The organism is Pseudomonas sp. BF-B-26, from assembly GCF_019956495.1.
Classification (GTDB): domain Bacteria; phylum Pseudomonadota; class Gammaproteobacteria; order Pseudomonadales; family Pseudomonadaceae; genus Aquipseudomonas.
The window spans coordinates 1-86,552 of record NZ_JAHBDP010000064.1 but is presented as its reverse complement, the minus strand read 5'-3'; the positions used below and the strand labels follow the sequence as shown (position 1 = coordinate 86,552).

The 86,552-nt window shown below is 58.5% G+C and carries 79 protein-coding genes, 1 tRNA gene and 8 pseudogenes; 50 read left to right on the top strand and 38 right to left on the bottom strand.

What is annotated here, in order from left to right; genetic code table 11:
• The 4 genes and pseudogenes from KGB03_RS10900 to KGB03_RS10885 all read left to right on the top strand — a co-directional run.
• The coding region (locus KGB03_RS10900; RefSeq protein WP_223527066.1) for a cobaltochelatase subunit CobN at nucleotides 1-1,454 on the top strand (1,454 nt) is incomplete at its 5' end.
• A gap of 151 nt (nucleotides 1,455-1,605) precedes the next feature.
• The gene (locus KGB03_RS10895; protein ID WP_223527065.1) at nucleotides 1,606-2,604 is read left to right on the top strand and encodes an ATP-binding protein; all 999 of its coding nucleotides are present in this window, start codon (nucleotides 1,606-1,608) and stop codon (nucleotides 2,602-2,604) included.
• A gap of 2 nt (nucleotides 2,605-2,606) precedes the next feature.
• Complete coding sequence (locus KGB03_RS10890; RefSeq protein ID WP_223527069.1) at nucleotides 2,607-3,263, top strand: vWA domain-containing protein; 657 nt, start codon at nucleotides 2,607-2,609, stop codon at nucleotides 3,261-3,263.
• 25 nt (nucleotides 3,264-3,288) lie between these two features.
• Nucleotides 3,289-4,936 (top strand): annotated as a pseudogene (locus KGB03_RS10885) (phospholipase D-like domain-containing protein).
• A 105-nt stretch (nucleotides 4,937-5,041) separates the two neighbouring features.
• Here KGB03_RS10885 and KGB03_RS10880 read toward each other — a convergent pair.
• A complete protein-coding gene (locus KGB03_RS10880; RefSeq protein WP_223527064.1) occupies nucleotides 5,042-6,268 on the bottom strand; it encodes an NADH:flavin oxidoreductase/NADH oxidase family protein in 1,227 nt (408 codons plus the stop codon).
• 77 nt (nucleotides 6,269-6,345) lie between these two features.
• On the opposite strand from KGB03_RS10880, the gene KGB03_RS10875 reads away from it, so the two are divergent.
• Complete coding sequence (locus KGB03_RS10875) at nucleotides 6,346-6,750, top strand: MerR family transcriptional regulator (RefSeq protein WP_223527063.1); 405 nt, start codon at nucleotides 6,346-6,348, stop codon at nucleotides 6,748-6,750.
• Here KGB03_RS10875 and KGB03_RS10870 read toward each other — a convergent pair.
• The gene (locus KGB03_RS10870; RefSeq protein WP_223527062.1) at nucleotides 6,740-8,290 is read right to left on the bottom strand and encodes an MFS transporter; all 1,551 of its coding nucleotides are present in this window, start codon (nucleotides 8,288-8,290) and stop codon (nucleotides 6,740-6,742) included. The two genes, KGB03_RS10875 and KGB03_RS10870, sit on opposite strands and share 11 nt — an antisense overlap.
• A 103-nt stretch (nucleotides 8,291-8,393) precedes the next feature.
• Here KGB03_RS10870 and KGB03_RS10865 point away from each other — a divergent pair, with 103 nt between their 5' ends.
• Nucleotides 8,394-9,260: a LysR family transcriptional regulator gene (locus tag KGB03_RS10865; protein ID WP_223527061.1), complete on the top strand. Its 867-nt coding sequence runs from the start codon at nucleotides 8,394-8,396 to the stop codon at nucleotides 9,258-9,260.
• Between the two features lie 97 nt (nucleotides 9,261-9,357).
• Here the strand turns inward: KGB03_RS10865 and KGB03_RS10860 are convergent, their stop codons facing one another.
• Complete coding sequence (locus KGB03_RS10860; protein WP_223527060.1) at nucleotides 9,358-9,801, bottom strand: thioredoxin family protein; 444 nt, start codon at nucleotides 9,799-9,801, stop codon at nucleotides 9,358-9,360.
• A gap of 212 nt (nucleotides 9,802-10,013) precedes the next feature.
• Between KGB03_RS10860 and KGB03_RS10855 the strand changes: the two genes are divergently transcribed.
• From KGB03_RS10855 to KGB03_RS10810, 10 genes and pseudogenes are all read left to right on the top strand, one after another.
• Nucleotides 10,014-10,262 (top strand): type II toxin-antitoxin system Phd/YefM family antitoxin, encoded by a 249-nt coding sequence (locus KGB03_RS10855; RefSeq protein ID WP_223527059.1) that lies wholly within the window; start codon nucleotides 10,014-10,016, stop codon nucleotides 10,260-10,262.
• Nucleotides 10,252-10,386, top strand: a pseudogene (locus tag KGB03_RS10850) (type II toxin-antitoxin system RelE family toxin); the annotation flags it as partial. The gene KGB03_RS10855 and the pseudogene KGB03_RS10850, both read left to right, overlap by 11 nt.
• 255 nt (nucleotides 10,387-10,641) lie before the next feature.
• A complete protein-coding gene (locus KGB03_RS10845) occupies nucleotides 10,642-11,490 on the top strand; it encodes a transporter substrate-binding domain-containing protein (RefSeq protein ID WP_192407986.1) in 849 nt (282 codons plus the stop codon).
• Nucleotides 11,491-11,542: 52 nt separating this feature from the next.
• Nucleotides 11,543-12,205: an amino acid ABC transporter permease gene (locus tag KGB03_RS10840; RefSeq protein ID WP_007941741.1), complete on the top strand. Its 663-nt coding sequence runs from the start codon at nucleotides 11,543-11,545 to the stop codon at nucleotides 12,203-12,205.
• 9 nt (nucleotides 12,206-12,214) lie between these two features.
• A complete protein-coding gene (locus KGB03_RS10835) occupies nucleotides 12,215-12,877 on the top strand; it encodes an amino acid ABC transporter permease (RefSeq protein ID WP_111449817.1) in 663 nt (220 codons plus the stop codon).
• On the top strand, nucleotides 12,874-13,665 hold the full coding sequence (locus tag KGB03_RS10830) for an amino acid ABC transporter ATP-binding protein (protein WP_223527058.1): 792 nt from the start codon (nucleotides 12,874-12,876) through the stop codon (nucleotides 13,663-13,665). Before KGB03_RS10835 ends, KGB03_RS10830 begins: the two co-directional genes overlap by 4 nt.
• 45 nt (nucleotides 13,666-13,710) lie before the next feature.
• The gene (locus KGB03_RS10825; protein ID WP_007898265.1) at nucleotides 13,711-14,100 is read left to right on the top strand and encodes a RidA family protein; all 390 of its coding nucleotides are present in this window, start codon (nucleotides 13,711-13,713) and stop codon (nucleotides 14,098-14,100) included.
• Between the two features lie 143 nt (nucleotides 14,101-14,243).
• A complete protein-coding gene (locus tag KGB03_RS10820) occupies nucleotides 14,244-15,008 on the top strand; it encodes an IclR family transcriptional regulator (RefSeq protein ID WP_033061664.1) in 765 nt (254 codons plus the stop codon).
• Between the two features lie 39 nt (nucleotides 15,009-15,047).
• Nucleotides 15,048-16,265: an amino acid deaminase gene (locus tag KGB03_RS10815; RefSeq protein ID WP_223527057.1), complete on the top strand. Its 1,218-nt coding sequence runs from the start codon at nucleotides 15,048-15,050 to the stop codon at nucleotides 16,263-16,265.
• Nucleotides 16,266-16,351: 86 nt separating this feature from the next.
• Nucleotides 16,352-17,284, top strand: coding sequence for a sugar kinase (locus KGB03_RS10810; RefSeq protein ID WP_223527056.1), 933 nt, complete (start codon nucleotides 16,352-16,354; stop codon nucleotides 17,282-17,284).
• 125 nt (nucleotides 17,285-17,409) lie between these two features.
• Here the strand turns inward: KGB03_RS10810 and KGB03_RS10805 are convergent, their stop codons facing one another.
• The gene (locus KGB03_RS10805) at nucleotides 17,410-17,685 is read right to left on the bottom strand and encodes a peptidylprolyl isomerase (RefSeq protein ID WP_007898282.1); all 276 of its coding nucleotides are present in this window, start codon (nucleotides 17,683-17,685) and stop codon (nucleotides 17,410-17,412) included.
• A gap of 66 nt (nucleotides 17,686-17,751) precedes the next feature.
• Nucleotides 17,752-20,289, bottom strand: coding sequence for a PAS domain S-box protein (locus tag KGB03_RS10800; RefSeq protein WP_223527055.1), 2,538 nt, complete (start codon nucleotides 20,287-20,289; stop codon nucleotides 17,752-17,754).
• Between the two features lie 119 nt (nucleotides 20,290-20,408).
• Here KGB03_RS10800 and KGB03_RS10795 point away from each other — a divergent pair, with 119 nt between their 5' ends.
• Nucleotides 20,409-21,518 carry a PilT/PilU family type 4a pilus ATPase gene (locus KGB03_RS10795; protein ID WP_223527054.1) on the top strand — a complete coding sequence of 370 codons (1,110 nt, stop codon included), beginning with the start codon at nucleotides 20,409-20,411 and terminating at the stop codon, nucleotides 21,516-21,518.
• A 107-nt stretch (nucleotides 21,519-21,625) separates the two neighbouring features.
• Here the strand turns inward: KGB03_RS10795 and KGB03_RS10790 are convergent, their stop codons facing one another.
• The 11 genes from KGB03_RS10790 to KGB03_RS10740 form a co-directional block, all read right to left on the bottom strand.
• Nucleotides 21,626-23,581: an acetoacetate--CoA ligase gene (locus KGB03_RS10790; RefSeq protein ID WP_223527053.1), complete on the bottom strand. Its 1,956-nt coding sequence runs from the start codon at nucleotides 23,579-23,581 to the stop codon at nucleotides 21,626-21,628.
• 148 nt (nucleotides 23,582-23,729) lie between these two features.
• A complete protein-coding gene (gene hbdH / locus KGB03_RS10785; RefSeq protein WP_223527052.1) occupies nucleotides 23,730-24,503 on the bottom strand; it encodes a 3-hydroxybutyrate dehydrogenase in 774 nt (257 codons plus the stop codon).
• 7 nt (nucleotides 24,504-24,510) lie between these two features.
• On the bottom strand, nucleotides 24,511-25,902 hold the full coding sequence (locus KGB03_RS10780; protein WP_192408005.1) for a GntP family permease: 1,392 nt from the start codon (nucleotides 25,900-25,902) through the stop codon (nucleotides 24,511-24,513).
• A 305-nt stretch (nucleotides 25,903-26,207) separates the two neighbouring features.
• A complete protein-coding gene (locus KGB03_RS10775) occupies nucleotides 26,208-27,623 on the bottom strand; it encodes a sigma-54 interaction domain-containing protein (protein ID WP_223527051.1) in 1,416 nt (471 codons plus the stop codon).
• A gap of 175 nt (nucleotides 27,624-27,798) precedes the next feature.
• The gene (locus tag KGB03_RS10770) at nucleotides 27,799-29,373 is read right to left on the bottom strand and encodes an ABC transporter ATP-binding protein (protein WP_223527050.1); all 1,575 of its coding nucleotides are present in this window, start codon (nucleotides 29,371-29,373) and stop codon (nucleotides 27,799-27,801) included.
• 14 nt (nucleotides 29,374-29,387) lie between these two features.
• On the bottom strand, nucleotides 29,388-30,410 hold the full coding sequence (locus tag KGB03_RS10765; RefSeq protein WP_218537125.1) for an ABC transporter permease: 1,023 nt from the start codon (nucleotides 30,408-30,410) through the stop codon (nucleotides 29,388-29,390).
• Nucleotides 30,410-31,471: a microcin C ABC transporter permease YejB gene (locus KGB03_RS10760; protein ID WP_111449803.1), complete on the bottom strand. Its 1,062-nt coding sequence runs from the start codon at nucleotides 31,469-31,471 to the stop codon at nucleotides 30,410-30,412. Before KGB03_RS10760 ends, KGB03_RS10765 begins: the two co-directional genes overlap by 1 nt.
• A complete protein-coding gene (locus tag KGB03_RS10755) occupies nucleotides 31,471-33,339 on the bottom strand; it encodes an extracellular solute-binding protein (protein ID WP_218537124.1) in 1,869 nt (622 codons plus the stop codon). Before KGB03_RS10755 ends, KGB03_RS10760 begins: the two co-directional genes overlap by 1 nt.
• Nucleotides 33,340-33,474: 135 nt before the next feature.
• On the bottom strand, nucleotides 33,475-33,756 hold the full coding sequence (locus KGB03_RS10750; protein WP_008150918.1) for a peptidylprolyl isomerase: 282 nt from the start codon (nucleotides 33,754-33,756) through the stop codon (nucleotides 33,475-33,477).
• A 108-nt stretch (nucleotides 33,757-33,864) separates the two neighbouring features.
• Nucleotides 33,865-34,746: an esterase/lipase family protein gene (locus KGB03_RS10745; protein WP_111449801.1), complete on the bottom strand. Its 882-nt coding sequence runs from the start codon at nucleotides 34,744-34,746 to the stop codon at nucleotides 33,865-33,867.
• A 288-nt stretch (nucleotides 34,747-35,034) separates the two neighbouring features.
• Nucleotides 35,035-36,123, bottom strand: a complete 1,089-nt coding sequence (locus KGB03_RS10740; RefSeq protein WP_218537122.1) for a 3-deoxy-7-phosphoheptulonate synthase — start codon at nucleotides 36,121-36,123, stop codon at nucleotides 35,035-35,037.
• Nucleotides 36,124-36,747: 624 nt separating this feature from the next.
• Between KGB03_RS10740 and KGB03_RS10735 the strand changes: the two genes are divergently transcribed.
• From KGB03_RS10735 to KGB03_RS10700, 8 genes are all read left to right on the top strand, one after another.
• The gene (locus tag KGB03_RS10735; RefSeq protein WP_218537121.1) at nucleotides 36,748-37,506 is read left to right on the top strand and encodes a carbon-nitrogen hydrolase family protein; all 759 of its coding nucleotides are present in this window, start codon (nucleotides 36,748-36,750) and stop codon (nucleotides 37,504-37,506) included.
• On the top strand, nucleotides 37,506-37,949 hold the full coding sequence (locus tag KGB03_RS10730) for a GNAT family N-acetyltransferase (RefSeq protein WP_218537120.1): 444 nt from the start codon (nucleotides 37,506-37,508) through the stop codon (nucleotides 37,947-37,949). The genes KGB03_RS10735 and KGB03_RS10730 overlap by 1 nt, the downstream gene beginning before the upstream one ends.
• 126 nt (nucleotides 37,950-38,075) lie before the next feature.
• Nucleotides 38,076-38,717 carry a UvrY/SirA/GacA family response regulator transcription factor gene (gene uvrY / locus KGB03_RS10725; protein ID WP_008015884.1) on the top strand — a complete coding sequence of 214 codons (642 nt, stop codon included), beginning with the start codon at nucleotides 38,076-38,078 and terminating at the stop codon, nucleotides 38,715-38,717.
• A gap of 2 nt (nucleotides 38,718-38,719) precedes the next feature.
• Nucleotides 38,720-40,543 (top strand): excinuclease ABC subunit UvrC, encoded by a 1,824-nt coding sequence (gene uvrC / locus KGB03_RS10720; protein WP_218537119.1) that lies wholly within the window; start codon nucleotides 38,720-38,722, stop codon nucleotides 40,541-40,543.
• Between the two features lie 32 nt (nucleotides 40,544-40,575).
• Complete coding sequence (gene pgsA / locus KGB03_RS10715; RefSeq protein WP_008150904.1) at nucleotides 40,576-41,136, top strand: CDP-diacylglycerol--glycerol-3-phosphate 3-phosphatidyltransferase; 561 nt, start codon at nucleotides 40,576-40,578, stop codon at nucleotides 41,134-41,136.
• Nucleotides 41,137-41,198: 62 nt separating this feature from the next.
• Nucleotides 41,199-41,274: transfer RNA gene (locus KGB03_RS10710), tRNA-Gly, on the top strand.
• 111 nt (nucleotides 41,275-41,385) lie between these two features.
• A complete protein-coding gene (locus KGB03_RS10705) occupies nucleotides 41,386-41,676 on the top strand; it encodes a hypothetical protein (RefSeq protein WP_223527049.1) in 291 nt (96 codons plus the stop codon).
• A gap of 212 nt (nucleotides 41,677-41,888) precedes the next feature.
• Complete coding sequence (locus KGB03_RS10700; RefSeq protein ID WP_223527048.1) at nucleotides 41,889-42,230, top strand: hypothetical protein; 342 nt, start codon at nucleotides 41,889-41,891, stop codon at nucleotides 42,228-42,230.
• Between the two features lie 141 nt (nucleotides 42,231-42,371).
• Here the strand turns inward: KGB03_RS10700 and KGB03_RS10695 are convergent, their stop codons facing one another.
• On the bottom strand, nucleotides 42,372-42,983 hold the full coding sequence (locus KGB03_RS10695) for a TetR/AcrR family transcriptional regulator (RefSeq protein WP_192408130.1): 612 nt from the start codon (nucleotides 42,981-42,983) through the stop codon (nucleotides 42,372-42,374).
• Between the two features lie 128 nt (nucleotides 42,984-43,111).
• Here KGB03_RS10695 and KGB03_RS10690 point away from each other — a divergent pair, with 128 nt between their 5' ends.
• Nucleotides 43,112-44,329 carry an MFS transporter gene (locus KGB03_RS10690; protein ID WP_192408131.1) on the top strand — a complete coding sequence of 406 codons (1,218 nt, stop codon included), beginning with the start codon at nucleotides 43,112-43,114 and terminating at the stop codon, nucleotides 44,327-44,329.
• A 95-nt stretch (nucleotides 44,330-44,424) separates the two neighbouring features.
• Here the strand turns inward: KGB03_RS10690 and KGB03_RS10685 are convergent.
• Nucleotides 44,425-45,432: pseudogene (locus KGB03_RS10685) on the bottom strand (sigma-54-dependent Fis family transcriptional regulator); the annotation flags it as partial.
• Between the two features lie 12 nt (nucleotides 45,433-45,444).
• A complete protein-coding gene (locus tag KGB03_RS10680; RefSeq protein WP_223527047.1) occupies nucleotides 45,445-46,368 on the bottom strand; it encodes a LysR family transcriptional regulator in 924 nt (307 codons plus the stop codon).
• A 306-nt stretch (nucleotides 46,369-46,674) separates the two neighbouring features.
• Here KGB03_RS10680 and KGB03_RS10675 point away from each other — a divergent pair, with 306 nt between their 5' ends.
• The 3 genes from KGB03_RS10675 (at nucleotide 46,675) to KGB03_RS10665 (ending at nucleotide 48,748) form a co-directional block, all read left to right on the top strand.
• Nucleotides 46,675-47,235 (top strand): ester cyclase, encoded by a 561-nt coding sequence (locus tag KGB03_RS10675; protein ID WP_223527046.1) that lies wholly within the window; start codon nucleotides 46,675-46,677, stop codon nucleotides 47,233-47,235.
• A gap of 13 nt (nucleotides 47,236-47,248) precedes the next feature.
• Nucleotides 47,249-48,286 (top strand): polysaccharide deacetylase family protein, encoded by a 1,038-nt coding sequence (locus KGB03_RS10670; RefSeq protein WP_223527045.1) that lies wholly within the window; start codon nucleotides 47,249-47,251, stop codon nucleotides 48,284-48,286.
• Nucleotides 48,287-48,532: 246 nt separating this feature from the next.
• Nucleotides 48,533-48,748 carry a hypothetical protein gene (locus tag KGB03_RS10665; RefSeq protein WP_008154187.1) on the top strand — a complete coding sequence of 72 codons (216 nt, stop codon included), beginning with the start codon at nucleotides 48,533-48,535 and terminating at the stop codon, nucleotides 48,746-48,748.
• A 262-nt stretch (nucleotides 48,749-49,010) separates the two neighbouring features.
• Here KGB03_RS10665 and KGB03_RS10660 read toward each other — a convergent pair whose 3' ends face one another.
• The 4 genes from KGB03_RS10660 to KGB03_RS10645 form a co-directional block, all read right to left on the bottom strand.
• Entirely contained in the window at nucleotides 49,011-50,366 is a 1,356-nt protein-coding gene (locus KGB03_RS10660; protein ID WP_223527044.1) for an ATP-binding protein, read from the bottom strand.
• Nucleotides 50,342-51,007, bottom strand: coding sequence for a response regulator (locus tag KGB03_RS10655; protein WP_218537073.1), 666 nt, complete (start codon nucleotides 51,005-51,007; stop codon nucleotides 50,342-50,344). Before KGB03_RS10655 ends, KGB03_RS10660 begins: the two co-directional genes overlap by 25 nt.
• Before the next feature lie 95 nt (nucleotides 51,008-51,102).
• Entirely contained in the window at nucleotides 51,103-51,540 is a 438-nt protein-coding gene (locus KGB03_RS10650) for a hypothetical protein (RefSeq protein ID WP_218537072.1), read from the bottom strand.
• Nucleotides 51,541-51,568: 28 nt separating this feature from the next.
• Entirely contained in the window at nucleotides 51,569-52,333 is a 765-nt protein-coding gene (locus KGB03_RS10645) for a hypothetical protein (protein WP_218537071.1), read from the bottom strand.
• Nucleotides 52,334-52,769: 436 nt separating this feature from the next.
• Here KGB03_RS10645 and KGB03_RS31330 point away from each other — a divergent pair.
• From KGB03_RS31330 to KGB03_RS10615, 7 genes and pseudogenes are all read left to right on the top strand, one after another.
• Nucleotides 52,770-53,099, top strand: a pseudogene (locus KGB03_RS31330) (GDP-mannose 4,6-dehydratase); the annotation flags it as partial.
• A gap of 116 nt (nucleotides 53,100-53,215) precedes the next feature.
• Nucleotides 53,216-53,359 (top strand): hypothetical protein, encoded by a 144-nt coding sequence (locus KGB03_RS31325; RefSeq protein ID WP_411740178.1) that lies wholly within the window; start codon nucleotides 53,216-53,218, stop codon nucleotides 53,357-53,359.
• A gap of 34 nt (nucleotides 53,360-53,393) precedes the next feature.
• Nucleotides 53,394-54,137, top strand: coding sequence for a glycosyltransferase family 2 protein (locus tag KGB03_RS10635; protein WP_223527043.1), 744 nt, complete (start codon nucleotides 53,394-53,396; stop codon nucleotides 54,135-54,137).
• Nucleotide 54,138: 1 nt separating this feature from the next.
• A complete protein-coding gene (locus KGB03_RS10630) occupies nucleotides 54,139-54,432 on the top strand; it encodes a lipid-A-disaccharide synthase N-terminal domain-containing protein (protein ID WP_008154156.1) in 294 nt (97 codons plus the stop codon).
• A 236-nt stretch (nucleotides 54,433-54,668) separates the two neighbouring features.
• Entirely contained in the window at nucleotides 54,669-56,135 is a 1,467-nt protein-coding gene (locus KGB03_RS10625) for an ArnT family glycosyltransferase (protein ID WP_223527042.1), read from the top strand.
• A gap of 563 nt (nucleotides 56,136-56,698) precedes the next feature.
• On the top strand, nucleotides 56,699-57,031 hold the full coding sequence (locus tag KGB03_RS10620; protein WP_218537068.1) for a hypothetical protein: 333 nt from the start codon (nucleotides 56,699-56,701) through the stop codon (nucleotides 57,029-57,031).
• A gap of 188 nt (nucleotides 57,032-57,219) precedes the next feature.
• Nucleotides 57,220-58,353 carry a sensor domain-containing diguanylate cyclase gene (locus KGB03_RS10615; protein WP_223527041.1) on the top strand — a complete coding sequence of 378 codons (1,134 nt, stop codon included), beginning with the start codon at nucleotides 57,220-57,222 and terminating at the stop codon, nucleotides 58,351-58,353.
• Between the two features lie 246 nt (nucleotides 58,354-58,599).
• Here the strand turns inward: KGB03_RS10615 and KGB03_RS10610 are convergent, their stop codons facing one another.
• The 4 genes from KGB03_RS10610 to KGB03_RS10595 form a co-directional block, all read right to left on the bottom strand.
• A complete protein-coding gene (locus KGB03_RS10610) occupies nucleotides 58,600-59,556 on the bottom strand; it encodes a 2-hydroxyacid dehydrogenase (RefSeq protein ID WP_111449640.1) in 957 nt (318 codons plus the stop codon).
• 33 nt (nucleotides 59,557-59,589) lie between these two features.
• Nucleotides 59,590-60,348 carry an SDR family oxidoreductase gene (locus tag KGB03_RS10605; RefSeq protein WP_218537066.1) on the bottom strand — a complete coding sequence of 253 codons (759 nt, stop codon included), beginning with the start codon at nucleotides 60,346-60,348 and terminating at the stop codon, nucleotides 59,590-59,592.
• A 42-nt stretch (nucleotides 60,349-60,390) separates the two neighbouring features.
• Nucleotides 60,391-61,083, bottom strand: coding sequence for a fumarylacetoacetate hydrolase family protein (locus KGB03_RS10600; RefSeq protein ID WP_192408156.1), 693 nt, complete (start codon nucleotides 61,081-61,083; stop codon nucleotides 60,391-60,393).
• Between the two features lie 97 nt (nucleotides 61,084-61,180).
• Nucleotides 61,181-62,530 (bottom strand): MFS transporter, encoded by a 1,350-nt coding sequence (locus KGB03_RS10595; RefSeq protein ID WP_218537065.1) that lies wholly within the window; start codon nucleotides 62,528-62,530, stop codon nucleotides 61,181-61,183.
• A 585-nt stretch (nucleotides 62,531-63,115) separates the two neighbouring features.
• Between KGB03_RS10595 and KGB03_RS10590 the strand changes: the two genes are divergently transcribed.
• Nucleotides 63,116-64,048 (top strand): helix-turn-helix transcriptional regulator, encoded by a 933-nt coding sequence (locus tag KGB03_RS10590; RefSeq protein WP_218537064.1) that lies wholly within the window; start codon nucleotides 63,116-63,118, stop codon nucleotides 64,046-64,048.
• A gap of 141 nt (nucleotides 64,049-64,189) precedes the next feature.
• Here KGB03_RS10590 and KGB03_RS10585 read toward each other — a convergent pair whose 3' ends face one another.
• From KGB03_RS10585 to KGB03_RS31320, 3 genes are all read right to left on the bottom strand, one after another.
• Nucleotides 64,190-64,462 (bottom strand): Atu4866 domain-containing protein, encoded by a 273-nt coding sequence (locus KGB03_RS10585; protein WP_223527040.1) that lies wholly within the window; start codon nucleotides 64,460-64,462, stop codon nucleotides 64,190-64,192.
• A 121-nt stretch (nucleotides 64,463-64,583) separates the two neighbouring features.
• Nucleotides 64,584-65,321, bottom strand: coding sequence for an SDR family oxidoreductase (locus KGB03_RS10580; protein ID WP_192408164.1), 738 nt, complete (start codon nucleotides 65,319-65,321; stop codon nucleotides 64,584-64,586).
• A 130-nt stretch (nucleotides 65,322-65,451) separates the two neighbouring features.
• On the bottom strand, nucleotides 65,452-65,715 hold the full coding sequence (locus KGB03_RS31320) for an NADPH-dependent FMN reductase (protein ID WP_411740173.1): 264 nt from the start codon (nucleotides 65,713-65,715) through the stop codon (nucleotides 65,452-65,454).
• 38 nt (nucleotides 65,716-65,753) lie between these two features.
• Between KGB03_RS31320 and KGB03_RS10570 the strand changes: the two are divergent.
• Nucleotides 65,754-66,269 (top strand): annotated as a pseudogene (locus tag KGB03_RS10570) (LysR substrate-binding domain-containing protein); the annotation flags it as partial.
• Between the two features lie 56 nt (nucleotides 66,270-66,325).
• Here KGB03_RS10570 and KGB03_RS10565 read toward each other — a convergent pair.
• Complete coding sequence (locus tag KGB03_RS10565) at nucleotides 66,326-67,270, bottom strand: helix-turn-helix domain-containing protein (protein WP_223527039.1); 945 nt, start codon at nucleotides 67,268-67,270, stop codon at nucleotides 66,326-66,328.
• Nucleotides 67,271-67,485: 215 nt separating this feature from the next.
• Between KGB03_RS10565 and KGB03_RS10560 the strand changes: the two genes are divergently transcribed.
• Complete coding sequence (locus KGB03_RS10560) at nucleotides 67,486-68,250, top strand: SDR family NAD(P)-dependent oxidoreductase (RefSeq protein ID WP_223527038.1); 765 nt, start codon at nucleotides 67,486-67,488, stop codon at nucleotides 68,248-68,250.
• 118 nt (nucleotides 68,251-68,368) lie between these two features.
• On the opposite strand, the gene KGB03_RS10555 is transcribed toward KGB03_RS10560, so the two are convergent.
• Together KGB03_RS10555 and KGB03_RS31315 are read right to left on the bottom strand one after the other, a co-directional pair.
• The gene (locus KGB03_RS10555; protein WP_411740189.1) at nucleotides 68,369-69,433 is read right to left on the bottom strand and encodes a methyl-accepting chemotaxis protein; all 1,065 of its coding nucleotides are present in this window, start codon (nucleotides 69,431-69,433) and stop codon (nucleotides 68,369-68,371) included.
• A 234-nt stretch (nucleotides 69,434-69,667) separates the two neighbouring features.
• Nucleotides 69,668-69,934: pseudogene (locus tag KGB03_RS31315) on the bottom strand (PAS domain-containing protein); the annotation flags it as partial.
• A gap of 418 nt (nucleotides 69,935-70,352) precedes the next feature.
• On the opposite strand from KGB03_RS31315, the gene gabP reads away from it, so the two are divergent.
• From gabP to KGB03_RS10510, 9 genes are all read left to right on the top strand, one after another.
• Entirely contained in the window at nucleotides 70,353-71,759 is a 1,407-nt protein-coding gene (gene gabP / locus KGB03_RS10550; RefSeq protein ID WP_111449627.1) for a GABA permease, read from the top strand.
• A gap of 111 nt (nucleotides 71,760-71,870) precedes the next feature.
• Nucleotides 71,871-72,962 carry a GlxA family transcriptional regulator gene (locus KGB03_RS10545; RefSeq protein WP_223527037.1) on the top strand — a complete coding sequence of 364 codons (1,092 nt, stop codon included), beginning with the start codon at nucleotides 71,871-71,873 and terminating at the stop codon, nucleotides 72,960-72,962.
• Nucleotides 72,963-73,179: 217 nt separating this feature from the next.
• Nucleotides 73,180-74,448: a cystathionine gamma-synthase family protein gene (locus KGB03_RS10540; protein ID WP_223527036.1), complete on the top strand. Its 1,269-nt coding sequence runs from the start codon at nucleotides 73,180-73,182 to the stop codon at nucleotides 74,446-74,448.
• Nucleotides 74,449-74,567: 119 nt separating this feature from the next.
• On the top strand, nucleotides 74,568-76,007 hold the full coding sequence (locus tag KGB03_RS10535; protein WP_111449610.1) for an amino acid permease: 1,440 nt from the start codon (nucleotides 74,568-74,570) through the stop codon (nucleotides 76,005-76,007).
• Between the two features lie 50 nt (nucleotides 76,008-76,057).
• A complete protein-coding gene (locus tag KGB03_RS10530) occupies nucleotides 76,058-76,948 on the top strand; it encodes a LysR substrate-binding domain-containing protein (RefSeq protein WP_223527035.1) in 891 nt (296 codons plus the stop codon).
• Nucleotides 76,949-76,966: 18 nt separating this feature from the next.
• Complete coding sequence (gene thrC, locus KGB03_RS10525) at nucleotides 76,967-78,355, top strand: threonine synthase (protein ID WP_223527034.1); 1,389 nt, start codon at nucleotides 76,967-76,969, stop codon at nucleotides 78,353-78,355.
• Entirely contained in the window at nucleotides 78,352-78,789 is a 438-nt protein-coding gene (locus KGB03_RS10520) for an Lrp/AsnC family transcriptional regulator (RefSeq protein ID WP_223527033.1), read from the top strand. Before thrC ends, KGB03_RS10520 begins: the two co-directional genes overlap by 4 nt.
• 151 nt (nucleotides 78,790-78,940) lie before the next feature.
• Nucleotides 78,941-79,981, top strand: a complete 1,041-nt coding sequence (locus KGB03_RS10515; RefSeq protein ID WP_223527032.1) for a homoserine dehydrogenase — start codon at nucleotides 78,941-78,943, stop codon at nucleotides 79,979-79,981.
• Between the two features lie 13 nt (nucleotides 79,982-79,994).
• The gene (locus tag KGB03_RS10510; RefSeq protein WP_223527031.1) at nucleotides 79,995-81,413 is read left to right on the top strand and encodes an aldehyde dehydrogenase family protein; all 1,419 of its coding nucleotides are present in this window, start codon (nucleotides 79,995-79,997) and stop codon (nucleotides 81,411-81,413) included.
• A 127-nt stretch (nucleotides 81,414-81,540) separates the two neighbouring features.
• Here KGB03_RS10510 and KGB03_RS10505 read toward each other — a convergent pair.
• Nucleotides 81,541-81,822, bottom strand: a pseudogene (locus tag KGB03_RS10505) (hypothetical protein); the annotation flags it as partial.
• Nucleotides 81,798-82,041: pseudogene (locus KGB03_RS31175) on the bottom strand (peptidyl-prolyl cis-trans isomerase); the annotation flags it as partial. The pseudogenes KGB03_RS10505 and KGB03_RS31175, both read right to left, overlap by 25 nt.
• Before the next feature lie 173 nt (nucleotides 82,042-82,214).
• Here KGB03_RS31175 and KGB03_RS10500 point away from each other — a divergent pair.
• Nucleotides 82,215-82,976: a DUF4239 domain-containing protein gene (locus KGB03_RS10500; protein WP_223527030.1), complete on the top strand. Its 762-nt coding sequence runs from the start codon at nucleotides 82,215-82,217 to the stop codon at nucleotides 82,974-82,976.
• 105 nt (nucleotides 82,977-83,081) lie between these two features.
• On the opposite strand, the gene KGB03_RS10495 is transcribed toward KGB03_RS10500, so the two are convergent.
• Complete coding sequence (locus tag KGB03_RS10495) at nucleotides 83,082-84,473, bottom strand: FAD-dependent oxidoreductase (protein ID WP_223527029.1); 1,392 nt, start codon at nucleotides 84,471-84,473, stop codon at nucleotides 83,082-83,084.
• A gap of 46 nt (nucleotides 84,474-84,519) precedes the next feature.
• Entirely contained in the window at nucleotides 84,520-84,870 is a 351-nt protein-coding gene (locus KGB03_RS10490) for a RidA family protein (RefSeq protein WP_008154095.1), read from the bottom strand.
• A 122-nt stretch (nucleotides 84,871-84,992) separates the two neighbouring features.
• On the opposite strand from KGB03_RS10490, the gene KGB03_RS10485 reads away from it, so the two are divergent.
• Nucleotides 84,993-85,868 (top strand): LysR substrate-binding domain-containing protein, encoded by an 876-nt coding sequence (locus KGB03_RS10485; protein WP_223527028.1) that lies wholly within the window; start codon nucleotides 84,993-84,995, stop codon nucleotides 85,866-85,868.
• Between the two features lie 229 nt (nucleotides 85,869-86,097).
• On the opposite strand, the gene KGB03_RS10480 is transcribed toward KGB03_RS10485, so the two are convergent.
• The coding region (locus tag KGB03_RS10480) for an AMP-binding enzyme (protein ID WP_411740167.1) at nucleotides 86,098-86,552 on the bottom strand (455 nt) is incomplete at its 5' end.

Below are 86,552 nucleotides of genomic sequence, written 5' to 3'. Positions count from 1 at the left end.
GGCTTGCTCGCGAAAGCGGAGTGTCAGTCGACATTGATTTGCCTGATCCACCGCTTTCGCGAGCAAGCCCGCTCCCACAGGAGGCGGGTTGGACCGAAGTGAGCGCCATCATCGACAGTCTGCGCGAAGTTGTCGCGCCACGGCTGGACGCCTGCGGCCCGGCGGAAATGCGCGGTCTGCTCGATGCCCTCAGCGGCCGCTTCGTGCCGGCCGGCCCCAGCGGTGCGCCGAGTCGCGGACGGCTCGATGTGCTGCCGACCGGGCGCAACTTCTACTCGGTGGACGTGCGTAACCTGCCGACCACCACCGCGTGGCGTATCGGTTTCCAGTCGGCCAACCTGATTCTTGAACGACACCTGCAAGACCACGGCGATCACCTGCGTCAGCTCGGCTTGTCGGTGTGGGGCACTGCGACCATGCGTACCGGCGGCGACGACATTGCCCAGGCTATGGCGTTGATGGGCGTGCGCCCGGTCTGGGCCACGGGCAGTCAGCGGGTCGACGACTTCGAGATTCTGCCGCTGAGTCTGCTGGACCGTCCGCGTGTGGACGTGACCTTGCGCGTCTCCGGATTCTTCCGCGATGCCTTTGCCAATCTGATCCGCCTGTTCGATGCCGCCGTGCAAGCGGTCGCCGCGCTCGATGAGCCAGACGACCTCAACCCCCTGGCCGCCAAGGTGCGTGCCGAGCGCGAAGCGTTAATGCAATCGGGGCTGGATGAAGACGCGGCCAAGCGTCAGGCCGGTTGGAGAATTTTCGGCGCCAAACCCGGGGCTTACGGCGCGGGCGTGCAGGGCGCCATCGATGGTCGTCTGTGGCAAAGCCGTGACGATCTGGCCGAGGTTTATCTGAACTGGGGCGGCTACGCTTATGGCGGTTCTGACGAAGGCACTGCGGCGCGAGAACAGTTCGCTCAGCGCCTGAGCCAGGTGCAGGCGGTGCTGCAAAACCAGGACAACCGTGAGCACGACTTGCTCGATTCCAACGATTATTACCAGTTCCAGGGCGGCATGCTAGCCGCCGTGGAAAGCCTCAGTGGTGAAGCGGCGGCCAGTTACCATGGCGATCACAGTCAGCCGGATCTGCCGAAGATCCGCACGTTGAAGGAAGAGCTGAACCGGGTGATTCGCTCGCGGGCAGCCAATCCGAAGTGGATCGACGGCGTGAAGCGCCACGGCTATAAAGGCGCGTTTGAACTGGCGGCGACGGTCGATAACCTGTTTGCCTTCGACGCTACAACGCAGTTGATCGACGATCACCAGTACGCATTACTGGCGGATGCCTATTTGCTGGATTCGGCGACCCGGGATTTTGTTCGTGAGCATAATCCGCATGCGTTGCGCGACATGACCGAGCGGATGCTTGAGGCGCAACAGCGGGGGATGTGGAAGGCGCCGGGCGAGTATCGCGAGGCGCTGGAGAATTTGTTGCTGGACATCGAAGAAGACAGTTGACCGACTGTAGCTGATCGTTCCTACGCTCCGCGTGGGAATGCAGCCCGGGACGCTCCGCGTCCCACCCAGAGCCGAACGCGGAGCGTCCGTTGAGGCATTCCCACGCAGAGCGTGGGAACGATCACACTACCGACCACAAACGAGACCTGACATGACCGACACCCCGCATTTCCCCCTTTCTGCCGTGGTCGGCGCCGACGATCTCAAACTCGCCCTCTACCTGACCGCCATCGACCCGAAAATCGGCGGCGTACTCATCGAAGGCCCCCGCGGCATGGCCAAGTCAACGCTGGCCCGTGGCCTGGCGGACTTGCTCGCCAGCGGCCAATTCGTCACCTTGCCGCTCGGCGCCACCGAAGAACGACTGGTGGGGACCCTCGACCTGGACGCCGCCCTGAGCGAGGGGCGCGCGCAGTTTTCCCCTGGTGTACTGGCCAAGGCTGACGGCGGCGTGCTCTACGTTGATGAAGTCAACCTGCTGCCCGATCACCTCGTGGACCTGCTGCTGGACGTGGCCGCCAGCGGCACCAACCTGATCGAACGCGACGGCATTTCCCATCGGCATTCGGCGAAGTTCGTGCTGATCGGCACCATGAACCCGGAAGAGGGTGAGCTGCGTCCGCAACTGCTCGACCGCTTTGGCCTGAACGTCGCCCTCAGTGGTCACACTGCACCGACCGAACGCGGCCAGATCATCCGGCGACGGCTGGATTTCGACAGCGATCCCCATAGCTTCTGCGCCGAATGGGAACGCCAACAGCAGTCGCTGCGCGAACGTTGCCAGAAAGCACGCAGCGCACTGGCCAGCATCCCACTCGACGATCATGCGCTGGCGCAGATTACCGAGCGCTGCTTTGCTGCCGGTGTCGACGGCTTGCGGGCCGACCTGGTCTGGTTGCGTGCTGCGCGCGCCCACGCGGCATGGCGTGGGGCGAATGCAATCGCCGAGGAAGACATCGACGCCGTCGCCGAGTTTGCCTTGCGCCATCGCCGCCGCGAGCCATTGCCTCCAGCGCCGCAACAAAGCCAGCCGCCCTCTACGCAAAATGCCAACCCGAGCGAAGGCCAGGGCCAATGGGGTGAAATGCCCGCTCAAGCGCTCCCGGTCGGCGCACGCCGTGACGTGCCGAGCTGGCCAAAAAAGCCCTAGGCATTCGCCCTCGATCTGACGCGGGGGCGAATGCCAGACCCCGCGCCGGACGACTGGATAACGGTAAACAGGGTAAACGTCACGCGGCACGCAGCGGCTCGATCAATTGGCCCGGCACCTTGCTGAACGGTCGTCCGCGTCAACGCGACGATGTGTTGTTTCACCTGCGCACCCGCTCGCCCCACGAACTGTGGCTGGTGATCGTCGACGCCTCGGCTTCGACGCGTCGCCATCAGGCGTTGAGCGATGCCAAGGGCTTGCTCGCGCAACTGTTCGACGATGCCTATCGCCAGCGTGCACGCCTGGCGTTGCTCACGGCCAGTGGTCATGTGCCGAAATGGCAAGTGCAAGGGTTGAAAGCCTCCGCGGGTTTGCGCGACTGGCTTGATGGGCTGGGAGCGGGCGGTGGTACGCCGTTGCTGGCAGCGCTGGGTGAAGCGGGGCGTTGGCTGGCGGTCAGGCAAAAGCGTTTTCCGGCGGAACGGCAGCGCTTGTTGCTGGTGACCGATGGCCGATTGAAGGACTGGTCGATGTTGCCGGCGCTTGATTGTCCGGGGCTGCTGATCGACATCGAACGGGGGCCGATTCGGCTTGGACGGTCTAAAGTCTTGGCTACCGAGTTGCAGGCCGAATATCGACATATCGATGATATGGAGTGAACCGAAAAAATCACAGGAGTGAGTCATGCGCGTTCTAGCCGCCAACCTTCAGGACGATTTCCGCGTCAAAGCCTACGCCGGCACCAATGGCGTACTGTTGGCCATGGACCTGGCCGAACACCGCCGCAAAGGCCTCTTGGGTTTCGCCATCGAAAAGCAGCAAGGCCCCAAGCCCTGGTTGTTCCTGTTCAACAGCCTGACCTTCCCCGGCAAGGTGCATACCTTTCCCCAGTTTCATGCCACCCCCAGCGATATCGCGCCATTACAGAAATTTCGCTGGGCCGATTACGCGGTCAATCCGGGGATGACGATCCATTACCGAGTCCACCTGGCCTACGGCAGCGTTGATGCGCCGCAACTGGGTGAGTTCCTGGAAGTGACGGTCACCTCCGACAATGGGCAGCCGAATAATCAAAGCGTGATCTTCAATCGCGCAGTCGCGGCCAGTCAGGCGTTCCAGCGCAAGTTTCCCGAGCTCGACGCGCTGATCAGCGCCAACAAGAACCTGCCCATCGAAGCCTGGCCGGATATCCCGCGGCAATGGTTGGAAAACGGTTTGCTCGGACGTTTGCTGGGGTTTATCGGGCGTGCGGTGGATGGCCAGTGGGCGCTGGACATTGCCATCTACGAGTATGAATTGCAGGCCATTGTCGATGCGGTCAATGCCGCGTTCGAACGTGGGGTAAACGTTCGCGTGCTTTATCACGCCCAGCCGGGCGATGAAGACACCACCATGAACGAGGCCAGCCTGGAAAAAATCCCGGCAGAGAACAAGCGCGGGCGAGTCACCCATAACATCTTCCACAACAAGTTCATGGTGCTGAGCCGGCTCGACGCGGCAGGGCAGCGTCAGCCGGAAGCGGTGCTGTGCGGCAGCACCAATTTCACGCCCAACGGCGTTTACCGCCAGGCCAACGTGGTGCATGTGCTGGACGACACGCGCATCAGCGCCAGCTATCTGCACACCTTCGAGCAGGTCTGGGCTCACCCGGCGGATGTCGATGCCACCCGAAACTGGCTCACGCAAAACAACCCGATGGATTCGCTGCAGCCGATGTTCGCCGGCTTCTCACCCCGCTCGGGCCAAGGGGATCTGCAAGCGTTTGTCGAGATCATCAACGCGGCGAAAAAAGACGTGCTGTTCGTCACCGCATTCGCTTTGCCCGACGACATCCTGAACGCCTTGCTCGGCTTTGCCCCACGACGACATTTTGCGTTACGGCCTGCAAAACACCGCCAGCCGTATCACCGGTTTCCACGCCGACCGTACCGCCGAATTCGCCGCCACCGCGCTGCTCAACACCGGGCTGGAAGGCTGGCTTCGAGAGAACATGAAAGGCCAGAAGGGTAACCTGCTGGTGCACACCAAAGCCGTGGTGACGGACTTCACCAGCGATGCGCCGACGATCATCAGCGGCAGCCACAACCTCAGTGCCGCGGCCAGCAATGGCAATGACGAGAACTACCTGATCATTCGCGGTGATACCGATCTGGCAGACCGTTATGGTCTGGAACTGCTGCGGTTCTACGAGCATTACCGCTTTCGCTACTTCGCCCGGAAACTCGCGCTCAAGCAGGTCCAGCCGTTGGCGGCGGATGACAGCTGGACCGATGACTATTACCTCGACGGGAATTTGCGCCAGCTATCCAGATTGCGTTTTTCCGGACGGTAAACACCCCCCTTGTGGGAGCGGGCTTGCTCGCGAAGGCGGCCTTACAGTCAACAATAATGTTGTCTGGCACTCCGCTTTCGCGAGCAAGCCCGCTCCCACATTGGATCACTTCATTCCCATCGCCTGCCGATACTGGCGAGTCCGCCGGGCGATGTACACGCGGTCGAGAATCAACGCCCAAAGCGCCGATACGTCGGGACGGGTCTTGCGCCCACGGCTCAGGCGATTGAGCTGGAATTTCACGACGGCCATGCTCGCCAGTGCTGCCAAAGGTTTGCGTTTCCAGCGAATCGGCGGCAGTTGCGGGTGACTGTTCTGACCTTCGCGCCAGCGTTTGACCAGTTGAGGTTCAATCGCCAGTGCTGTGCCGATTCCAGCCATGGCGATGCCGCTGTCGAGCACCTGTTCGACGATCGCCAGGCGTCGAATCCCGCCGGTCACCATCACCGGCATGTTCGCCACACTGGCCAGCTCACCGGCCATTTCCAGAAAGTACGCTTCACGCGCCAGGGTCCGACCATCCCGGGCCTCGCCTTGCATGGCCGGGGCTTCGTAGCTGCCGCCGGAGAGTTCCAGCAGATCGATCGATTGACCGTTGAGCCACTGAATCACTTGCCGGGCATCGTCGGCATCGAAGCCGCCGCGCTGGAAATCCGCGGAGTTGAGCTTCACCGCCACACAAAATGTCGGCGACACGGATTTGCGCACGGCGCTGACCACCGCCAACAACAAGCGCGCGCGATTTTCCAGAGAACCACCCCAACGGTCGGTTCGGCGGTTGGTCAAGGGCGAGAGGAACTGGCTGATCAGATAACCGTGCGCAGCATGAATCTGCACCCCGGTGAAACCGGCCTTTTCCGCCAGGGCCGCGCTGGTGGCGAAGCGTTGGATGACGTCTTCGATGTCGTGCTCGCTCATGGGTTTGGGCTCGGCAAACATCTTCGAGAATGCGCCCAGGTCCAGCGCCACTGCCGAAGGCGCCAACGCTTGCTGGCCGAGATTGGCCATGGTCTGACGGCCGGGATGATTGAGCTGCATCCAGAACTGCGCGCCACCGGCCCGACCAATCGTTGCCCACTGGCGAAAGCGTTCAAGGTGCCGCTCATCTTCGAGCACCACGCCGCCGGGGCCGGTCATGGCGCGGCGGTCGATCATCACGTTGCCGGTCAGCAACAGGCCGGTTTCGCCTTCGGCCCACACCTGATACAGCCGGAACAAGGCCTCTGCAGGTGCTTGCCCGCTGTCAGCGAGGTTTTCTTCCATCGCAGCTTTGGCGATGCGGTTGCCGATGGTCTGGCCGTTGGGCAAATTCAACGCTTGGAAGGGCGACATACTTGACTCCTCATCAGTGATGAGTAGAGGCTAAGCTTAAAGTTAACTTTAATGTCAAGCAGGCAAATGAGGCTGAGATGAAGATTGGTGAATTGGCGCAGTTAAGCGGGTTGAACGCGTCGCGCATTCGGTTTTACGAGGCTCAAGGTTTGATTCGGCAGGTGGAACGCCGGGCCAACGGTTACCGGCATTACCCCGACCAAGCGTTGCAAACCCTGAAAATCATCCTTTGCGCCCAGCAGGCCGGGTTCAGCCTGGAAGAGTTGAAACAGTTGTTACCGGACAATGCGACCGGTGAGTTCAAGCAAGACGAATTGCTCGCGGGTCTTACGCGCAAAGTCGAACAGATCGAAGAGATGCAGCTGCACCTGGCGCAGAGCAAGGCGCAGCTGTTGGAGGTGATCGACAATATTCAGGCGCGACCCGAGGGCATGGGCTGCGAAGCGAATGCCCAGCGGGTATTGGCGTCGTTCAAGCCTTAGCGCCGAGGGGTGCAGTCGAGGGGGCAGGGATCGGATTGCGCATCAGCGTGCCCACCACCAGCGCACCCAGTAATGCCAGCAACCCCGCGACCCACAGCAACAGACTGAAACCACCGACAAAGGCTTGCCGGGCCAACGGTTCGACCACCGTGCGCGCGGTTTCCGGCAACAGGCCCATCGCCGCCGTCATGTCACCGGCCACCACCCGCGAGGCGATGCCCTGGGTTTGGCCGAGCCATTGCGCACCTTGTGCCGTCAGGCTCGTACGCAACAACAGCTCGGTATGACTGGACAGCAACGCGCCGAACACGCCGATGGCCAGTACGATTGCGCTGAAGCGCATGGTGGTGCTCATGCCTGAAGCCATGCCGGTGCGCTCCCGTGGCACGCAGGCCATGATGTTCTTTTGCGTATCACCGTTGAGCAGCCCGGCACCGGCGCCGGTCACGGCAATCGCCAGGGCGAAGGGCAGATAACCGCCGCTGCTGACCGCCCAGGCGCTGAGCAGATTGCCGCTGCCGACCAGGGTCAAACCGGCGGCCATCAACGTGGCGGGGGTAAATCGACTCGCCAGACGTACGCCGATGCGCGGGCAAATCAGCATGGTCAGGGCAAACGGCAACATTCCCAGACCTGAAGCGATGGCCGAGAAACCCAGGCCGTTTTGCAGGTAGAACGGCAGCAGGGTCATCATCACCTGGGCGCAACCGGCGTAGGCAAACATGCCCAATAGTGCGCCGATGAAGCGCGGATGCTTGAACAGTTGCAGGTCGACCATCGGCCGCCGCTGCATCCGTTCAATCACCACGAACAGCCCCAGCAAAAAGGCGCCACCGATCAGCCGAGCGTAGGTCAGCGGGTTGCTCCAGCCAATCCGGTTCGCCTCGATCAGGCCCCAGATCAGGCACAGCAAACTCGCACTGAACGCCAGGCTGCCCCAGGGGTCGAGGCGTGCAGACTGAGTGTCGCGGGACTCCGGCACGGCGCGCCAGACCATCACCATCAGGAACAATCCGACGGGCAGGTTCAGGTAGAAAATCCAGCGCCAGCCCATGTATTCGGTGATCAGCCCGCCGACCGTCGGCGCGGCGGTCATCGCCACCCCCATGCACGCGCCCCAGAACGCCCAGGCCTTGGCCCGTTCCACTTCATCGTGAAACGTGTGGCCAATGGAGGCGAGGGCCGAAGTCAGCAGCAAGGCCGCGCCGACACCCTTGATTGCCCGGGCGATGTCGAGGAACAGTGCAGTGGGCGCGGCACCGCAACCGATGGACGCGAGGATGAAAATGGCCAGCCCGCAGAGCAAGGTTTTCTGCCGGCCGAAGCGGTCGGCGATGCTGCCAGCCGGCAACAACAGAGCGGCGAAGGCCAGCATGTAAGCGCTGACCACCCATTCGATGTCGGCAAAGTTTGCGCCCAGGTCGCGGGCGATCGTAGGCAGGGTGACGGCGACAATGTTGGTGTCGAGGACGATCAGCGAGCAAACGCCTGAGGCTGTGAGTAATGTCAGGCGCGGGCTCACCTTGGGTTTGACGGGCATGGCAGCGTTTCTCTACTGTAAAAGTCGGTGCAGCTTATCGCCGGTCGCTACTTTCCTTGTTAGGTACGCCTTGTCACTTCATTACCTTTGAGCTAACGCAACGATGGATATTCGCCATTTTCGCTATTTCCTCGCCGTTGCCCGGCAAGGCAACTTCACCCGCGCTGCCGAACAACTCGGTATCGCACCGCCGACCTTGACCCGACAGATCCAGGACATGGAGAACGAACTCGGCACGCGATTGTTCGTGCGCCAGACACGTGAAGTCAGCCTGACCGAGGCCGGCGCTGCGCTGTTGATCGAGGCCGAGGCGACGGTGCGGCAATTCGAATACGCTCAGTACAACGCCCAGCGTGCCGGGCGCGGGGATATTGGCCATATCGAACTGGGTTACGTGGCGTCGGCGGTGTATTCGGGCTTGCTGCAGAAACAGGTGCAAGCCTTCAGCCGCGAGTGTCCTGACGTCAGCCTGAACGTACGGGAAAGTCCCATGGCGTCATTGCCGATGATGGTGGTCGAGGGGCGTTTCGATGTTGGCTATGTCCGCTCACCCATGACCCTGCCTGAAGGCCTGGAAGCCATTCGCCTGGACGCAGAAGGCTTTGTGCTGGCGCTGCCGACCGAGTCCTGGCTGTGCCGCCTGCCAGAGATTGGTCCGGAACATTTGCAGAACGAGACGTTCATCCTGCCGGAGCAAATCAGCGGCACCTTGCAAGTCGCCGCCGAGGGCGGATTCGCGCCGAAACTGGGGGCACAACCGGGTGGGTTGGTGGCGGTCATTGCGTTGGTGTCGTTGGGGCAGGGCGTTGCAGTTGTGCCCGAATCAGTGGTGGGTCATGTGGGTTTGCCCGGCGTGGTGTACCGGGCAATCAAAGGTTGCGAGGCGAGTTCGTGGTTGTCGTTGATTTATCGGCGATTCGAGAAGTCCGCGGCGGTAATCCGGTACATCGAACAGGTCAAAAATTGCTAAGCGCAAAAGCTTCGCGAGCAGGCTCGCTCCCACAATTGACCGAGTTACCCAAACAGACACGGTTATCTGTGAGAGCGAGCCTGCTCGCGAAAGCGATCTAACAGCAACCCCGCCGATTCAACTGCCGGGTTGCGCGAGGCACAGTGCGCAACCTTCGCAGGGTCTGGCGCAACCACGCCAGATCGTGGACCGGTTTGCGCTTCACCGTTGCCGGTTTCACCTTGCCAATGTGCCTGGCGAAGTCCTCCTGCAATGTTTGCTCAGTGCCGATTCCCTTGAGCTTCTTCAGCAACTTCCCCTCCTTGTAAAACAGCACGGTGGGTGTGCCGGTGACGTCCGGGTGGCGGGGGGATTCGCTGGTACTGAGCATGTAGATCTGCGCGTGATGCCGATACGGCTCGGCGATCTGGCGAAACACCGGTCCGGCCATTTCGCAGGCGGGACAGTGTTCACTGCCGAAGTACAGGATCACCGGGCGCCAGGTTCTCAGCGCCTTGCGGTAGACCGGGGCCAGCGCTTTGCGAGCGATTTTCGAGCTCATTGAAATCTCCTTTTCACAACGGCCATTGACGGTCCATCGACGGTAAAGGAAGGCGCAGGGAAGGGTCTACTGTCAGAAATAACAGGTAGGTAGGTTTTCCTACGTAACCTTGGATACTCCTTACCGTGTTACAGGACCAACCCGACAGGAAACACGGAAAGCCGGAAGCGTGTGGCGTGATACTTTTTGTTCACTTCTCAGGGAGCAACTTCATGACACATATCGTGCTTTCGCAAGTGGTGGCCAGCATTTCTGAATTGAAAAAAAATCCGATGGGAACGGTCGCTGCCGACAGTGGCTTGTCTGTTGCGATCCTTAACCGCAATGATCCGGCTTTCTATTGTGTTCCCGCAAAAGAGTACGAAGCCATGATGAATCGCCTGGATGACTTGGAGTTGCTTGCCCTTTGTAAAGAGAGGGAAAACGATCCAACCATAAAGGTTTCGATTGATGACCTATGAGCTGGAGTTTTCAGAAAAAGCCTGGAAAGAATGGAAAAAACTCGGAGTAAACCTGAAGGACCAGTTCAAAAGGAAACTTCGGGAGCGTCTTGTAAACCCGCGCGTTCCCGCTGACCGACTCAGCAGCGCCGCACCGAATTAGCCCATCAAAACTCCAACTGTGAACCAGGTACCCGCACTTTGTAGCCAACGGTAGCGGTCGTTCACCTGTGCGTTTCGTAACGTCGGTGTTGTATTTTTTCCATCCGTTTGATTCAAAACACTTTTCAATCTCCCCAACATTCCGCCCACATCCTGTGGCACACTTTCTGCTGTCTATTCCGTTGTTACATACCAATATCCGGTATAGCGGAATAAACATCACCCTGGAGTGCTTGCCATGCATCGCCGACCTTCCTTATTTAAAGCGTGTGTTTTTGTTTTCGCGGCTTCGGCTGCTGTCATGGGCGTGGCCCAGGCAGCGGACAGCAAGCTCGATAGCGTGCTGGCCCGCGGGAAACTGATTGTGGGCACGGGCAGTACCAATGCGCCGTGGCACTTCCAGGGAGCGGATGGCAAGTTGCAGGGTTTTGATATCGATATCGCGCGGATGGTGGCGAAAGGGTTGTTCAACGATCCAAGCAAAGTCGAGTTCGTGGTGCAGTCGTCCGATGCGCGGATTCCCAACCTGCTGACGGACAAGGTCGACATGAGCTGTCAGTTCATCACCGTGACGGCCAGCCGTGCCCAGCAAGTGGCATTCACGCTGCCGTACTACCGCGAAGGTGTCGGCCTGCTGTTGCCGGCCAACAGCAAGTACAAGGAAATTGAAGACCTGAAAGCCGCCGGCGACAGCGTCACCGTGGCGGTGCTGCAGAACGTGTACGCCGAAGAACTGGTGCATCAGGCCTTGCCCAAAGCCAAGGTCGATCAGTACGACAGCGTGGACCTGATGTATCAGGCAGTGAACTCCGGCCGTGCCGACGCCGCTGCGACCGATCAGTCGTCGGTGAAGTATCTGATGGTGCAGAACCAGGGGCGCTATCGCAGCCCGGCTTATGCCTGGAGCCCGCAAACCTACGCGTGCGCTGTCAAACGCGGCGACCAGGACTGGCTGAACTTCGTCAATACCGTCTTGCATGAAGGCATGACCGGCGTTGAATTCCCGACCTACGCGGCCTCCTTCAAGCAGTGGTTCGGTGTCGATCTGCCGACGCCAGCCATCGGTTTCCCCGTCGAATTCAAATGATCCCGTGAGAGCGGGGCGGTCATCAATCGCCCCGTTCAAGGTACCGCTGACCATGAACTATCAGTTGAATTTTGCCGCCGTGTGGCGCGATTTCGACACCTTGCTGGCGGGGCTCGGTCTGGGCCTCGAACTGGCGCTGGTGTCGATCGCCATCGGCTGCGTGATCGGCCTGCTGATGGCGTTTGCTTTGCTGTCAAAGCACCGCGCGTTGCGGGTGCTGGCGTCGGTGTATGTGACGGTGATCCGTAACACGCCGATTCTGGTGTTGATTCTGTTGATCTACTTCGCCTTGCCGAGCCTGGGGATTCGTCTGGACAAGATCCCGTCGTTCATCATCACTCTGTCGCTGTATGCCGGGGCCTATCTGACCGAAGTGTTCCGCGGTGGGCTGTTGAGCATTCCCAAGGGGCAGCGCGAAGCGGGGTTGGCGATCGGTCTGGGTGAGTGGCAGGTCAAGGCGTACGTCACCGTGCCGGTGATGCTGCGCAATGTGCTGCCGGCCTTGTCGAACAACTTCATTTCGCTGTTCAAGGACACCTCGCTGGCCGCGGCGATTGCCGTGCCGGAGCTGACCTATTACGCGCGCAAGATCAATGTCGAGAGCTACCGGGTGATTGAAACCTGGCTGGTGACCACAGCGCTCTATGTGGCGGCCTGTTACCTCATTGCCATGATGCTGCGTTACCTCGAGCAGCGTCTGGCGATTCGCCGATAGGAGGCCCACATGTACGAATCCCCCAGTTGGTTGCATGAGTTGTGGGTTGCCCGAGAAGTGCTGTGGCAAGGCTTTTTGACCAGTGTGCAGGTCTCGGCCCTGGCGATTCTGCTGGGCACGATGGTCGGCATCGTCGCCGGCCTGGTGCTGACCTACGGCAAGTTCTGGATGCGCGCGCCTTTCCGGTTTTACGTCGACATCATTCGCGGCACGCCGGTGTTTGTATTGGTGCTGGCCTGCTTCTATATGGCGCCGGCGCTGGGTTGGCAGATCAGTGCCTTTCAGGCCGGTGCGTTGGGGCTGACGCTGTTTTGCGGCTCCCACGTCGCTGAGATTGTGCGCGGCGCGTTGCAAGCGTTGCCCAGTGGTCAGATGGAAGCGAGCAAGGCGATCGGCCTGACGTTTTATCAAGCACTCGGTTACGTGTTGTTGCCTCAGGCGCTGCGGCAGATCTTGCCGACCTGGGTCAACTCGTCCACCGAGATCGTCAAGGCTTCGACGCTGTTGTCGGTGATCGGTGTCGCCGAGTTGTTGCTCAGCACGCAGCAGATCATCGCCCGGACCTTCATGACCCTCGAGTTTTACCTGTTCGCCGGATTGCTGTTTTTCGTCATCAACTACGCCATCGAATTACTCGGCCGGCACATTGAAAAGCGGGTGGCCTTGCCATGACTCCATCTAATAACGCTCAAAACGATCAGCCCTTGCTGGACATTCGCGGGTTGCACAAAAAGTACGGCCAGCTCGAAGTGCTCAAGGGCGTCGACCTGACAATGCAGCGCGGCAACGTCGTGACGTTGATCGGTTCCAGCGGTTCGGGCAAGACCACGCTGCTGCGCTGCGTGAACATGCTCGAAGAGTTCCAGGGCGGGCAGATCATGCTCGATGGCGAGTCCATCGGTTATGACGAGGTCAACGGCAAGCGCGTGCGTCACCCGGAAAAAGTCATCGCCCGGCATCGGGCCATGACCGGCATGGCGTTCCAGCAGTTCAACCTGTTTCCGCACCTCACGGCGTTGCAGAACGTCACCCTCGGCTTGCTCAAGGTCAAAACGCTGCACAAGGATGAAGCGGTGGCCCTGGCGGAAAAATGGCTGGAACGGGTCGGCTTGCTGGAACGCCGCGATCACTTCCCCGGTCAGTTGTCCGGTGGTCAGCAGCAGCGTGTGGCGATTGCCCGGGCGATTGCGATGAACCCGAGCCTGATGCTGTTCGACGAAGTCACTTCGGCCCTCGACCCGGAACTGGTGGGCGAAGTGCTGAGCGTGATCAAAGGCCTGGCCGAGGACGGCATGACCATGCTGTTGGTGACCCACGAAATGCGGTTTGCGTTTGAAGTCTCGGACAAGATCGTGTTCATGAATCAGGGGCGGATCGAAGAGCAGGGGCCACCCAAGGAACTGTTCGAACGCCCGCAATCACCGCGTCTGGCGGAGTTTCTCAAGAACACGCGGTTCTGATTTTTTTTCAAAAGCATTTTCACTTTTCAATCAGGAGAAACACTCATGAGCATTACTCGTTACGGCACCGGCAGCACCGCCGGTGGCGGCCAGCCCCGTCCTTTCGCCCGCGCCGTTGAAGCCGATGGCTGGCTGCATGTGTCCGGACAAGTACCGGCGCTGGATGGCGAAATCATTGTGGGTGGCATCGTCGAACAGACTCACCAGACCATGAAGAATTTGATCGCGATTCTCGAAGAGGCGGGTTATGGCCTCGAAGATGTAGTGCGCACCGGTGTGTGGCTGGAAGACCCGCGGGATTTCTGGAGTTTCAACAAGGTGTTCTCCGAATACTTCAAAAGCGAACACGCCCCGGCCCGAGCCTGTGTGCAGGCGAACATGATGGTCGATTGCAAGGTCGAGATCGATTGCATCGCGTACAAGAAAAAGGCCTGAACCGAGGTGACTTCATCGCTAGCAGGCTAGCTCCCACAGGGAAACGCATTCCAAATGTGGGAGCTAGCCTGCTAGCGATGGCGGCCTAACGGTCGCCGCTGCACTCTGGTTAAACTCCCGGCACTTTTATGGGAACCAATGAAATGACCGAAGACACCATCAAGCGCCGGGCTCGCGGTCTGGACCGGGCGTTCGATATCCTCGATTTCCTCAAGGAAGTCGGCAAACCCCTGCGCCCGAACGAAATCGCCAGCGGCATCGGCAGCCCGAAATCCACGGTCTACGAATTGGTTGCCTCGCTGCTGGAGCGACGGATTCTGGAGGCCGTGGGCAAGGACGGTCACGTCTACCTCGGCCGTCAGCTGTACTTCCTTGGGCAGGCACATTTACGCCATTTCGACCTGACCCGCGAGGCCGATCATGCCTTGCAGGAGATCGTCAGCCAGACCCGCGAAACCGCGCAGATGTGCCTGCTCAACGGACGAAAATACACCGTGGCCTTGATGAAAGAGGGCGAGCGGCATTTCCGCATTTCCTCGGACATCGGCGAGAACGCGCCGATCCCCTGGACGGCTTCCGGGCGCCTGTTGCTGGCGCACTTGAGCGACCAGGAAATCGTCGACCTGATCGACCACGACGATTTCATCCTGCCCAATGGCGAGCGTTTGCCGCTGGAGCAGTTTCTCGGAGAAATCCGTCAGGCTGCTATCGATGGCTTCTTCTCTTTCGATAGCGTTGCCGACACCTTTACCCATTGCTTCGCCGCCCCGGTCAAAGACCCGAACGGCGTGGCCATTGCGACCCTGTGCATCGTCGCCCCACGGGCCGATGCCAAGAACAATTACAACGACTACCGCCGGGTGCTGATTGACAGTGCCAACAGCCTGGCCCGTCGCATCAACGAATAACAGCGGCTGCCTGCGGCCGCGAATGTGAGGAGTTCGACCATGTTTTCTGCCAAAACTACTGCCACCGTGGAAAAGGGCTTTGCCCACACAGGCGCCAATCTGGCGCGCGACGTCAGCCTGCCAGCGCTGGTGCTGCACCGCGATGCCCTGGAACACAACATTCGCTGGATGCAGGACTTTGTCAGCAACAGCGGCGCTGAACTGGCGCCCCACGGCAAAACCAGCATGACCCCGGCGCTGTTTCGCCGCCAACTGGACGCAGGTGCCTGGGGCATCACCCTGGCCAGCGCCACGCAAACCCGCGCGGCTTACGCCCATGGCGTGCATCGGGTGCTGATGGCGAACCAATTGGTCGGCACGCCGAACATGGCGTTGATCGCCGATCTGCTGACGGACCCGACTTTCGACTTCCATTGCATGGTCGATCACCCGGACAACGTCGCTGACCTGGGCGCGTATTTTGCCTCCCGCGGTGTGCGCTTGAACGTGATGATCGAGTACGGCGTGGTCGGCGGTCGTTGCGGTTGCCGCACGGAAGACGAAGTGGTCGCGCTGGCCAAAGCCATTGCGGCACAACCGGCCCTGGCGCTGACCGGGATCGAAGGCTACGAAGGGGTGATTCACGGCGATCACGCGGTGAGCGGCATCCGTGCGTTCGCTGATTCTCTGGTGCGCCTGGCCGTGCAATTGCAGGACAGCGGCGCGTTCGCCATTCCCAAGCCGATCATCACTGCGTCGGGTTCGGCCTGGTATGACCTGATCGCTGAATCCTTCGAAACGCAGAACGCCGGCGGGCGTTTCCTCAGCGTGCTGCGTCCCGGCAGCTACGTAGCTCACGACCATGGCATCTACAAAGAAGCGCAATGCTGCGTGCTCGACCGCCGCAGCGACCTGCACGAAGGCCTGCGCCCGGCGCTGGAAGTCTGGGCTCACGTGCAGTCGTTGCCGGAACCGGGTTTTGCGGTGATCGCCCTGGGTAAACGCGACGTGGCCTACGACGCCGGGTTGCCGGTGCCGCTGTTGCGTTACAAGGCGGGCGTGGTGCCGGCGACGGGCGACGACGTCAGCGCCTGCAAGGTGACGGCAGTGATGGACCAGCATGCGTTCATGACCGTGGCACCGGGAGTCGAGTTGCGGGTGGGGGACATTATTTCCTTTGGCACTTCGCACCCGTGCCTGACGTTCGACAAGTGGCGCATCGGGTGTCTGGTGGATGAGCAACTGAATGTCATCGAAACCATGGAAACCTGTTTCTAAGGCTTGAGACCGCGTCGCGGCCTTCGCGAGCAAGCCCGCGAAGACGTCCGTCCAGACACCACCGAAACACCAGAGACACCACATCAATGAACACCATCAACACCCTCGGCCCCAACACCCCGCGCATTGCCCTGATCGGCGAATGCATGATCGAGTTGCAGCAACGCGCCGACGGCAGCCTGCAACAGAGTTTCGGTGGCGATACCTTGAACACGGCGGTCTACCTGTCCCGGGAGTTGGGCGAGGGCGGCTTGGTGGATTACGTCACCGCCCTGGGTGACGACAGTTTCAGCAATGCGATGTGCCAGAGCTGGGCCGACGAAAACATCGGGCTGGGCATGGTCCAGCGCTTGCCCGGCCGATTGCCCGGCTTGTATTGCATCCAGACTGACGCTGCCGGCGAGCGGCGCTTTCTCTACTGGCGCAACGAAGCGGCAGTCCGCGATTGTTTCACCACCCCGGGCGCCGCGCCGATCCTGGCGGCACTGCCGGATTACGATGTGCTGTATTTCAGTGGCATCACCCTGGCGGTGCTCGGCGCGCAAGGTCGGGAAAAGTTACTGGAAACCCTGATCGAAGCCCGGCAGCGGGATGCGCGGATCGTGTTCGACAACAACTACCGGCCACGTTTGTGGACGTCGATCGAGGACGCGCGAGCGGCCTATCGCAGCGTTCTGCCCTATGTCGACCTCGCGTTGCTGACCGTTGATGACGAGCAGGCGCTGTTTGATTTTTCCAATTGCGAGGCGGTATTTGCCGCTTACGAGCAGATGGGCACGCCTGAAGTGGTACTCAAGCGTGGCGCCGAGGCGTGTCTGATTCGTTGTGATGGCGAGTCGTTTGAAGTGCCGGCGCAGGTGGTCGAGCGGGTGGTGGACACCACGGCGGCGGGGGATTCGTTCAGCGCGGCGTATTTGGCCAGTCGCCTGAAAGGAGGCAGCCCGGTTGAGGCTGCTGAAGCGGGGCATCGGTTGGCGAGTCGGGTGATTCAGGTGCCGGGGGCGCTCATTCCCCGATAAGTGGAGGATGGCCGCTTGCTGCGCAATCGGTTCGCGAGCAAGCCCGCTCCCACACTGGATCTCCGGTGTTCACATAACCCATGTGGGAGCGGGCTTGCTCGCGAAGGGGTCCTTAAACCAACCCATCAATCCCGGTAAAACACCTGCACAAGGTGATAGCCAAACTTGCTCTTGATCGGTCCGTGCACCACGCGCAACGGTTTTTTGAAAATCACTGCATCGATGACGCCGACCATCTGTCCGGGCCGCACTTCGCCCAGGTCGCCGCCGCGCTTGCCGGACGGGCAGGTGGAATACTTCTTGGCCAGCACATCGAAGGCTTCGCCCTTGGCGATGCGTTGTTTGAGCTGTTCGGCTTCTTCCGATGTTTTCACCAGAATATGGCGGGCTTGAGCTTTCATGGGCAGTACCTTGCAACGGTGGTGGCTATGTGGGTGCCAGCGTGGGGCGCGCGATTATGCCTTAACTCAGTCCGGTTGACCGATCATCGCGCGAATCTTGTTGGCCAACAGGTCCATGGAAAAGGGCTTGGCCACCATGTCCATGCCGTCTTCCAGGAAACCCTGGCGCTCGGTGGCTTTTTCCGCATAACCGGTCATGAACAGCACTTTGAGCTCGGGGCGGTGCTGGCGCGCAATCTCCGCCAGTTGCCGGCCGTTCATCCCCGGCAGCCCGACATCGGTGACCAGCAAATCGACCCGCAGGTCGGACTCCAGCAGGGGCAGGGCGGTCTTCGCGTCTTCGGCTTCATGGGCGTGATAACCCAGCTCGTTGAGCAGGTCGAGCACCAGCATGCGCACCGCCGGGTCGTCCTCCACCAACACCACGGTTTCGCCGGCAATCGCCGCCGGGGCTTCGCTGGTGACCGGCATCAAGATGTTTTCGGGCTCTGCGTCGTGCAGCCGCGGCAGGTACAGACGAACGCTGGTGCCCTGGCCCGGCAAGCTGAACAGGCTGACATGCCCGCCCGACTGCTGGGCAAAACCATAAATCATCGACAGCCCAAGACCGGTGCCCTGGCCGATGGGTTTGGTGGTGAAGAATGGGTCGAAAGCCTTGGCCAGCACCGACGGGGTCATCCCGGTACCGTTGTCGCTGACGGCAATCATCAGATAATCCCCGGCCTTGACCGGTTCCAGGGTGTTGATGTCACTGCTGTCGAGGTACACGTTGGCGGTTTCGATCCGCAACTCGCCGCCGTCGGGCATGGCGTCCCGGGCGTTGATCACCAGATTGAGCAGGGCATTTTCCAGCTGGCTGACGTCGGTGCTGACCGGCCACACGTCATCGGCCAGTTGCAGTTTGAGCTCGATGTGGTCGCCCTTGGTCCGGCTGAGCAGGTCTTCCAGGGAATGGATCAGATCATTGGCGTTCAGCGGCTTGCGGTCCAGTGACTGACGCCGGGAAAACGCCAGCAGGCGATGGGTCAGGGCGGCGGCGCGGTTGGCCGAGGACACTGCCGCCTCGCTGAAACGCCCTACCTCGGCGGCGCGCCCGTCGGCGATGTAGCGCTGCATCAAGTCGAGGCTGCCGATGATCCCGGTGAGCATATTGTTAAAGTCATGGGCGATGCCGCCAGTGAGCTGGCCGAGCGCTTCCATCTTCTGCGCATGGCGCAACGCTTCTTCGGCGCGTTCGCGTTCGAACATCTCGTTCTGCAGTCGCTGGTTGGCTTGCGCCAATTGTTGGGTGCGGGCGGCGACTCGCTCCTCAAGCGTTTCGTTGAGATTGCGCAGGGCTTCTTCGGTCTGTTTGCGCTCGGTTTCGTCAATCACAAAGATATAGAAACCATTGACCGCACCATCCGCGCCGTGGCGCGGCAAGTAGTTCATCAGCGCATGGCGGATGCTGCCGTCACGGTGCGGGGTGCTAATGCTGAAACAACAAGGCTTGCCGGACAGCGCCTGGGCGATGTATTCGGCGCGCAATGCATAGGCTTCTTCACCCAGTACTTCACGGATGGTTTTGCCAAAGAGCTCCTGAGGCGTCAGCCCGTACCAGTCGAGGTAGGCCGCATTGTTCAGGCGAAAGCGTTCCTCGCTGTCCACGTAGCTGATCAGGATCGGCATGGCGTTGATGATCAGTTGCAGCTCGGTCTGACTTTGCCGCAAGGCTTGTTCTGTGTGTTTGCGCTCGGTCAGGTCCAGGGCGGCGCCGAGGAAGCGGATCGGCCGGCCATGGTGGTCCTTGTAGCAACGACCCCGGGCGAACACCCAGCGCAACTGACCGTCGGCTTGCAGCAGGCGATATTCCTCGGCGTACTCGGTGCCGTGGGTGATGGAGTGCTTGATGCTGCGGGCGACCATCGCGCGGTCTTGCGGGTGCACGCCCTGAAGGTAGGCGCTGATGGGCAACTGATTGGCGAGCAGCGGGTCGATACCGTGTAACTGGGCGAAGTGGGCGTCGGCAATGAAACGGTCTTCGTTGATGTCCCAGTCCCAGGTGCCCACGGCGTCGGTGGCCGCGAGGGCCAGTTGCAGGCGCTCCTCGGTTTCGTGCTGGGCCTTGAGGCTGGCAGCCGAACGCTGCTCGAGTTCGAGGGCGATGCGTCGGCGTTCGTTGGTTTCGATGGCGGTCACCAGAATCCCGGCGACCTGGGCGCTTTCATCGCGGATGGGGCTGTAGGTCAGGTCCAGCCAGAAGTCGGAATCCTGGCCATTACGCTGCAAGGTGAAGCGCTGTTCGCTGTAGGTTCGTACCTGTCCTTGTAGGACGGCGCTGTAAATGGGGTCGGTAAAGTCTTTTAACTCTGGCCAGATCAGGTGTGTCGGTTGTCCGAAAGCATGTGGATGTTTGCTGCCGGCCAGCAGGGCGAAGCCGTCGTTGTAGATCTGCGTGAGCTGCGGCCCCCACAGCAACAGCATGGGCATCGGCGAATGAATCACGATATCCACGGCGGTTCGCAGGCTTTGCGGCCAGGTACTGGCAGCGCCCAGTGGGCTGAGTCTCCAGTCCAGTCGGGCAATCAAGGCCTGGGCATCGCTGCCGGTCGGTGTTGCGTTCATCAAGATGTCCTGCACTTAAGTCGGTGTGGCGGTGTCGACTATCCTTGTACCGCAGTAGAGGCTGGAAGACCCGTTTGGGTCGTTTTTATTCATTGAATGCTTCGCGGGTGCTTTTTGCCATGGAAATCGATGCACTGTTAGGGCTCCTGGCCAGCCAGAATGGCTCCGATCTTTATCTGTCCACCGGTGCGCCACCCAGCGCACGCTTCGAGGGTGTGCTTAAACCCTTGGCTGATCAGCCGTTCAAGCCGGGGGAAGTCGCGGCCATTGCCGCGTCCATCATGGACGCCGAACAGCGTCTGGAGTTCGATCGGGAGCTGGAGATGAACCTGGCGATCTCTTTGACCGGTATCGGGCGCTTTCGGGTCAATATCTTCAAACAACGCAATGATGTGTCGATCGTGGCGCGCAACATCAAGCTCGACATTCCGCGTTTCGAAAACTTAAAACTGCCGTCGGTGCTGCTCGAAACGGTGATGCTCAAACAAGGACTGATGCTGTTCGTTGGCGCTACCGACTCGGGCAAGTCTACCTCGCTGGCGGCATTGATCGACTACCGCAATCGCCACAGCAGTGGCCACATCATCACCATTGAAGACCCGGTCGAGTACATCCATCGGCACAAGAAGTCGATCATCAACCAGCGCGAGGTCGGCGTCGATACCCGCAGTTTTCACGCCGCATTGAAGAACACCCTGCGCCAGGCACCGGACGTGGTGCTGATCGGCGAAATCCGTGACCGCGAGACTATGGAGCATGCGCTGGCGTTTGCCGATACCGGTCATCTGGTGATTTCCACCCTGCATGCCCACAACGCCCATCAGGCGCTGGACCGCATCATCAACTTCTTCCCCGAGGAACGGCGGACGCAGCTGCTTCACGACCTGGGCAACAACCTCAAGGCGTTCGTGTCCCAACGGTTGGTGCACACCCGGGATGGTCAGCGACGGGCAGCGGTGGAAGTGATGATCGGGACGCCGACCATTGGCGATCTGATCCGGCGCAATGAGTTATCCGAACTCAAGGGGATCATGGAGAAGTCTGTAGAGCTGGGGATGCAGACGTTCGATGGAGCGCTTTACGCATTGGTCGTCGAGGGGGCGATCAATGAGGAGGAAGCGGTGAAGCATGCGGATTCTGTGAACAATTTGCGTCTGCGGCTGAAGTTGCACGCCGAAGCGTCACCGCAATCCCACGCACCACCGGGTGAATGGGGACTCATGGACTGATGTATAACTCCTGTGGGAGCGGGCTTGCTCGCGAAAGCGGTGTGTCAGTCGACATCTACGTTGATTGTTAAACCGTTTTCGCGAGCAAGCCCGTTCCCACACTTGGGTCAATCAAGGAGTTCGGGGCGGTTTCGGAATTGCTCAAGCGCCTCGGGATTAGCCAGGGCATCGGTGTTTTTGACCTTCTGCCCATGCACCACATTCCTCACCGCCAGTTCAACGACCTTGCCGCTGATGGTGCGCGGTATATCGGTCACCGCGACAATCTTCGCCGGCACATGCCTCGGTGTGGTGTTGGCGCGGATGACCTGGCGAATCTGTTGTTGCAGCGCTTCGTCCAGTTCGACGCCCTCGCGCAATCGCACGAACAGCACCACCCGCACGTCATCCTGCCATTGCTGACCGATGGCCACGCTGTCCAGAACCTGTGGCACTTTCTCCACCTGACGGTAGATTTCCGCGGTGCCGATGCGCACGCCGCCGGGATTGAGCACGGCGTCGGAGCGTCCGTGGATCATCATCCCGCCGTGGGGCAATTGTTCTGCGTAATCGCCTTGGGCCCAGACACCGGGGAACTGACTGAAATACGAGGCGCGAAGCTTTTCCTGCCGAGGGTCATTCCAGAACCCGATGGGGATTGCCGGAAAGTGCCGGGTGCACACCAGCTCACCTTTTTCGCCAATCACCGGCTGGCCATTGTCGTTCCAGACTTCCACCGCCATGCCCAGGCTTTTGCCTTGTATCTCGCCACGGCGTACCGGTTGCAACGGATTACCGTTCACAAAACACGAAACGATGTCGGTGCCGCCGGACATCGAGGCCAGGCACAGGTCAGGCTTGAGGTCGCGGTAGACGTAGTCGTAACTCTGCGGCGACAACGCGGAGCCGGTGCATAGCAGGGTTTTGAGGCTGCTCAGGTCGTGGCTTTCGCGAGGTTTGATGCCGCTGCTTTCCAGGGTCGCGAGGTACTTGGGGCTGGTGCCGAAGACACTGATGCGTTCGTCGTCGATCAGGTCGACCAGACGCTCGGGACCTGGATGAAATGGCGAGCCGTCGTACAGCACCACCGTGCTGTCCACGGCCAGCGCCGAGACCAGCCAGTTCCACATCATCCAGCCGCACGTGGTGTAGTAGAACAACCGGTCGCCGGGGCCGAGGTCGCAATGCAATCCGTGTTCCTTGACGTGTTGCAGCAACACGCCGCCGGTGCTGTGAATGATGCATTTCGGCACGCCGGTGGTGCCGCTGGAATAGAGGATGTACAGCGGATGCGCAAAGGGCACGGGGACGAAATCCGGCTCGCCACCCACGTCGTAGAAATCATCCCAGAGCGTCACGTTGGCCCGGGTGTGGAAATGTTCGATGCGCGCTTGCGGTCGGGCGTAAGGCACGACAATCAACTGCTGCAAGGACGGTAAGCGTTCGAGGATTTCATTGACCTTGGCCGTCTGGTCGATGTCCTTGCCGGCATAGCGGTAACCGGCGCAGGTGATCAGCACTGTCGGCTCGATCTGGCCAAAACGGTCGATTACGCCCTGGGTGCCGAAGTCCGGTGAGGAGCAGGACCAGATCGCCCCCAGGCTAGTGGTGGCGAGCATCGCCACGAGGGTTTGCCAGGTATTGGGCATGCACGCGGCCACTCGGTCGCCAACGACGACGCCAGCGGCGATCAAGCTCTGTTGAAAGCCGGCGACATGCTCCGCCAGTTCTGCCCAGGTCAGGTGTTCACGCTGGCCGTTCTCGCCGATGGCAATGACCGCCACGGCATCATCGCGACGGCGCATCAGGTGTTCGGCGAAGTTCAGGGTGGCGCCGGGAAACCATTGGGCGCTGGGCATGTGCGCGCCCTCGACCAGTACAGCGTCCGGTTGATCGTGGAAACGGATGTCGAAGAAATCGACGATAGCCTGCCAGAACGCTTCGCGCTGATCGATGGACCATTGATGCAGGGCAGGGTAGTCGTCGACGTGGAGGTTGTGTCGCTGATTGATGAAGCGCCGGAAGGCCTCCATGCGGGTCTTGCCGATGCGCTTGGCGCTGGGTTGCCAGAGGATGTCGGACATGGCTTGCCTCTTCTTCTATCTTCAGATCCATTCGCGGGCAAGCCACGCTCCCACAGGGTTTGTGTCGAACCCTAATCCAGCGCCAACCACAAAAACCTGTGGGAGCGTGGCTTGCCCGCGATGAACGATAACGCGGTCTAACGTCAGATCACTGCGCCAACCACCCACCATCAATGTTCCACGCCGCGCCACGTACCTGGCTACCGGCCTCACTGCACAAAAACAGCACCAGCTCGCCCAATTGTGGCGGCGTCACAAACTCCAGGGAAGGCTGCTTCTCGGCCAGCAAATCATGTTGCGCCTGTTTCGGGTCGATCCCTTTGGCGATGCGGTCATCAATCTGCTTCTGCACCAGTGGCGTCAGCACCCAACCTGGGCAGATGGCGTTGCAGGTGACATTGGTGGTGGCGGTTTCCAGCCCGACCACCTTGGTCAAACCGATCACCCCATGCTTGGCTGCCACGTAAGCCGCCTTGCCCACCGACCCGACCTGGCCGTGCACCGAAGCGATGTTGATGATCCGTCCCCAACCCTTGGCGCGCATGCCTGGCAGGCTCAAACGGGTGCTGTGGAACACCGACGACAGGTTGATCGAAATGATCGAATCCCAGCGCTCCACCGGGAACTCTTCCACCGGCGCCACATGCTGAATACCGGCATTGTTGACCAGGATGTCCACGCCGCCGAACTCTCGCTCGGCGTAGGCAATCATGTCGGCGATTTGCTCAGGGTTGCTCACATCAGCCGGGTGATGGCCGACCTTGCCACCGAATTGCTCAACCTCGGCAATCACCTTGGACGCATCACCGAAACCGTTGAGGATCAGATTGGCGCCAGCCTTGGCCAGGCTGAGGGCTATCCCTAAGCCGATGCCGCTGGTGGAACCGGTGACCAGTGCAGTCTTGCCCGAAAGAGTTGTCATGAATACCTCACACAATGCCAGTGGCGTAGAAAGTACCGATCACCACAAAAACCGCCAGGGTCTTGATCAGCGTAATACAGAAAATGTCTTTGTAGGCTTCACGGTGGGTCAGGCCGGTGACCGCCAGCAAGGTAATCACCGCGCCATTGTGCGGCAGGGTGTCCATGCCGCCACTGGCCATCGCGGCCACCCGGTGCAGCACTTCCAGTGGGATGTTGGCGGCGTGTGCTGCTGCGATGAAGTCATTGGCCATGGCCGCCAGCGCAATGCTCATGCCGCCCGACGCAGAACCGGTGATGCCGGCCAGCAGGGTCACGGTGATCGCTTCGTTGACCAGTGGATTGGGAATGCTTTTGAGCCAGTCGGCCAATACCAGGAAGCCCGGCAAGGAGGCGATTACCGCACCAAAGCCGTATTCCGATGCGGTGTTCATCGCCGCCAGCAACGAACCGCTGACCGCGCTTCGACTGCCTTCAGCCAACTTGCCGCGAATCGCCTGGAAGCCGAACACCAGCACCATGATGATGCCCACCAGCAACGCAGCTTGAACGGCCCAGATCGCTGTGAGTTTGGCGATGTCGGTGGTCACCGGCGCGGCCATGCCCGGCAGCGCGAGGCTGTGGGTTTTGCCGTACCACTGTGGAATCCATTGGGTAAACAGCAGGTTCATGATGCCCACCGCCAGCAGCGGCGACAGTGCAACCCATGGATTTGGCAGTTTGATGTCGGCAGCGGTTTCCGGCTCGTTGCGCAGCTCGGTGCCATAACCCTCACCGGCGCGCTGGGCCTTGTTGCGCTGGCGCTGCAGAAACAGCATGCCGACGCAGACCACGAAGATCGCGCCGATCAGGCCCAGCCAGGGCGCGGCCCAGGCGGTGGTGTTGAAGAAGGTGCTGGGGATGATGTTCTGGATTTGCGGGGTGCCGGGCAGAGCGTCCATGGTGAACGAGAATGCGCCGAGGGCGATGGTCGCCGGGATGAGACGCTTGGGAATATTGCTCTGGCGGAACATTTCAGCAGCAAACGGGTAGACCGCGAATACCACCACGAACAGCGACACGCCGCCGTAAGTCAGCAGGGCGCAGACCAGTACGATCACCAGCATCGCCTGACGCGTGCCGAGGAGGCGAATCGCCGCGGCGACGATGGAGCGCGAAAAGCCCGACAACTCGATCAGCTTGCCGAACACGGCACCGAGCAGGAACACCGGGAAATACAGTTTGATGAAGCCGACCATTTTCTCCATGAACACCCCGGTGAAAGCGGGGGCGACGGCGGAAGGGTCGGTAAGCAGAACGGCGCCGAGGGCGGCAATCGGGGCAAAGAGGATAACGCTGTAGCCACGGTAAGCCGCGAGCATTAGCAGCGTGAGGGCTGCCAAGGCAATGATCACACTCATGGTGTGTCTCCTGGATTGTTATTTTTTTAGGGTGGATCTTGGTGGGAGAGGGCTTTAGCGAGTTTCGTGCCATGCATGCAACACATTGAAATATAAGGATATTTTTTGATCGAGGCATCGGTTCTGGATTGTTTGTCTCTATTTTGAGACTTTTTCTGACTGGGCAGGCCCTTTCGCGAGCAAGCCCGCTCCCACATTTGACTGCATTCTTTTGAACGACTCGATAGAAATGTGGGAGCGGGCTTGCTCGCGAAGAGCGCGCAGCGCTCACGAGGTCATGTCTAACAATAGAGACTTATGTCTCTTTATAGAGACTCTGCAATCCCCAACGCCACCATCTTCTTGTACAACGTCGACCGCCCCAGCCCCAACCGCGCCGCCGCTTCAACCACCTTCCCGCCGCATTGCGCGAGGGCCGCTTCAATCAACTGGCGATCAAACCGCTCCCGAGCCGCACTGAACGTCTCATGCGCAACCGGTTCAATCGTGACAGACGCCACGCGCTCTACCGGTGTGAACGTCCCAATCGCCGCGCGGATATCCGCGGCATTCAGCATCAAGTCATCACTGAGCAGCGCCGCGCGCTCCAGCACGTTGCGCAGCTCGCGAATGTTCCCCGGCCAGGCATGTTGACCCAGCAGTTCCAGGGCTTCGCGGTTCAATTCGTGCTGACTGCGCAACTCCTCCAGAATCGCTTCACTGAGGGCTGGCAGGTCATCGAGTCGATCACGCAGCGGCGGGACCTGGATCGGCAACACGTTGAGGCGGTAATACAGGTCGGCGCGAAATTCACCGCGTTTGATCGCCGCTTCCAGATCCGTGGAGGTCGCGGCAATCACCCGCACATCGCTCTGGATCACTTCGTTGGACCCCACCGGTTCGAATTCCTTTTCCTGCAGTACCCGCAGCAGTTTGCTTTGCAGTGGCAACGGCATGTCGCCGATTTCATCGAGAAACAGGGTGCCGCCTTGGGCGATCTGCAACTTGCCGACACGGCCCTTGCGATCAGCGCCGGTAAACGCACCGGGTGCGGTGCCGAAGAATTCCGCTTCCAGCAACGATTCGGGAATCGCCGCGCTGTTGATGCTGACAAAGGCTTTGTGCGCGCGCGGCGAAGCGCCGTGGATCGCCTGAGCCAGCAGCTCTTTGCCGGTGCCGGTTTCACCCAGCAGCAACACCGGGGACTCGGCGCTCGCACTGCGTCGGGCACGGCGTTTGACTTCGAGGCTGGCGGCGCTGGTGCCGATAAAGTGCGCGAAGTTGTACTTGGTCTGCCGCGCCCGCAACAGCGAACGGGTGGATGCCAGTTCTTCCTGCATGCTCATGTAACGCTTGAGCATCGGCGAGAGGCTGCGCAATTCGTCGAACAGTGCAAACCCGATGGCGCCGATCACCACGCCGGCATCGTCATGAATCGGTAGGCGCATCACTACCAGCGGTTCTTTGGGGGTGTCCTGCATATCGAGCAGGATCGGCCGACCGGTGCGCACCACCTCGCGCAACAGACTGCCGGGGATCACACTTTCGCAGGCCTTGCCGATCGCCACTTCCGCCGATTCAAGACCGAATCGCCGGGCATAGCGCTCGTTCATCCAGACGATGTTCGCATCGCGGTCGACAATCACCGTGCCTTCGCTGGACTGCTCGATGATCTCGAACAGCGAACGGATGGCCAGCAGGCGAACGCGCTGGTAGTCCTTGAGGCTTTCGGTGGTGTTCATGGGCGTCATGTCCAAAATGTGTAGTGTCTGTGCGGGCCTAATCGTCGGAACGCCGCCCGGAGCAAGCTTGGCTCCTACAGGAGGCGCGGTGTGACCTGATCACCGCTGAATCTGTAGGAGCCGAGCTTGCTCGCGATTGAGGCGACTCGGTCCAGCGGCATGCACGGGATTATGCCTACCCCGGATGCGCCGCCGCCAACAGCTCCTTGGTATACGGATGCTGCGGCGATTCAAACACGTCGTGGCTGGCACCGCTTTCCACCACTTTGCCGTCCTTGATCACGATCATGTCATGAGCCAGGGCGCGCACCACCGCCAGGTCGTGGCTGATAAACAGATACGTCAGGCCATGTTTTTCCTGAAGTTGGCGGAGCAGGGCGACCACTTGTTTTTGCACCGTGCGATCCAGCGCCGAGGTCGGCTCGTCCAGCAGAATCAGCGCCGGTTTGAGCACCAGCGCCCGGGCGATGGCGATGCGTTGGCGTTGGCCGCCGGAAAACTCGTGCGGGTAGCGATGACGGCTTTGCGGGTCGAGGCCGACTTCCACCAATGCCCGAATCACTTCGGCTTTGCATTCGTCAGCCGTCAACTGGCTATGCACCTCAAGGCCTTCACTGATGATCTGCGCCACGGACATTCGCGGGCTGAGGCTGCCGAACGGGTCCTGGAACACCACCTGCATTTTCTTGCGCCACGGTCGCAGCTGTTTTTGCGTCAGGCCGTCCAGCGCTTCACCCTGAAAGCGAATGCTGCCTTCGGAGTCGAGCAAGCGCAGGATCGCCTGACCCAGCGTCGACTTGCCGGAACCGGATTCGCCCACAATGCCCAGCGTCTTGCCGCGTTGAATGTTGAGGCTGATGCCGTCCACGGCCTTCAGGTAGGTCTTGCGCTGGAACAGCCCGCCACCGAGGGCGAACTGCACCCGCAAGTCATCTACCTCAAGCACGTTCTCGCGCTCGTCCCGGGGCAGCGCTTCACCTTCCGGTTCCGCGTTCAGCAAGACGCAGCTGTAAGGATGTTTCGGTTCGGTAAACAGCGTTTCGCAAGGTGCCTGCTCGACGATTTCCCCGGCCTTCATCACGCAGACGCGTTGGGCAATGCTGCGCACCAGATTGAGGTCGTGGCTGATCAGCAGCAGCGACATGCCGAGTCGCTTCTGTAGGGATTTGAGCAGCAGAAGGATCTTGCGCTGCACTGTCACGTCCAACGCGGTGGTCGGTTCGTCGGCGATCAGCAACTCCGGTTCGCAGGCCAGGGCCATGGCGATCATCACCCGTTGCCGTTGGCCACCGGACAATTGATGGGGATAGGCCTTGAGCCGCTCTTTGGGTTTCTGAATGCCAACCAGATGCAGCAACTCGAGAATCCGCGCCTGCGCCGCTTTACCGGCCAGGCCCTTGTGCAACAGCAGGGTTTCGCCGATCTGCTTTTCGATGCTGTGCAATGGGTTGAGCGAGGTCATGGGTTCCTGGAAGATCATCGCGATGCGGTCACCCCGCAGTTCTCGCAACACCTTGGCCGGAGCGCCGACCAGCTCCTGGCCGCGATAGCGAATACTGCCCGTGGTTTCGGTGCCGGTCTCGGGCAGCAGTTGCAGGATCGAGTGAGCGGTCACCGACTTGCCGCAGCCCGACTCGCCCACCAGCGCCAGGCATTCGCCGGGGCGGATGTCCAGGCACAGGTTGCGCACCACGGTCTGGCCGCTGAAGGCCACGTTGAGGTCACGGATTTCGATCAGGTTGTTACTCATATCAACAGTCCGCGTCATGACCGGGGATCAAAGGCATCTCGCAATGCCTCCCCGATAAACACCAGTAAAGAAAGAATCAACGCCAAGGTGAAAAACGCCGTCAATCCCAGCCACGGCGCTTGCAGGTTCTGCTTGCCTTGACCGATCAACTCGCCCAGCGATGCACTGCCGGCGGGCATGCCGAAACCGAGGAAGTCCAACGCCGTGAGGGTCGAGATCGCTCCGGTCAGAATGAACGGCAGATAACTCAGGGTCGCGTTCATTGCGTTGGGCAGGATGTGCCGGACGATAACCTTGCGGTCGGTCAGGCCCAGTGCACGGGCGGCTTTGACGTATTCCAGGTTGCGTCCGCGTAGAAACTCGGCGCGCACCACGTCCACCAGGGCCAGCCAGGAAAACAGCGCCATGATCCCCAGCAGCCACCAGAAATTAGGCTCGACGAACCCCGACAGGATGATCAGCAGGTACAGCACCGGCAGTCCCGACCAAACCTCCAGCAACCGTTGACCGATCAGGTCGACCCAGCCGCCGTAATAGCCTTGCAGGGCGCCGGCAGCGATGCCGATCAGTGCGCTGACAAAGGTCAGCATCAAGGCAAACAGGATTGACACCCGAGCACCGAAAATCACTCGGGCCAACACGTCCCGCGCCTGATCGTCGGTGCCCAGCCAGTTGACCTTCGTCGGAGGGCTGGGCGCCGGTTGATTGAGGTCATAGTTCGGCGTGTCGTCGCTGAAGGGGATTGGCGGGAACAGCATCCAGCCACCGTCCTTGTTAATCAGCCTCTGTACATAATCGCTGCGGTAGTCCGCCTGGAACGGCAGCTGCCCGCCAAACTCCTGCTCGGTATGACGCTTCAGGACCGGGAAGTAGAGCGAGCCCTGATAGCTGACGATCAGCGGTTTGTCGTTGGCGATCAGCTCACCACCCAGAGTCAAGAGGAACAGGCCGACAAACAGCCACAGCGACCACCAGCCGCGACGGTTCTTCTTGAAGCGCTCGAAGCGACGACGACCTAACGGCGAGAGCTTGAACATCAGGCGTTCCTCGCGGCGAAGTCGATACGCGGGTCGACGAGGGTGTAGCAGAGATCGCCGACCAGTTTTATCAAGAGACCGAACAGCGTGAAGATGAACAGCGAACCGAACACCACCGGATAGTCCCGGGAAACCGCGGCTTCGTAACTCATGCGACCCAGTCCATCGAGCGAGAAGATCACTTCGATCAGCAGGGAGCCGGCGAAAAATACGCTGATGAACGCCTGGGGAATTCCCGAGACCACCAGCAGCATGGCGTTGCGAAACACATGACCGTAAAGCACTCGGCGTTCGCTCAGGCCCTTGGCGCGGGCGGTGACCACGTACTGGCGCGTGATTTCATTGAGGAAGGAGTTCTTGGTCAGAATGGTCAGCGTGGCGAACCCGCCGACCACCAGCGCTGTCACCGGCAGTACCAGGTGCCAGAAGTAATCGGCGATTTTGCCCACGGTCGACAGCGATTCGAAGTTGTCCGAGACCAGCCCGCGCACCGGGAACCAGTTCAGCGAGGTACCGCCGGCGAAGACCACGATCAGGAACATCGCGAACAGGAACGCCGGCATGGCGTAGCCGATGACGATCGCGGTGCTGCTCCAGATATCGAAATGGCTGCCGTGATGCACGGCCTTGCGGATGCCCAAAGGGATCGACACCAGGTAGGTGATCAGCGTCGCCCAGAGCCCGAGGGAAATGGTCACCGGCATTTTTTCCAGGATCAGGTCGGTGACGGTCGCACCGCGGAAAAAGCTCTTGCCGAAGTCCAGGCGCGCATAACTGGTGAGCATCAGCCACAGGCGTTCGTGCGCCGGTTTATCGAAGCCGTATTGCTTTTCGATGTCCTTGATCAGCTGCGGATCGAGGCCTCGACTGGATCGGGAGGTGCCGGACATACGTTCGCTGGAACCGCCGCCGACACTCGCGCCGCCGATGCCTTGCAAGTGCGCGATGGCCTGTTCCACCGGGCCGCCCGGCGCGGCCTGGACGATGATGAAGTTGACCAGAAGAATGATCACCAGCGTCGGAATGATCAGCAGCAGACGCCGCAGTATGTAAGCCCACATCAGTGCGGCCCTCCGGGTTTGCCACGGCTGATTTGCTCAGCGGTCATCTGTTGGTTGGTCAGCGGCGTGGTGCTGATTTCCCACCAGCTCTCGATCGCTTCGTCATTGCTCGCTTGCTCGTTGGGCCTGCCGAAACGATTCCACCACACGGTGGAGCTGCCCGGCGGGTAATAGTTGGGAATCCAGTAGTAGTTCCATTGCAGCACCCGGTCCAGCGCGTGGGCGTAGTGCATCATTTCGGGTTGGGTGGTGGCGCGAATCAGTCCGGCGATCAGTGTGTCGACCGCCGGATTTTTCAACACCATGTAGTTATTGGCGCCTGGGTCGTTGGCCGAGACCGAGCCGAAGTAATTGAGCAGTTCACCCCCGGGCGACGTCGTGACCGGGTAGCCGGTGACGATCATGTCGTAGTCGCGGCTCATCAGGCGATTCACGTATTGGGACGAGTCGATGCGACGGATGTTCATGTCGATGCCGATCTGTTTCAGGGTGCGCTTATAAGGCAGCAACAATCGGTCCATGCCGTTCTGGCTGACCAGGAAAGTGAAACTCAATGACTGGCCTTCGGCGTTGACCAGTTGATCGCCATCGGGTTTCCAGCCGGCCTGTTTGAGCAAATCGAGTGCCTGCAACTGTTTGTCGCGTATCACGCCACTGCCGTCGGTTTTCGGTGCCTGGAAAACCTGGGTGAACACCTCGTCGGGGATCTGCCCGCGCAGCGGTTCGAGAATCGCCAGTTCGCCGGCGTCCGGCAGGTGTCGGGCGGCGAGGTCGGTGTTGGAAAAGTAACTCTGCTGGCGGATGTACATGTCGCGCATCATCTGCCGGTTGCTCCACTCGAAATCCCATAGCATGACCAGCGCCTGACGCACTCGACGGTCCTGGAACAGCGGGTTTTGCAAATTGAACACAAAACCCTGAGCCGGTTGCGGGGCTTGGGTTGCCAGGTGCGCCTTTTGCAGGCGCCCGTCACTGAGGGCCGGGCCGTCGTAGCCGATGGAGTAAGCGGTGGCGGAGAATTCTCGGTTGTAGTCGTAGGCACCGCCGCGCAGAACCTGGCGGGCGACGTCGGTATCGCCGAAGTACTCGATGCTGAATCGATCGAAATTGTAGAGGCCTCGGCTGACCGGTAAATCCTTGCCCCACCAATCGGCGTTGCGCTCGAAGGTGATGCTGCGACCGGAGTCGACCTTGCCTACCCTGTAGGGGCCGCTGCCCAACGGGGGCTCGTAACCGCCCCCATTGGCGAAGTCGCGAGTCTTCCACCAATGCTCGGGAAGCACCGGCAAGGTCGCGATATCCAGGGGCAGGGTACGGTTTTCATTGCTTTTAAAGTCGAATCGAACCGTCAGAGGTGATTCCACTTCGACGCCTTTGACGTCGGCAAATTGAGTGCGATAACGCAGGCTGCCCTGGGTCATCAACAGGTTGAAGGTGTAGCGCACGTCTTCGGCCGTAATCGGTTTGCCGTCGGCGAAACGGGCCTTGGGGTTGAGGTAGAAGCGCAGGAACAAACCGTCGTCCGAGCGCTCCATCTTCTGAGCCACCAGGCCGTACACGGTGTAAGGCTCGTCCAGTGAACGCTGGGCGAGGGGCGAGTAAAGCAGGCCGTCGATCTGTGTGACGCCAATGCCTTTATCGATGTAGGGCAACATATGATCGAAATGACCGATTTCGACGGCCGAGCGGCGCATCGTGCCACCCTTGGGGGCTTGTGGGTTTGTGTAGGCAAAATGACTAAAGCCGGCAGGATACTTCGCCGGTTCACCGTACACGGTCAACGCATGTTGCGGTGCTGCAGTCACACCGGTGACGCTCAATAACAGAGCCACGGCAGTGAACAATAAAGTAGGGAACGCCAGTCGCATTGTCAGCCTTAGAGCCGGGTGGTCAATAACCGCAATTTGTACGCTAGCGGCGCGTCCCTCGCCACCCGTATCACGTATCCGAAACACAACGGCCCGCCAAAAGGCGGGCCGTTGAGCAGAAAACTTCAGGCTTGATCAGTCCTGACGGCTGGTCACTTCCAGCAGGTGGTAACCGAACTGGGTCTTGACCGGGCCTTGCACCACGTTGATCGGTGCGCTGAAGACCACGGTGTCGAATTCCTTGACCATCTGGCCTGGACCGAACGAACCCAGATCACCGCCCTGGCGGCTGGACGGGCAAGTGGAGTTGGCTTTGGCGACTTCGGCGAAATCAGCGCCGCCTTCGATTTGGGCTTTCAATTCGTTGCACTTGGCTTCGCTGGCAACGAGGATGTGACGGGCAGTGGCTTTAGCCATGGTGAAATACTCCTTTCAATGTTCAGTAAAGTGCGGAGCCTACCGGATTCAGTGGTCTATTTCTTCTCAAAGTTCCGTACAGCTTATGCAGGCCGGTACGGTGTTCCTTTATAGGCCGGCATTTCTCAGGCGCTCGGCATGCTGCACATACAGGGCAATCGGGTCGATGCCCTTGCGCAACGGACCGGCGGTCTGGCTGAGGCTGTCCAGATGATCCAGCGGGTAGTCGGACCGGATGACTTTGCCCAAATGGGAGCTGTAGCGGCCAACCAGGCCATCGTTCTGCTCGGGTTCGGTGGTGAAGTAGTGGGAAAAGGCGCGGAGGAACCCGTGCAGCGGACTCAGGGCATCAAGCCCTTTGTCGAGGAGATCGCCCTGCAGGGTGCCGCTCCAGGAGTAATAACGTACGCCGTCGACCAGTTCGCGACCCTTGCCCCCCCAGGTTTTCGGCAAGCCCTGCGGGTATTTGTCGTTGAACGCGCCTACACCTTCGGTGGTCAGGGCATTCAGCGCGGCGATGGCGTTCTGTGGCAGGTGACGGTGGCCGCTAAGCAACGATAGAAAGTCTGCAAACAACGTTGCAACTGTCGAGGCGACGTGTTCCGGCAGGCGCCCGGGCGTCAGCGCCTTGCGCAAGAAGTCGGCCAGTTCCGAGCCGTGATTCGGTCCGCTGACGGAGGTTACCGAAGCAATTATTTGCGGCGCCGTCGCCGCCGCATAACGTGCAGCGAGTGCGCCCTGGCTGTGGCCGATCAGGTTGACTTTATTCGCACCGGTTCCGTCCAGTACACGTTCGATCTGCGCCAGAAGCTGGTCGCCGCGAGCTTCGTTGCTATGGGTAGCCGACAAGTGCGGGATAAACACTCTTGCGCCTGCACTCCTGAGTGCCTGCTTGACGTCACGAAAGAGTTCGATCTTGCCGATGCGGTCGAAGCCGAAGAGCCCGTGGACCAATAGGATCGGATACTGAGTAGTTGCATTCCGTAGCATGTTCTTTCCTTTTTCGCAGTCGTTCAGAGGTGTGTTGATGGGCTCACTCTAAAGCACACCCGCTGTTCGGCGTTGTATGAAAAAGCCGCTGCAACCTGATGAAAACGGAATAGAAAATGTACGAAAGTTCGAAAGTAGATGAGGTCTTGTTCGGAATATTTGGACATCTTTTGATCTGTAACAGAGCGCTTTTCTGCGATGGCCTACTTCGGGAACATCCTTTGCCTGTGAGTCGTGTCTCAATTCCGACGTCCAGTCCTCGATAGGAGGACTGGACGAGGGTGTGGCTCACGCCGATTGTTGATCCCTGTTCTGGGCTCTGAGCCGGTCGGCTGCCTGGCGCAACAATGACTCCGTCCCGCTCCAGCCAAGGCAGCCGTCCGTGACGGACACGCCGTAACGCATGGACGGGCTCAGCGGTTGGCAGCCTTCGAACAGGTGACTCTCGATCATCATGCCGATCAGTGATCGATCACCTTGCAGGCGCTGTTCAAGCACATCGTTAAACACCGCTGGCTGACGCAACGGGTCTTTGCCGCTGTTGGCATGGCTGCAGTCGACCATGATCCGGGCCGGGATCTTCAGTTGGGTCAAATCGCTGTTCACTTGGGCGATGCTGTCGCGGTTGTAGTTCGGCCCGCGATGTCCGCCACGCAGCACCAGGTGGGTGTCGGAGTTGCCCGGCGTTTGAATGATTGCCGGATGACCCTGGCTGTCGACACCGAAATGGCGATGCGGATGGGCGGCAGAGCGCATGGCGTCGCTGGCCACACCGACACCACCATCGGTGCCGTTCTTGAAGCCGACCGGCATGTTCAGGCCGCTGGCCATTTCACGGTGGATCTGCGATTCGGTGGTGCGAGCGCCAATGGCGACCCAGCTCAGCAGATCGTCGAAGTAGCCGGCAGCCATCGGTTGCAGCAGTTCGGTGGCAATCGGCAGTCCCAGGCGGAGCATTTCGCGCATCAACTCGCGGGACAGCGTCAAGCCGCCGGCCATGTCATCGCTGCCATCCAGATGGGGATCGTAGGCCAGGCCTTTCCAGCCGACCGTGGTGCGGGGTTTTTCGACGTAGGCGCGCATTACCAGCAGCATTTCATCACTGACGTCGGCGGCGAGGCGGGCGAGGTTGCCGGCGTATTCTAGGGCGGACTGAGGATCGTGGATCGAGCAGGGACCGACGATGACCAGCAGACGGGAGTCTTCACCGTTGAGGATCGCGCGAACCGCCTGGCGGTGGGCGGCGACTTGCTGGCTCAGGGCGTTGCTGAGTGGCAGTTGCTGTTTGAGTTGCAATGAGCTGGGCAGGCGCAGGGTCAGCGCTTCATTGGCAGGGCTCAAGGTGGACAGCGGCAGAGCAGAGACGGACGAGTTCATATTCGGGCTTCCTGGGCTGGCGGCGGGTTCGTTCCCGCGCGCTCGGCCCTACTGGGGTGTTCGACAATTGGCCGGATTGGCTGCGTGTGTGTGCTTGCCACCTGTGGGTGACCGATCGGAGGCGGCAGGCTGTCCCGAGCGGAGGCTGCTAAATCGCCAGGCGGTAAAACTGTCGTAACGGTAATAAGTGGCGTAGTTCATTGTTGAATCCTCTGATTGTCTGGTGTGTCGCTAAAAATGTGCGGGGCTGAAAAAACAAAACCCCCGGTCGGGAAGCCGACCGGGGGTTGAGAATTCTCTGGTGGCGACCCGTTTAAAGTGGGCGCCGTGTGGGTATCAGGCGCGCCAGTGGCTAAACCAATACCCAAAATAAAAGCTGACCGGAGCACAAACGTCATTCACCCGGGCAGCCGCCATCGAGCGCAGGGCGCTGACGGTACGAAGCTGTGAGAGGGTGCTGGACATGGTCTTTCTCCGATAAGTGCGCCGAGCTTACGCGAGGCCGGTACGTGGTTTCAATCAGAAAATGCTATCGATCGCCGACGGCATTTTCTATCGCTTGAGTGCGTCGCCGGTTGTGACACACTTTGTGCTTCACATTCATGAACGTCATAAGGACGAACCATGACGCCACTGATCATCGCCGCTGCTCAATCGATCTCCATCGCCGGTGACCTTGCCGCAAACATTGTGTGGCATCAGCGCTTCATGCAAGTTGCCGCAGAGCAGGGCGTGCAATTGTTGGTGTTCCCGGAGTTATCGCTGACCGGGTACGAGCGTGGGCTTGCGGCTGAATTGGCCATTGCGCCAGATGCCGAGGTCCTGCAACCGCTACGGGATTTCGCGCGGGAAGTCGGTGTGACGACAGTCGTCGGGATGCCGATTCGCCTGTCGGAGGATTCGCCCGTATTGATTGGGGCGCTGGTGTTGGGCGCTGATGGATCGCTCGAGATCTACAGCAAGCAACATCTGCATCCGGGCGAGGAAGTGGCATTTGCACCGGGAACCGGCGGTTCGACCCTGACCGTAGGTGCCGATACGGTCGCATTGGCGGTGTGCGCGGACTTCTCTCACGCCAGTCATGCCGCCGCAGCGGCGCAGCAAGGCGCCGATCTCTATGCGGCGGGCGTGCTGATCACGGAAAACGGCTACGCCCCGGATACCGCGTTGTTGCAAGGCTACGCCAGCGCTCATTCGATGACGGTCCTGATGGCCAACCATGGCGGTGCAACGGGTGGCTGGGAGTCGGCAGGACGCAGCGCGATCTGGGCGTCGGACGGTTCGCTGATTGCGGCCGCACCGGGTACGGGTAACCTGATGGTCGTCGCTCGACGCAACGCTGACGGCTGGAAAGGGCAAACAGTGGAGGTTGCGCAGGGGTGATGGTATTTAATTTACGCCCGGCGACATCCCGGGACCTCGACTTCGCTCGTGAACTGACCCGCAACAACATGCTCCGCTATTACATACAGCACGATCTGCTGTGGCAGGACGAAGGGTTCGACGTGGGCTGGACCGGGCGCGAGAACTGGTTGATTGTGAGTGGCAGTACGGTGCTGGGCTTTTTCAGTCTGAGTCGTGACGCTAAAGCCCTGTACATCCGCGAATTGCATGTCCTCGAAGCGTTTCGAGGGCAGGGCGCCGGTTCCTGGGCGATTGATCAGGTCTTCGCCATGGCGTGCAAGGAACGGCGTCCGGCATTGCGTTTGACGGTATTTGAAAATAATCCCGCGCAAGTGTTGTATGAGAGAAAGGGGTTGAAGGTGGTCGGCACAGACGCGTGTTTCCTGAGAATGCAGCGTGATATCGATGCCTCGCCCGGCTGAAACACGCATACGACAAGCCTTTCAAGATGTATTGAAACTTTTTATATGATGCTTGCCGCTAGGTCTGCCAGTTGCTTTTTGCTAAGGTGTCGGCAACCCAATAAGACCATTTCGCGAGGTGTCTGCTTGATTAGGGTGCTAGTAGTCGATGATCATGATCTCGTTCGTACAGGCATAACACGAATGCTGGCTGACATCGATGGCCTGCAAGTAGTCGGCCAGGCTGAGTCAGGCGAAGAATCCCTGCTCAAGGCGCGTGAGTTGAAACCCGATGTGGTGCTGATGGACGTCAAGATGCCCGGCATCGGCGGTCTTGAAGCCACACGCAAATTATTGCGCAGTCATCCGGATATCAAAGTCGTCGCGGTCACCGTGTGCGAAGAAGATCCGTTTCCGACGCGGTTGTTGCAGGCAGGGGCCGCGGGCTATCTGACCAAGGGTGCCGGGTTGCCGGAAATGGTCCAGGCCATCCGCCTGGTGTTTGCCGGGCAGCGCTACATCAGCCCGCAAATTGCACAGCAACTGGCGATCAAATCCTTCCAGCCGACCAATGATTCGCCTTTCGACGCCTTGTCGGAGCGGGAAATCCAGATCGCGCTGATGATTGTCGGCTGTCAGAAGGTCCAGATCATTTCCGACAAACTGTGTCTTTCGCCAAAAACCGTGAACACTTACCGTTACCGCATTTTCGAAAAGCTTTCGATCAGCAGTGATGTCGAGTTGACGCTGTTGGCGGTTCGTCACGGCATGGTCGATGCCAGCCTCTGAAAATGACTGAAGTCTTCGATCCAAGCGCCTTTCTGTCGACGGTCAGTGGGCGTCCCGGTGTGTATCGCATGTTCGACAGCGAGGCACGCCTGCTCTACGTCGGCAAGGCCAAGAACCTCAAGAATCGCCTGTCGAGTTACTTCCGCAAATCCGGTCTTGCGCCCAAGACCGCGGCGCTGGTCGCGCGTATCGCTCAGGTCGAAACGACGATTACGGCCAATGAAACCGAAGCCTTGCTGCTTGAGCAGACGCTGATCAAGGAGTGGCGCCCGCCCTACAACATCCTGCTGCGCGACGATAAATCCTACCCTTACGTCTTTCTCTCGGATGGTCAGTTCCCTCGCTTGAGCATCCATCGCGGTGCAAAAAAGGCCAAGGGCAAGTATTTCGGCCCTTATCCCAGTGCCGGTGCGATTCGCGAAAGCCTGAGCCTGCTGCAGAAGACGTTTTTCGTTCGTCAGTGCGAAGACAGCTATTACAAGAACCGCACGCGTCCTTGCCTGCAATACCAGATCAAACGCTGCAAGGCGCCCTGTGTCGGGCTGGTGGAGCCCGAGGTGTATGCCGAAGACGTACGACACTCGGTGATGTTCCTTGAGGGGCGCAGCAATGCGCTGACGGATGAGTTGTCCGCAGGAATGGAAGAGGCGGCGATCAACCTCGAGTTCGAGCGTGCGGCCGAGCTGCGGGATCAGATTTCATTACTGCGCCGGGTCCAGGACCAGCAAAGCATGGAAGGCGGGACGGGCGATGTCGACGTGATCGCAGCGTACGTCAATCCGGGTGGTGCCTGCGTTCATTTGATCAGTGTGCGTGGCGGGCGGGTGTTGGGGAGCAAGAACTTCTTTCCGCAGGTGGGTATTGAAGAGGACGTTTCTGAAGTCATGGCGGCGTTTCTCGGCCAGTACTTCATCAGCAGTCCCGAGCGCGACTTGCCCAGCGAACTGATCGTCAACGTGGTTCACGAAGACTTTCCGACCCTGATCGCGGCCATCGATGAGCTGCGCGGTCGCGAACTGACCATCAGTCACAGGGTTCGTGGTACGCGAGCACGCTGGCAACAGTTGGCGGTCACCAATGCCGAGCAGGCCCTGGGAGCGCGACTGGCTAACCGTCAACACGTTGCTGCACGTTTCGATGCCTTGGCGGAAGTGTTGAATCTGGATGAGCCACCACAGCGCCTGGAGTGTTATGACATCAGTCACTCCAGCGGCGAAGCGACCGTGGCATCCTGCGTGGTGTTCGGTCCCGAAGGCCCGATCAAGTCCGACTACCGTCGCTACAACATTGAAGGCGTCACCCCGGGCGATGACTACGCCGCGATGCATCAGGCCCTGACCCGACGCTTCAGCAAACTGAAGGACGGGGAGGGCAAGCTGCCGGACATTTTGCTGGTGGACGGTGGCAAGGGGCAGCTGTCCATGGCCCGCGACGTGCTCAATGAATTGGCCGTGCCTGATCTGATTCTGCTGGGCGTCGCCAAGGGCGCCACGCGCAAGGCCGGTTTCGAAACCTTGTACCTGAATGATGCTGCCCACGAATTCACCTTGCGCGGTGATTCCCCCGCGCTGCATTTGATCCAGCAGATACGCGACGAAGCTCACCGTTTCGCGATTACCGGCCACCGCGCCCGTCGTGGGAAAACTCGCCGCACGTCTACACTTGAAGGCGTTGCTGGCGTCGGACCGACACGTCGCCGCGATTTGTTGAAACATTTTGGTGGATTGCAGGAGCTGTCTCGTGCCAGCATCGAAGAGATCGCCAAAGCACCCGGGATCAGTAAAAAGCTCGCAGAGTTGATTTATGCCAATCTGCACAGCGAGTAGAATGCCCCCTCACCTCGTAGCCAGTTGTGCCGATGAATATCCCTAATCTGATTACCGTACTACGCGTCCTGCTCATTCCGATCTTCATTTTACTGTTCTACCTGCCGTATCAATGGAGCTACCTGGCGTCCGCCTCGGTGTTCGCATTTGCCGCCGCCACAGACTGGCTGGACGGGTATCTGGCCCGCCGACTGGAACAAAGCACACCGTTCGGGGCTTTCCTCGATCCTGTGGCTGACAAGCTGATGGTCGCTGTTGCGCTGGTATTGCTGGTGCAAGAACATGGCAACCTGTGGCTCACACTGCCGGCCGCCGTGATCATCGGTCGCGAGATTGTCGTCTCGGCACTTCGCGAATGGATGGCCGAACTCGGCGCCCGCGCTCACGTCGCGGTGTCGAACCTGGGCAAATGGAAGACCGCCGCGCAAATGCTGGCGCTGGTGATCCTGCTGGCCAATCCGTCGGATTTCACGTTCTGGGTGCTGCTGGGTTACGCCTTGCTGCTGATATCCGCGGGCCTGACGTTGTGGTCCATGGTCCAGTATTTACGGGCTGCCTGGCCGCATCTGAAGACCGACGTGGAAAAGAAATAAACTTTTTTGAATCAAGGGGTTGACGGGGCTTCTGGATTCTATAGAATGCGCCACACCAAGACGCGGGAATAGCTCAGTTGGTAGAGCACGACCTTGCCAAGGTCGGGGTCGCGAGTTCGAGTCTCGTTTCCCGCTCCAAGCATTAAAAAATGGATCTCTGAAAAGAGGTCCATTTTTTTTCGTCCAAAGAAAAGTTTTTCTTTGCCGAGTTCCTCCTGAAAGCACGCTCGTGGCTGCCATTGCGATAGCGTGGGGCTGCTGTTTGTCCCCTCTCTGGTCGGGCATCTGCTACTTGGCATCGAACTGACCGGTGTCATCGTCCGCGTGGCCGGCATCGCTCTCATCGCCTTGGCGGTCGCCTGCTGGCCCGGCCCACCCATGCTCGGCATGTTGATCTATAACGCAGCCGTTGCGCTGTATCTCACCTACGTTGGCTTCTGCGGCGACGCGAGAGGGGGTCTCTTGTGGCCAGTGGTCATCTTGCACGCAGTGATGATGGTACTTTTGATACGTGCAATGACGAGGAAGGTCACGCATTGAGCTCCGTCATTATCGGCGCCATCTGCCTGCCTGTTCGCTACCGCGGTGATAAGAATGCTGCTGCACATGCGATTACCGATTCATCACCTGGATGTCGAGTCCAAAGAGGGCGCGCCGGGTCGGGCGTTTTTTCGCACAACAGTACGGTTTCGTATTGGGTCAAGTACTCGGCCACCCGGTCTCGGAAATCGGGCAAGACGGCTATGAGACCGATGCGCCCTTTGTTCGTGCCCGCCATGGTGTTTGCCTTTTTGCTGCTCGCCGGTTGTGCCTCTACGCCGAACGATCCGACCCTGACCTTGCAGACCAGCAAGACCCCGGCCCAATACGCCGACTGCGTCGTACCGAAATTGCAGGGCAGTGCGTTGAATCCGACTGTCTCGCAGACCCAGCGCAGCTACCGGATCATCGTGCCGAGCAAAGTCTCGGCGGATAACGTGCTGGAAGCCTATAAGGCCGGGAACGGCGGCAAGGTGTTCATCTACGAACGACATTTGCTGGCTTCGAACTTCCTGCCTTCAAGTTTTGAACGCGCCGCGCAGGATTGCATCTGATCCTGGCCCGTAAACGCTTCTCACCGTGCTCCTTTGGTTGGCAGCAACCAACCAGTTTTTTGCCCCGCACCGGATTCGGTGGCGGGGCTTTTTTTCGTCTGCTGCCTCATCCTGATTAAGGTGTACACCTGCTGGCTTCTATCAGGAGGCTGCAATGTCCCACGTCAACATTATCTGGGTAATGGCCGCATCAATGACCTCATGCGGCGTGTTATCACGAGCGAGGATGGAAATGCCCTGCAAGAAACTGTCGAACACCGCAGCCATCGCGGGCGCGTGAGTATTGCCCGGCAACTGACCGGCACTGACTCCCCGCTCGACACAAGCCAAAATCCCCGCGCGCGTCCGGGCGCGAGATTGGGTCAGGGCATCGACCACCCGAGCATTCTCCGGGCTGGGTGCGCTCATTACACCGAGGGTCACCATGCAGCCCTTTGGATGACTGTCCTCACACTGCATGCGCGCCGACTGGCGTAGCGCAGTCTCGATGGCCTGGCGTGGCGGCAGGCTCTCGTCCCACAGACATTCGGTGACCTGAGCGAAGGTCGCCAGGTAACGCTGCACACACTCATCAAACAACGCTTCCTTGGAACCGAACGCTGCGTAAAAACTTGGTGCGGAAATCCCTCTGCCCAGTCCGGCTTTCAACTTTGCGAGCGAGGTCGCGTCGTAGCCGTGTTGCCAAAACAAGTGCATGGCCTGTTCCACAGCGTGGTCGCGGTCGAAGGTACGGGGGCGGCCCATTTGCGCCATTTCAAGGCTCCTCTGGATGACGAGATAAATACTAGTCGATACATAAGTCATTGACAACGAACACGGGCATCCTTCAACATTTGTATCGATCAGTATTTAAGTCTGAATCCTCACTCAAGGAATCTCCCGTGACACCCTCTATTACCTTATCGGCAGCGCCCGACCGCCTGCCCATCGGCGCGTTGCTCGCGCTGGCCATGACCGGCTTCATCTGCATTGTCACCGAAACATTGCCCGCCGGCCTGTTGCCGCTGATCAGCGAAGGCCTGGCAATTTCCCCTTCCATGGCTGGCCAGATGGTCACCGCTTATGCGCTGGGCTCGGTGCTGGCGGTCATCCCCATGACCATCGCCACCCGCGGCTGGCGCCGCCGTAATGTGTTGTTGCTGACTATCGTCGGTTTCTTGCTGTTCAACTCCATCACCGCGTTGTCATCGCACTACGGCGTGACCCTGGTGGCGCGCTTTTTTGCCGGCGTCGCGGCTGGCCTGGCCTGGAGCCTGCTGGCCGGCTACGCCAGGCGTATGGTCGCGCCCCATCAACAAGGCAAGGCGCTAGCGCTGGCCATGGTCGGCACACCGATTGCCCTTTCACTGGGTGTACCACTCGGCACTTGGCTGGGCGGTCTCGTGGGTTGGCGCACCACTTTCGGCATCATGTCCGTCCTCACACTGGTGCTGATCGCCTGGGTACTGGTGAAAGTACCGGACTACCCACCTCAAGCCGCCAGCCAGCGCATGTCATTGCGTACCGTGATGACCACGCCAGGCGTGCGACCCGTGCTGGCAGTGGTCATCAGCTGGATGCTGGCGCACAACATTCTCTACACCTACATCGCACCCTTCGTGGCACCAGCGGGGTTGGCGGATCGGGTGGATGTGGTGTTGTTGGTGTTTGGCATTGCGGCGTTGGTGGGGATTTGGCTGACTGCCAAAAGGGTTGAGGTATCGTTGCGCAAAACGGTGTTGGTGAGCTTGGCAGCGTTTGCGGCGGTGTGTGTAATGTTTGGCCTTTTGGGCCGCGTGCCGGAGATAATCTATGTCGGCGCAGCGGTTTGGGGGGTGAGCTTCGGCGGAGCGGCGACGTTGCTGCAAACGGCGCTGGCGGATGCCGCGGGGGATGGGGCAGATGTGGCGTTGTCGCTGAATGTGGTGGCTTGGAATAGTGCGATTGCCGCGAGTGGTGTCGTGGGCGGAGTGTTGTTGGACAGGTGGGGCGCAGCCTCTTTTCCATGGGCAATGGTGGTGTTGGTCGGGGTGGGATTCGTGATTGTCTGGGGGGCTCGGGTTCATGGCTTCAAATCGGGCGCGCGTGCGGCTGGAAGGCCTGTTGTTGCGGGGCACTGAATCACAAAGAAGGGTAGGAAAGCGAGGCTTTGGAAATCGCCAGAAGAAAGCACAAGAAACGTTAGTTAAATCGTTCTTTCTGCTGGCTTTCAGGCTCATTCAACCTGGCTTCTACCCGGCATCTCTATACCGTGCTGATGTACCCGCCGATACAGGGTTGCCCGGGAAATGCCCAAAGCCTTGGCGGCGGCGGTGGGTTTCCAGCGATGACGCACCAAGGCATCGAGCAGTGCTTGGCGTTCGGGGCTCGTGTAGCAATCATTGGTGTCGCCGGAACTTGGGCCACTAAGCCGGTGGCCTTGCAGTTGTTCGGGCAAATGGCTGACCTGAATCAGGTTTGTATCGCACACCGCGCAGGCATAACGCAGCACGTGGCGTAACTGGCGAACGTTACCTGGCCAGCGGTAGCCAAGCAGGCATTCCAGCGCCGCGCCTCCCAGTTGCATGGATTCTGCGCAAAGCGTCGATTCCTCATCGAGAATCCGGTTGATCAGCGCCAGGCGGTCACTGCGTTCGCGCAGCGGCGGCAACTGGAAGCGTGCTCCACTCAAACGAAAGTACAGGTCCTCGCGAAACTCGCCCGCAGCGACCAGTGCTTCCAGATCGCGGTGACTTGCGCAGATGACTTGAAGGTCGATCGCTTTGCGCCGTGAAGCGCCCAGTGGCGCCACTTCACCTTCGGCCAGAACCCGCAGCAGGCGGGTTTGCAAGGGCAGGGGCATGTCGCCGATTTCATCGAGAAACAGCGTGCCGCCGTCGGCTTGCTCCAGCAGACCTTGCATGCCCTTGCTCGAGGCGCCCGTGAAGGCACCGGCGACATAGCCAAATAATTCGCTTTCGATCAGGTTCTCCGGGATCGCCGCGCAGTTCACTGCAACAAACGGACGCTCACGGCGCTGGCTGGCCTGATGTAACTGACGGGCGAAGACTTCTTTGCCGGAGCCGGTCTCGCCCTGGATCAGCACCGGCAGGTTGCGGTCTTTGACCCGCACTGCAAGGCGCAGGCTTTCTTCCAGTCGCGGATCGAGCTCGGCGGGTGTCAATACCGGGCGCGATGGGTTGCGTTTCACCCGACGTGGCCCGCGGAGGAGTCCGTGCAGCTGCATTCGAAAGTATCAGCTCAAATATTCGTCCAGGTTGCTGGATTCTTCTGCAAAGCGCTCGATCAGAAATTCGAGAAGGGCGCGTACGCGAGGTGCCATATACCGGTTACGTTGATATAGGGCATGTACCGGCGCGTCCTCAGACCGCCACTGCGGCAATAGAATCTTCAAGCGTCCTGCTCGTAGGTCTGCGCCAATATCCCACATCGATTTCATTGCAATGCCGTAACCGTGAACCGCCCACTCTCGAGCGACCGCGCCATCATTGGTCTCGCGAGCGTTTGCAAGCGGGACCCTATAACTTTCGACTTTGTCATTTCGGATGAAGCGCCAGTCGTTTGCAGGCCCGGCGACAGAGTTAAGGACAATGCAGTCGAAACGTTCCAAATCCCGTGGATGTTCGGGGGCGCCGTGTTTTGCCAGATATCGAGGCGATGCACACAGCACGCGCCGATTGGGTGCCAAGAGGCGGGCAACGAAGGAACTGTCCGGCGGCATGCCAAATCGGATGGCGAGATCAATATCGTCTTGCAACAAATTCGACAGCGAATCCGATAGCACCAGCGCGAACCTCACCTCAGGGTATTGCGTGTTGAACTGGTCAAGCCAGTTCTTTAACACGTTGCGACCGAAATCTGAGGTAGCGGATATTCGCATCTTGCCACCCACGACGCTTTTCCCAGCCTGGAGAAAGGCATTGCCATCGTCGAGTGCCTGGAGTGCCTGCTGGCAATAGGACAAATACGTCCGCCCTTCATCCGTCAAGCGCAGGTGGCGTGTCGTGCGCTCGAACAGGCGCGTATGCAACACAGATTCGAGCTTAACCAGGCGCGCACTCGCGGCAGCGGGGGATAGCCCGAGCTTGCGACCTGCAGCCGACAATCCACCGAGATTTGCTGCTTCGACAAACAGCCTGATGTCGCCTAGGTAGTCCATGATATTTCGAAATTTTTTGAAAGTTATTCAAATAATACGTCAATTATCAAATTGAGGAGGGCTACGCAAAATAGCGGCATGAACAAACAGTCGCAGTTGCTCGATCGGATTCGACTCAGCGGCATTCACTAGGGGCTCAATGAAGTGCCGCTTGCGGGCGAACGCCAGTTGTTCGTCGCAATGGCATCGGGCGTCGTCATCGAACTGGTCCCCAATCAGCAATCAGTCATCCCCTGAGCAGCCGAGCTTTTATCAAACTGCAGTTCGACCGTGTATCCCTCATTACCTATCGATTGGAGAATCCTCATGTCGCTTTTGCCTGTTGCGCGCCTGACCCGCACAAGTTGTTGGTTACTCACTTCCCTGGTCACCGTCGCGCTGACCCCCGTCTTCGCCGCGACCGATTCGCTCGTCCAACCCCGCACTGTGATCGTCGACCATAGTCTTGCGAAGGCACAGGTCGAGGCGCAGATCCTGGCCGCACGCCGCTATGGCACGTTCTGGACCACCGGCGACGAAGCTCTCGCGCGCGCCGCCCTGGCACCCGACTTCAAGGATTCAACACTGCCGCCAGGTCGCCCCCAAGGCATCACCGGGCCGATCGCGGCCTCGAAAACGATGCATGCGGCTATTCCCGATATCCAGTGTGAAGTGGAGCAGATGATGGTGGTTGGCGACCGAGTCATCGCTCATTTGCATTTCACTGGCCACTTTACCGGTCAGTTCAAGAGCGTCCAGGGCAAAGGGCAGCCGATCGACTTCATCGCGACCGATATTTATCGCGTCGTCGAAGGTCGCATCGCTGAGAACTGGCATCTCGAAGACAATCTGACCCTGCTGCAACAGCTCGGCTTGATTGCCAAGTAAGGAGATTGCACTGATGAACATTGACCATGAACCCATCGCTGACGGCCCAAATACATTGGAGCAAGTCAGCCGCCGGACGTTTCTCAATCGCGCCGGGGCGGCAGCGGGCGTCCTTGCTGCGAGTGCGGTGCTCCCCACCGTCGCAGCCGCGCAAGCTGCGCCCTCCACGTCAAAGCTCGTGACTACGCCACGCCATGGTCAGTTCTGGCCTGACGGCATTCGGCTGGTCATTTCCATTTCCATGCAATTTGAGGCGGGTGGACAGCCGTCCAAAGGTACGGACAGTCCTTTCCCCAAGGTTGATTTTCCGCCGGACATTCCATCGGATCCAGCAGCCAATACCTGGTTCGCCTACGGCTATCGCGAGGGAATTCCACGCATGCTCGATCTGTGGGATCGCCACCATGTCAAGGTGACCTCGCACATGATCGGCGAGGCCGCTCGGCGGCATCCCGAAATGGCAAGAGAGATCGTTGCGCGCGGCCATGAAGCGGCCGGACACGGTCCTCGCTGGAGTTCCCAGTATGCGATGAGCCGCGAGGAGGAGAAGCAGTTCCTCATCCAGGCAGCCAGCATGGTCGAAGAAGTCACGGGCCAGCGACCGATAGGCTACAACTGCAACTGGCTGCGGCGTGGTCCGAACACGTTGTCGTTGCTACAAGAGTTGGGCTACGTCTACCACATCGATGATCTGAGTCGCGATGAGCCTTTCATCGAACAGGTCAACGGCAAGGACTTCGTCGTGGTGCCATATACGCTGCGCAACAACGACATCCTGCTGATCGAAGGCCGCAACTATTCGCCGACCCAGTTCCTGGAGCAGATCAAGCTGGATTTCGATCAACTCTACGAAGAAGCCGGCACACGCCGCCGCATGATGTCGGTCAGCGCTCATGACCGCATCAGCGGCTCGCCGCAGATGGTGAGGGTCTGGGACGAGTTTCTGCGTTACGCCAAAAGCCGGCCGGGGGTCGCATTCATGCGCAAGGACGAGATTGCACGCTACATCCAGAACAGCCCGCTGACTTTGCGCGAAGCTGAAACACTATAAAAACGGCCGCGAATTGCGGCCGTCATGGCGCTTTTCGTTTGACGCTATCTGTAACGATCAGCTGTGGCATGTCGGTCGGATGCAGGTTCGTCATCTGACACTGACCGATGGTTATGAACCAGAGTCGCTGACGCTCTACGGCTATTTTTTTTGTGAGTCCGTGAATTCGACCGAATTTGAGGAGCTGAAACACGGACGTAATATTCGGGCAATACAATTCGCGGCAATGGAATAAAGGTGTAAGAGATGAATCGGCCATCACGAAGCATGCGCAAGTTGCTCGACTCAGTCGCCACCAACAACGAGATGGCGGCGCTTGATGTAATGCGCGCAACTGAGCAGATCAAGGACGAGTTGTTGCGCCAGCGGCTGCTCAACCTGATTCACCGGCTCAATCAGGACGCCAATGACTTGCGATTGGCGCGCGATGACATTCAGGGCGGCGCTATCAAATTAGCGTGACCGACCACCGGCGAGCCCAATGCAGCCGGTCCCGACCGGCAAAAAATGGCCGTTATCCAACTGATGCAAAAATCAGTTATCCCGGGTATCGCAGCCGGCCCGATGCACATAGGGGCCGATTAGGAGGTTTCATTGACAACTACCTGTAGGACCGGATAGGTCACTCTACGAGGCAGTTTGGTAAAAAAACGTCAAAAAGAAGTCGTCATTGTTCTGGTAAATATCGTGGGTATGCGACTTGAAATCAGGCTTGAACGGCGCGTCAGTGATTGCCTGATTTCAACCATACCGAGACACATAATCCGCTTTTTTTCATCTCGTCCGAGTAACTCAATCGAACGCGAGCTCCCGTACGATCGGCTATCGCTTTGACGATCGACAAGCCCAACCCAGAGCCTGCTTCATCCGTTCCCAGGCATCGATAAAACGGATCGAACACTCGCGATTGTTCCTCTACCGAGATGCCTGGGCCTGAGTCCTTGACCTGCAGGATTGCAGTCTCTCGCGTCAGCTCGACCGAAAGGTCGATCCGTCCACCATGGGGCGTGTAACGGATCGCATTGTCCACCAGATTCTTGACCAGGAGTAACAGGTCCATTTCGTTGATGGTGACATGCACGTCCTCGATACTTTCAACGCCAATATCGATGCGTTTACGTTCTGCCAGCGGTAATAAATCTTCCAATACACGGCGAAAGACTTCATGGACTGAAACGGTTGTCTGTGGTCGGTCCGAGCTCGCTTGCGCGGTCGCCAGGGACAACAGTTGATCGATCAGCTTTCTACCGCGCTCTATTCCCCGGGACAACGGCAACAGGCGCTCACGGGCCGGCCCCGGCATCTCAGTGGCGGCCAGTCGCTCAGCTTGCAGGGAAAGGGCTGCCATGGGGGAACGCAGTTCGTGGGCAGCGTCGGCAACGAAACGACGCTGGTTTTCCATGGACTGCGCAACACGCGCGAGCAAGCGATTGATAGCCACGACGAAAGGCCGAATCTCGGTCGGCAAATGGTGCTCGTCGATAGGGTGCAATGCCTGTTCATCGCGTCGATCGATGTCAGCCGAAAGGGCGGCAATCGGACGGAACAGTTTGCGCACCAGGTCGCCCACCACCAGCAATAGCACCGGAAAAAGAATGAGAAACGGCAGCAAACTTCGCCAGGCGCTCTCGCGGGCTTCTTTGTCGCGGACGCCGGTTTCTTGAGCGACGACGATGCGCTCACCGCGGGCTGTGGTTCTGACCAGCACACGAAAGTCTTCGTCGGTGACATTCAAGGTCGAGAAGCCATCGGCCAGTGTGGTGGGGAAGGGCAGTGGTATCAGGGTGTCATCGTTGCCGATGGCTTTACTGCCATCGGCCAGGTATTGCACGATGACCCTGGATTCTTCATTGTCGCCATCGACTTCCTGGGACGCGGGATAGTGTAGGGACACCTGCTGGCGATCAAACAAGACGGCCACCTGACGCAAGGTGTCGTCCTGCATTTCGTGGGCCTCGTCGAACGCAGAGACAAACGCAAAAATCCCGGCCAGCACCGCAACGATCAGGATGGCCAGCGATAGCGTCACGGACAGGCGTAGCTGTACCGAGTCCCTCAAACGCTTTTTGAAACCATCCATCCCATCCCCCTCACGTTCTTGATGACATGGCTTCCTAGCTTGCGCCGCAGGGCGTGAATCAAAAACTCCACCGCGTTGCTTTCCACTTCATTGCCCCAACCATAGATGCGGTCTTCGAGTTCACTGCGCGAGAGAATTGCACCTGGTCGAATCATCAATGCCTGCAGCAGGGCGAACTCACGACTGGACAATTGGACGTCGCTATTTTCTAAGGTGGTGGCTTGTTTGGAGATCAAGTCCAGCGACACTAAGCCATTGTCCAGCACGGACAGGGCTGCGCCACCTTTCCGGCGAAGCACGGCTCGTATACGGGCCAGCAGCTCCGCCATATCGAACGGTTTGAGCAGGTAGTCGTCAGCGCCACCGTCAAGGCCGCGCAAGCGATCACCCAGGTCGTCCCGTGCGGTGATGATCAGCAACGGCACCGGGTTGTTGCGCGTGCGAATGCTGTCGAGTACATCCAGGCCATCTTTTCCGGGCAACCCAAGATCCAGTAGCACCAGGTCATAGTGTTGGGTGTCCAGCGTTGCAAGCGCGGTGAGACCGTTTTTCACCCAGTCAGTGGCATAACTCGCATCGTTCAGGGCGCCCTGGGTCGCTTCGCCAATCATCAGGTCGTCTTCAACCAGCAATATCCGCATTTGCCGCTCCAGAAAAAGGCGCGACCGTCATGACCGTCGCGCCTGTATTGAAGCATCTGTACAAATGTTTGTCCGCTGTGGGATCACCTTCGGAATCAGGACTTGTCCTTCATCGAATCGAAGGCCTTCAACAGCTCATCCATCATAGCCTTGCAGTCGTTCTGTTGCGGGTTACTGGCGCGCAAGGCATCGAGTGCGCGGTCGATCGCCTTGTCCACGACATGCCAGTCGCTGGCAGCGCGAGGTTTGATCCCGGCTTCAGCCGAGTCCCAAGTGGTTTCCAGATCCTTGATGCGGGCTTTCGCACCGGGCAGATCATTTTTGCCGACGAGCACGGCAACGTCGGCGGCAATGTTGCGGAACTCGGACAGATCCCCCAGTTTTGAACCCGACTGGGATTGACTGCTCACCGAGCTTGAGGTCGTACCCGCGTTGGGCTTGTCGGCAGGTTTCGAGCAACCGGCGGCGACGCTGAGCAAAAAAATGGACGAGACGATGGCAACGTGGCGAATGATGTTTTGAATCTGGCGCATGAAGATTCCTTAAATGACTTTTGGGCGTTTACTGAGTGACGGTTTTGCGATTGCCGACGCTGATTTGCGCGACCGCAACCAGAATGACGATGACGCACAGGAAGATGGCACTGGTCCAGGTGGCACCCATTCCGAGACCGCCGTAGGTTTTGGCTTGGGTCAACAAGTCGCCGAGGGAGGCGCCGAATGGACGGGTCAGGATGTAGGCGATCCAGAACGTCAGCACCATATTGCAGCCCATGCGCCAGGCCACCAGGGTGGCAGCGATCAGCGCACCAAAGATGACGGCACCGAGGGTGAAACCCAGACCCAAGGCTTCGGTAGCCAGGTCACCGGCGGCGGTACCGAGGGCAAAGGTGCAGAGCACTGTGGCCCAATAAAACAACTCTCGCCGCGGCGTGACAATTTCGCGGATCGACACGTTGTGTTCGGTCCGATACCAGACCAGGAAGTTCATCGCCAACAAGGCGGAAAATACTGCCGTGCTGGTGTACAGACTGACGTCCAGTACGTCGGTCAAAATGTCGGTGATTTGTGTCCCTACGATGCTCACCAATACGACGGTCAACCAGTAAATCCAGGGTGTGTAGGCTTTGGTGCGCAATTGGTAGAACATCGCGATTGCCAGTAAAACCGCCATGCCGATACTGGTCGGGCCCGCGCCGAAGCCGGCATCTACGGCAAGAAAGTCAGCGCCAGTTTCACCCACGGTCGTTGACAAGATCTTGATCACCCAGAATGACAGCGTCACTTCGGGCACTTTATTGAGCCAGCCGGCTATTGCGGATTTCATAGGCGCGTAGCCTCTCCTGAGTAGCGCGGAATGTGCGCAGGGGAGAAGGTACGTAACGAAACTTAGCTGAGCCTGAGGGCGGCAAATCGGTCGCCAGTTCATCTGGCGCCGCACGAATGTTTCGACTAAAGGCCCGAAAGATCTGCGCGGGAGGGTTCTCAGTGCCAGCACGATCACTCCCCAACGCGTGGCCCGTTTGCGAGTTGTCGGCGGTTTTCGAGATCAAGGCCATCAGCACTGGCGTGGTGGCACCCAGCAGCACTTAAACGGTATCAAACGGGTTCGTTAAGGTGGCCTCCTGAAGCCTGTTCTCCTCTAAAACGCATTATTTAAAGTTTTTTTCGCTATCACCTTTGCCGCTCACAAAATTTTCATTTCGTTTTGATTATAAGCCTCCGCAGGTACAGAAGAACCTTGCAAACATGCAGAGTAATTTATGGAAGTGACCGTTGTTAGTAACGACTATGTCGCCTTGGTAGACGTGTGTCGTCGGAAGTGCGGCAAGGATATTAACGCTAGACGTGTTGCCGGTGGCAACGCGACCGTTGTGCTTTCTGAATTCATTGACGTCGACCGCCGCAATTTCGAGTTCCAGTTGCTGGACGTGGTCGACAAAGAAGCGCTGCTGGGTTTGTTTGCTGAAAATGAGTTCGAACACGTTGTCCACCTGGCAGCCCAAGCCGGTGTGCGCTATTCCATCGATCATCCGGACAACTACGCGCAAAGCAATCTGGTGGGGTTCCTCAACATGCTGGAAGCCTGCCGTGCGAAACCAGCGCGCAAAGCAAGGTTTACAACATCGGCTTTGGCGCGCCGGTGAAGCTTCTGGAGTTTGTCGAGTGCATTGAAGAGGCACTGGGAATCCGCGCAATAAAAAATTTCATGCCGCTGCCGTCAGGCGACGTCGTTAACACGTGGGCGGACACTCGCGAGCTGGTAGACCGCGTGGGTTTTCGCCCACAGATCACGGTGTCCAGCGGCGTGCAGTCGTTTGTCGATTGGTACCGCCTCTACTACGGCGTCTAGCCGCTCACCCCTCAGCTTTTTTTACGGAAATGTCATGCAAGAAACGCCTTATGTGTCGGTCCTGATTCCGGCAAAAAACGAAGCCGGTAACCTCATCCCACTTCTGGAGGAAGTGCGTGTAGCGCTGGCCAACGAGACCTTTGAAGTCATAGTGGTTGACGATGGCAGCACCGATGCCACAGCCACCGAATTACGGACATTACAAGGTAATGGCTACAGTCAGTTGCGGGTGCTCAGTCATGCTCGTTCCCTTGGGCAGAGCACCTCGATTTACCACGCTGCTGAAGTGGCACGTGGGCATTGGTTGGCAACCCTTGATGGTGATGGTCAGAACGATCCAGCCGATTTAACGAAAATGCTCGATTTGGTCCGTGGTTCGGAGGGCAAACCCGGCGGGGTCAAACTGGTGGCGGGTCACCGCGTGAACCGCCGGGACACGGCGAGCAAACGCTGGGCTTCGCGATTTGCCAACAACCTGCGCAGTCGTCTGCTGAAAGACCAAACGCCCGATACCGGTTGCGGTATCAAATTGATTGAACGCGAGGCGTTTCTGCGCTTGCCGTATTTCGATCACATGCACCGTTTTATTCCTGCGCTGATCCGTCGTCACAACGGCCGAATGTTGATTCAACCAGTGAACCACCGTGAGCGCGGTGCAGGAGTTTCCAATTACGGAAACCTCGACCGAGCCCTTGTGGGCATAGTTGATTTGTTCGGGGTGTGGTGGCTGATAAAACGCACTCGCCTGGAAGTCAACGCCCAGGAAATCGAGGTCTGACATGGGCAGAGAAACTTTGTGGTTGGCCGTTGGCTTCGTTGGCCAGTTGGCTTTTACCGGGCGTTTTGTCCTGCAGTGGCTATACAGCGAATACAAAAAACGCAGCATGATACCTGTTGGATTCTGGTACCTGAGTATCGTCGGCAGTGCGCTGTTGTTGGCGTACGCGATCTACCGCGAAGACCCGGTTTTTATAGTCGGCCAGTCCTTCGGTTTTATTGTGTACTTGCGCAATTTGCAATTGATTGCAAAACATCGTGAGCAGGAAAGCCACGAGCTGGAAAAAAAGGACTGAATCGGTGCGGATACGACTATTTACTTCGCGGTTAGAGCGATTGGCTTACGCAGACAAACCTCCGCTTTTCATGTGGGCGGTGGCGCTATTCGTGCAACTTGCCCATCTGCCAAAAGTAGCCCTGTACTTGCCCGCGCTATTGGCGAGTGCTGTTGTTATTAGTTCACGAAAACACGATGAGCCCGTTGAGCGGACTCACGCATTCTCGTGCATCTTGGAAAAGGAGTGAGGCGCGTATGAGAACAGAAGGCGAGGTATTGCGGCCGATGCAAGCCGCGCGGCGCGCGCTGGATTGGCCAACCCTGGGCGTGGCAGTGTTGCTCCTGCTGCTGTTTTACTGGGGACTGGGAAGTTTGCCGTTCCTGAGCGTCAATGAAGCCCGTCGCGCCGTGACGACACGGGAAATGCACGAGGCTGGCCAATGGCTGTTGCCGTACATGAACGGCGAGCTGTACCTGTCCAAACCACCGCTGTTCTATTGGCTGGCCCTGGTCAGCACGTCACTGCTGGGCAGCCTCTCCGAATGGAGCGTGCGCCTGCCTTCGGCGCTGTTTGCGACGCTGTGTTGTCTGACCTTGTATCGCCAGGCTTATGCATTCGCCGGGCGACAGGTGGCGTTGCTGGCTGTGGTGTTCCTGGCGGCGAATGCCGGGTTCAGCCTGTTTGCCCGCCGGGCGGAAATAGAAATGCCTTTGACCGGCCTGTGTCTGCTGGCGCTGTTTTGTGCATGGCGCTTTCTGTTCGCGCAAGGCGGTCGCAGCTGGGTCTGGCTCAGTTACGGGCTGCTCGGCTGTGCCTTGCTGACCAAGGGGCCGGTCTGCCTGTTGTGGGTGACCGCGCCGATACTGGTCTATGCGTTGATCTGTCGCGATCGTCTGGCCCGAGCTTTTCTGTGTGACGGCTGGGGCTGGATGCTTGCGGTGCTGGTCGGGGTATCCTGGTATCTGGCGGTGTCCATGCAGGAGGGCTGGAGCGTCTGGTCGGCCATCGTCAACGAAGACATCGTCAAGAAAATCAATGGCCAGGGGGCAGAAGCCTGGTACGCCTATCTGTTGTATCTGAGTGGGGATTTCTTTCCCTTCTGGCTGATACTTCTGGTGCGGCCGCGGCAACTCTGGCACGCCATCCGCCTGAGCCCGCAGTTGACCCTGTTGCTGTGCTGCATTCTGGTGCCGCTGCTGCTGTTCTCGCTGTTCACCGAGAAGCACGCCAAATACCTGTTGCCTATCTATCCGGCCATCGCCCTGTTGTTGGCCTGGCGCTGGAGCCAACTGCTGACCCAGGCCCGGCACCCCTGGCAGCGCTGGAGTCTGCGCATTGTTCCGGCCGTGGTACTGGCGGGATACACGCTGTTCTACTTGGGTCTTGAAGGGCGGGTATTTGCCCATCGGATCGACGGATTTGCGCAGATAAAAGCCGCCACCGATGCGTACCCAAACGTCCCGGCCTATAGCTTGGGAACTGCGGACATTCGCCTGGTCTATTACATGGGGCGGCCCGTCAGTTCGATCACCGAGTCGCAAGTCAGCAGCGTAGCCGATACGCCGGGCCTGCTGTTTGTCCAGGAACCGCTTCCTGCGGCATTGCAAGCCCTGGCACCTTGCACCCTGACGCGGATCGAGTCGTATCTGAAACCCAAACGTTCGGCCGTGTTGCTCGGGCTAGGCTCTTTTTGCGCTAATCAGGGCCAGATCAAGCCTTGAATCTGCGTCATTGAAGCTCTGCATGACTGGATGTTGGCCCAGCCTGATCTTGTGCCCAACGGATCGGCAGCATGGGCTTGATCCAGTCTGCGTGCCTCAACAGTGAAAACATCACTGGTTGGGTGTCGCCTCGTTTGGTGCTTTCTCGCCAAGCTACCCGCGGCCCCTGCAACTGTCGGCCATTGTCGATTTCTGATGGGGGAGGGCATAACAGTTTGCTAGCCGGTAATTCGAACTTCCGAGGATAGAGCTTCGAATACGGTTTTTGCCTTGTAGCGATATCGCTGCAAGTCTGACAACAAAAAGCCCGCACATGGCGGGCTCTCTGTATGGGGTCAAATCCTTTTGTCCGTTCAATCTGCGCTCCGTTCTGTGAGCAATTCGTGAAAAGCATGTAGATGGAACGAAAAAAAACCGGCACTTAGCCGGGCTCTCTGTCGATGGGGCCAAATCCCTTTGGCTGACCGCATTGTGCTGGGTGGGTGTGACGAAGGCATGACAGAGCGTCCGGTCATGCTGATAGAATCGGTCAGGTTATAGATAACACCCTTCTGAGAAATGATATGAATACACAATTGACGGAAGAAGAGATGCGCCGGGCACTGTTCGGTGATTCGGAGTCCCTTGCGCCGGCAATTACCTCACACGTGCAAGACTCCGTCCCGGATGTCGTGATCGTGCAACCGGTAAAGGCAGCGAAGAAAAAGATAGTCTCAAAAGGCTTCACGCCCAGGTTGAGAGTCACGCTGCGGGTGGGAAATGAATTTGAAGGCAAGATGCACGAGATGGTACATGAGGCCGATACGCTGAGCTCACTGGTTGCAGAGCAAGAAGCTACTAAGGCGGCCAGAACAAAATTCAGGTTTGTGGAAGTGGTGTCCGTCAAGTCGATGTAAGTGGGCACTCTTCCTCATGGCTCGACAGGAGCGCAGCTCATTGAACGGGTCGGCGTTCGGGCTTGGTTACGAGATGGGGGCATTCTCCAGGAACTTTGCGGACGGCCACGAGCGTAATTCGGTTGTTTGCGTTAGTGGCAGGGTGCCACAATCGCTTTTTTTAGTTGAGTCACGATCAGGTGGATCACATGGACTGCCCAGGATCTCGGAATGACCAAGAGTTTTTCATAGCCGAGCAGGTGCGAACTGACCGATTGCATCAACTATTTCGCCAATCAGTTTCTGCGGTTTTTGGTAGCTACCTCGCTGCCATCATGCTGTGTTGGCTGTGTTGGGATCGTTTTGAGCACAGCGTTGTTCTTTGGTGGCTGGCCATACTGACCGGATCGACGCTGTTGCGCATCTCGATGTTTGTTGCCTATTTTCGCAGCGACGAAAGTGAACGTACACCTCAACGCTGGGAGCGCAAATACTGGAGCACGCTCGTGCTGTCCGCCAGTATCTGGGGGGGAGGTGCATTCGTTGTCATGCCCGCAGACGATCTTTTGTCGCAGGCGTTGGTCATGCTTTTTGCTGTCGGGATGTCTGTCAGCGCGGTGTCCTGCTACTCGGCCTACCGCTATATGACACTCGTGTCCATTGGACTGGTTCTGTTGCCGTGCACCGCCTGGCTGCTGTTTCAATCGTCCATGATTCAAGTCGGCATGGCACTCTCGGTTTTGGTGTTCGCGTCATTTGTTGCCCGCGCTACACGGAAAATGTCCGAGGCACTGGAAACCGCCTTTCGACTAACCCGTGAAATGGAACAGGCGAACAGCATTTCAACCCGTGCAGCACAAACTGATGAACTGACCGGCCTGAAGAGTCGACGAGCTTTTTTCGAGCATGCCCAGCAGCTTTACAACGAATGCGAAACCAACCGGTTAGGGTTGTGCGTCGTAATGTTGGACATGGATCACTTCAAGCATATCAACGACACCTACGGCCATCAGGTTGGGGATCAGGTTTTGCGCCAAATGGGTGAGGTCATCAGTTCATCCTTTCGTGCAACGGATATCCACGGCCGGCTAGGTGGAGAAGAATTCGCAGTTCTGCTCCCGGACACCTCCATTGAGGCCGCCGTCGAGATTGCAGAACAGCTCATCCAGACTATTGCTGGATTGATGATCGAGCCTGTTCACTGCATAACAGCCAGCCTCGGCGTAGCGTCGACGGATGCCGGAGATAAAGATCTGCACAGCTTGATGAACAATGCTGATAAAGCACTGTATCGAGCCAAGGCGCTGGGACGTAATCAAGTCGCAGTTGCTGGCTATCTGTAGAAATTGTCTGTCGGAAATCGGTGCGGCTGTTGAACAGGCTATCAATGTTGAGGGGCTCTCCCCGATTGAGCGCTTCACCTCCAGATCCTCGCCTCCAAATTCCCTTGGTGCGCATCGCGGTGGTTCAACCCTCCGCGCCTGCAGATCGGGTATTCACCGGAATCGTCGCAGCTCGGATTGGGCGTCGATCTGTTTACCTGACACCGAGCCGCCGAGGGGACGCAACATCTCCTCGGCGGCCAACCTTCAGTCAGTCACGGAACCCTGCGGTATTCTCCCGGCGAAACTGTCCACCAGGCTCGCCACCACCATTTCCCCCATCCGCGTGCGGGTTTGCAGTGTCGCACTGGCGCGATGAGGCTGCAGAACCACTTTTTCGTTGGCAAACAGTGCCTCGGGAACGTTCGGTTCATCGACAAACACATCCAGCGCTGCACCCGCGATCTCACCAGCGGCAAGCGCCGCCACCAGATCGACCTCGTTGACCAGCTTGCCGCGCGCCACGTTGATCAGATACCCGTCCTTGCCCAGCGCCTGCAGCACCTCGGCATTGATGATGGCTTCAGCCTTGTCGGCAGCGGCCGCGAGAATCAGCGCATCACTGTTGCTGGCCAGCTGCTTCAGATCGGCGATGAAAGTGTGGTTCACATCGTTCATCGGCTGCAGATCGGTGTAACTGATCGGGCAGCCGAACGCTGCGGCCCGGGTCGCCACTGCACGGCCGACCCGGCCCATGCCGACGATGCCGATGCGCATGCCCGACACCTGACGCGCCAACGGCAACGGGGCCAACGGTGTCGGGCTATGGGGCCATTGCCCTGAACGCACATAACGATCACTGGTGCACAGACCCCGGCACACGGCAATCAACAAGCCGATGGCCAGGTCGGCGACGTCTTCGGTCAGCGCGCCGATGGTTGCGGTCACGCGAATTCCGCGATCCCGGGCGTACGCCAGATCCACCGCATCGGTACCCACGCCGTTGACCGCCACCACTTCCAGTTTCGGTAATTGCGCCATCAGTCCTTGGCTGATACCGGTATGCCCGCCGGTGATCACTGCGCGAATGTTCGCGCCGTGTTCCTGTAAATAAGCCTGCTTGTCGGCCTGCTGGAAGTAACGTCTGACAGTAAACAACTCATCGAGCCGCGCGTTGATTTCAGGGATCAGGATCGGGCTGAGCTGCAAGACTTCTGGCTTCATGTAAACCTCGCGTAACGGAATAAAAAGGCCGGTTTAACCGCGACCGGCAAACGGCATGGCAGTGGCCATGACGGTCATGTTCAGGACGTTCGCCTCCAGTGGCAGACCGGCGATGTAGCGCACCGCATCGGCCACATGCTTGACGTCCACCATCGGCTCCACGGCGATGGTGCCGTTGGCCTGGCGCACGCCTTTGGTCATGCGCACCGACATTTCGGTCAGGGCGTTGCCGATGTCGATCTGGCTGCAGGCGATGTTGAATTCTCGCCCGTCCAGGGCCAGGGATTTGGTCAGCCCCAGCACCGCGTGTTTGCTGGCGGTGTAGGCGCTGCTGAAGGGGCGTGGGGTATGCGCCGAGATCGAACCATTGTTGATGATGCGTCCGCCCTGTGGCTGTTGCCGGCGCATCAGCCCGAAGGCACCACGGGCGCAGAGGAAAACGCCGTTGAGGTTGGTGTCGATCACGTTTCGCCACTGCTCGAATGTCAGCTCATCGAGCGGCACGGCGGGGGCGTTGACCCCTGCGTTGTTGAACACCACGTCGAGGCGTCCGTATACCTCGGTGATGGTGGCAAACAGCGCATCGACACTGGCCGGATCACGCACATCAGTGGGCACCGCCAACGCTTCGTGTCCTTCGCTGAGCGCTAAGTCGACCAATGCCTGCAATGGCTCTGGCCGACGTCCGGCGACTACGAGGGTGAATCCGTCGGCCATCAGAGCCAGGGCCACGGCGCGGCCGATTCCGCTACCGGCGCCGGTGACCAGGGCCACTTTCAAAGGACTGTTCATGTTGTTATCTCCTTTTTCAATTCACGAGAGCGTGTGCTGGGTTCAAGGTCGTGGACCGACGCGCATTTCCAGTTGGCCGATGCCGTCGATCCCGGCGTTGATGATGTCCCCTGGTTGCAGAACATCGACGCCTGCCGGGCTGCCGGTCATGATCAAGTCACCGGCCCGCAGCGCTACCGATTGCGAGATGCGGCTGATGATTTCACTGACCGACCAGATCTGGCTGTCGAGGCTGTCGCGCTGGCGCTCTTCGCCGTTGACGTTCAGCCACACATCGCCATCCGGGTGCCCGGCGCGAGTCACCGGCACGATGGCGGTCATCGGCGCGGCGCCGTCGAACACCTTGGCACCTTCCCACGGCAAACCATTGCTTTTGGCCGCGCGCTGGACATCACGACGGGTCAGATCAAGACCGGCGGCATAGCCCCAGACATAGGCCAGCGCCTGACTCTGCGGAATATTGGCGCCGCCTTCACCGATGGCCACGACCAATTCGATTTCGTGGACAAACTCTTCGGTCAACGGCGGGAAAGTCACTTCACCCGCCGCATCCACCACGTTGCTCGCCGGTTTCATGAAGAACACTGGCGGCTGGCGGGACTGGCCTTGGGTGTCTGGCCAAGGGTAGTTGCGGCCGACGCAAAATACCCGGCCAACGGGAAAACGCTGCTGGCTGCCGGCAACCGGCAAGGTCACGGGCAGATCCGGGGTAAACACGTACTCAGTCATTGTCATTTTTATGTCGTCCTGTTTGAAGCGTCAGCGTACGGCGGCAATCTTTTGCAAAGTTGGACGAAAGCCGCCTCGTGTTGGAGAAAAACGGTTTCTTGGCTCAGCGCGCCTTGAGTTCGATGCGATACAAGCGACCGAGCAGCAACGAATAGGACAAGGTCCCGATCAACGCCACGCCGCCAATGAACCAGAAGGCGTAGGCAAACGAGCCGGTGGCGTGGACGATGCCGCCAATCACGATCGGGGTGACGATCCCGCCGATGTTGGCGGCCAGGCTGGTGACTCCGCCGGTCAGGCCGATCAGTTCCTTGGGCGCGACTTCCGATACGGCCGCCCACGACGACGAAGCGATTCCCTGGGCGAAGAAGGCTATGGTCAGCACGGCAATGCAGATCACATTCGAGTCGGTGAAATTCACCAGCACAATCGACATGCCCAGCATCGATCCGACCACCAATGGCAACTTGCGAGCGAAGGACATTGAGTAACCACGGCGTATCAGCAAGTCGGAGACGATGCCGGCCAGCAGAATGCCGACCGTTGCACCCACGAACGGCAGCACCGCGAAGATCCCGGCCTTGATCATGGTCAGCTTGCGTTCTTCGATCAGGTACGTCGGGAACCAGGTCAGGAAGAAGTACAACGCCGAGGTGCTGGCGAACTTGCCGATGCAAATCGCCCAGATCTGCCGATAGCTGAACAGCTCGGCGATCTGCCGCCAGTTGAACCGGGTGCGTTCCTGACTGCTCTTGACCAGTCCGCCCCCGGCTTCGATGTACTTCAGCTCTTCCTGGCTGACGTTCTTGCAGTTCAGCGGATCGCGGTACACGTAGAGCCAGATCACACCGAACACAATGCCGAGTATTCCGGTGCTGTAGAACACATGGCGCCAGTCATAGGTCGTGGCCAGCCATAACAGCGCGCCGGTAAACAGAGCCGTGCCCAGATATTGGCCACACACGTAAATGCTGCTGGCCAGGCCCCGTTCGCGGGCCGGGAACCACACCGTGACCGCTCGGCTGTTGGCCGGAAACGCAGGAGCTTCCATGGCACCGACGGCCAGGCGCAGCCCGAACAGCGAAGCGAATCCTGTGGCAAAGCCCTGGCACACCGTGACCGTCGACCAACTGATCAGCGACACCCCGTAAGTGAACCGGGAACCGAAGCGATCGGCAATGAACCCGGCGGGGACCAAGGCGAGTGCGTAGGTCCAGGCAAACGCGGAAAAAATCAGGCCCATTTCGATCTTGTCCAGGCCCAGATCCTTGGCCATGAACGGTGCGGCAATCGAGATGTTGACGCGGTCGATGTAATTGATGATGGTCGCAATCAGCAGCAATGACAGCATGAACCAGCGCCGACGCGTCGGCAGTCGTTGAGGCAACAGGGCGTCCCGGGCGCCGGCGCTCACCGACGGCGCGGTGGACGGGGAGGTTTGCGAGTTCGACATGAATAGACCTTTTTATTGTTAGAAGAATCGAGATGTTCGCGCGCAGCCGAAGCCGTGCCCGCAGTGCCGGGGCAGAGCAATCGCTACTTGAATGAGAGGCGCGGACAGCCGCTGTCAGGCGCTCAGATACGCCTTCGGACTGGCTCGATCGGGGGAGGGTTGGCGAGGGGGAAAAACAGGTTCATCACGTGCGCACCTTTTGATTGTTTTTGGAAGGTTCGGGCTGCATTGGCTATCACAGTGGTCGTACAACATCTCAAAATCAACGGAGGCGTTAGATCGTTTTTTCTTCTGAAAAAGGCGATGAATGCAGCTGTCCAAGAAAAAACAAATCAGCGCATTTCCTTGTTTATGCTTCATTTGTTTAATAAGTTGTTGTTTTTAAACGATTAATTATCTTTGTGTGCAAGTAGCTTTTTTGGACAGGCGACACATCACACACGGATACAATTAATTCTCTGCATTTCGTTGTCATCCTATGACATGTTGAAGCCGACGGGGTCTGCCTTCACAATCACCGCAGTCGCTGCCGGCATTGCGGCGCGACGACAACCTGTCCATGTACCTGTCGAGGATCCTCAGGCGATGTTGTCACCGAGTCGAGTGCCCACTTACGTCATGCAGCAACGCAGCGAATTGACGGACTTTTACATCCGCGACAAAAAGGGTCGGAGCGCCGAAACCAGTCCGCATCGCCATGAGTATTTCCAAATCCAGGTCAACCTCGGTGGCGATACCGTGCAGCACATCGGTAATGTCGAACGTCCGTTTCCGCGTAATACGCTGGCCTTTATCCTGCCGCATCGCGTGCACGTGATTCCGCATCCGGCCGACAGCAATTTCATGGTGATCAATTTTTCCCAGACCTTCCTGCTACCGCACTTGCAGTGTGACCCGATGGATCTGGAGGAAGTCTCGATTCTCCTGGCGCCGGAGTTGTCGCCATTCCGCTTTCAGGAACATCTGGATTTCATTCTGGACGATGAGGACTTCCGCAAAGTCTGTGCCTTGATCGAACAGATGCGAGTCCTGGATGAGAACCGTCAGTTTGGCACCCGCGAGATGCTCAAGGGGTTGCTGCTGCAATTGGTGGGGAGCGTTTGTGCCTTGTATGCCGAGCCGCTCAAACGATTGGCCGAAGAGAATGCCGCCGAAGTCAGCCGCCGCGATGCGCTGAGCAGGATGTCCGAATACTTGCGCAAAAATATCGCCGACCCCGATCTCAACCTGATCAAGGTGGCTGCTGCGACCTACCTGTCACCGACGTATCTGACGCACTGGTTGCGCAAGGAAATCGGCAAGACCTTCACTGAACTGGTGCTCGAGCGCAGGATGCACGCGGCGCGCAATTACTTGCTCAATGGAACCCGGCCGGTGGGGGAGGTGGCGAGGTTGTGCGGTTTCGCTGACGAGGCTTATTTCTCCCGACGCTTTCGCCAGATACATGGCCAGCCACCTGGGCAATTCAGACGTCAGCAACTCAATCCCGATACGCCGCAATCACCGTCCAACACGTGATCGACAGCTGTAGGTGATGTGGCGGTAGAGACGAGGTCGATCCGGGCGGGAGCACCGGTTGAATCCACAGCCCATCGTTGACAGTGGCGACAGGAAGAAAAAGCAACCCCGGTCCGGACTACAGCTGCCGCCGTTTCGGTGCTAGTTGCCAGCTCTATTTTCCTGTTCCTTATACAGAACCATGCCGGCGTGATAGAGAACCCCATCACGGAACTCACCGTCGGCGGTGAACCCTGTGTCGTCTACATACTCGATGTGGTTTCCTTCTAGCCAGTAACGCCCTTGGTAGGCACTTTTCTTAGCGCCACGGGCCTCGTCATAGCGGCCACCGGCAAGCAGTTCATGACGTATGCGGCCATCCACAGTAACCCACATACCGACATAGCTGTTTTGATCGCTTGAGGAATGAGTCATATCGTTGCTCCTTGATTGGCTTATTCGCTGATCGCCTCGCATGGCGTTCGGAATGGCATCTAGTCGAATTGGAAAGCTGGGGCGCCAGGCAGCAAGACCAGCGCCGTAATTGCGCACTCCGTCAGAAAGGGCTCGCCGTGGGCCGAACGATCAGCTCGCTTACATCCACATCCGCAGGTTGTTCAATGGCATAGGCAATTGCTCTTGCTACGGCGTCGGCCGAAATCGCGATCTTGCGAAACTCTTTCATCTCTGCGCGACCGCCCTCATCAGAGATGCTCTCGGCTAGCTCGGACTCAGTAACACCAGGAGCGATGACGGTAACCCGAATATCGCCTCCAACCTCTTGACGAAGGCCTTCGGAAATGGCCCGGACAGCGTACTTGGTGGCGCAGTAAACGGCCGCAGTCGGACTCACTGCATAGGCACCAATAGAGGCAATATTGATGATCTGCCCAGCCCGTTGGCGCTGCATCAGCGGCAACGTGGCAGCGATACCGTGCAGGACTCCGCGAATGTTCACGTCAATCATACGGTCCCACTCATCCACCTTGAGTGCCTCAAGTTTGGAAAGAGGCATCACGCCAGCGTTATTCACCAGCACATCAACACGATCGAACCGGGTAACGGCGAAGTCGATGAAGTCCTGGACATCCTTTCGGTCTGTGACGTCCAGAGCACGGAATTCAGCCCTGCCGCAGGCGGCGTTGATATCGCCTGCAATCCTTTCCAGTCGGTCGGTACGACGAGCGCCAAGCACTACTTTCGCGCCTTGGCTAGCCAGCAGTCGCGCGGTAGCCTCACCGATACCGCTGCTTGCGCCGGTGATTGCGATGACTTTGTCTTTGATGTTCAACATGATCGGTTTCCTCTTCTGTTCGCCCAGGAAGCGGGTCTGGAAACAAGGTTAGGGACGGGCAACAAGTTTCTGTTAGTCGGATACTGCGTAACCTTTGCCCATTTCTGCGGCGGCGCTTTTGCACTGAGGCTTAGCTCACCCGTTCATAGGGCATCTGTTGTCGCGCAGCCTTCAGGGCTCTCGCCCACCAGTTCAGCTGTACCAGCATTCGAGCCATTGGAAGCCTGGCTTGATCAGGCTGACGTATACCCCCGGCCTCATCGATTAGCGCCCAAGGATTAGGGAAGGACACGAAATTGCAGATGGGTACCGCGTGCTGTCCGGCCAGTACCTGGCGAAGCTGATCAATTGCGCAACGTCCACCCGACGCCCCCCCGTAGCCGATGAATGCCACCGGTTTTGCCTGCCAGCGAATTGAAACCTGCTCAATGAAGCGACGAAGTCGTCGACCTGATCAGCGCACGAGCTGACGTGGCCATCCGCAGCGGACCGCTCAAAAGCTCCAATCTGGTGGCCAGGCGATTGGGCGAGACGAGAGGTCTTATCGTGGCATCGCCGGCCTACCTTGCAGCACGCGGCATACCCAAAACTCCAGCCGATCTTGTAGATCACAACTGTCTGGGGGGCACCTTCAGCCCACCGATGATGGAGTGGAGCTTCGTCGGCGCAAACGGCCAGCTAACACCGGTGTCCGTTACCGGCAACGCACGGGCCAGTGACGGCAATGGAATACGAGAACTTGCAATCCTCGGCCTGGGCCTCGCGCGCGTAGGGTTTTGCCAGGTCGAGCACGATCTGGCGGACGGCCGCCTTCTCCCGGTTTTAGAGGACTTCATGCCCATCGCAAAGACTGAAGTGCATGCGGTTTACGTAGGGCAAGGAGGAAAGTTGCCCACACGCGTCAGAGCCTTCATGGACTTTCTGGCGGCGAACCTCAAGATCCACTAATCGCGCAGGGGCGATACTCGATTAGAGCGAGCGCCTCGCAGAAACTGTAGGGCATGTCACGCTTGGCGGTAGGCGCTGGGCGTGACACCCACCTCGCGACGAAAAACCTGGGAGAAATGGCTGGGACTGGCATAACCAACTTCCAATCCGACATCAATAATGCTGCGATTGGTCTCAAGCAGTAGATGCCGGGCGCGACTCATGCGCAGGCGGATGAAATACTGCGATGGTGACAGTCCCGTGGCACGCTTAAACATCCGGCTGAAGTGATACTCGCTCAAATCGGCGATTTGAGCCAAATGCGCAAGGCGGAAGTCATCGGCCAGGTGCTCGTTCATCGCATCGATGACGCGGCGCAGCTTGTACGCTTGTAGTGCGTTGCTGCGCCGGGTAGTGGTGTGCGGATCGAGATAACGGCGTATCAGATGAACGGTCAGCGCCTGAGCCAGGCTGTGTATGAACAACAGGCTGGGATTACGCTCCTCGATCAGCTCGAAGCGCAGCTGATTAAGCATGAAATTTACCCGCTCATCCTGGGCACCGGAGATATCGAGGAAGTTCACCGCAACGGTGTGCTCGCCCAGAAGGTCACGGACAGCCTGGTCGATCAGTGGAAGGCCGAGATACAGATGCATCACTTCGAAGGTGTCGCACCCCATCGTCTGCCAACGCATCTCATAGGGCTCGCTTGTGTTGGTGAGAAAGAAGTCGCCAGCCTGCACATTGACGGCTTTCCATGCCCCATCGAGCGAGCGTTCCTCGACCCTGGCCGTTCCTGCCAGGACCAATACCAGCAGAGGCTCCACCACTGCGGGCACCAGTATCGGCTCGACGATACTGTGATGGCTGAACACCTGCACCATCACATCCTGCATCTGCGTGAGCAGCGGCAACACTTGCGGTGTTCCCGGCAGATGATGCGGCATCGATTCGGCTGTGATGCGCTGAGCATCGATCGGTGTCAGGTCTTCATGTTCAGGCTGGTGCACAGGAGGCTCCATCGAAACACCCTCAGATGGGGGCTGGCGTCAATAGAATACCGTAGCCTCGGCTTCCATCAGACGCTTTAACGTTGGCGCAAAACTCCGACAGCTTCGGCAAGCCTGCGAAAGCCCAACCCTCCCCATTGCGCGACAGTGAAGCCGTCGATAACGACAGCGCCTCACAGGCGCTGAGCCGCCGAATATCTCGTCGGCTTGCAAGGCAGGAGAGCACCATGACTGAGATCAATCACAGCATTCCCCACGAAGTCGAAGGCAAGGTCGCGCTGGTCACCGGCGCCGCCAGTGGCATCGGCAAGGCTATCGCATTGTTGCTGCACGCGCGTGGCGCCAAGGTCATTGCTGAAGACCGCAATCCTTGCGTGGAAGAACTCGCCCGCCCCGGGTTAGTGCCACTGGTGGCCGACATTACCGAAGACGGCGTCGCCGAGCGCGCAGTCGGTTTGGCCGTCGAGAAGTTCGGCCGGCTGGACATACTGGTCAACAACGCCGGGATCATCATCAATAAGTTAGTCATCGACATGACCCGCGCAGACTGGGAGCGCATCCAGGCGGTCAACGTAACCGCGGCCTTCCTGCATTGCCGCGAAGCGGTCAAGGCAATGATGCCCAACAAATCGGGAGCTATCGTCAACATAGCCTCTTACGCATCCTATTTCGCATTCCCAACGATTGCCGCTTACACCGCTTCCAAAGGGGCATTGGCTCAGTTGACCCGAACGCTGGCGCTCGAGGCGATTGAGCATGGCATTCGAGTCAATGCTATCGGCGTCGGCGACGTGGTGACCAACATCCTCAACGACGTGGTTGACGACGGCCCTGGCTTTTTGGCCCAGCACGGTGAAGCAGCCCCCATTGGTCGTGCCGCGCAGCCCGAGGAAATCGCCGAAGTTGTGGCATTTCTCGCCTCGGACCGCGCGAGCTTCATCGTCGGCTCCGTGGTCATGGCCGACGGCGGCATGACCGTCACCGCCGGTTGATCAACTGACCCGGCATTTAGCGTTTTGAGCGCCTTGCCAAAACTTTTTGCAAAGTAGTTGATCGGGCGCCTGAAATGTAAAGCCCGAAGGAGCGGGCTTTTTTAAGAAAGTTGATGGGTTATCGGTTAAATCGCTCGACCAATGAGTACTGGGTTTGAGCGGTCTGGGTTAATTCCTTGCTCAGCTCCGCCGAATGCCTGGCTTGTTCAGATGTTTGGTCCGCCAGATTAGCAATGGTCGTGATATTGCGGCTGATTTCCTCGGCCACGGCGGTTTGCTCTTCGGTCGCAGCGGCAATCTGGGTAGTCATGTCCGTGATGTTCGCCACGGCCTCACTGATACCGACTAATGCCTTGTCTGCCTCAAGCACCCACGCCACGCCTTCTTCGGCCTGTCGCTGTCCGTTTTCCATGGTTTTAACCGCGTTGCTGGATGAGACCTGCAACTTGGAAATCAGGTTATGGATTTGGATCGTGGACTGAGTCGTGCGCTGGGCCAGCTGACGCACTTCATCAGCGACGACCGCGAAGCCTCGACCCATGTCGCCCGCGCGCGCAGCTTCGATGGCTGCGTTCAGCGCGAGCAGGTTAGTCTGATCGGCAATGCCTTTGATGACATCCACCACCGTCCCGATTTCATGGCTGTCCTTGGCTAACTGCGCCACTGTCAGCCCTGTCTCGCCCACCACGACGGAGAGGCGCTGAATGGCTTCTCGAGTGTCTCGGGCCACCTCGCGTCCACGTCCGGTCAGCACATTGGCTTCTTGAGTGGCGTCGGCAGTACGCTGGACGTGGCTGGCGACTTCCTGGGTGGTGGCCGCCATTTGATTGACTGCGGCCGACACCTGCTCGGTCTCGACCCGTTGGCGGTCCAGTCCACGAGAGCTATCGGCGGCGAGGCCATCGGATCTCCCCGCCAGACTGGTCAGTTGCTCTGCCGTGTCTTGCAGCCGAGTGAGGCAGGTCTTGAGCCGAGACGCCTGACTGACAAATGCCGTTTCAAGGCGTGCCTGAGGACCGCGTTCATCGCTGTACATTTTGGCCAGCAACGAGTCGGAGGTTGAGGCCTCAGCCATTTCCAATAGATGCAGCGCCCCTCGGTTTTGTCTGCGGGACACAAGCAACCCGATGGGAATCGATACCCCGACGGCCAAAATGAAAGCCTCAGGCGCGCTGAGGAACATGCCGCCCAGCGTCCCCACCAATCCGATCGTCACAACAGGCAACCAGGCGAGTAGGGCGGGTTGCCATTGATCGCTGCCGGGGACGGCTGATTTTCCAAGAGTGATGCGTTTATAGAGAGCTTCGGCGCGGCGGATCTGCTCGGCCGTCGGCTTGACCCTGACCGATTCATAGCCAACGACCTCACGACCTTCGAAAATCGGCGTGACGTAGGCGTTGACCCAGTAGTGGTCGCCGTTTTTGGAGCGGTTCTTGACGATGCCCATCCACGGCTTGCCTTGCTTCAGCGCGCCCCACATATGGGCAAAGATGGCGGAGGGTACGTCGGGGTGACGAACGATGTTTTGAGGTGCGCCGATCAGGTCGGACTTGTTGAAACCGCTGATATCAACAAAGGCGTCATTGCAGTACGTGATGACGCCTCGTGCATCCGTTGTCGAGATGAGTTTTTGTTGAGGTCCAAGGGCAACCTCGCGCTGCGTAACCGGTTGGTTGTTTCTCATCTGTATTGCTCCTATGCCCTAATCTAGAGGCATCGGCAGCAATGAGTGAAAGATTAAGAAGTAATTCCCAAAGGACAGGTTGTACGTCGGAAAAGAAGATGTGGGGCCTTAAAGTCTACTTCCGGCGGTCAATTTATCGATTGGATGAGGGATCTCTTCTTGAAGGCCAGAGACCCTACGCACTGATGCATGTCGAAATCAGACTCGCACGTGGCGCGCTCAGGCTACTTGCGTGGATGAGTGGGCGCGTAAGGTGGCGTGTCATTTCATGTCAGTGTGCAGTTGCGTTGACTGATGGGGAATGCTCCAAAACGCTGAGGTTCGCCGCTTTCGATAAGGGGCAACAGGAAGAAATGATGATCGCCTGACCCTCAGTCAGCACGCGCTAACGTCGATCACCAGAGAACAAAAAAAAACAATGAATAGCCTGAACTCCAAAGATTCGAACGGTCAGTTGGCACAGGGTTTCAAGCCGCGACACGTCACCATGCTTTCCATCGCGGGGATTATCGGCGCAGGCTTGTTTGTCGGATCGGGACATGCCATCGCTGCTGCCGGTCCGGCGGTATTGCTGGCTTATCTGTGCTCCGGCCTGTTGGTCGTATTGGTCATGCGCATGCTGGGCGAAATGGCAGTGGCCAACCCGGACACCGGTTCTTTCTCAACCTATGCCGATCAGGCGATCGGGCGTTGGGCCGGCTTCACCATCGGCTGGCTCTACTGGTGGTTCTGGGTGTTGGTGATTCCGATCGAAGCGCTCGCGGCCGGGCATGTCATGAATCAATGGTTCCCGCAGATCGATACCTGGTTGTTTGCCTTGCTGTCGATCATCCTGTTGGTCGTGACCAACCTGTTCAGCGTGTCCAAATACGGCGAGTTCGAATTCTGGTTTGCGATGGCCAAGGTCGTGGCGATCATCGGCTTTATCGGTCTTGGTTTTGCGGTGTTGATGGGTTGGATTCCCGAGCGGGAAGCCAGCGGGTTGAGTCGACTCATGGAGGAACATGGCGGGTTTGCGCCCAATGGCTTGTCAGCGGTCGTAGGTGCTTTCATCACCATCATGTTCAGCTTCATCGGTACAGAAGCGGTAACCATTGCTGCCGCCGAATCCAGCAATCCTGCGCAGAACATTGCCAAAGCCACACGTTCGGTGATCTGGCGCATTGGGGTGTTCTACCTGCTGTCCATTTTCGTGGTCATTTCCGTGGTGCCCTGGAATGATCCATTGCTGGCGTCGGTGGGCTCGTACCAGCGAGCGCTGGAACTGATGAACATTCCCCACGCCAAGTTACTGGTGGATGTGGTGGTATTGATTGCCGTGGCCAGTTGCATGAACTCCTCGATCTATATTTCCTCGCGCATGCTGTTCTCGCTGGGCAAGCGCGGTGATGCACCGGAGCCGCTGAAGGTGACGTCGTCGGCGGGCGTGCCGAGAGCTGCGGTGATCGCCAGCACCATACTGGGTGCCGGCGTGACTTTGTTCAGCTATTTCATGCCTGCCGGACTGTTCCAGTTTCTGCTCGCCAGCTCCGGCGCCATTGCGTTGCTGGTGTACCTGGTTATCGCCGTGTCGCAATTGCGCATGCGCAGGATTCTGCGTCGGCAGAACGTCACGTTAACCTTCAAGATGTGGCTGTTTCCCTGGCTCACCTGGTTGGTCATCGTGTTCATCTGCGCTGCGTTGGCGGTGATGATGGTGACCCCCGAGCACCGTATGGAGGTTTCTTCGACCATCGGCCTGGCGCTGGTGATTTCCTTTATCGGCCTTGTGACTACGCGTCACCATGGTCAGCCGCAGCGGGCGGTGTCGGCGGAAAGTGCATAGCAGCCATCCAGCGTAAACCTGCTGGCGACCTCATCAGTGCTCGAGCAGTGGCGAGGCGGCAAAAGCCGCCTGCGCCACGGGCCACTACCGTCACTGCGAGAATAATCTTCGATGGCATACGACACTTCCAAGGCCGCTCCTCCCCAAACTATCGGTTTCTTGCTGCTGGACCAATTCACGTTGATCTCGCTGGCGTCTGCAGTAGAGCCTCTACGAATGGCCAATCAGTTGACCGGTCAAGAGCTCTATCGTTGGCATACCTTGAGTTTGGGGGGAGAGCAGGTCTGGGCAAGCGACGGCATGCCGATCACTCCGGACACCTCGATCATTCACGCACCGATGCTTGATACCGTGATCGTCTGCGGTGGCATTGGCATTCAAAGCGCTGTGACCCGGGAGCACGTAACCTGGTTGCGAGCCCTGGCGCGACGTTCGACGCGGATCGGCGGCGTGTGCACTGGCAGTTGGGCCTTGGCCAAGGCGGGCCTGCTCGATGGCTTTGATTGCAGTGTGCACTGGGAATTTCTGGCCGCCATGCAGGAAGCTTTCCCGCTAGTGAACCTCAGCTCCAGTTTATTCACCCTCGACCGAGATCGCTTCACCAGCTCTGGTGGAACCGCGCCAATGGACATGATGCTGCACCTGATCAGTCGCGATCATGGTCATGAACTATCAGCGGCTATCTCCGAAATGTTCGTCTACGAGCGAATCCGCAACGAGCAGGATCACCAACGAGTGCCCCTCAAGCACATGCTCGGTACCCATCAACCAAAGTTGCAGGAAGTCGTCGCCTTGATGGAGGCCAATCTGGAAGAACCGATTGATCTGGACGAGCTGGCAAATTATGTCGGCTTGTCACGTCGACAGCTTGAGCGGTTGTTTCAGAAATACCTACATTCCTCGCCTTCGCGGTATTACCTCAAACTGCGCCTGATTCGCGCACGTCAGTTGCTCAAGCAAACGCCGATCTCCATCGTAGAGTTGTCGGTGGTGTGTGGCTTTGTGTCCACGCCCCATTTTTCCAAGTGCTATCGCGAGTGTTTCGGCATTCCACCCAGCGACGAGCGCCTGGTGGCGGAATCGCAACCGCTAGTGACAGCAAGAACGATTGCGCAGGCATTGCCATTGGCAAGGCCGATGAGCTTGCTGGATCAGGCACGTGATGAGTCAACCTTCGCAAGTATCAAGATTTTGAAATCCTGAACAATACGGGGTGATCTTTTCGACTTCGGGACCGCCGATTCAGCGTGGCGCGACTGTATTTGGCAACTCCTTCAAAAGCTCTTTCATATCGATCATCCATTAAAAAAACCACCCCTTAGCCCCAGATAACATGATTTTTCACACGCTCAAGCCTTCCCTATAGTCATCGCAAGCCCAATCGGAACACATCTGTGTTTCATCGATGCGAGATAGATTTATGGATGACAAGACAAAACCCGGCCATAGCCAGGGTGCTGGTTTGGGGACGCGAGTGGTTTGGGGAGGGGAGCAAGTTAAGCATCCCTACAACGCTACCCAAACTCCCATCGTAGTCAGTGCCGCCTACGGTTACCAAGACATCGATGAATGGTATGACGTGGCATTGGGTAAAGAACCAGGCTTCATTTACAGCCGCATGAGCAACCCTACGGTCTCTGTCCTGGAAGACAAACTCTGCGAGCTTGAAAACGCAGAGTCGGCTGTCGCGTTCAGTACCGGGATGGCCGCAATCAGTGGAGTGCTGCATACCTTCCTGTCCTGTGGTCAGCGTGTGGTTTCTACCCGCGACAGTTACGGCGGCACAAACAAAATCTTCGAAGAGTTTCTCCCTCGCATGGGAGTCGAGGTCACGCTTTGCGATACCCTCGACACCGAATCTATCGAGTATGAGATCGCAAAAGGCTGCAATGTCCTTTACCTGGAAACCCCGACGAACCCAACATTGAAGATTCTGGATATTCGACGCCTGGTGACGGCGGCGAAGCGCGTTGGGGCTTTGGTCATAGCAGACAATACGTTCGCGACGCCTCTAAATCAGAATCCCCTTGCCCTTGGGGTTGATGTGGTAGTTCACAGCGCTACCAAGTTTCTGTCCGGTCATGGCGATGTGCTTGGCGGTATGGTCTGCGGCAGCGAGCATCTTATGTCTCAAGTTCGCCACTACCGCGAAATCAATGGGGCCTCGCTGGATCCGTTCTCGGCTTATCTCATCATCCGGGGCATCAAGACTCTGGCTTTGCGTCTTCGTCAGCAGCAGGTGAGCGCACAAGCACTGGCCGAGTATCTCTGCACCGAGCCGCTGGTTGAATCTGTGAACTATCCGGGACTGCCTCAACATCGAGGTCATCTCATTGCTCGCTCGCAGATGCGTGGATTTGGCGCAATTGTCAGCTTCGTGCTGGTAGGGGGCATGGACACAGTGACTCGTTTGCTACCGCTGCTTAAGTATGCCCATCGTGCGGGCAACCTGGGAGCGGTTGAAACCATCTACGGGCCGGCACGGACGACAAGCCATGTGGAAAACACCTTGGAGGAGCGCGAGGCACTTGGGATTTCTGAGGGCTTGGTCAGGGTCTCTGTAGGTATTGAAGATACGGCCGACTTGCTGGCTGATCTTAAACAAGCATTTGAGTGGGTTCGTAATAAACAATTTCATTCAAGCCTTCACGCTGGAAACACCGAGCGTTTCACCGAGGTGGGAAGCTGAACTCGGCAATACGTCCGTTCATGAAGAGTGAAAACAATAACAACTAGCGACAAATTAATTGTGCTGCTTAGTAGTCGGTAACGAGAAATTTTGTCCGAACATTTCATGAGAATATAACTATGACTATCCAAGCAAAAAACGATCAGTCCGATCCAGGGTTAAACTTCAAGAAAGAAATGCAAACCCGTCACATTGTTATGTTGGCGTTGGGCGGTGTTATCGGTACGGGATTATTCCTTACTTCCGGTTACACCGTTAATCAGGCAGGGCCACTCGGTGCGGTAATTGCCTACATCATCGGCGCGGTGATGGTGTATCTGGTAATGGTCTGTCTCGGTGAGTTGGCGGTACAGATGCCAGAAACCGGATCTTTCAGTACTTATGCAACTCGATACTTGGGCCCAGGTACGGGTTATACGGTGGCCTGGCTGTACTGGCTCACTTGGGCAGTCGCTATTGGCTCTGAATTTACGGCCGCGGGTATCTTGATGGTTCGGTGGTTCCCCGATACGCCGGTATGGATTTGGAGCGCTTTTTTTGCCATTGCAGTCTTTGTAAGCAACGTTGTATCTGTTCGTCTATTTGCGGAGACTGAATTCTGGCTTTCGCTCATTAAAGTTTTGACCGTTATCACTTTTATCGTCATTGGTGGTGGGGCTATTTGCGGCCTCTTCCAAGTACAGCATTTGCAGGGCGCCGGACTCTCCAACTTTACCCGCGAAGGGCTTTTCCCTACAGGTTTCTTACCCATTGCGATGACACTTCTAGCTGTCTCCTTCGCATTTTCCGGGACTGAGCTTATCGGGATTGCGGCAGGTGAAGCGCAGGATCCTCAGACAAGCGTTCCCAAGGCGATCCGCACCACAGTAGTACGTTTGGCGCTGTTCTTCGTAGGTACCATTTTTGTCCTTGCGACCTTGCTGCCCCGCGAACAGGCCGGCGTCATCGAAAGTCCATTCGTGATGGTGTTCGAGCTGATTGGTATCCCGTACTCAGCTGACATCATGAACTTTGTCATTCTTACCGCGCTGATTTCTGCGGCTAACTCAGGGTTGTATGCGGCTTCGCGTATGCTTTGGACATTAAGTGATCAAGGGCACATGCCTAAGCGTTTCGCCAGGCTATCGCGCCAGGGTACGCCGGTTAATGCGATCGTCTTGAGTATGGCCGGTGCTGTCGCGTCTCTTCTGAGCAGTGTGCTTGCACCGAATACGGTTTACCTGGCCCTGGTGTCGATTTCTGGACTTGCAGTGGTGGTCGTGTGGATGAGCATCGCTGCGAGTCAGATAGCCTTCCGCCGACAATACGTCGCCAATGGCGGGCGAGTTGAGGATCTGCATTTCCGTGTACGCGGCTACCCTTGGGTTCCAATTGGTGCGCTGTTGTGCTGCTTGCTGGCTTGTGTCGGTATTGCCTTTGATCCAGAACAGCGTGTAGCACTTTACTTCGGCCTTCCGTTTATCGCGTGGTGCTACTTCGTTTATTGGATCACTCGCAAGAAGCGAGAAGAACGGTTGGCATTGGCGGCAGCTGTCCATCATTCCGCTGGCGCAGCTTGATTGGCTCAGGCAATGATTGAGCTCCGATAAGTTTCGATAAGGTTGCGCCGATGAATCAGAAATCACTACCACCCTTGAATTGGCTGAGGGCATTCGAAGTGTCGGCGCGGTATTTGAATTTCACCCATGCAGCGGAGGAGTTGCACCTGACTCAAGGTGCGGTCAGCCAACAGATCCGTCAGTTGGAGGGGCATCTCGGTGTGGCGCTTTTCAAGCGCCTGCCCCGAGGGCTTGGCTTGAGCGAAGAAGGGCAGTCGTACTTGCCAGTGGTACAGGACGCAATCAGTCGTCTGGCGGTGGGGACCAACGAGATCTTTGGTCAGCGTAATCGAAGGCATGTGAAGGTGCGTGGCAGCCTTTCCTTCCTTCACTATTGGTTGGCCCCTCGGCTCGAAGATTTTTGTCGAGAGTATCCCCACATCGACATCCGATACATCAGCAACATTTGGGTGAAGGAACCGGACGGAGAGGATGACCTGGAAATTCGCTGGGGATGCGGTGAGTGGTCGGGATTGCACTCTCAGCGATTAACGTGGGACATCCTCCAACCCGTTTGCTCGCCAGAGCTTATGGCCAACTCACCGATACGTGAGCCTCGCGATTTGATGAACCATTCTTTGCTTCATGTGTTGGGGTACGAGGAAGGTTGGGGTTACTGGTTGAAGCGGGTTGGAGCAAACGAAGTCGATTATTCCCGTGGTCTTCAGTTCGACACACTGATTTCCACAATTCGCATGGCAGAACTAGGTCAGGGTGTTGCCTTGGCGCGGTCTTCCGTAGTGGAAGATTTGCTCAAGAGTGGGCACCTGATTGCTCCGTTCAATCACCGAATCGAAGCCAGCGAGTCTTTTTATCTAGTGCGTGAGCAGGCCGAGCAGCTCTCGCCTGATGCCGCGACTTTTTCTACTTGGTTGGTGGCTCAAGCTCACCGCCTTTTGTAATTCTGATGTGGGGTCTTCATGCATTACGTAAGCACACGCGGCGGTGACGTGCGGGCGGATTTTCGCAGTGTAGTTCTGTCGGGGCTTGCTGAAGATGGTGGTCTCTATGTCCCGGCAAGTTTGCCTGTCTTCACTGAGAAGCAAATTACCAGTTGGTCGTGGTTACCATTCGATGAGCTGGTCTGGCGAGTGGTCTCACCCTACGTTGGCTCTTCCATGGACGAAAGCACGCTGCGGGCCTTGCTGAGCGACAGCTATCGAAACTTCAACCACCGTGCTATTACGCCGCTTGAGCAGATTGGCCATAACGAGTGGATACTCCAGCTGTTTCATGGCCCGACCCATTCGTCCAAAGATTTCGCTGCGCAACTGCAATCGCGCTTGGTGGAGCATTTCTTGGGTGAGGTCGGTGGAGAGGCGCTGATCGTCGGCGCGACCAATGGCGATACCGGGCTGGCTGCGCTTGAGGCGTTTGCTAACTGCCCGGGCACTCGGATGGCAATACTGTATCCACACAATGGGCTACCGGCTGAGCAACTCTCTGTCCTGCAGGCGGCAGACCCAGAGCGGGTTCAGCTTTTTCCAGTCGACGGTAATTTCGACGACTGCCAGACGTTGGTTTCTCGGCTCTTCCGGGCCTGGCCGTTAGAGGGGGTAATACCGATCTGTTTCAACTCCACGAACTGGGTCGGCGTCCTCGCGCAGATCGTTTTTTATTTCCATGCTGCCTTGCAACTGGGGGGCGGAACACGTCCTGTAGGCTTCAGCGTTCCAGCAGCCAGCTCTGCTGAGATCTATGCCGGCTACATTGCTCAGAAAATGGGATTACCCATCAACCAGGTGATCATTTCTACAAACAGCAATGACGCACTTCACCAGTTCATTCACCGCAATCGCTACTCGACCCGAGTGAGCAACCGAACGCTGTCTCCAGCGATGGATTTCTCCCTGTTTTCCAATTTGGAGCGGTTCATTTGGGAGCTGTATGGGCACGATGGGAGCTCAACGAAGGCGTTAATGGAGCACTTTGAGGAGTGCGGCGAGTTAAGCATTGGCAACCAGCAGTGGCTGCGAGCCCGAGTTCTGTTCGATTCCTATGCCGTAGACGAATCACAGGTTCGCGACGAAGTCGTCAAGTTGTTCCGTGAGACCGGGTCTGCAATCGATCCACATACTGCTGTAGGTGTGCTGGCTGGCCGAATTCATCGACGCAGTCTGGGGGCTCCAATGGTGACCTTTGGGCAAATTGCTCCGGCCAAATCTGCGGCTCTGTTGTCCGAGTTAGGTGTCTGGCAGGAAGAGGTGCCAACAATTCCTGACATCTTTGCTCAGCCACCGTACTTGGCTAAAGGCGATCTAGACGGTCTATGCCAGGCCCTCTTGTTGGCGCAGCAGAGGCACGTATGAAGCGCATTCTGGACCCGCTGGACGAGCGCATACTTGCCGAACTTACAGCGAATGCTCGTATCGCCCATGTTGAGTTGGGCGCCAAGGTCAACTTGTCTCGCAATGCTGTGCGCCAGCGCATTGAGCGTCTTGAACGAGACGGCGCCATCCAGGGTTATACGGTACGTCTCGGTGATTCCCGACGGCCTTCTTCGCTGATCAGTGCAGTGATCTTTGTCTACCGCTACGACCGCATGCGTGGAGAAGATGTACTTGCCGCGCTGCGCTCGCTCCCCGAGGTGGTGCAGTGTGAAGTCTTGAGTGGAGAGTTTGATTTGATGCTTCGAGTCAATGCAGCCTCCCCGGAACGTGTCCATCTCGTTTGGAAGGAAATCTCTGCGATGCCAGGGGTTGAAAACACCGTCACCTCATTCGTCCTTTCTGCAGTGTTTTGAGCACAAAGAAAGACGCTTTCTGCCCCCGTACACACCTTGTCTTGCTGTACGGGCAAAACGGCCAACAAATACAGCACTCTGCCATATTCAACTGCCAAAGCTCGGCTCTTAGGATGTTCCTATCGAACAACATCAATAAAGGAACAGCTTTATGACTGAGTACAAAATTGCCTTGGTAGGGTTTGGTGGCGTGAATCGTGGCTTCGCCCAATTAGTCGCCGATCGTAATGCCAAGTGGAAGGAGTCCCTGGGCTTCACTATCAAAATTGTCGGTGTCACCGATCTGTTCCTCGGCTCCATCGTTGCTAAAGATGGCCTGGATGCAAAGCAGTTGGTCGCGCTGCCCGTTGAAAAAGGTGCATTCGCTCAACTGCCTGGCGGCAATGCTGAGGCTTTCAACGAAACCGTGATCAAGCATTCCGGTGCAGACATCATCGCTGAGGCCACCTTCACCAACCCTGTCGATGGTGAGCCCGCTACTACGTTCTGCCGCTGGGCACTGGAAAGCGGCATCCATGTGGTGACCACCAACAAGGGGCCGATTGCGTTACACGGCGCTGAGCTTAAGGATTTGGCGCGTCGTAATGGTGTTGCCTTCGAATACGAAGGTTCGGTTATGAGTGGTACGCCAGTGATTCGCCTGGCAAGACAGGCTCTGGCAGGTGCAGAGGTTCAAGGCTTTGAAGGCATCCTGAACGGGACTTCCAATTACGTGCTGACCCGCATGAAGGACGGCCTGACTTTTAACGACGCCGTCACAGAGGCCCAACAGCTCGGCTATGCCGAGGCAGACCCAACTGCTGATGTGGAGGGTTTTGACGTTCGTCTCAAGGTGGTGATCCTCGCCAACGAACTGCTCAATGCTCGATTGAGCGTCAGTGACGTGGCTTGCTCAGGGATTAGCAGCATCAGTCCAGGGGACATCGCTCAAGCAAGTGCCAACGGTGCAAGTTGGAAGCTGATCGGTTCTGCAAATCGCGAAGTTGATGGCTCGGTTCGAGCGAGTGTGGAAGCTCGACTGCTGCCGAATTCGCATCCTCTTGCAGGCGTTTCCGGCGCCACGAATGCGGTGTCGTTCAACACCGAACTTCTGGGGGCTGTCACGGTGTCCGGGCCTGGGGCAGGGCGTATCGAGACTGCCTTTGCGTTGCTGTCGGACATCGTCGCTATCCATACCACCCACGGCAAGTAGTAGGAGAGTCGTCATGAGCGTATCCAGCATGGCCAGCATCCAGCTTGTTGATGCCAAACAGATTGATGTGTTCAGTCCATTCGATGGTCGCCTGGTGGGAAGCGTGCCTTGCCTCGATGCAGCCGCAGTTCCTGGCTTGCTGGAGCGTGCGCGAATCGGCGTGCGTGAGAGCGCGGCAATGCCCCGTCACCTGCGCACACGCATCCTTGAGGAAGCGGCTCGACGTGTAGAGTACGAGGCAGAGGCATTCGCCAGACTCATTGTTGCAGAGGCAGGAAAAACGCTGCGGCAAGCAGAGAAGGAAGTGAAGCGTTGTGTGAACACGCTGAAGCTGTCTGCGGAAGAGGCTCGTCGTAACGCCGGGGAAGTGATTCCATTCGAGGCCTATGAAGGCTCCGAATCGCGCCAAGGATGGTTCACTCGTGAGCCGCTGGGGCTTATCGTCGCGATCACCCCCTACAACGATCCGCTGAACCTGGTCGCCCATAAACTGGGCCCGGCTATCGCCGGTGGCAATGCTGTGATCCTGAAACCCTCAGAGCTCGCGCCGTTGTCGGCTCTCAAGCTGGTCGAGTGCCTGGTGGAAGCGGGCCTGCCTCCGTCCGTGGTAACCCCGGCGACCGGAGGCGTCGATCTGGGTAAAGCATTGGTGGAGCTGCGAGAAGTGCGGATGATTTCCTTCACGGGTGGTTTTGCCACTGGTGAGTCCATTGCTCGAAGTGCAGGCTTGAAGAAACTTGCGATGGATCTGGGGGGGAATGCACCGGTTCTAGTGCTCGATGACTGTGATCTTGAACCGACTGTTGAGTCTTGTGTATCGGGTGCCTTCTGGGCAGCAGGACAGAACTGCATCGGCACGCAGCGCATCCTCGTCCATAGTTCAATCTATGAAGATTTCCGTGAGCGTTTTGTCAGCCAAGCACGTGCATTGGTACTTGGCGATCCTGATCAGCGAGCAACGGATGTTGGCCCGATGATTACGGAGCAGGCGGCTCGTCGCACCGAACAATTGGTGAATGAAGCGCTGGCTGAGGGTGCTCTTCTCCTGTGCGGGCACCATCGCGACGTAGGAAGCTATGCGCCAACCGTGCTCGAGCGCGTAAACCATAACAGTCGAATATGGCAGCAAGAGGCCTTCGCGCCAGTGGTCATCCTGGAGTCTTTTGAGCGTCTGGATGATGCTATTGCTCTGGCCAATGCTCCAGAGTACAGCTTGCATGCGGGACTCTTCACTCGCGATCTTTCCAAGGCATTGAAATTGGCTCGCCTCATTGAAGCCGGTGGTGTGATGATCAATGATTCGTCCGATTACCGTTTTGATGCCATGCCTTTCGGTGGATTCAAATACGGAAGTTTGGGGCGAGAAGGGGTTCGATTCGCCTATGAAGACATGACACAACCCAAAGTGGTCTGCATCAACGAAATGGGATGAGCTCTTCGCTTGATCAGGTGGGCTGGATGAGATTCGGTGCAGTCGACCGAATACCGCCGCAATACCTGTCATCACGCGTCAATCGACCAGCACCGATGGATGCAGAACATCGGTGCTGGCCTCGGCACTACTTGACCTCCTCAACCTCATAATTCACGTAGCCAAACTCGTTGCCGCGGGCCGCCACGTATTTGCCGTTTTGCTCGAACACCGTGGCCTCGAAGGGCGTGCCGCCGAGTGTTGTCAGCAGGTGCCCGTCCTTGATTTCATACTTGGCCGGCACGCCAAACTGGCCGCCATGCAGCATGTTCAGGTATTCCCCTTGCGCAGGCGACCTGTCGTCGACGCTGGTGACCAGACGTTGGCCGTCGGTGCCATAGACGATCTCAAACGGCTGGCCGATGCCGGTCGTTGCCATCGCGCCAGCCACGAGATCGCGATCCGCTGAACAATCTCCGGGGTAATTTCGATGCGTTGAGGGTCTTGATTGACGGTTGAGCGGGTGCAAACCGCCATACAGCACAAAGAGTGCAAAACCGGCGATTAAAAAGTGCAGTAACGGCTGGCGAAGGTATCGCTTGATTAACGAAAGTCGAGATTCTTTCGCTTCGGCGACGGTTAAGTTCATGACTTATTGCCCCACGCTATACTCGAATAGTTTTCGAAGCAGAGTGGAGTATTGCTGCTGGTCCGGAACTTTCCACCGAGGTTAATCACGATAGGCACTAAGTATTAGTCGCAATCGGATTAACCCATTCCACAAGGCTGTTCAGATCGTCACCGCTCCAGGGAGATCACACATTGAGCTCCATCTGCATCGGCGCCATCGTTTTCGCCTGCCTGTTCGCTGCCGCGCTGATAGGGATGCTGTTGCGCATGCGATTACCGATTCATCACCTGGATGCCGAGTCCAAAGAAGTCATCCGCCTGGCAACGGCCGTCGTGGGGACGCTGTCCGCGCTGGCGCTTGGGCTGCTGATTGCGTCTGCAAAAAACGTCTATGACAGTTATGAGATTGAAGTGCGGACATCGGCAGCACGCATCGTCCTGCTCGACAGGGTCATGGACCAGTATGGTCCAGAGACAGCGCAAGCTCGAACCCGCCTGCGTCAGTTGATTGAAACCCGATTAAACCGGGGCTGGGGCCATTCGCCCGCCGGGTCGACGGTGGTCGATTCTATTGACGAGTCTGCGGGTATCGAACCGATTCAGGTTGTGCTCCGGGCGCTCACGCCCGCCAATGAACCGCAACGCATGCTGCAGGCCCGCGCACTGGAAGTCAGCACTCAGTTGGCGGAAGCCCATTGGATTCTGGTCGAGAGCAATACGGAGGGACTGCCTACGGCGTTTCTTGTCATCCTGACGTGCTGGCTGGCCTGGCTATTTGCGACGTTCGGTCTTCAGGCGCCGGCAAATCCTACGGTTATAGGCGTCATGCTTATCTGCTCCTTGTCGGTTGCCGCTGCGGTGTTTCTGGTGGTCGATATGGCTCATCCTTACATTGGTGTCATCCATGTTTCGGATGCCCCATTGCGAACTGCGCTCATGCATATCGGTAAGTAACCCTGGCTACAGCGTCCTTGAGTATCGACAGGTGCTAAAAAAGCGCCCGGCGAATAACCGGGCGGTGTTTCCTGTTGGTGCGTACATTCCGTTTGGGTCGAGGCGTTATCCCTTGTCCGCCTTGCCGGCGGCCGCCGCAAATTTCGCCAGATGCACATCCAGTCGACGAGGAGGTCGGTTGTGGTCTTCGGCCTGCTCCTTGCGGCGAATGGCATTACGCACCATCAATGAACCCAGGTAGCGGACCGGCTCCGGTGGGAAATGACCAAGCGGACCTTGCAGTAGCGGCGAGCGTGTCCAAGGGTTATCCAGGCCCAGCACCAGCGACGACAGGATCTGTCCGCCCATATGGCACGGACCGACGCCGCTGCCGGAATAGCCGAAACCATAGAAGATGTTGCCGCCTGCGCCCATGCGGCCGAAGAAAGGCACCCCGGTGACTGAGCGATCGGAAGGGCCATTCCAGGTGGCGGCGATACCGACATCGGCAAAATCCGGAAAGAACTCCGTCAACGTGTTGCGCAGCAGCCCTGCGTAGGGTGATGGCTGGTCGAATACCGGCAGGATGCGCCCGCCGTAGGCGAAGGTGTTGCCCCCTTTGCCGAGCATGATTCGACCGTCCGGGGTGTTGTGGTAGTAGTGCACGAATATTCGGGAGTCGAGTACGGTGACTCCGCTGGTCAAGCCGATCCGCTTGAGCAAATCAGGTCGTGGCTCGGTGATGATCATGTCACTGGAGACGATGGCCACCGAACGCGAGAACTGTGGAAAGGCACGGGCCATCCAGGCGTTCATCGCCAGCACGACCCGGTTGCAGGTCACTGTCCCTTTGGGCGTATTGACGATGGCCGGCATTCCCTCTTCCAGACCGGTCATCGGCGTGCCCTCGAAAATACGCACGCCCAGTTCCAGCGCAACTCGGCGCAGCCCACGGACCAGTTTGCCCGGTTGCACACTGGCCGCCGCCGGCGAGAACCAGCCCTCGATGTGCCGTGTCGAGCCGGCCATGCGTTGCACGTCTGGCAGCGCACATTTGGAGAAAGAGTTAATGCCATGGCGCTCCAGTGCCGCGATCACCCCGTCGGTCGAGCCGACCTGGGCGCGGTTGGTCGCCGTGTAGAGCGTGCCGTCGAGACGGTAGTCGGCATCCACCGCGTACTTTTCGCAAAAGGTGCCGATGGCGTAGATGCTCTGCTCCGATTCCTTGACCAGGCGTATCGCCTCCTGGACGCCGAACAAGCGCTCAAGGGTGAAGTACTTGGCCGACCAGGACAGCGCGCAGCCACCATTGCGCCCACTGGCACCGGCACCGCAGATGTCGGATTCGACGATGACCACATCCAGCTCGGGATTCTGCTCCTTGAGCATGATGGCGGTCCATAAACCGGTATAGCCACCGCCGACGATGCAGACGTCGGCGCGGGTGTTCTGTTGCAGCGCAGGGCAGGGCGTAGCGGGTTGATTTTTCAGGGCCTGGTCCAGCCAGTAGGGGCGCATGGGGTCTTCTCCGTTGGATCGGTTAGAGGCAGGGTTCAGGACATAATTAGCCGCACGCGGCGACTACGATCATTTCCACGCGCCAGCCTGGGTCGATCAGCTGAGCCAGCGTGCAAGCGCGTGTGGGCGCATGGCCTTCAGGGAAAAACTCATCCCAGACCCTGTTCAGCCCCTCATAGTCCTCGCGATGGGCGAGCAGGATGCGCACCGACAGCACCCGCTCGCGGCTGCTGCCGGCGCTGAGCAAAAGCTGCTCGATACCGGCGAGCACTTCGCGGGTCTGCGCCCCGATATCACCACTGAGGTCCGAGGCGACCTGGCCACCGATGTAGAGATGGTTGTCGTACCGGACCATGTCCGAACGGCGTTTTGCCACAGCGAAACGTTCAATTTCCATAAAGCATTCCTGATGGGTACGAGGGGCGGCACTTGTGAAAATCATGCTTGCAGTTCATCATCCATAAATAAAATCGATTTATCGTATGGCAAGATAAGTTGAACCTATAGCGAGGTGCGCCGATGACGATTTCCCATACCCAACTCAAGGCGTTTCACGCCGTTGCAATGAATGGCAGCTTCACCCGGGCGGCCGAGCAACTCTGCCTGTCACAACCCGCGGTATCCGATCAGGTGCGCAAGCTCGAGGATTATTACGGGGTGATGGTGTTCTACCGCGACAAGCGCCTGGTGCGCCTGACGGAAGTGGGCGAGCGGTTGTTCGGCCTGACTCAGCGCCTGTTCGATATCAGTATCGATGCCCACGACATGCTGACGGACTACCGCACCCTGTCGACGGGAACCCTGAACCTTGCCGTGGATGCGCCGGTGCACGTCTTGCCCTATGTCTCACGCTTCTGCAGCCGTTACCCCGGCGTTGAAGTGAAGATCGAAACCGCCAATACCGACGAGGTCCTGCAGCGGTTGTTCAGCCACCAGGCCGACATCGCCTTGCTGGGGCGCAACATCGAGGACGATCGCCTGATGACGCTGCACCTGCGCAGCGATCCAATGCTCGCCTTCGTCGCCCATGACCATCCCTGGGCGCAACGGGATTCCATCTGCCTTGCCGACCTGGACAACACACCCATGGTCTTGCGCGAGCAAGGTTCGGTCACACGGTTATCGCTGGAGGAGGAGATGGCGGCGGCGGGGTTGCACATTCGCAAGGCTATCGAAGTGGAAGGGCGTGAAGCGGCACGCGAGGCCGTGGCGATTGGTATGGGCGTCGGGGTCGTCTCGGCAGCCGAGCTGGGCTCGGACTCCCGGGTTCGCGGCTTGCCGATCGTTGACTGTCAGCGGCACTTCACCGAGACATTGGTCTGTCTGCGGGCACAGAGTTCGCGACGTATCCTGACGACCTTTTTTGACATGGTACGAGAAGGGTTGGGCGGGTGAGATTCATCGTTCGATCGTGGCCGATAGCTGCCTGCCAGGAAGGGCAGATATTGGCCCAGGCCTGGTCAAAGGCAGTAATTATTGGCCGTTGTTGATGTGGTGCCTGACAGATCGCCATCGCGAGCCTGCTCGCGATGAGGCCCGCACTGCCAATACAAAAACCCCAGGCAGTAAAAAGCCCCACCAGGCGCAATGCCGGGCGGGGCTTCGATGACTCAGGAACGGCGGCTTACGCGACGTTCATGGTCTTGTGCGTATCAATCAAATGCTGCACCACACCCGGATCCGCCAGGGTGGAGATATCCCCCAACCCATCGTATTCGGCCGTGGCAATCTTGCGCAGAATCCGGCGCATGATCTTGCCCGAACGAGTCTTCGTCAGCCCCGGCGCCCACTGGATGACATCCGGCGAAGCAATCGGGCCGATCTCCTTGCGCACCCAGTTTTTCAGCTCCAGGCGCAACTGCTCGCTCGGCTCTTCGCCAGCGATCAGGGTGACATAGACATAAATGCCCTGCCCTTTGATGTCGTGCGGCACACCGACCACGGCCGCTTCGGCGACTTTCGGGTGGGCGACCATCGCGCTTTCAATCTCGGCGGTGCCCATGCGGTGGCCGGAGACGTTGAGCACGTCATCCACGCGACCGGTAATCCAGTAGTAACCGTCTTCGTCACGACGCGCAC

Coding starts and splice junctions, on each gene's coding strand:
- KGB03_RS10770 (WP_223527050.1), bottom strand. CDS start 29,373: ATGAGTAACAACCTGATCGAAATCCGTGACCTCAACGTGGCCTTCAGC.
- KGB03_RS10825 (WP_007898265.1), top strand. CDS start 13,711: ATGAGCATTACTCGTTACGGCACCGGCAGCACCGCCGGTGGCGGCCAG.
- KGB03_RS10675 (WP_223527046.1), top strand. CDS start 46,675: ATGTCGCTTTTGCCTGTTGCGCGCCTGACCCGCACAAGTTGTTGGTTA.
- pgsA (WP_008150904.1), top strand. CDS start 40,576: ATGAATATCCCTAATCTGATTACCGTACTACGCGTCCTGCTCATTCCG.
- KGB03_RS10865 (WP_223527061.1), top strand. CDS start 8,394: ATGGATATTCGCCATTTTCGCTATTTCCTCGCCGTTGCCCGGCAAGGC.
- KGB03_RS10845 (WP_192407986.1), top strand. CDS start 10,642: ATGCATCGCCGACCTTCCTTATTTAAAGCGTGTGTTTTTGTTTTCGCG.
- KGB03_RS10820 (WP_033061664.1), top strand. CDS start 14,244: ATGACCGAAGACACCATCAAGCGCCGGGCTCGCGGTCTGGACCGGGCG.
- KGB03_RS10490 (WP_008154095.1), bottom strand. CDS start 84,870: ATGGAAATTGAACGTTTCGCTGTGGCAAAACGCCGTTCGGACATGGTC.
- KGB03_RS10750 (WP_008150918.1), bottom strand. CDS start 33,756: ATGGCTAAAGCCACTGCCCGTCACATCCTCGTTGCCAGCGAAGCCAAG.
- KGB03_RS10560 (WP_223527038.1), top strand. CDS start 67,486: ATGACTGAGATCAATCACAGCATTCCCCACGAAGTCGAAGGCAAGGTC.
- KGB03_RS10595 (WP_218537065.1), bottom strand. CDS start 62,530: ATGTCGAACTCGCAAACCTCCCCGTCCACCGCGCCGTCGGTGAGCGCC.
- KGB03_RS10795 (WP_223527054.1), top strand. CDS start 20,409: ATGGAAATCGATGCACTGTTAGGGCTCCTGGCCAGCCAGAATGGCTCC.
- KGB03_RS10645 (WP_218537071.1), bottom strand. CDS start 52,333: ATGAAATCCGCAATAGCCGGCTGGCTCAATAAAGTGCCCGAAGTGACG.
- KGB03_RS10600 (WP_192408156.1), bottom strand. CDS start 61,083: ATGACAATGACTGAGTACGTGTTTACCCCGGATCTGCCCGTGACCTTG.
- KGB03_RS10815 (WP_223527057.1), top strand. CDS start 15,048: ATGTTTTCTGCCAAAACTACTGCCACCGTGGAAAAGGGCTTTGCCCAC.
- KGB03_RS10760 (WP_111449803.1), bottom strand. CDS start 31,471: ATGTGGGCTTACATACTGCGGCGTCTGCTGCTGATCATTCCGACGCTG.
- KGB03_RS10535 (WP_111449610.1), top strand. CDS start 74,568: ATGACTATCCAAGCAAAAAACGATCAGTCCGATCCAGGGTTAAACTTC.
- KGB03_RS10610 (WP_111449640.1), bottom strand. CDS start 59,556: ATGAAGCCAGAAGTCTTGCAGCTCAGCCCGATCCTGATCCCTGAAATC.
- KGB03_RS10565 (WP_223527039.1), bottom strand. CDS start 67,270: ATGGAGCCTCCTGTGCACCAGCCTGAACATGAAGACCTGACACCGATC.
- KGB03_RS10615 (WP_223527041.1), top strand. CDS start 57,220: ATGGACTGCCCAGGATCTCGGAATGACCAAGAGTTTTTCATAGCCGAG.
- KGB03_RS10545 (WP_223527037.1), top strand. CDS start 71,871: ATGGCATACGACACTTCCAAGGCCGCTCCTCCCCAAACTATCGGTTTC.
- KGB03_RS10855 (WP_223527059.1), top strand. CDS start 10,014: ATGACACATATCGTGCTTTCGCAAGTGGTGGCCAGCATTTCTGAATTG.
- KGB03_RS10665 (WP_008154187.1), top strand. CDS start 48,533: ATGAATCGGCCATCACGAAGCATGCGCAAGTTGCTCGACTCAGTCGCC.
- KGB03_RS31325 (WP_411740178.1), top strand. CDS start 53,216: ATGCCGCTGCCGTCAGGCGACGTCGTTAACACGTGGGCGGACACTCGC.
- KGB03_RS10590 (WP_218537064.1), top strand. CDS start 63,116: ATGTTGTCACCGAGTCGAGTGCCCACTTACGTCATGCAGCAACGCAGC.
- KGB03_RS10830 (WP_223527058.1), top strand. CDS start 12,874: ATGACTCCATCTAATAACGCTCAAAACGATCAGCCCTTGCTGGACATT.
- KGB03_RS10670 (WP_223527045.1), top strand. CDS start 47,249: ATGAACATTGACCATGAACCCATCGCTGACGGCCCAAATACATTGGAG.
- KGB03_RS10485 (WP_223527028.1), top strand. CDS start 84,993: ATGACGATTTCCCATACCCAACTCAAGGCGTTTCACGCCGTTGCAATG.
- KGB03_RS10880 (WP_223527064.1), bottom strand. CDS start 6,268: ATGTCGCCCTTCCAAGCGTTGAATTTGCCCAACGGCCAGACCATCGGC.
- KGB03_RS10800 (WP_223527055.1), bottom strand. CDS start 20,289: ATGAACGCAACACCGACCGGCAGCGATGCCCAGGCCTTGATTGCCCGA.
- KGB03_RS10805 (WP_007898282.1), bottom strand. CDS start 17,685: ATGAAAGCTCAAGCCCGCCATATTCTGGTGAAAACATCGGAAGAAGCC.
- uvrC (WP_218537119.1), top strand. CDS start 38,720: ATGACTGAAGTCTTCGATCCAAGCGCCTTTCTGTCGACGGTCAGTGGG.
- KGB03_RS10680 (WP_223527047.1), bottom strand. CDS start 46,368: ATGGACTACCTAGGCGACATCAGGCTGTTTGTCGAAGCAGCAAATCTC.
- KGB03_RS10780 (WP_192408005.1), bottom strand. CDS start 25,902: ATGAGTGTGATCATTGCCTTGGCAGCCCTCACGCTGCTAATGCTCGCG.
- KGB03_RS10650 (WP_218537072.1), bottom strand. CDS start 51,540: ATGCGCCAGATTCAAAACATCATTCGCCACGTTGCCATCGTCTCGTCC.
- KGB03_RS10875 (WP_223527063.1), top strand. CDS start 6,346: ATGAAGATTGGTGAATTGGCGCAGTTAAGCGGGTTGAACGCGTCGCGC.
- KGB03_RS10730 (WP_218537120.1), top strand. CDS start 37,506: ATGGTATTTAATTTACGCCCGGCGACATCCCGGGACCTCGACTTCGCT.
- KGB03_RS10745 (WP_111449801.1), bottom strand. CDS start 34,746: ATGCTACGGAATGCAACTACTCAGTATCCGATCCTATTGGTCCACGGG.
- KGB03_RS10620 (WP_218537068.1), top strand. CDS start 56,699: ATGAATACACAATTGACGGAAGAAGAGATGCGCCGGGCACTGTTCGGT.
- KGB03_RS10625 (WP_223527042.1), top strand. CDS start 54,669: ATGAGAACAGAAGGCGAGGTATTGCGGCCGATGCAAGCCGCGCGGCGC.
- KGB03_RS10540 (WP_223527036.1), top strand. CDS start 73,180: ATGGATGACAAGACAAAACCCGGCCATAGCCAGGGTGCTGGTTTGGGG.
- KGB03_RS10870 (WP_223527062.1), bottom strand. CDS start 8,290: ATGCCCGTCAAACCCAAGGTGAGCCCGCGCCTGACATTACTCACAGCC.
- KGB03_RS10515 (WP_223527032.1), top strand. CDS start 78,941: ATGACTGAGTACAAAATTGCCTTGGTAGGGTTTGGTGGCGTGAATCGT.
- KGB03_RS10655 (WP_218537073.1), bottom strand. CDS start 51,007: ATGCGGATATTGCTGGTTGAAGACGACCTGATGATTGGCGAAGCGACC.
- gabP (WP_111449627.1), top strand. CDS start 70,353: ATGAATAGCCTGAACTCCAAAGATTCGAACGGTCAGTTGGCACAGGGT.
- thrC (WP_223527034.1), top strand. CDS start 76,967: ATGCATTACGTAAGCACACGCGGCGGTGACGTGCGGGCGGATTTTCGC.
- KGB03_RS10635 (WP_223527043.1), top strand. CDS start 53,394: ATGCAAGAAACGCCTTATGTGTCGGTCCTGATTCCGGCAAAAAACGAA.
- KGB03_RS10585 (WP_223527040.1), bottom strand. CDS start 64,462: ATGACTCATTCCTCAAGCGATCAAAACAGCTATGTCGGTATGTGGGTT.
- KGB03_RS10510 (WP_223527031.1), top strand. CDS start 79,995: ATGAGCGTATCCAGCATGGCCAGCATCCAGCTTGTTGATGCCAAACAG.
- KGB03_RS10495 (WP_223527029.1), bottom strand. CDS start 84,473: ATGCGCCCCTACTGGCTGGACCAGGCCCTGAAAAATCAACCCGCTACG.
- KGB03_RS10755 (WP_218537124.1), bottom strand. CDS start 33,339: ATGCGACTGGCGTTCCCTACTTTATTGTTCACTGCCGTGGCTCTGTTA.
- KGB03_RS10660 (WP_223527044.1), bottom strand. CDS start 50,366: ATGGATGGTTTCAAAAAGCGTTTGAGGGACTCGGTACAGCTACGCCTG.
- KGB03_RS10605 (WP_218537066.1), bottom strand. CDS start 60,348: ATGAACAGTCCTTTGAAAGTGGCCCTGGTCACCGGCGCCGGTAGCGGA.
- KGB03_RS10520 (WP_223527033.1), top strand. CDS start 78,352: ATGAAGCGCATTCTGGACCCGCTGGACGAGCGCATACTTGCCGAACTT.
- KGB03_RS10740 (WP_218537122.1), bottom strand. CDS start 36,123: ATGAACTCGTCCGTCTCTGCTCTGCCGCTGTCCACCTTGAGCCCTGCC.
- KGB03_RS10860 (WP_223527060.1), bottom strand. CDS start 9,801: ATGAGCTCGAAAATCGCTCGCAAAGCGCTGGCCCCGGTCTACCGCAAG.
- KGB03_RS10630 (WP_008154156.1), top strand. CDS start 54,139: ATGGGCAGAGAAACTTTGTGGTTGGCCGTTGGCTTCGTTGGCCAGTTG.
- KGB03_RS10775 (WP_223527051.1), bottom strand. CDS start 27,623: ATGAACACCACCGAAAGCCTCAAGGACTACCAGCGCGTTCGCCTGCTG.
- KGB03_RS10835 (WP_111449817.1), top strand. CDS start 12,215: ATGTACGAATCCCCCAGTTGGTTGCATGAGTTGTGGGTTGCCCGAGAA.
- KGB03_RS10840 (WP_007941741.1), top strand. CDS start 11,543: ATGAACTATCAGTTGAATTTTGCCGCCGTGTGGCGCGATTTCGACACC.
- KGB03_RS10735 (WP_218537121.1), top strand. CDS start 36,748: ATGACGCCACTGATCATCGCCGCTGCTCAATCGATCTCCATCGCCGGT.
- KGB03_RS10530 (WP_223527035.1), top strand. CDS start 76,058: ATGAATCAGAAATCACTACCACCCTTGAATTGGCTGAGGGCATTCGAA.
- KGB03_RS10810 (WP_223527056.1), top strand. CDS start 16,352: ATGAACACCATCAACACCCTCGGCCCCAACACCCCGCGCATTGCCCTG.
- KGB03_RS10700 (WP_223527048.1), top strand. CDS start 41,889: ATGCGCCCTTTGTTCGTGCCCGCCATGGTGTTTGCCTTTTTGCTGCTC.
- KGB03_RS10580 (WP_192408164.1), bottom strand. CDS start 65,321: ATGTTGAACATCAAAGACAAAGTCATCGCAATCACCGGCGCAAGCAGC.
- KGB03_RS10555 (WP_411740189.1), bottom strand. CDS start 69,433: ATGTTCCTCAGCGCGCCTGAGGCTTTCATTTTGGCCGTCGGGGTATCG.
- KGB03_RS10895 (WP_223527065.1), top strand. CDS start 1,606: ATGACCGACACCCCGCATTTCCCCCTTTCTGCCGTGGTCGGCGCCGAC.
- KGB03_RS10765 (WP_218537125.1), bottom strand. CDS start 30,410: ATGTTCAAGCTCTCGCCGTTAGGTCGTCGTCGCTTCGAGCGCTTCAAG.
- hbdH (WP_223527052.1), bottom strand. CDS start 24,503: ATGACAACTCTTTCGGGCAAGACTGCACTGGTCACCGGTTCCACCAGC.
- KGB03_RS10790 (WP_223527053.1), bottom strand. CDS start 23,581: ATGTCCGACATCCTCTGGCAACCCAGCGCCAAGCGCATCGGCAAGACC.
- KGB03_RS10695 (WP_192408130.1), bottom strand. CDS start 42,983: ATGGCGCAAATGGGCCGCCCCCGTACCTTCGACCGCGACCACGCTGTG.